Raw genomic sequence first — 94,756 nt, 5'->3', positions numbered from 1 at the left:
CGGCATTATAGAGACTTCGATCGCATTGGCAATAGGCTTTTTGAAATAAATCATCAAAAACAGCACGACCGAACAATTAATAAACAAACCCGAGCAATTAGCCTAATTCTTAGCTCCACCTGTCAGGCTGATAACCATTTTTATGATTCAGGTTTTATTGGACATCATCATGGTTAATGGCAAAACGTATCGCCAATCCGCCGATAATACATAAAACAAACGGAATTGCTGCTGTTATATATTCAACCCAGACTTGTTCAACCAAACTTTTGGCCAACAGTAGATGCCCTAAAACCAATAGGACTGCACAAACGATAGATACTATCAGTAACTTAATTTCATGACTTAAGGATCGATTTTGCATATTCATACGCTCCAGACTCCGACAGGATTACTATTGAAGCGTAATACGTTGAATAAGGGGTAGTACAGTTGAGCCGATAATCAATGAGTACAGTGCAAGGCCTCACTTATTCTCGCATCGCCTTTTCAGCTCATCAGCTAATTGATAAAGAGCTGCCCTGTTCTTTTCATCCCATGGGTAAGCGCAGTTTATTCTCATACAGTGCTTAAATTGATCTCCTCCCGAAAATAGAGTTCCCGGAGCAATACTGATTTTATGGCTATTGAGTAATTCAGTCAGAAGAGCAGAGGTATCAATTTTCTTTGGCAGCACAACCCATAGGAAGTATCCCCCACGAGGCCGCGTCACCTGTGTCCCTTCGGGAAAATATTGTTCTATGGCTCCCAGCATCTGTTGTTGACGCTGTTCAAGGGTACACCTTAATCGCCGCAAGTGATTATCATAACCACCATGCTGTATGTATTGGGCTAGTGCGAATTGATTTGGGACAGCAACAGATAAAGTCGACATAAACTGCAACTCTTCGACCTGCCGCGCATAACGCCCAGCAGCCACCCAACCGACACGAAATCCTGGGGCTAAGCATTTGGAGAATGAAGAACAATGTAAGACCAATCCTTTTTCATCCAGAGCTTTTATAGGTAAAGGCTTATCATCATGAAAATATAACTCGGCATACACATCATCTTCTATCAACGGAATATTGTGTTCTGCCAATAAGCGATAAACCGCCTGCTTTTGTTCGGCAGCCATAGTCGCGCCCAGTGGATTTTGAAATTTACTCATCAACCAACAAGCTTTTACATCATGTTCTGCAATTGCTGCTTTTAATCCGTTTATCGATAGACCATTACGGGGGTGTACCGGGATCTCTACAGCTTTAAGCTTTAATCTCTCGATTGCCTGAAGGGCACCATAAAAAGCAGGAGACTCGATAGCCACCGTATCACCTGGTTGAGTTACAGCCGCTAAACTCAGCCCCAAGGACTCCATCGCACCAGATGTAATAACAATACCATCCAGAGAGACTTGAATACCATCTCTTAAATACCGCTGCGCAATCACTCGCCTAAGTTCAAGACTTCCGGGTGGGAGATCAACAATGCCACTATTAATAGGCATAGTTTTAATGGATTGAGCCAAGGTTCGTCCTAGTTGCTGTAACGGAAACAAGGCTGGATCAGGAAATGCAGAACCAAAAGGAATAACATCCTGCTGCTTGCAAGCTCTCAGCACATCGAAAACATGTCGATTAATATTAATTGAGCTATTTACCACCTGCGGAGTTGTCAGCTCTGGCTCTGACAGGCGATTAAAATGGGCGGCTACAAAGTACCCGGCTTTCGCTTTGGCATAGATCCAACCTTCCGCTTCCAGGCACTCATAGGCCTTCAATACCGTCATCACACTGACTGACTGTGCCTTACTCATTGCTCTTACTGACGGAATGCGCTCACCGGGAAGCCAGATTTTTTGCTTAATCTGCTTCTTAACGTTGTCCACAATCGTGCCGTATCGACTATTGATTGATCGAGATGACAAAATCCCTTTTCTCTCTTTAATTAGATTTAATGTTTGCAACCCGCAATGGTAGCGACTTACCAGACCACTGTCAGAGCCTTACTGTTTATTTATCTTTTAACTGTGATGAACGATGAAAATTAGTTGTAATGAAATAGATGCAATCTTAATAACGATAATATGAACACCTCCAAAGTCGGGGGATATATCCCAGCTTAAGGGCCAAGAATAGATAACAAACCGACACTAAAAATATCGCCCTAATTTTAACCTCAAAAACAGTTGTTCCCCCCAGTAAACACTTACACAGCAGCCATAGATCTCGGCAAACATTAAATTCACAAAATTCAGTTGCTTATAGGAAGTTACGAGCGGTTTCACTATTTAATACCAGACGAATAATTACGCGGTACTTTCACAATAGCGTTTTATTGCTAACAAAGTGTAGATTAGTATTGATTCCCTCTAATCATAATAAAACAACTTGTATTTCATATGGCAATTCGGAACGCCATATAGGAATTTCACACAGGGAATGGGGCAAGTCATGAAGTTTAACTTGATGCTATTTACTATGGTATCTGCATTGATATCCAATGGCATACATGCTGAAGAGCAAGTTCAGAATGTTCCCCCACAACAAAAAACATGGGGAGCGTCTATTGGTATTGATTACAGCAGAAATGGTTATGAGGATAACCACTACCTAGCAGATCGTAATCTAGCACTTACCGCAACAATCAATTACTACCTGAATTCAGACACGAAATTCTCGGCAATCATCTCAGGGCGACATAGCTATGATGGTGAGCGAGGGGAGTTTTGGAGCGATATTTGGTTAACCGCGACAAGATATAATATTTGGAATCCGACGGACAACTTAGCCATGTCTGCGGGAGCTCGCATTCTTATTCCTGTATCAGAAGAGTCGATTAAAAATGACCTACAAACTGCAATAAGAGGCAATATTAAATTTTCTTACTCGCTTGATCATGTCATCGAAGGACTTTTGGTTAGTGATTCTATTCGCCTACGGAAGAACTTCCACCAATACACCACGGCCGGAGCCCATCCGTTAGAAGAATATCGTGTCAGTAATTTATTTTCTGTCGAATACACGCCTAATAAATGGTTTTTCAGTACCAATTTAGTGAGCTCTAAATCATGGAGCTACCGTGGAAAGAGCTATTCGCCCGAACTGACTTATTCGGCAGAGATTGGTTACCAATTTAACGATGAATTTAGTTTGGCTGCGGGCCTCACAAACAGCGCTACATATTACGACCCAGACAGGGGTCCTAATCCGCTAGAAAATCTATTCGAACTCGAAAAACCAACCTATTACATCACATTAAATTACGACTTTTAATCATATTTATATGGTGAGCACAGCATGTATAAAAAATTAGCAATTGCAGCCCTAGTGAGCATCGCGCTCTATGGCTGTGGCGCAGAGGAAAGAAGCTATGAAACTCTTCCTCGGGACAAGGAACAAATCGTAAAAGCGTCACTGGATACCGAATCATTATGGCTATATATGCCATCAACGGGCGCGACCCCTCGTTATGCGGTAACCCAACGTGGCTTTTTCCAGGGAACACCAAAACTCGTTAAACTTCGCTTTGATGAAACCAATGGTATTGTCGCCGAGGAAGTCGACCGGGATACCATCGAGCCGGGTAAAGAAAGCCAATATGCAAGCGTAATTAACCAAGCACCAGTGCTTAAAATTCCAGGGACATTCCAACAGTACCGATGTGCCGAAGATGACTATGACGAATGTACTAACAAAGAAGAACTCAATGAGGATGCCGACCTAGACTGGGAAGATACCACCCATTTTACCCCTGACTATGCTGGCGTCGAGTCTTTGGCCGTTGATACTGTCGATGCTTGGTGGACTGCCGATAATGTTGAGGAAACTGCAGAGCCTCGCGTGATCAGTTCGACATACGATGCTGAAAAAGGTGTATTAAACGTCGAGGTTGAACGTACCTTTACCGCAAGTCCAGATGATACCTACGATTTTGGTGGAAGCTTAGAAGACCTCTCTTTTAAAACTCGTTTTTTCTACTCCATGGTACAACTCGACAAATTAGCGAGCGATGATTACCAAACGGTTTTCTATCCTGGTCGCGATGTTTCAAGGTTTGGCTTCTTCAAAGACGAAAAGGAACAGCGTTCACTGACGGGTGAAAATGGATTACAGGGGCAGAAATTTAACCTACTCCACCGCTTTAACCCAAATAAAAAATCGATTGATTACTATTTAAGTGATAGCTATTTCGATAAAGCCGGCAAGTTCTACCTCGACATTACGCTCGAAACCATTAATCAAATGAACAAAACGTTGGCAGGAACTGGGGTTCCGCCGATCAAAATCGTTAACCCAACGAAAAAAGCTGGCGTTCATACCGGCGACTTACGCTACAACGTACTCAACCTGATCACCGAGCCGGTGGACAATGGCCTGTTGGGTTATGGTCCGTCAGCCACAAACCCACTTACCGGTGAAATTGTTCACGCTCATGTCAACCAGTACGCCGGCGTAATCCGTTCCACATCACGCCGGATGTGGAACGAGCTTGCCAAATATTATAATCGCGGCGAGATCGAGCGCCCTGATTCGTTTATCCCGGAAGATAATTCAAATGGTGATTCGTCTACTGGCCAAGCTACCTCCGATTTCACAGGAGTCAGTGGCTTAGAAAATAGCCTGGTGGCACAACAACTGACATCTCCATCAGCCAGTCATCAGGCTCCCGTTCCCTATGAGCCACAGTTTATCAATGGCGTACCACGCTGGCTTTCACCGGAAGAGCAGGATACGACAAGCTTCAGTAAAGGGATCGCCAACTATCAGCAACAGCTCAATAAAATGGCTGAGCAAAATATGTATGCCGCTGAGTTTATGTGGGTCAGTACTAAGTCAAAAGGCTTAATCAAGGGCATTGACTATCTTGCCGGAGGATACTTTGACAATAGTTCGCTTGATCAGAGCGCAACGGACTACGCAGACAAAGCCAATAAAAAGCTAAAATCTTGGACCCAGTTGACCAAAGCGCAACAACAAGAGGCTAGCGACGCCATTACTAAGCACATGTTCAAGTCAACCCTGGTACATGAATTTGGCCACAACCTAGGCTTACGTCATAACTTTATGGGTTCCGTCGACAAAGATAACTTCTACCACCAGGATGAAGTAGCCAAATTTGGCTATGAAAAGGTCCCCGCCTACAGCTCAATAATGGACTACGGTGCCTCTATATTTGATGAGCTGCCGACTTACGGTAAATATGATATTGCCGCACTGAGGTATGGATACGGCCGCAAGGTGGAAGTTCACCAGTCAAGCGAAGAAGCGGCGACGACTCAACTCGTCAGTCTTAGCAACATCGATGAAAACCTACGTAAAAATCATCAGGCCTACCCTTTAGGCGCTCTCGATCAGTTGCAAAAGAACCTGACGGCAGTCTCTCCGGATGCTCAAGTTAAGCGCTATATCTATTGCACCGACGAGAACGTGAGCAGTACGACTACCTGTAACCGCTTTGACGAAGGCACTAACATTCTGGAGCTGACCCAGTTCCGGATCCAGAAATATTGGGATAACTACGATCTGGTCAACCGCCGTGACGGACGAGATCAGTTTTACGATTTTAATCTGCACTACTACAGCTTCAGCCGCTGGAACCAGTTCAATGAAATCCGAGAAGTCGTTGAAGACCTGGGGGAAATGGACTACCAGCTAGGGCAACTGAGAGGGGCTGAAGACAGCTACGGCCAAAATGTCGCCAATTACTATACCGACAACTGTACTCGCGCCTACACCCGCAAGAACTTGCCTAAAGGAGCCCAACAGGTCTGTGATACCTTTGACGCCGCTCTGGAGGCTGCAAACTTCTTCGTCAAGGTGATGAGTACTCCAGATCAGGTCTGTGAGCTTGAAGTGACACCATCAGGACAACAGCCGATCAATCGATTTGTCGCCTTGTCTGATCTTTGGAGTAGTTATGGCCCGAGGATCCAGCATAAAACGACACTGCCAAGATCATGCTTTGACCCAGACTTGGTCGCCGAAATGGCTAATGGATACGATAACATCAAAGTGCTTTCCGAAACCCGGGACGGACGCTCACATGCCAATATGCGAGCCAACAACCCGTATCAGAATTCAGCAAGTGCCGTCGACCTGTTAGGTATATGGCCGGACAAGCTGCTAGCTGCCCAGATGCTGGTTAAGCGTGGCGATAATACTTTCAACAGAGATAAATCCAATATGGCTCTGCTTGATGTGTCCGATCCTCGCAGCGGTACCCAGGGAACACCGATAAAAGTACAGGCTTACCTCGGCCACCTTGGCTTTGACTACGATAAATACCCAGCGCCAATCTTCGTGGACAAGGACGGCAACCGCAAAGCGACCGTCAAGCCATACCGGCCAGATATCAAGCGGGCAATTGATGTTCCGCCCTATCTGTCGGGGCTGAAACGTTACTTCCAGTTATCGAAAACAACGGTAACCCCGATGTACTCGGCACTACTGCACAACTTGGTTGCATTTGGCACAGTCCAAGAATATGGCCTGTCCGACAGTTCACAGTACTTAATCGACGCTATTACCCTAAATCGACCTGGTTCGGATATCGATATGGAAAATGGCTTTGAATTTAGCCTCAAAGCCAGAAACTATGCAGTAACACGCCGTAATCGCATCGGATTACGCATGGCTGAAAAAGCGCTGTTGATTAACGGTAAACAGGATGAACTTACCAAACTAGAAAATGCTCATTCAACCACCAAGCAAAACCTGAAGGCATACGGCATAAGAAACCTGAACGATTTCACGCTATTTATGCTACGTGATACCGAAGCTGTGAATCTGCTGAAAAAGACACCGTATTTCGACTCATTATTCCGTGGGACAATCTTCTCGCCGGCCAAGTTCACGCTTGATGAAGCAAATAACTGTTACTCACCAGCAACAGGAAGCAACCAGTGCCATAACAAAGATGACCTGCATGCCGCCTGGAATGCTATCCGTAGCTATAAAGATGAAGATCCTGAATACCTGGAAGCTCTATTGAGTAGTGCAGATATCTACGCAACCAATATTGCCGAGGCTATCACACAGCAGCCACAAGATGCTGATGTTTACGATATCGATCCTGAAACCATCTGGCTCTGGACAACCAGGGAATATATTCAGTACCGCTATGCGCTAGAACAGCTTCCTGTACTGTAACCTTACTATTTAGTAAGCAATGAAATACCCGGGTATCGGCGATACCCGGGTATTTCAACTAATCCCATTCATTCCAACGCAAGAAACTGGAACTGCAGGCAGCAAATATAGCGAGATAAGACCTAACACCCCATATCTCGATACGCAGCGACCCATTTCATAATGCTTTCCATATACATCTTGCGCTGTAAGTATTTGTAATTATTATACAATACTTGGTCGGGATCTTTGCCCATTACAATTAGGCCATAACACGGATGTGTTAACACATAGCCCCACCATGAAAGCAGTACGAAGTACTTATTAAAAGGATGTAAAGGAGTATGCCTTGCTAGCCTACTTTAGCCGACGATTATTACTGATCATTCCCACCTTCATTGGCGTAACCCTGATGGTTTTCGCATTAACCCGCTTTGTTCCCGGCGGTCCGGTTGAGCGGATGATTGCCCAGATGCAATCCCAGTCAATGGAAAGCGGAGGTGGAAACCAACAAGGTTCACAAACACTGTCTGATGAACAAATTGCCGAACTCAATACCTTCTACGGTTTGGACAAGCCGATATTCGAGGCCTACAGCGAGTGGCTGGGTAAACTGGTGCAACTCGATTTAGGCGAATCTACCCGCTATTACGAGCCAGTGTGGGGAATGATAAAGGAACGACTACCCATATCATTGTTCTACGGCCTGCTGACCTTTCTGATCAGCTACCTGGTCTCCATTCCGCTAGGGATCCTCAAGGCGATGAAGCACGGCTCCCGGTTCGATAATGTCAGTTCGGTTATGGTGTTTATCGGTTATGCCCTGCCGAACTACGTCGTCGGGGTGTTTCTGATTTCTTTCTTTGCCTTTCACCTCGACTGGTTCCCGATGGGCGACTTCGTCAGCGATGATTTTGATGATTTACTGTGGCCTGACAAAATAGCGGACCTGTTTTCTCATGCTGTTCTTCCCCTGTTCTGTTACATCATCGGGGACTTCGCCATTCTCACCATGACAATGAAAAACAACCTGTTGGAAAACCTGGCGGCAGATTACGTCAAAACGGCCATTGCCAAGGGACTGCCATTTAAACAGGCCGTACGCAGACATGCGCTCCGAAATAGTCTGATCCCAATCGCCAGCCATCTGGGCAATGTTGTGTCCGTCTTTGTCGCAGGATCATTTCTGATCGAAGTCGTCTTCAACATCGATGGCATTGGCCTGCTGGGGTATGAATCGATCATCGAGCGCGATTACCCGGTTGTCATGGGGATCCTGGCTATGTCTTCCCTGCTGTTGATGTTCGGTAACATCCTCTCGGATATGTGCGTTGCCATTGTCGATCCTCGGGTTAAATTCGGGAGCTAAACCATGCCGTTAAATCCACTGACCAAAAAGAAACTTAACCGCTTCCGCTCCATCAAGCGAAGCTACTATTCCTTCGTACTCCTAACAACCCTGGTACTGCTCTCCTGTATCGCAGAACTTCTGGTTAACAGCCGGGCTCTAGTTGTCTCCTACCAAGGCGAACTGCACTTTCCGACCTACTCTGAAGTAAAAACCGGTGAAATGTTCGGCCTTAACTATGGCTACGAGGTCAATTACCGCGAGCTGAAACAATACTTTGCCGAAGAAGGGAAAGGGAACTGGGTACTGATGCCTGTTATTCCCTGGAATCCGTACGAGCAAGACTTCGACGGCATGCACTACCCGCCGAATCCGCCTTCGCTGGAAAGCCAGCACTACCTGGGCACCGATGAGTCAGGCCGAGATGTGCTTGCCCGCCTGATATACGGTTTCCGGATCGCTATCTGGTTCGCCATGCTGACCCTGACACTCTGCTACACCATTGGCGTACTGGTTGGCTCACTGATGGGTTACCTCGGCGGCAAATTCGATCTGGTGATGCAGCGGGTCATTGAGGTGTGGTCGATGGTGCCCTTCCTCTACGTCATCATGATCATGGTCTCGATTATCCAGCCAAGCTTTTTTCTGTTCGTTCTGATTAACGTCATGTTCGGCTGGATCAGCATTACCTGGTACATGAGAACCATGACCTATAAAGAAAAAGCCCGGGAATACGTTATGGCAGCCCGGGCTCAGGGAGCAGGCCTGTGGCGGGTGATCGTCAAACACATCCTGCCTAATACCATGGTCATGGTGATCACCCTGGCACCATTCGGCATTGTTGCCAATATCACCACGCTAACCGCATTGGACTACCTCGGGCTGGGACTCATGCCGCCAACCCCGAGCTGGGGTGACTTGCTGCAACAGGGTAAATCAAACCTGGATGCCTACTGGATCATCGGCTCGGTCGTCATGGCTATTGTTTCGGTACTGACCATGGTGACCTTCATTGGCGAAGGCGTCAGGGAAGCCTTCGACCCGAAAAAATACACCCGCTACATCTGATACCTGGGCGCACTATGCTCATGACAGATAACGGTTCATACAAACCACAACATTAAAACGGTAGCAAGGCAGCCACCGAGAACATAAATGTATGGAGAAACAATGAGACAATTTTGGATGGCCTCTCTGCTCGCAGTCATTACGGTACTGTGCCAGGGCAAGGGGCTGACAGCAGAGCTCCCGTCGGGCCTGAACTGGATTTCTAATCCGGAGCAGCCGCTGTTTGCCGACAGCCGGGCCAAAGCAGGCGGCACTTACCGGTTACATATTTCAAGCTTTCCGCTGACGTTGCGAACTATCGGCCCCGATTCTAACGGAAGCTTTCGGGCCTTTTTACTTGATGGCAACCCAGCTCTGCTCCAGCAGCAGCCGAACACCCGACAGTTTCTGCCAGCTATTGCAAAAGAGTGGGCCTTTGGTGACGACCACAAAACCCTCTACTTTCGGATCGATGAAAGTGCACGCTGGACCGACGGCGAGCCAATCACTAGCCGGGACTTTGCCTTTGTGTTCGATTACATGAGAAGCGAGCACGCCAAGGCGCCTTGGTACAAAGATTACTTCACCAACAAAGTGGCGGGGATCACGGTCTATGACAACTACACCTTTGCCCTCCACTCCGCCGATCAACTGGCTGACGATGAGCTGATCATGCGGCTAAATATTATGCCTAAACCGGCACACTTCTATCCGGGCGGTCAGCTTCCGAAAGATTTCATACGTCGCTATAACTGGAAAGCCGAGCCGACTACCGGACCGTACAAAGTTGGTAAAATTCGCAAGGGCCGGGCCGTTCACCTAGTGAAAGTTGATAACTGGTGGGGATATACCAACCGCTACTACCAGCATCGCTACAACGTCGACAAGATCATCATCAAGGTGATCCGGGATACAGATATCGCCCTTAAGTATTTCGAGCGAGGCAAGCTGGATGCGTATTACATGGTCTTCCCGTCACTATGGCACAACAAAGCCAAAGGACCGCTCTATGATAAGGGCTACATTCAGAAGTCATGGTTTTACAACCAGTCCCCCCAAGGTGCGGCCGGAGTATGGCTGAACCTTCAGGCTCCGCTGATGGATAATGCCAATATCCGCCAGGGCATTGCCCACTCTCTGAATGTCGGAAAAATGATTGATGTCGCCCTGCGCGGAGATTATGCCCACCAGCAAAGCTTCGGCTCTGGCTATGGCGACTACGATAACCCGGACATCAAAGCCAAGAAGTTTGATCCGGCACTGGCCGCCGAATATTTCGAAAAGGCCGGGTTCGACCGTCTGGACAGCGACGGTACCCGCATCAATACGAAGGGCGAACGCCTTGCCATCACTCTGACCTATCTGAGCAAAATGCACACAGCCCGGGTGGTGGTACTGAAGGAAGAAGCAAAAAAAGCCGGTCTGGATCTTGAGCTCAAATTGGTTGACGGTGCTACCGGCTTCAAGTCACTTCTTGAGAAAAAACATCAGGCTGCCTTCCTGGGTATGGGCACGAGCGCACTGCCTGTTTACTGGCAGTACTTCCACTCATCAAATGCACATCCGCAAACCAATAACTTCACCAACTATGCCAACCCGGAGATGGACAAGTTAATTGAAGCGTTTGACACCGAATTTGATGTCAGCAAAAAGGCGGAGATATCACGGCAAATCCAGCAAAAAATCGCTGACTGCAACTGCGTGATACCAACCTATTCGGTGCCGTTCTCCCGAGGTTCCCACTGGCGTTATGTCAAGCTGCCTCAAGGCCTGGGCACCGCGTTATCCCGCGATATCCTTGATGCCAGCAAGATGGAATTCGGCCTGTTCTGGATTGACCTTGACGAGAAAAGAGCGACCAAGGAAGCCCTGGATGACGACAAGTCCTTTGAGCCTGTCACTCTCATCGACAAACGTTTCGTTCAGGGATAAGGAAATGCCACACAATGAGTAGTAACAATAACGATATCCTGACTATCAAGGATCTGGAAACCACCTTCTCAACCGATGAAGGGGAAATTAAAGTACTGGACGGCGTCTCATTCAGTGTCGCCAAAGGCAAAACCATCGGGGTTGTCGGAGAGTCTGGTTGTGGTAAAAGCGTCACCGCTGCTTCCATTATGGGGCTGCTACCCCGACCTTATGGAAAAGTGACTGCGGGCTCCATTACCTATAATGGCACCGATCTGGTCAGCATGGTCCCGGAAGATCTCTACCGCACTCGCGGAGCGCGGATCTCAATGATTTTCCAGGATCCGATGACCGCCCTGAACCCTGTGCATTCAGTCGGCCGCCAACTGTGTGAAGTCTATGAGCTGCACCGGCCGGAGTTTTCCAAAACCGAACGTAAACAAGCGGCGATTGATATGCTGCAGCGGGTCGGCATTCCGGCAGCCGAGCAACGCTTCCATGTCTATCCTCATGAACTTTCCGGCGGAATGCGCCAACGGGTGATGATTGCCATGGCTCTGGCCTGTAAACCGGACATCCTGATAGCTGATGAACCGACTACGGCTCTGGATGTCACCGTTCAGGCCCAGATCCTAGAGCTGATGCGCTCCATCCAGGAAGAAAACAACATGGCCATTATCTTCATTACCCACGATTTGGGCGTTGTTGCCGAAATGTGTGATGAGGTAGTGGTGATGTATGCCGGCCGGGTAGTGGAACGGGCGGATGTGTTCACCCTGTTTGAATCTCCCAAGCACCCTTATACCCAGGGACTGCTGCGTTCGATTCCGCGTATTGAGGATAAACCGAAAACCAAGCTGAATACCATCCCGGGCTCAGTCCCCCACCTTAAAGAGATGCCATCTGGCTGCCGCTTCCGTAACCGCTGTTACTACCAGAACGAACATTGTGGCGAAACCGTACCGCAGCCACAAACGGTGTCACAAAAGCACTTCGTCAGTTGCCTGAAGATAAACGAGGTCAACAATGCCTGAAACGATTCTTAAACTCGTCGATTTGAAACAGCACTACGCACTGCGAGGCTCGCTGTTTCGCAAACCCAAATACGTTTATGCTGTCGACGGTGTGTCATTCGACGTCAAGGCAGGCGAAACCCTTGGTCTGGTAGGTGAATCAGGCTGCGGAAAAAGCTCTGTAGGGCGAACCCTGCTCAAACTTCATGAGCCAACAGCCGGACAGATCATCTACAACGGACAAGACATCACTCATCTGAGCCCGTCAGAAATGGTATCCCTGCGCAAAGAGATGCAGATTATTTTTCAGGATCCAATGGAGAGTCTTAACAGCCGTCATACCATAGGCACCATCATCGCTGAGCCGTTTGAAATCCACAACATCGGCCTGCCGGAAGAACGAGAAGCCTGGGTCAAAGAGCTGTTGCAGAAAGTCGGGCTGCCGGTATCTGCGGCCAACCGATATCCGCACGAATTTTCCGGCGGGCAACGCCAGCGGATCGGCATCGCACGGGCAATCGCACTCAACCCGAAACTGATTGTCTGCGACGAAGCGGTATCCGCACTGGATGTTTCGGTACAATCGCAGATCATCAACCTGCTGCTTGATCTTCAAAAACAGATGAATCTGGCCTTGATCTTCATCGCTCACGACCTATCGGTTGTCCGTCATATCTCAGACAAGATCGCCGTGATGTATCTGGGGCGAATTGTTGAGCTCAGCGATACAGAAACACTGTTTAGCAACCCGCAACACCCTTACACCAAGGCGCTCATCTCAGCGATCCCCATCCCGGATCCGCGTCAGCGTGGCAAGCGAGTCATGCTGGAGGGCGATGTACCATCCCCCATGGCCCCTCCGCCCGGGTGTCACTTTGCATCACGGTGCCCACAAGCCGAAAGTACGTGCCAAAACACTTATCCGACTTTGACGCAGAAGAGCAAGCAACATCTCGTCGCCTGTCATCAGGCATCATCAACCTGAGGTGGCTTGCCTTCACTCATTTAGCGGGGGAGTATTTATGCTCCCTGCTCTTCGAACTGCTCAATGGCGACTTTGACATCCTGCAAAAAAGAATTGGGTAGAGTACTAATGCCGTCAGAAAATGTTAATGGCTGGTGCTGGGTAACAAACAGCAGCACATTGCGGAGTAATTCTTTCTCAGTTAAGCAATTTTGCATATTCTCGCTGTGGTACTTCAGCACCTCCTTAGCAAGCAACTGATTCAGGGCCTCCAGTTGCTCTTCCTTCAGGTACATTCGGGAGAAGCCTACCCGCACGCAGTTAGGGTTTTCCAGTGCTTGCTCCTTGAGAATATCCTTGTATTTGTCACTTAACTTGGAGTCATCGGAAAAGCGGTAGTATAAGGGGCCGATTAACTGAATTTTGTTATCTTCAGCCAGCTTTACCAGACCTAGCATTTCTAGCGCGCGCAAATATGCATACGTAGAGGTTTTGTCCAGACCATACTTTTTCCGCATATGGTCATAACTGTCCTGATTACGTAAATGCCGTAGCTCCCGATAAAAATCATAAAGCTGCGGAAAAAGGTAGAAAATTTCATCTTGGGTTTGGCTAAAAAAGCTATCGTTGTCATGCTGGAGTTTGATTGCCAGTTTCTGAAGCTCTTCCAGAGTAGTATCCGCTTCCTGGCAGTAATCCAATAACTTTTCGAGGGTTATATTCGGGCTATACAAATGCCGTTTGAATGTCGACAGGGGGACACCCAACCTATCTGCGAGCTCTCTATAGGTTAACCCCTTAGCCTTAATAATACTCCTCAGTGCTGCCAGTAAATACTCAGGATTCGCTGCTCGCATACTACTTCTACTCCTGTATTGTTATTCTGCGTATCCTGTTATTAGTAAATGATGTGTGTTGTTTGGCAAGCGTATTCTTTAATTTTTTTCTGACAGGCACGGTAACGCGGGGATAAAAGCAGTAAAAACGTGTTTTCAGCACGCAGAAACAACAAAGCCCCAGCGTTAGCTGAGGCTTTGTTATTGAATCTTGGTGCCCGAGGACGGACTTGAACCGTCACTCCCGAAGGAAACGGATTTTGAATCCGTCGTGTATACCAATTTCACCACTCGGGCAGATGTAGGGCATTATACGAATACTGGATTGATATGCCTACCTTTTTTTTAAATTATTTGCATATCTGCCATCCCCTATATGGCACATCATCTCTATAGTACTTTACCCTTCGCCTAACGAAAGGCAGCAATCACCATTGCGAATTCGAAGCTGTGGTTCAAATTGACGGTTGAGCTCGATCTCTTCATGCTTGATCTGGCTTATCAACACCTCAACAGCAAGCCGGGCCATATCGCTAATCGGGAAATGAACCGCAGAAACCGTTGGATAGAAGCTAGCACAAAGATCGATACTATCGAAGCTGATCAGTGAAACCTGCTGCGGGACAGCCACCTTGTTTTCATGAAAAAACTGCAAAGCTCCCCCGGTCATCTCTTCACTACAGGAAAACAGTGCCGTGATCTCCGGATGAGCCTGGTAGATTTGTTGGGCTGCAACATAACCACTTTCTCGCCCGTAGTTACCTTCCGCGCACAGGCTCGGGTCAAAGGCAATACCAGCCTCTGCTAGCGCATTAACATAGCCCTGAAAACGTTGCCGGCTATTGGTACGGTTAAGCGGGCCAGATATACAGGCAATTTTCTTGTGCCCTTGGCCGAGCAAATGATTAACCGCCATCACCCCAGCCTGGGTATGGTCGAACGTGATGCATCTCGATTCTAGGCCTTCGACGGTACGATCGAGCAACACAAAGGGTGTAGGCTCTTGCGCCAACTCCCGTAATTCATTATCACTGAGGTGGCGACTATTCAGTACATACCCCTCGCAACGAAGAGCGTGAAAACGGCGAATCGCCTCGCGCTCGCCCTCTGCACTATGATGTCCCTGAGCAGTAATCAAAAACTTGTTATGCAAATCTAGCTCAGCCTGAACCTGATCCATCATTGCCCCAAAGAAACCACCGGTATAGTAGGTAACCAATAGACCAGTCATATTTGATGAAGCCGTTGCAAGAGAGCGCGCTATTGCACTCGGACGATAGTTCAACTCGGCCATCGCCTGCTCGACTTTCCGTTTCGTATCTGAACGAAACTGACCTTCACCATTAATGATCCGCGATACCGTTGAACGATGAACACCTGCCAGGGAGGCGACATCTTTAATGCTTGCCATGATAAATGTACTACCCTTCAAGCCGATACTCGGCCGATAAACCAACACTCCATATTCCCCGGCTATTGTATTCAGCCTAACCACATGAAGATACAATAAACATCAAAATACTCACTCTCGATTTATAGCAAGCTGACAGTAATTCGCATCGGTGACAAGGGGGGATGACACGATACTGACAGCCGCTATTTTCTTATTCGAGATAGAAGCCAATGCTAAAGCGAGCATACCTGCCCAGCGCCATAGCACTATTCCACAGCCCTACGAGAGGGTCTCATGACACAAGAATTGAAAAGTCACTGAGCTTAATATCAAGATCATCGAGTGCTTCGAGTAGTCTTTTGTCGGTAAGAATATCAAGCTCCTGAGCTCTTTCAGCATGGTAAGCACTGGCCTCAATAAGAGGCTGGTCGATATACGCCGGATGGCACATGACCTCCAAAACATCACAGTTACCATGATGCTTTTCGATGAGATGCAACAGCTTATCCAAACAGAGAGCACTGCCATAAAATCCGTCATCAAAGACATATCGACAATCACTTGCCGTCTTACTGTGATAGCCACTCGCTCTCAATGGAACCTGATACCCGCTCGCTATTTCTTGTACCACGGGAAAAACCTGCGGATGCATATGGGCATGATGATGGCTATCGATATGGCTTAGACTCAGCCCAGTTGCAAGAAAATGCTCAATTTGCGCGGTCACTTCATCGGCAATCTGCTGCTCGGAAAAATCACGCTTCGACCAAAAATTCTCTTTCTGCAAGAAACGTCCGTTATCGCCAACCAAACACGGGGCTTCAGTCAAAGGGACTCCCGCAGTGAGCCGCACATGAAGCCCAACCTTAAATAAAGAGCTGGAAGAAGCTAATTGAACGGCATGCTTTTCAGCAGCCATATCCACCATCATCGTGGTTGAGCGAACCACCCCGGACTGAGATGCCTCTGCAATACCAAGATTGACTCCAGGGGTTAAGCCAAAATCATCGGCGTTAAAAATTACATACATAACTTCACCTAAAATGAGAGCAGCAATATCATGTTTCGACTACTGCTCTCCCGTTCAGACTCTAGTGACTAAATTGAGGCAAATAGTCATGATTGGCTTTCAATATATCGTCCAGTATTGCCTTGGCTCGCTTGATATCTGGCACCAGGGGATTATTGGCTAACGCCATGAAAGCTTGATCATAATCACCATGAACAGCAGCCTCGACCGTCAGTTGTTCATAAGCCTTAACCTGATGAACCAAGCCGCTCACCGCCGGGCTCAAGTGTCCAACCGCTAAAGGCCGAGCCCCCCAGTTACCGACCACGGCACTACACTCGATCACCGCATCGTCAGGTAGGCCGGCAATGGTCCCATTGTTACGTACATTGACAACATGGATCGTATTTAAGTCGTTGTAAATTGCATCCACCAGATTCAGGGAAGCATCAGAGTAGTAAGCTCCGCCACGTTGCTCAAGCTGTTCCGGCTTTTGGTCAAGGCTGGTATCTTGATACAGTTCAAACAGTTCACGTTCGGTTGCCATCACTTGCTCGGCCCGTGTTCCGTCACGCTCAGCCGATCCCTTCTCTTCGGCAAGCATGGCGTCAGTTTGGTAAAAATAGCGATGATATGGGCACGGAATCGCCCCTAATGCTTTAAGGAACACCGGATCCCAGGGCTCCTCAAAAATATTCGTCATACTGAAGTTTGCACCATCACCGACCTTACCCAAAACCTCAGCCGTAACATCTTTCCCATCCAACCAGGCTCGATGTGCCCAGAGCAAATGATTCAGCCCAGCACATTCCAAGGTTAACTTGTCTGGCGAACAGCCCATCATCTCGGCGATCATCATCTCCATCGACACAGGCACATTGCAAAGGCCAATGGTCTTGACCTTGGTATATTTCTGTACGGCTTCTGTCACCAGACCTGCAGGATTAGTAAAGTTCAGCATCCAGGCGTTTGGTGCCAGCTCTTCAATATCGTTGCAAATATCAAGGATCACAGGGATTGTACGGAGTGCTTTGGCAAAACCGCCCGGACCGGTCGTCTCTTGCCCAATCACATCATATTTTAGGGGAATACGCTCGTCACTCGCACGAGCCTGAAGTCCACCAACCCGAAACTGAGTCATCACAAAGTCAGCCTCTTTAATCGCAGCACGGCGATCCAAAGAAGCCTTTAGGGTTATATCTGCCCCCACTTTCTCAACCATCCGTCGTGCCAGGTCGACAATGATCTCTAGCTTATTCTGACCAGCCTCGATATCGACAAAATGGATCTCTTTGACCGGTAAGTGATCAAGCCTTTTTAGAACACCTTCAATGAGTTCGGGAGTATAGCTGCTCCCTCCCCCGATGATGGCAAGTTTTAACGAAGATTTAGTCATAATCCAGCCCTACTTTTCTGCCATTTTTTCGTGCAAAGCAAGCATCTCAGTCGCGAGTTCATGGGCAAGAATGGTGGTCATCAAATGATCCTGCGCATGTACCATTACCAATGTCATGGGTACTTTACCCTCCCCCTGATCAGCCTCTATAAGCTGAGTCTGGGTTAAGTGGGCTCGATTAAGGCACTCCTTCGCCTGTTTCAGTAATGCCCTAGCGTCTTCAATCCCATCTTTTCTCGCCAAGGCCAGTGCCTCATAGCACAAGCTGCGAGCTTCACCGGCATTAACAATAATCTCCATTACCACCGCTTCTTGATCCATTTCGATTTCTCCTCAATTCATAAAGTCATGTTCTGGGTTATAGCCTGTGCGATAACCCAGTGATTATTGCTAGGCGGTCGCACCACTTGCAGGTACGGACTCAGCACTCTGCTCTTGGCTCGCCGACTTTCCTTCTTCCTCAAGCAATTGTTTCTCAAACATTTTGAAGAAAGGCAGGTAGATGAAGAGATCCATCACGAGTAAGGCGATAACCAGCAAGACCGGAGACAGCGTCCAACCCGATCCCCACGAAGCACCAAGCAGTGCAGGTGCGGTCCAAGCGGTCTGTGACACCCCAGCGCCGACTATGCCCATATGAACGGCGGTATAAGCAATAATGGCATTGAATACGGGAGCAAAAATGAACGGTATAAACATGGTAGGGTTCAGAACTAGCGGACTACCAAAGATCACGGGCTCATTGATCTGGAAGAAACCAGGAACAAAACTCATACGGCCGAGACTACGCAGATGAACCGAACGACTGAACATCATGAGAATCACTAACGCCAACGTTGCGCCAGAGCCGCCGATAAAGATGTAGAAATCCCAGAAAGGCTGAGTAAAGACATTAGGAATGGCCTCACCGGCCAGATAGGCTGTTTGGTTTGCGCCAATATTTGTCAGGAAAATCGGAGACAGTAGTCCAACAACAATCGCCGCACCATGGATCCCTGCAAACCACAAGAGTTGACACAATAACAGCGCACCAATGATGGCCGGTAAAGTATTAGACGCGCTAACTAATGGCCTGAACATCTCCAAGACCAGATCAGGGATCAGCATGTCATACTGCGATTGAAGAAAGAGGCTCAGTGGGTACAGAGTCAGGAATACAACCACTACCGGGATCAGCATTTCAAATGAACGGGCAATGGCTGGCGGTACCTGTTCGGGCAGCCGGATCGTTATATTGTACTTTTTCAATATACGGATCAGTTCGACAGAGAAGAATGCACTAATCACTGAGGTAAAAATCCCCGTACCAGATAAGTGCCCTACGGAGAGGGCATTATCAGTCGCAGGGGAGGCGACCAATAAAAAGGACATTAGTGATAATGCGGCACAGGTAATACCATCCATTTTATAAGCCCGAGCAAGGCTATACCCGATCCCCATCGATACAAAAATCGCCATGATGCCCATTGTCATATTATAAGGCATCATAAGGTTATCAAAATTAGCCGAGGCAAAATCCAGCCAAACTCGGCCGAATGCATTCTGCGTATCTTCTGCAAATGGCGGAAAAGCAAACACCAACATGAAACTACCAATAATAATAAATGGCATCGCTATAATAAAACCGTCACGCATAGCTCGAACATGTTTTTGGTTACCGACTTTTACTGCCAGCGGTGCAATATGTTTTTCAACGATATTAATTACCGCATCATAGAACTTCATATAACAAATCCTTTTATTAAAAATGAAATATCCCTACCCGCATATTTAATGCAGAGACATTTAATATTCTTCTTTTCTAAAACTATCGAATAAGAATAATACTGACTTTATTCTTATTCCATTAATCAGACATAAGATAAATCGCTTGGTCTAAAACTTCTTCTCCTTTCATCATCCCGTATGCCATTGGAGATATCGCGTCAATCTGCTTACCATACTGACTCGCGGTTTTCCGTAGCTCATCAAGCTGAAAGCGTACCTGAGGTCCTAACAAACAAACATCAAACTCTTGAATTGCATCTTCAAACACTGATACAGGCTGGGCTTCAATCTTACAATCCATTCCTCGACTTTCCGCAGCCTGCTCCATTTTCTTAACCAGCATACTGGTTGACATTCCTGCACTGCAACACAATAAGATCTTTTTCATCACGCTCTTCCTTTATTGTTCCCGCTATTTAAACGATGAAAAAATTGTAACCAAATTAATCAAAACACAAAAGCGCAACCGGTTGCATTGATCGTGAGTAACATCCCAGTTTAATAAACAAATAGCGATTGGCTTTCATCTAGAAATAATCATAAAAGTATTTAAGTTAATGAGTAAAATTAAACAACAACCATCACAGTAAAAAAGTATCAATAAATACTATTAAACTATGCGAGACTAATCTTAAATTCGAAGAGAAAACGCCATTGTATTACATTGAGTATGAGATATCGGGCAGCATCATAAGGATATACTGGTAATCCATTCTTAACATTCAATTAATTCATATTAAGCATCACATTGTAATCGTGAAAAAAACATTCATGGCTCAATCTGGAGGTTTTCAACTTCACTTTCCCGCATCCTAAACTTCTGCAACTTCCCCGTCACTGTCATCGGAAACGTATCGACAAACCGAATATATTTGGGGATCTTAAAGTGGGTCATTTGGCCATGGCAGTATTCTCGGATATCTTTTTCCGTCATGGCTTCTCCTGGATGCAATTGAACCCAGACGGCAACTTCCTCACCATAAAACTCATCCGGAATACCAAACACCGCCACTTGCTGGATTTTAGGATGGGCAAACAAAACTTCTTCAATCTCTCTGGGGTAGATATTTTCCCCGCCGCGAATGATCATTTCTTTAATCCGTCCGGTAATTTTCACATACCCTTCGGCATCCATTGTTCCCAAATCACCAGAATGCAACCAGCCATGCTCATCTATCGCCTCTTTTGTCCCCTTGGGATTGCCGTAGTAACCTTTCATCAAGTGGTAGCCACGAAAGCATATTTCGCCAATCTCCCCCAGAGGCACGGTGGCCCCGACTTCAAGCCCAATAACCTTAACTTCCTGATGCGCTAAATTTTTACCGACCGTTTCGGTTCTGCGCTCCAGGCTATCGTCGCGCGAGGTAAGATGGGTTAGCGGTGACGCTTCCGTTTCCCCATAGCCAATTAATATTTCACTGCAGTGCATGTCTTTCATTACCCGCGCCATCAATGACGGCGGACAGGGTGCACCGGCCATAATCCCGGTACGTAAGCTACTCATATCATAACGGCGGAACTCAGCATGCTCTAGCTCGGCAATAAACATCGTCGGTACACCATGGATAGCAGTACACCGCTCACGCTCTATCGCACATAATACCGCCTCGGGATCAAAGTGCTCTGACGGGATCACAATACAGGCCCCCACCGATAAACAGAGCAAATTCGCCAGCACCATACCAAAGCAATGATAAAAGGGCACTGGCACACAGAGCCGATCCTGCTCAGTAAAGTGCATGGCCTTTGCTGAGAAATAGGCATTATTCAAAATATTATGATGACTTAAGACCACCGCCTTCGGAAAGCCTGTCGTACCAGAGGTATATTGGATATTGATCGCGTCATCGCAGTCCAGACTTGCGGTAACACTGTCGATCTCCTGCTCCTTAACGGCCTCCCCTTTTTTCAAAATATCTGACCACACAGTAAAGCCCGCTGCCGGGCGTACCGTCTTATCCGGACTGGCAGGATCAAATACGACCACCGAACGCAAGAACGGAAAAGTCGCACTCTTAAGCGACGACCCTTCCTGCTTGAGTTCCGGTATCAACTCCAACAGCATCGAGAGATAGTCACTATCACGGAACGAAGGAATGACAAATACCCCCTGAACCTCCGAGCACTGTAGCGCGTAGGCCAGTTCCCGTTGACGGTAGGCCGGATTAATATTGACCAACACGAGCCCGATGGTGGCGGTTGCCATTTGCAACAATAACCATTCCAGGTTATCGGTAGACCAAATACCGATTCGGTCTCCTTTCTGAAACCCCGAGCCAAGCAGCCCCTTGGCAAGCCTATTGATTTCCACAGATAGTTCACGGTAGGTTAACCGCCGGCTCTGGGCTATTGAAATAACAGCGTCTTGCTGCGGATATTGCGCGGCAACATCAATAAAGTGCTCTGGAATCGTTTTACCAAGCAGCGGCTCATCTCCACCACGATGAAAATAACTTTTAGGCGTCACTTTCATAATGCTTTCCTCGTGTTAGCAAACCGTACTTAAAGGAAATGAGGTGCGGTTGAAAACAAGGAATAACGTCGATAGGACATCGCCTTGTTTAGCCGTTTTTTGGCTAATGCCACAGCGGCATCACGAGGCAGCATGGATTGCTCGTTAACCCGCTTGAGCACCTGTTGGGTATTGCGCCGTATTTTATCTTCAATTGCCTGGAAGGCTGCCGCCTGTGTGGCACCGTGGTATTCCATCGCCGCGCAGATCACCCCGCCCGCATTGGCAATAAAATCAGGGATGCAAAGCACACCGTGTTGGTGGAGGTACTTCTCGGCTTCTAGCGTGCAGGGAATATTGGCACCCTGTACCATTACCTTGGTGTTCAAGCACTGAACATTGCCTTCATTAATCACATCCGGCCTCGCTGCCGGGATCCAAACATCACATTCGAGGCTAACAAGATCGGCACTTGAAATTTGGGTTGCATCGGCATAGTCAGTGACGGATTTACCATCGGCCTTCAGGGTTAACAACTGCTCGACATCCAAACCACTTTCATTACAGATTGCACCACAAGAGTCTGAGACGCCGATCAGCAGCGCCCCTTTCTCAACAAGAAACCGGCTCACATGTTTACCAACCGCGCCAAAACCCTGCACCACAAATCGCGCTCCTTTCACCTTAAAGCCACGCTCTTTAGCGACAACATCGACGACCTGAGTTAACCCCCAGCCTGTCGCCCCTAGCTTGTCGAGCGGGATCCCACCGAAGACATAGGGCAAGCCGACCACTCGACCCACTTCATCCCGGATCCAGGCCATGCACTCTTCGTCCACTCCCATATCAGGCGCAAAGATATACGTCTCCTCATTACGCAGCCCCTGGGCAAACGCCCGAATCAATGCCTCTTTATCCGGCTTATTCATTTTTGGATCCGCGCAAATCACCGCTTTGCCGCCCCCATGGGGGAGCCCCGCCGCTGCATTCTTGAATGTCATGGCCCGGGCAAGACGCACGCACTCTTCAGTAGTAACGTCTACTGCCATCCGGATCCCGCCAATTGACGGCCCCATCGCCACGTTATCGACGACCAGAACAGCTTTCAACGCCAGGGAGGGTTCATAGAGATGAATTATTTTTAGTGGCCCAAATTCATCTGAATATTGAAAAGCATCATCCATAGTATTTTTCAGATCATGGCTATGTGTTGTCTATAAACCGTAGACATAATTGCTCCAGAGCGAAGGTGCAATAGTGGGAAATTGATAGGAGGAATTAGAGAAAGGATATTCGTATGCTGCGGATACAAAAAAGCCTCAGCGTAAGCTGAGGCTTTTTTGTTAAATCTTGGTGCCCGAGGACGGACTTGAACCGTCACTCCCGAAGGAAACGGATTTTGAATCCGTCGTGTATACCAATTTCACCACTCGGGCAGATGCGGCTCATTATACGTATACCGACTTGATGCGCAAGCCTTTATTTAACACATCTTCCTACCCATGAATTACTTGCTTTATATTTAAGCAAACACAGGGGGCGGCGGACATTTTTTGTGCGCCGTATAGCTATTGGAAATAGAGCCGAACTAGTTGAAAACTATGCCGAAGCCAGAGTTTCTTATTATCTACCACTAAGCGGTAGCGTAGCAAAGAAGAAAGAAAGCCTGACCGCGATGTTATCGATAACACCGTATCCTGACCGACTTTGACGGTAATCGCAGGACAGAAAGTCATCCCCTGCGATAGAGATAGCTTCCTGTTTATGATCTTCGGCACTCGAGATAACGTCCGGGCGGCTAGAACAATCGTTCCTAACCGCTCTAGCGTCAATACCATATGATCGCCCTTAGCCATGACATGAATAGGCTCCCCATCGACCTCTATATCCAGCTCCCCTCTAATATCCAGCACCATGGCTATTCCAAATTACGCCCTCGAATACTAATACTGCCATTAAATTTCCATGTAGAATGCTCGGCCTTTTCACCCGCCCCACTTGGCACACTGACTTCAACATTATCAAAATCATAGGTAAGCTCCGCATGGCGCTCGGTCAACTTGTCATAAAGCGCGCCAGCCAGATCCGGCCAATTGGTGGTATTCTTATCAACCTCAGCCATGATATGTCTCCTCATTCATGTTCGATTATAAAGAATAGCTTCTAACCACCAGGTTCGCGGCTTTTCGTTTTCTCAATTCCGACATTCAGGCCATTCCCGTTATACCCAAGTGTATTGAAGTCACTTGGGTATATACCGCTTAGTTGTTACACTGCGGCATAATGAACCCAGCAATGGAACAAGCAAGCGACTTACTTGGTGCATACATGAAACAAAAGAAACAGCAGGACGTTAAACAGGCAAAACAATATCCGGGGCTTTTCCGCCGCCTGGCCGCATGGTTATATGACTCACTGGTTGTCGCCGCCGTACTGATGCTGGCAGGCGGAGCCGCAATGGCACTTGCCGCAATCATGCTGCACTTTGGTTTTTTTGAACTCGGCAACTATGAAGATATCAGCGCCTATATGACCCAGCACCCAGTTGTCGGCTTAGTTTATACTGCCTATCTCGCTCTGGTTATTATTGGTTTCTTCGCCTACTTCTGGTGCAAGGGCGGACAGACACTTGGTATGCGCGCGTGGAAGCTACGCCTGCAAAATAAAGACGGCTCCAACATTCGCCTGACACAAGCCCTGATCCGCATGGGCACTTCCGCATTTGGGCTGGGTAACCTGCTGGCCCCTTTCAGCAGCGAAAAGCAGTCCTTTCAGGACATCATGGCTGAATGTGAAATGGTGCAGCTGCCAAAGGCTAACTAATACCCAACCCACTAATTATCAAATAAAAAGGAGCCAGTAGGCTCCTTTTTGTTTATCAGACGATTACTCAACCAGATCTTATAGCTTACGCCTTAGCAGGTAAATCGTGATCATAAGGAACACCAGGCTCGGCCCCAATGCCCCGACAGCAGGGTGCAGACGGTAGACCAAGCTCATCGGGCCGAAGACCTCATTCGAGATATAGAAAGCGAAGCCGAAGATCACCCCGGAAAGCACCCTCGCTCCCATCGTCACAGAACGCAGTGGTCCGAAGACAAACGACAATGCCAACAGCATCATGACGGCAATAGAGATTGGCTGCAGCGCCTTGCGCCAGAACGCCAGCTCATATCGGGCTGAATCTTGCTTCGATTCCTTCAGGTAGGTGACGTAGTCATACACCCCGGATAATGCCAGTTCTTCCGGCTTAACGGTTACTACAGCCAGTTTGTCGGGGGTCAGACTGGTTTGCCACGACAACGTCGCATGCTTGGTATTGCTTTGCTGAACATCCGTAATATCGGTAACGGTCACGCCTTTCAGCAGCCAACCTTCTTGTTCACTGTATGACGCTGACTTGGCAAACACAGTCTCGGTAAGCTTGTCTTCCTCGTCAAACTGCCAGACGTTGACCGCCTTTAGCTTACTTTTGTCCTCTACCCGGGCAATATAGATAAAGTCATTGCCATCTTTGGCCCAAACTCCTCGCTGTACCGATAGCATACTCCCGCCAGAGGTCCACAACGCACGTAGCTCACGAGCCGCCTTCTGGGCTTCCGGCGCCCCCCACTGACCAAGCATCATTACCACCAGCATCAGCGGAACCGCAGTTTTCAGTACCGACAAGCCAATATCCAGCTTGGAAAAGCCCGCCGCCTGCATCACGACAAGCTCAGAGCTGGATGCCAGTGTACCCAGGCCAATCAATGCCCCAAGCAGAACTGCCATCGGGAAAAACATCTCGATATCACGAGGCATGCTGAGCAATACATAGGCCAGCGCTTTCCAGAGATCGTAAGTCCCATCACCGACCTTACGCAACTGCTCGACGTATTTGATAATCGCCGACAGCCCTACCAGCGTTGACAGAGTCAATGTCGTCGTCGCAATGATCGTTCGGCCAATGTACAAATCAAGAATCTTAAACATTAGCCACGTCTCCGTAATTTATCTCTCAGTACTCTGACTGGCATGGTTTCCCAAGTATTCAAAGCCACTGCTACCAACAATATCACTAAATTTATCCCCCACAGGCCAACATAGGAAGGCAAGGCACCATCTTCTACCCCCGACTTGGCGGCACTTATCGCAAGGAAATAAGTCAAGTAAATCAATACGGCAGGTACCAACTTGGCGAACCGCCCCTGACGCGGGTTCACCGCAGACAAAGGAACCACAACCATTGTTAGCAATGGGATACACAGGAATAACGACACCCGCCACTGAAACTCAGCCTTGGCTGCCAGCTCGGGCCGTTGCATCAACTCCAGTGTCGGTAGCGCGTCCCAGTCTCGACGTTTCTCACGTACTGCACGCTGGCCGATCAGCGCCTGGTAATCTTCAAACTCAGTGATGGAGTAATCTAACCGTGTCGGAAAGCCCTCATAACGGGTGCCCTCTTTCAAGTCCAGTACCTGGCGGCCATCTTCCAGCTCGCTCACATAGCCACGGTCGGACACCATCACGCTTGGACGCAAGGTATCGCGGGCTGTAACCTGTGCCACAAAAACTTTATGCAGACGGGAGCCACTCTCGGTAATGTCATTGACGAATACTACGCCTTTGCCATCAGGCGCAGCCTGAAACTGTCCCTTCACCAACAGCTCGAGCCCGGAATCAGCTTCGACCTGCTCCATGACCCGGGTTTCTTGTTCTACGCTCCAAGGAGCTAGCCACAATGAGTTAAAGGCCGCAACAGAACCGGTAATAATGGCCAGCCATAAGGCCGCCTGGATCAAAAACTTATTACCGATACCTGTCGCATTCATCACGGTGATTTCACTCTCGGCGTACAAACGGCCGAAAGTAAGCAAAATCCCGATATAGAGGCTCAGAGGTAACATCAACAATGCCATTGACGGCATGTACAGCCCCATCAAGGTCAGGATCAGATCACTGGGGATCGATCCCTCTGTTGCTGAAGCCAAAATTCGAATAAATTTCTGGCTGATAAAGACAAGAAAAAGGACAAAAAGAACCGCAAATTGGCTCTTTAATGTCTCACGTGTCAAATACCGAACAATAATCACGCTTTATATACCCATAGAAAACTTGTTTTTTTGCTGGAATCACTATAGTTTTTCGGTTAATCAGTTATTTTTTAATCTTTCGGCTAAATGTTAACCTGCACTTTAATCCTATACCGAAACTGCGGTCCAGCAAGTAAGTGCGGCATTATCCAACATTTAGCGCTAATTGTCTTTATAGGATGTAGGAGTACGCATGGAGTTCAGTGTAAAAAGTGGTAGCCCCGAGAAACAGCGCAGTGCCTGTATTGTCGTAGGTGTCTTCGAACCACGCCGCCTCTCTCCAATTGCCGAGCAGCTCGACAAAATCAGTGATGGCTATATCAGCTCTCTGCTACGCCGTGGCGATCTAGAAGGCAAGCCGGGCCAAATGCTGCTGCTTCACCATGTGCCAAACGTATTATCAGAGCGTGTATTACTGGTTGGTTGTGGTAAAGAGCGCGAGCTTGATGAACGCCAATACAAGCAAATTATCAAAAAAACCATCAGCACCCTGAACGAAACCGGCTCAATGGAAGCTGTCTGTTTCTTAACGGAGCTGCATGTAAAAGGTCGTGATACCTACTGGAAGGTACGTCAGGCCGTTGAAACGACAAAGGACAGCCTTTACACCTTCAACCAGTTCAAGAGCAACAAACCTGAAACCCGCCGCCCACTCCGCAAGCTGGTATTCAACGTACCGACACGTCGCGAGTTGTCTCTGGGCGAGCGCGCGATTGCTCACGGCCTTGCGGTAGCATCAGGTGTCAAAGCCGGTAAAGATCTGGGTAACATGCCACCAAACGTAGCTAACCCTGCCTACTTGGCTTCTCAGGCACGTCGCCTGGCAGATGATTTTGATACGGTAAATACCAAAATCATTGGCGAGCAAGAAATGAAAGAGCTGGGTATGACCTCTTATCTGGCTGTCGGTCAGGGTTCGAAAAACGAAGCCATGATGTCGGTTATTGAATATAAGGGTAATCCGGATCCTGATGCCAAACCTATCGTACTGGTTGGTAAAGGCCTGACATTCGATTCCGGCGGTATTTCTATCAAGCCATCTGCACAGATGGATGAAATGAAATATGACATGTGTGGTGCAGCAACCGTCTTTGGCGCAATGAAGTCACTGGCGAAGCTGAACCTGCCAATCAATGTTGTTGGTATCCTGGCTGGCTGTGAAAACATGCCTGGCGGCAATGCTTACCGCCCGGGGGATATCCTGACAACCATGTCTGGCCAGACCGTTGAAGTGCTTAATACCGATGCCGAAGGCCGCCTGGTTCTTTGTGATGCACTCACCTATGTTGAGCGCTTCGAGCCAGATTGCGTGGTTGATGTAGCAACCCTGACCGGCGCCTGTGTTGTGGCGCTGGGTAACCATATCAGTGGCCTGATTGCCAACCACAACCCACTGGCTCACGAGCTGATCAACGCATCAGATCAGGCTGGTGACCGTGCTTGGCGCCTGCCGATGTCCGACGAGTACCAAGAGCAACTGGAAAGCCCGTTTGCTGATATGGCAAACCTTGGCTCACCGGGTGCTGGTACCATTACTGCAGGCTGCTTCCTGTCGCGTTTCACCAAGAAATATAACTGGGCACACCTGGATATCGCGGGCACAGCTTGGGTTGGTGGCAAAGCGAAAGGAGCAACCGGTCGACCGGTCCCACTACTAGTCCAATTCTTGCTAAATCGAGCTGGCCTAGAAAACGTCGAATAAGACAGACAACACAAGGGGGCCAACGGCCCCCTTCTTATTTAGAGTAAACCCTATGACTCATGCTACTTTTTATATAATCGATGACAAACATATCGAGGCCGATAGCAACTATCAGCTTCACTTTGCCTGTCATCATGCAGCATTGAGTTATAAGCAAGGGCACAAAGTCTACCTGCTGGCTGACAGCAAAGAGCAAGCAGAACAGATAGATGAGTACCTGTGGCAGCAGGAGCCGGATAATTTTGTCCCGCACAACCTGATTGGCGAAGGCCCTCGCGGCGGTTCGCCGGTTGAAGTGGGCTGGCCGGGGTTGCGTCACAGTGGTCGCCGCGCTGTACTGATTAATTTGAGTCAAGATGCACCAAATTTTGCGGTTACCTTCTCACAAGTGGTAGACTTCGTTCCTTGCGACGAAAAGCTCAAGCAGCTGGCTCGTGAACGCTACAAGGCTTATCGCCTTGCTGGTATTCAATTGCAGACCACCGCTGCCCCTGAGACGCCCTAATTCCACGTAGATCCTTCTAAGAGCGCTATGGAAAAGACATACAACCCACAATCAATTGAGCAGGCGCTATATCAGCGCTGGGAAGAGGCTGGTTACTTCAAGCCTCACGGTGATACATCTAAAGATGCCTACAGCATCATGATCCCACCGCCAAACGTCACTGGTAGCCTTCACATGGGCCACGCGTTCCAGGATACCATTATGGATACCCTGATCCGTTGTGAGCGTATGAAAGGCAAAAACACCCTATGGCAAGTCGGTACCGACCACGCAGGTATCGCAACCCAAATGGTTGTGGAGCGTAAGATTGCAGCCGAAGAAGGCAAGACAAAACACGACTACGGCCGTGATGCGTTCATCGACAAGATCTGGGAATGGAAAGGCGAGTCTGGTGGTACGATCACTAAACAGCTTCGTCGCCTAGGTGCATCGGTCGACTGGGATCGTGAACGTTTTACGATGGATGATGGTCTGTCTAACGCGGTTCAGGAAGTATTCGTTCGTCTATACGAAGATGATCTGATCTACCGCGGTAAGCGCCTGGTTAACTGGGATCCTAAACTGCACACGGCGATCTCAGATCTAGAAGTTGAGAACAAAGACAAGAAAGGCCATATGTGGCACTTCCGCTACCCGCTTGCGGATGGCGTGAAAACAGCCGAAGGCAAAGATTACATCGTTGTCGCAACCACTCGTCCAGAAACTATGCTGGGTGATACAGGTGTGGCAGTGAACCCTGAAGATCCGCGTTACAAAGATCTGATCGGAAAAGAAATTCTGCTTCCTGTCGTTGACCGTCGTATCCCTATCGTGGGCGATGAGCACGCAGACATGGAAAAAGGCACAGGTTGTGTGAAAATCACCCCTGCTCACGACTTCAATGACTACGAAGTGGGCAAGCGTCACAGCCTACCAATGATCAACATCCTGACTTTCAATGCTGACATCCGTGACAGCGCTGAAGTCTTCACCACCAACGGTGAACCAAGCGATGCATACGGCACTGAACTTCCAGCCAAATACCATGGCATGGAACGTTTCGCTGCGCGTAAAGCTATCGTAGCTGAATTTGATGAGCTAGGCCTACTTGAAGAAATCAAAGATCACGACCTAACCGTACCTTACGGCGACCGTGGTGGCGTGGTTATCGAACCAATGCTGACTGACCAGTGGTACGTACGTGCTGCACCGCTTGCAGAAACAGCAACTAAAGCCGTTGAAGACGGCGAGATCCAGTTCGTACCTAAGCAGTACGAGAACATGTACTTCTCTTGGATGCGTGATATTCAGGATTGGTGTATCTCTCGTCAGCTATGGTGGGGTCACCGCATCCCGGCTTGGTACGACAACGATGGTAACGTCTATGTTGGCCGTACTGAAGAAGAAGTGCGTGCAAACAACAACCTTGCACCGGTAGTTGTTCTTCGCCAGGACGACGACGTACTTGATACCTGGTTCTCTTCTGCACTATGGACATTCGGTACCCAAGGCTGGCCTGAGCAGACAGAAGATCTGAAAACGTTCCACCCTTCAGATGTACTGGTTACCGGCTTTGACATCATCTTCTTCTGGGTTGCCCGCATGATCATGATGACCATGCACTTCTGTAAAGATGAAAACGGCAAGCCGCAGGTTCCGTTCAAGACAGTTTACGTAACGGGTCTGATCCGTGACGAAAACGGCGATAAGATGTCGAAATCCAAGGGTAACGTTATCGACCCAATCGACATGATCGACGGTATCGGTCTTGAAGAACTGGTTGAGAAGCGTTGTGGCAACATGATGCAGCCTCAGCTGGCTGCGAAGATTGAAAAGCAAACCCGCAAGACGTTTGAAAACGGTATCGAAGCCTACGGTACAGATGCCCTGCGCTTTACCCTAGCAGCAATGGCATCGACTGGCCGCGATATCAACTGGGATATGAAGCGCCTGGAAGGTTACCGTAACTTCTGTAACAAGCTATGGAACGCAAGCCGTTACGTACTGATGAACACAGAAGATCAAGATTGCGGCATGACGGGTGGCGAGATGGAATTCTCACTGGCTGACAAGTGGATCGAATCTCAGTTCGAGCTGGCAGCAAAAGATTTCAACGCCCATATCGAAAACTTCCGTCTGGATATGGCCGCAGGTACGATTTATGAGTTCATCTGGAACCAGTTCTGTGACTGGTACCTAGAGCTGACAAAACCTGTTCTTTGGAAAGGCACTGAAGCGCAGCAGCGTGCAACTCGCCATACGCTAATCACAGTGCTTGAGAAGACACTACGTCTGGCTCACCCAGTTCTACCTTACATCACTGAATCTATCTGGCAGAGCGTGAAGCCGCTGGTAGAGGGTGTTGAAGGCGAAACAATCATGACTCAGGCACTGCCTCAGTTTAACGAAGCGAACTTCGATGAAGCGGTTATTGCTGATATCGAGTGGGTGAAGGCATTCATCACCAGCATCCGTAACCTGCGTGCAGAATATGACATCGCACCAAGCAAGCCGCTTGACGTAATGCTAAAAGCCGCTGATGAGAAAGATGCAGCTCGCCTGGAAGCAAACCGTACAGTTCTGATGTCACTGGCGAAGCTGGAAGATATCAAGGTACTGGCTGACGGTGAAGAGACGCCGGCATGTGCAACGGCACTGGTTGGCAAGTCTGAGCTGATGATCCCGATGGCAGGTCTTATCGACAAAGATGCCGAGCTTACTCGCCTTGCTGGCGAAGTGAAGAAGACCCAAGGTGAAATCAAGCGTATCGAAGGCAAACTAGGTAACGAAGGTTTTGTGGCGAAAGCTCCTGAAGCCGTTGTTGCCAAAGAGCGCGAGAAGCTTGAAGGCTACAAAGAAACACTGGTTAAGCTAGAAGAGCAGCAAGCGACTATCGCAGCACTGTAAGCTCTAGCACTTAACGCGCTATACAAAAGCCGACGAGAAATCGTCGGCTTTTTTGTTTTCTGGCCCCTGGCCCCTTTAAAACAAATCAAGTTTTTGCTCTTCCCTAGAGCCATAGGATCGCTCCCACCATCTATTAGCTTTTTCCTATCAATTCAATAAAAACAATCGAATTTAATTATTGATAGTTATTCGTAATAATAACGGCATCGAGAGAGAGGACATCACCATGAAAAAGACCATTAGCTTTGCCGTTATCCATTTTACTGTCGCCTTCAGCGTCGCTTACCTGTTGACCGGCGATCTGTTAATCGGCAGCCTGATCGCAATGATTGAGCCAATGGTCAACACCGTGGCATTCTACTTTCACGAAAAAGCCTGGCAGACCCATCCTCTAAAACGCTCTCGGTACAGCGCTCCGGCAAGCAAAACCATCAGTTTTGCCGTGGTTCACTTTACAGTCGCCTTTACGATTGTGTACCTGCTTACAGGCGACGTACTTATTGGCAGCATCATGGCAATGATTGAGCCGATCATCAACACTCTGGCTTATTACTTCCACGAACGCGTATGGCAGAGCAGGGAGCAGAAAGAGGCACCGGCTCGCCACAATGCGCTTGATATGCTGGTTTGTCAGCACTGAGTATCAGAAGCAAATAAACAGTATCAATCCAAATTCCGACAAAGTATTACTCGGTAAGTGCTTCAATCCTCGACTTTAACTCCGGGTGAGTACTAAGCCATTCCGGTAGTTCACCATTGCCCTCCGTGGTATTCAACAGTCGAAACATCTGCTGCATTGGAAGCACTGTGCCATATAGGCGCTTCATCTGGCTAGCGGCATACGCGTCGGCTTCTTGCTCAGCAGAACGCGAATATCCCTGAGTGGCCAGGAACACCCCAGCCCCACTGAAAGTATCAATCAGACCGGTGCTCTCGCCGGTCAATACCGCGACTGATGCCGAGAGCAGCGTCGAGCGCACCAAGGATTTCATTATGTGCTGGTGCTGAACATGTCCCAGTTCATGCAGCAGAATACTATCAAGCTGCTCCGGCGTTTCAGCCAAGTCAACCAAAGCATCAAACACGATAACCGAACCGTCACTCAGAGCCATGGCATTCGGGCCAGCTCCCCAGCTACGAAACAGCAATTTAGGTGGTACCGGTAACTGTGGTAGCTGAGCTGTCATATCGGTAAACCGCTGGTTGATAGAAGCTTGCTGCTCGATACTAAGTTCAGTTGGATCCAGCAGGTGTTCATCCAGCGTCGACAGTACATGCTCACCGACAACCACCGAGACTTGCGTCGGCATCCCCCTGGCCAATACCCCGCTCAACCAGGGTATCCCGTGGGTAAAGAACACGACGAACAACAAAACCATCGCCACTAGACTGCCTACGATCAGCGGCAAGCTCCGCTCGACGCGATGCAACCGGGCAGATTGGCGATAATGCAGGGCACTTTCCAACAGGCGCGAGTCATGTGGAATAAATTGCATGCCATCCGGAAAGACAAGTTTAACCGGCAAATCTCCCAGCGGCTCACTGATCTCCAGTTCAGCTAAGGGCAACTCTTGCTGCCCCTGCTCCGTCATGATTCGTAATCGTCCATCCAACAGCAGCTCAACGCTAGCATCATGTTTGGCTGAGCTCCGAGCGAGATGGCAAAAGCCGCTGACAATCATCCGATCCCTATATTCAGATCGAAGGCATTGGCTACCTCGTCTGCCACTGCGGAGCCGGCTGTCACCTCACTCCCTTCAACCACCAGCTTATCAAGGTCACCATTAACCACCGTCATATCGGCAACATACCTGGCACTTCTGACCATGACCCACGGACGGGCGAAGCCCAGTGTCACCACCATCAGCAGGAAGTTAGTCACCATCAGTGATACCAGCCCCCAGGTCGTCATTCGAGAGCCTAAGCAATACTGAGGTTCACCGTCAGTTTTAATTATTCCAAACAAATAGTTACGTATTCTTGCTTGCACAAATCCCATAACGACCAACATGATCAATACCATGCCCGCATAGCCAGTTATTGCGCCAATAATCATCCCCATCGATGCTCCCTGAACAGCAAGCGGATCTGGTGAACCAAGCTGGGATAGCATAGCGAATCCGCCCAGCACTCCAGAAATAAGTGCCATAACTATAGAAAGTCCAGCCCCCAGAAGGCCACCAAGCAGGTAGGTTTTGATATAAACCTTGAGATCCACCTCTCCACTGAAAGCCCGGTCGCCATAGCGATAGCCATTAATAAAGTATGATGCTATTTGCGCCGTGACCCACGCATAGAGAACAAACCCAAGAGCAAGTGTCAAAAATCCTAATACGATCCCCGCGATTAGGTAACTACCACCTACGGCAGTAGCGAAAAAGAAACACAGGAAAAAGAGCAGATATGACAACGCCGGCCAGCCGAGGAACACCCCATAGGACGCTTTCATGGAGCCCGTAAAGTCAAAACGGACATTGCGAAAGCTCGTCACACGGGCATCAAAGCGAGTATTGTTACGTATCAGCCACGGCATCAGCAGGATAAAAACAATCAACAATATCGCTGAAGCTACCGGGAAAAAATTGCTCGCGATAAACCAAGCCGCGACACAGAGCATGGCAATGATCCGCCCCTTGAGGATCTGAATCGGCTTGGCATGATAATCAAACCTGTCGCCCGCCAAATCGGTATTACCATAAAAATATTTCTTCGTTCTGACCTTCGCCCAAGCAGAATAAATCCCCAATGTGACGATACTGAGCAGAAGATTAACAATCCAAATCCCGAAGAATTCACGTCCCCGGCCATAAAACCTAACCTGATTTTCCATGTTTTACTTCCATGATTATTTTAATAAATGTAATGGTATAACCTGCCTGTATTTGTACGTCTCGCAGAAAACATCATCAAAACAAACAAATAGGCACCCAATCATCCCACAAGCATATTAAACAAAACTCACACAAATCAATATCACACAAGCATTTTTTTCCTGCTTCATTAACGAGATTCCGAGCACAGTATCACGCCACTACCAAAGTGCCCCTTGACTTTGTTGCGATACGCAATTAAATATAGTTGTACACCGCAACTTAATGGACCAACTTACATGGATGCCAAAACACTTCGTCAACTCTCCCGCCAATTGGTACGGCAACTTGGTATGCTGGACAACCAATGTGGCAGTATGGCCCTCACACCGGTACAGGCCCATACCCTTATCGAACTGGAAACCGGCGCTATCACCGTTAACGAGATGGCGCTTAGGCTAAATGTCGACAAATCCAATGCCAGTCGAACGCTTGCCGTATTGCTTAACCAGGGATGGGTGAAATCAACGGCTAATCCGGTCGACAAACGAAGCCAGCTATTTCAGCTAACACCGGCTGGCCAAGAAAAGATCGCAGCACTTCACCGGCAACTCAATCGCCAGGTGGATACTTTCCTGGCACAGATGGAACACGACGAAATCTGCCAGCTTGGTACCAGCCTGTCGCGCTACATTAAGGCTATGCAGGTAGTCCCGCAGCAAGACGGTTATGACATCCGCCCCCTCACCCCACTGGACAATGCCTCTGTCGCTGCTGTCATTCGTCGGGTGTCGGCTGAATACGGATTGACCGCCGACAAAGGCTACGGAGTGGCCGACCCGACGCTCGACAGCATGAGCGAGGTCTATCAGCATGAAGGAAGTTGCTATTGGGTTATCGAGCACAATAACCGGATCTTGGGCGGCGGTGGAATTGCCCCGTTATCAGGAGAGAGTCAGGTTTGCGAGCTGCAGAAAATGTACTTTCTGCCAGAATTGCGCGGACGGGGGCTGGCAAGAAAACTGGCAGTTACCGCATTGAACTTTGCCCGCCAGCAGGGCTATAGCGGCTGCTACCTTGAAACCACGGCCAACTTAACCGAGGCAATCGCCCTGTATGAGTCACTCGGCTTTGTCAGAATCTCGCGTGCCATGGGGAATACCGGCCATGATGCCTGCGAGGTCAGAATGCTCAAAACTTTCTAAGGCCAGTTTTAACACCACATCCATTAATTATCAGAACCGTTCAGTAGAGATAATGAATGCAGTCGGTATAACAACGAGGTTATGCCGATAACAAAAAAGCTGGCCATGGCCAGCTTTTCATTCAGCAAGTTCAGTACGAATTATTCTTCGTCTTCAAACTCTTCTTCGTCGTCTTCACCAGACTCGAAGTAAGTGCCCCAGCCGTCATAATCAATCTTGTGCTTTTCAGCCAGCTTGATCAGCTTTTCAGCCTGCTCGTCGATCAGCTCGGCTTTCAGTGCAGACTCCATTACAGCGTCAAAGCAGACAACCTTGCCGCCACCGTCTTCCGGTGCCAGTTCCAGTTCTTCTGCCTCTAGTACTTCAAAGCCCATTTTGAAGGCTTCTACCGCAGCACCTTCCAGCTCTTCAAATGTATCTGCTGAAAAGTGGTGCTCAATGGTATAAAGGGCTTCAGGTTCGCTGCCATCTTCCAGCAATGCCGCAATAATATCGCGGGTTTCTTCCTTCTGCTCTTCAATCAGTTCTGCATAAGACATGGGTAACTCCACCTATGGAATAAATTTGTCCGCAAATATCGCACGGATTGCAGTGAATTTCCACGGCTAATGCCCTTGAATGCGAAACTTGATTTTTATCAAAAGAATGGCAGATTTCACCACCTCCCCTAAAGAGTTAAAAAATGCATAATATTCCCATTTATGCGCCCCCCCTGAATGAAACCAGTGCGGCTTTAACAGAAAAAAACGCATAACCAAACACCTTCGGACAAACCAAGCCTCGCTTATTGGCCATTATTTATCGGATTGTCAGGTTTAGAGATAGTTCGGCATGCATAAAACCCGTCAATAGATTTAAGATGCATGAGCATATCCATCCATTTATTCGTGAAAAATACCCTCTTATGCCTATTTCGTGATTCTTTCGCTGCATAATCGACCCCGAAAAATGTGAACGAAACCAAAGTCACGAGCCACAAGGCAGCATAAAATCACCCCGCAAAACAAAAAACAGACTCGCGGCAAAGACTGCAGAGCTCGTAAAAATAAGAGAGATACGATCATGAGTAAGTTCCACTCCGGCTCAGAGCCAGGACGTCGAAGGCGTACCTTGCAACGCCGGCTCAGAGGAGCTCTCACTTACCAGACCTCAGCAAGCGGTGTAACAAGTCAAAGCGAAACACTGACTGTCGACCACCACTATGAGCCAGGTAATGGGCGCTACAATCTGACGCCAGACCTACACCACTCTTTAGCTCAGATCGCCTCCCTGCATCCATAACAGGGAACGGATGATCCGATCACATTCAGCAACTGCTATCGCTGACTAACGCTCGCGAACAGCGCTGACAATAATCAATCACTGAACATCTTGTTCAGGGAGCACCGTCATGCCAAACAAATTGTTTGGTAAACAGCATGGCCCCTTTGTACTGGCGGCAGTTATAAAGGCAAGGAGACAACAATGACGACGCAAACCGTAAACAAAGAAGAAAAAGGTGGCTTCTTCGCCAACTTTAAATTCCCTTCTGCTTATACCATTCTTTTTGGCCTCATCGCCTTTGTGGCCTTACTCACCTGGGTTGTTCCAGCCGGTCAATACGATCGTGTGATGAACGAAGATCTTGGTAAAGAAGTCCCAGTAACCGGCACATATCAAGCCGTTGAAAATAACCCGCAAGGGGTGGTAGATGTCCTGCTTGCACCAATCGATGGCTTCTACGACCACAACACCTATGAAGCTGCAGCAATTGATGTTTCATTATTCATCCTTGTAATTGGTGGCTTCCTCGGCCTAGTAACCAAAACAGGGGCAATTGATGCCGGTATCGAACGTGTTACCGCGCGCCTGCAAGGTCGAGAAGAAATGATGATTCCGATCCTGATGGCATTGTTTGCCGCGGGGGGTACCATTTACGGTATGGCGGAAGAGTCACTGCCTTTCTACACCTTGCTAGTACCCGTGATGATGGCCGCACGCTTTGACCCTGTGGTAGCTGCCGCAACGGTTCTACTAGGTGCCGGTATCGGTACACTTGGCTCAACAATCAACCCGTTCGCAACTGTTATTGCAGCAAACGCCGCTGGCATCCCGTTCACTGACGGCATCATGCTTCGTGTCGCTATGCTGGTTGTAGGCTGGGTGATCTGTGTTGGCTACGTCATGCGTTATGCGAAAATGGTTCGCGCTGACAAAACCAAATCGATTGTTTTTGACAAATACGAAGAAAACAAAGCCCACTTCCTAGGCAACCAGTCTGGCGAAATGCTGGAGTTCACAACCACCCGTAAAATCATTCTTGCTATCTTTGCCGCTTCTTTCGGCATCATGATCTACGGTGTATCTGTTGCAGGTTGGTGGATGGCTGAAATTTCAGGTATGTTCCTGGCCTCAACCATCATCATCGGTTTGATTGCTCGAATGAGCGAAGAAGAGTTTACGTCTAGCTTCATCGACGGTGCTCGTGACCTACTGGGTGTGGCGCTGATCATCGGTATTGCACGAGGTATCGTGGTAATCATGGACCGCGGTATGATCACCGATACAATCCTGAACACTGCTGAACACGCAGTTACAGGCCTGTCTTCTATCGTGTTCATCAACGTAATGTACTGGCTAGAAATCTTGCTATCTTTCCTAGTACCTTCATCATCAGGTCTGGCTGTACTGACTATGCCTATCATGGCACCGCTGGCTGACTTTGCCGGTGTAAGCCGTGACCTAGTGGTAACCGCTTACCAGTCTGCTTCTGGTATCGTCAACCTGATGACCCCGACGTCTGCCGTCGTAATGGGTGGTTTGGCCATCGCTCGTGTACCTTATGTACGCTGGGTTAAGTGGGTAGCACCACTACTGGGTATTCTGACTATCCTGATTATGGTTATGCTAAGTGTCGGTGCAATGATGTAATTCATTGAATAACATGCAACCTTTCCTAAAGCCGCCTTCGGGCGGTTTTTTATTACCGGTGACAAATTCCCCCTGTTCTGGAGCAACCGCATACAGGTTCATCAACAACAGAAAGTGTCAATGTCAGCACCAACCACAGCAAACCCAGCTCTACGCAGGCGCACGGTTAGACTCCGGACGGTAGTCCGAAACCACTCTCCCTCCAATTTAAAACCTTCCTACAGTCAAAATCGTAAGCAATATTCAATGAATATCCCCAAGCGACGTCAATATTCTAGAAGATAAATAGCAGCTTTATTCCCACGATAAAATTGCAACATTCTAATTCCTTATTTATTAAAAACAGACAAAGCCAATTATTAACCCACCTTTAATATATAAAAAAAAGGATCAAACACGCTATCAATTAAAAATTCAAACGAAAAGTAAATACAACCCAGCATTAAACACAAACAAAATATTGCTTAGTAACAAAGCGATGAAAAGTGACTAAATGCATTAATTCCCCCCTGTATAAAAACTACAAAAACGACCACCACCAAAATAAAAGGAAAAATATTTGTTACCAGACCGGTAACAATTACCAATTATTTAGATAGACAGACAATTAAAGTGCATAAGATTGGTGTTTTCACAACAAGTCAACGTGAGAGGAAAGTGCATAACCTTCCCCGCCACCAATTAAAACCCTTTTAAAACAACGACATATAAAGATAAAACATATGCATAACCCATAAAATTCACATAAAAACCCATGACTGAAAACAAGCTACAAATGCATGAATAATGTTAATAAATTCGATAACTTTAGTTGCCATATTAATAAGTAAAGTGTGACAAATGTCTAAGACTCTAATTAACGAAAGAGTAGAATTAATTACAGAAACGAAGCGAAGGATTAAATAATTCATTAATACCTTCGAAAAAAAACAAATAAAGCTAACGTCATTATGTTGGCATAAAAATAGAGAGATACGATCATGAGTAAGTTCTATGTAGGTTCTGAAGTAGGTCAACTACGCCGCGTTCTTGTTCACCGTCCAGAGCGTGCGCTAACTCACCTAACGCCATCAAACTGTCACGATCTATTATTTGATGATGTACTAGCTGTTGAGCGCGCAGGTGAAGAGCACGATGTATTCGCGAACACTCTTCGCGAGCAAGGCGTAGAAGTTATGCTACTTGGTGACCTTCTAGCGGACACACTAGCAGTACCTGAAGCGAAAGAGTGGCTTCTTAACACTCAAATCTCTGACTACCGCTTCGGCCCAGCATTTGCTAATGACGTTCGCTGCTTCCTAGCAGATCTTCCAAACAAAGAGCTTTCTTCTATTCTTCTAGGCGGCCTAAGCTACGCTGAGCTTCCAGTTAAATCTTCTTCAATGATGCAGGGTATGCACGAGCCTACAGACTTCATCATTGAACCTTTGCCAAACCACCTATTTACTCGCGACACATCTTGCTGGGTATACGGCGGTGTTTCTATCAACCCAATGGCTAAACCAGCTCGTCAGCGCGAAACAAACCATGTCCGCGCAATTTACCGCTGGCACCCAACCTTCGCAGGCCAAGACTTCATCAAGTACTTCGGTGACGAAGAGAAGCTATACGACAACTCAACTATCGAAGGCGGCGACGTACTAGTAATTGGTAAAGGTGCAGTCCTTATCGGTATGTCTGAGCGTACAACACCACAAGGTGTTGAGCAGCTAGCATCTAGCCTATTCAAGCACGGCGAAGCGAAGCAAGTTATTGCAATGCAGCTTCCTAAGCACCGCTCTTGCATGCACCTAGATACAGTAATGACGCACATGCGTGAAGATACTTTCTCTGTCTACCCAGAAGTTGTACGTAAAGACGTTCAATGCTGGAGCCTAACTGGTGACGAATCTGGCGCAGTTAATGTGAAAGAAGAAGGTTACTTCGTTACTGCAATCGAAAAAGCACTGGGTGTTGGTCAGCTTAACCTTATCACTACTGGTGGTGACAGCTTCGAAGCTGAACGTGAGCAGTGGAACGATGCGAACAACGTACTAACTGTTAAACCAGGCGTGGTTATTGGTTACGAGCGTAACGTTTACACCAACGAGAAGTACGACAAAGCCGGCATCACAGTTCTACCAATCCCAGGTGACGAACTAGGCCGCGGCCGCGGTGGCGCACGCTGCATGAGCTGCCCAATCGAACGTGACGGTATCTAAGCCATACTGTCAGACACTTAAGCCCCATAGGCTTAGGCGCTAGGCGAAAATGCCAAGCAAAACAATATGGCCGGTATCACGAATGCCGGCCAATAAAGAATAAAACCAAGAGAGACGATCCCATGACCAAGCAAACTGTTGTTGTTGCACTTGGTGGTAACGCCCTACTACGTCGCGGCGAGCCACTAGAAGCAGATATCCAGCGTCAGAACATTGCTACGGCAGCAAAAACCATCGCAGAAATTGCGAAAGAATATAACGTAGTGTTGGTACACGGAAATGGCCCACAAGTTGGCCTGCTAGCACTGCAGGGTTTGGAATACAAAAAAGTAAATCCATACCCGCTTGATGTACTGGGCTCAGAAACCCAAGGCATGATCGGCTACATCCTAATGCAAGAACTGAAGAACCTACTTCCAGAGCAAAACGTTTCTTGCATGCTTACGCAAATGAGTGTTGATCCAAACGATCCAGCATTTGCTGACCCAACAAAACCTATCGGTCCTGTTTACGATGAAGCAGAAGCTCGTGAACTGGCAGAAAAATACCACTGGACAGTGAAGCCTGACGGTCAGTACTTCCGTCGCGTAGTACCTAGCCCACAGCCTACCGGCATTATCGAAGATGAAGCTATTGCAGCACTAATCAACCAGCAACACCTGGTGATCTGTACTGGCGGCGGCGGCATTCCAGTGAAGAAAGAAAACGGCAAGCTGATTGGTGTTGAAGCGGTTATCGACAAAGACATGTCAGCAGCTTTCCTAGCCAAGCAACTTAACGCAGACGCGCTGCTGATCCTAACCGATGCAGACGCAGTATTCCTGGACTGGGGCAAGCCAACACAAAAAGCCCTACGTAACACAACACCAAGTGAACTAGCACAATACACCTTTGATGCTGGCTCAATGGGACCAAAAATTGATGCCTCTTGCGAGTTCATCAAACAAGGCGGCAAGTTGGTTGGTATCGGCTCACTGGAAGCGGGACTACGCATCCTAAAAGGTGAAGCTGGAACAAATATTGTTGCAGAATAACAGAATAGTTATTCACAAAGACTCCATAATACGATAAACAATACATAATACAGGCCGGCACGCTGCCCTCGCATAACCCGAGTCAGTACCAGCCGGCCAGAGAGATACAGATTCTTAAGAGGAAAACATCATGGCTTTTAATCTTCGCAACCGTAACTTCCTAAAACTTCTAGACTTCACTCCTCGTGAAATTCAGCACATGCTAGAGCTATCTGCAGAGCTGAAAAAAGCCAAGTACAACGGTTACGAGCAGCCACGCCTAACTGGCAAGAACATTGCTCTTATCTTCGAGAAAACATCAACACGTACTCGCTGTGCTTTCGAAGTAGCAGCATACGACCAAGGCGCTAAAGTATCTTACTTGGGCCCATCAGGCTCTCAGATTGGTCACAAAGAATCTATGAAAGATACAGCACGTGTTCTAGGCCGTATGTACGATGGCATTGAATACCGTGGCTTCGGGCAGGAAATCGTTGAAGAACTAGGTACTTACGCTGGTGTTCCTGTATGGAACGGCCTAACAGACGAATTCCACCCAACACAAATCCTGGCTGACTTCCTAACTATGCAAGAGCATGGCCGTGGCAAACAGCTACACGAAATGACGTTCGCTTACCTGGGTGACGCTCGCAACAACATGGGTAACTCTCTAATGGTTGGCGCAGCGAAAATGGGCATGGACATCCGTCTAGTAGCACCAAAAGCGTTCTGGCCTGAAGAAGAGCTAGTAGCTCAGTGCCGCGAAATCGCTGAAGAAACTGGTGCTAAGATCACAATGACTGAAGACGTACAAGAAGGCGTTCAGGGCTGTGACTTCCTATACACTGACGTTTGGGTATCAATGGGTGAAGCGAAAGAAGCTTGGGCTGAGCGTATCAACCTAATGCTTCCTTACCAAGTAAACATGGACATGATCAAAGCAACAGGCAACCCACATGTGAAATTCATGCACTGCCTACCTGCTTTCCATGGTGAAGACACTACTGTTGGTAAAGAGCTGGCACAAGAATACCCAATGCTGAAAGACGGTGTTGAAGTAACTGACGAAGTCGTTGAGTCTAAGCACTCAATCGTGTTCGACGAAGCTGAAAACCGTATGCACACCATCAAAGCTGTTATGGTTGCTACACTGGGTCAGTAATCGACTCTCTTGAGTTTTAAAGATTTGACGTAGAAACCCTTAAAGCTCTTATAATTAATGCCGTCCCTCGGGGCGGCATTTGCATTTTCCTTCACTACCCTGCCTCACCATCACTCTATAAACCACCTAAATTTCAGCAGGTTAACCAGCATCACCAAGCACTCAAAAGCCCCAGATTTTTTGCATAAAATCCCACAAAATGAATAGTTTACGCAAACGCTTGCGCTCACAAAAAATGGGCGTATAATCCTTCGCAATTTGTCAGAACAGAGTTGAAAAATGAACCAGCCAGTTAAGCACAACTTGACTTACTTCCGCCGAAAATCGGCGTTGGTTTTATTTTTCTGTTTTTATCGTTTTTTTAAAAAGAGCCTCCTTTTTTAAGGGGGCTTTTTTTTGTCTGCTTTTTGCGTGAGAGCAGACACTATCAGTTATCTATATAGGGAAGAGAAGCCATGGCGAACTCGTTGTTTCAAAAACACATCATCTCCATTCCGGAACTAAACCGAAGTGAACTTGAACTTATTGTTGAAACTGCTGGAAAACTGAAAGCAGAGCCAAACCCAGAGCTACTAAAAAATAAAGTTGTGGCGAGCTGCTTCTTTGAGCCATCAACACGTACCCGCCTGTCTTTCGAGACTGCCGTTCAGCGCCTAGGTGGTACAGTTATCGGCTTTGATAACGGCGGCAACACCTCGCTAGCCAAGAAAGGGGAAACACTGGCGGACTCGGTGCAAGTTATCTCTTCGTACGTCGACGCTTTTGTCATGCGCCACCCTCAGGAAGGCGCAGCTCGTCTGGCATCTGAATTCTCAAACGGCGTGCCGGTTGTCAACGGTGGTGACGGTGCCAACCAGCACCCAACCCAAACCCTGCTGGATTTATTCAGCATCTTCGAAACCCAAGGACGCCTGGATAACCTGAATGTCGCTTTCGTTGGTGACTTGAAATACGGCCGTACGGTTCACTCCCTGACCCAGGCCCTATCAAAGTTCAACAATGTGAACTTCTTCTTCATTGCTCCGGAAATCTTGGCAATGCCAGATTACATCTGCGAAGAACTGGACGAAGCCGGTATTAGCTACAGCCTCCACAACACTATCGAAGAAGTCATCCCTCAGCTGGACGTTCTGTACATGACCCGTGTCCAGAAGGAACGCTTTGACGAATCCGAATATGCCCACATGAAGGCGGCCTATATCCTGACGGCCGAGATGCTAAAAGAAGCCCGTGACAACCTGAAGGTACTGCACCCGCTGCCACGCGTCGATGAAATCACCGTCGATGTGGACAAGACCAAACACGCTTACTACTTCCAGCAAGCCGAAAATGGTGTATACGCGCGCGAAGCCCTACTAGCACTTGTACTTAACGAACAACTATAAGCAGGAGATGACAGTTATGACTAAGGAAACTCAACTACAGGTTGAAGCAATCAAGAACGGCTCTGTTATCGACCATATTCCGGCAAATGTTGGGATCAAAGTTCTAAAACTGTTCAAAATGCACAAAACCAACCAGCGCGTGACCGTTGGCTTGAACCTGCCATCATCCGCACTGGGCGCCAAGGATCTGATTAAGATTGAAAACATCTTTATCTCGGAAGATCAGGCAAACCAACTGGCTCTTTATGCACCGAAAGCAACCGTCAACCAGATTGAAAACTACGAGGTGGTGAAGAAGCTGAACCTGTCTCTGCCCGAGCAGATCAATGCCATCTTCAAGTGCCCGAACAGCAACTGTATCACCCACGGCGAACCGGTAGACAGCAGCTTCAAGGTCATCGGCAAAAACGAAGACGTACAGCTGAAATGTAAATACTGCGAAAAAGTCTTCTCGCGCGAGATTGTTACCGAGCACAATTAATCCTCGGCAGCCCCCTTGCCTTAAAAATAAGACAACCGGCTCAACTGTGAGCCGGTTTTTTTATTCTCAGTTCTAATACAAACCTGCCCCCTAACCTCGCTCTACTTTTGAACAATCACATCAAAAACCACCGGAACTGAAGCTTGTCAGTGACCGCTGGAACCCTCAGTTCAAAAGGTCGTGGTATGAAGCAGATAGATACTCCCCGTTCACTTTTTCTCCGGTTACATGCAGCCTTACTGTCTCTGTTACTGATCAGCACGTTTTTTCTCTCGGGTTGCATTATGAGCAACGGCCCGGTCAGCCAGGCTTCCAGCAGCAATGCCAATCAAATGGTCATGATCGGTGTTCCCTTGCTGCTTGGCGGATTTGGCTCAGCCGTACCGGTAAACGAGCAGTATATGATCACCGCCAAGCATGTCGCTCAACTGTCTTGGGACTTTGATGTGATCCACCACCCTTACTGCGATCTGTCGCTGATCCGCCGCCACTCCGATTATGTTCCGACCTGGGGGTTGATCTACCCCGACCAACCGGTTTCCCACCACGGCCACTCCGTACTGGGCAACAAAATTAAGGGGGATGGTAAATACCTGCAAGATGTCATCGACACCAATACGGACTGCCTTTATTCCCTCAGTGATGCTCCGGTCATGTCTGGCATGAGTGGCGGCCCGGTATTCAACCAGAACGGTGAAATCGCGGGGATCACGGTTGCGATTGTCCATAATCCAGAAGACCTAGAAAACCTGCGCCCCGCGATTCGTTACAGTCAATTTGTCCCTGCGACCCTGATTTTTGACTGGTTAGATTCACTCGATATCGAGGTATCGTCAGCCAGTACAGAATTAGCCTCAGTCCAGGTTTCCGACTATGTCGCCAGTCTCAACCAACCAAATCGTACGGTCACTAATACTGCAAGTGTTAGAGCAAATGCCGCGCCAACTTCAAACGAAATACCAAAAAATAATATCAACCAATTCTCTTCGCCCAATAACCCAAACGATATAGATACCACGGCATCACAAATCAGTAGTCGAACACCAGTGACCTCAACCTATTTTCCCCCTTCGAAAAGGCGCCCCCAGGAAAACAGCGCCGAAGCCTTGTCAGGTATCAGTAATGAGCCTGAAACCGAGCCTCAGTTAACATCCAAACAACAAAAACACACACCAATGAAGCCATAAAGTCGGCTAAATCAATCGGGAGATAATTCCTCATATTGAGGACAAAATCGGCTTTTTATTTTGGTGATTAGGGTCAATAAAACATTTTTGCATTATTGCTATGATGCTTATGCAAGATTATGCAATCAATTCATTATATCTTGCGCCTATTGCCAGCAATGAAAAATCATACTTATGGCTGCGAAGAGCTCGTCTCCCATCAGCATCATACTGGTAACTATAACGATACGATCTTAATACCCTATAAAATAACAAGGAGTTGCCCGTGAATGGATCCAATATGCACGGAGCGATTGATGTAATTTCTACTGATGAGAGCATCACCACAGCCTGCAAGCGCCTGCTTCAGCAGCAGAGCTTCTCAACCCAGGATGATATCCGCCAGCGGTTAATCGACATGGGTTTTGATGATGTTAGTCAGTCAACCGTCTCGCGCCTGCTTTCCCGACTGGGTGTCGCCAAAGTGCCCAATGCCTATGGCAAAAAAGTCTATTGCCTAACGGTCGAAAATGAACCGGTGCAAGTTGGTTCTTCAATTGCATCGCAGATTGAGTTTATTACCCATAACCAACTGGTGGTGGTTGTCAAAACCCACCCTGGTGGCGCACAACTGGTTGCCCGCCTGATTGATATTCAACCCCATGCTGAGATCCTGGGGACCGTTGGCGGTAATGACACAGTGATGGTCGCCCCCAAAGACATCAATCGTATCGACCACTGCGAGCGCGTGGTCAAGGCTCGACTAGGGATCCCTGTATAACCCGACAAGCGTGCCACAACAGATAGGAAATCCTTTGACCTAAACGATTTTGGGCTGCAAACTAGTGCCCTATCAATGTAGGTTGTGAATGACTTAGTAAGGACAATCAATGACTCAAGTACTACACACAGATCAAGCTCCAGCGGCTATCGGCCCTTACGTACAAGGTGTTGACCTTGGCAATATGGTACTCACTTCAGGTCAGATCCCTGTAAACCCTGCAACGGGTGAAGTGTCTGACGATATCGCTGAGCAGGCACGCCAGTCACTGGAAAATGTAAAAGCAGTGGTTGAATCTTCGGGCCTGAAAGTGGCTGACATTGTGAAGATGACTGTGTTTGTAAAAGACCTGAATGACTTCGCGACAGTCAATGACGTTTACGGCAAGTTCTTTGACGAGCACAATGCCCCTTACCCAGCACGCTCTTGTGTTGAAGTTGCACGTCTGCCTAAAGATGTGAAGATCGAAATCGAAGCGATCGCTGTACGCAAGTAATCGATTTGGGCGAAAAAAAAGCTGTCAGATGACAGCTTTTTTTATATCTGCTCGAATACGGCCTTCAGAGCGTATGTGCCAGAACCTGCGGAAACCAAGCCGTAAATAGTTCAGGCTCAGACTCGACGGCACACTCTAGCTCTGCCTGCGGCCACCAGCGATAGGCCATTACCTCATCGGCATTCGGTGCAATATCAAAATCTGACGCACAGGCAACCAGCACATGATCCAGCTCGTGCTCTACCAGCTGGTTATCCAGTTCGGCGCGATACAGGAAAGTCGCGATATCTTCCAGTTGCCTGATACCGCTGATCCCCATTTCTTCCCCCAGTCGACGTAGCCCAGCCTGCTCCATCGTTTCTCCCTGGCGGGGATGAGAACAGCAGGTATTGGTCCACAGCCCACCGCTGTGATACTTGCCCAAAGCCCGTTGCTGCATCAGAAACTCTCTGCCTTTATCGGTTTCACGGTAGAGCAAAACAGAAAAAGCCAGATGTAAAGCCCCTTCCCGGTGTGCCTGCATTTTTTCCTGCAATCCCTGCACCCGGCCCTGCGGATCCACTAATACAACTTGTTCTTCAATCATGATATCTACATCAACACAAACAAAAAGGACACGCCAAGCATGTCCTTATTTCAATCTAAACCTGCCTTAACAAGGTGATATTATGTCATCACTTTTTTGCTGAGCGCTGACTGGCTTCGACATTGAGCTCGGTCAGTTTGTTTTCCATCATGGTTCGACACTGATCCGACAGCTTACGGACATCTTCTTTAGTATAGCCTTCGGTCGATACCGGCGGCATTACCTCGACAATCACGACTCCGTTGTCCCAACGGTTCATTTTAACATGATCGGTCGAACTACAAACGATTGGGACAACTGGAACCTGTGCCCCGATCGCGGCATGAAACGCCCCCGTCTTGAACGGTAGCAGACCGCGGCCACGAGAGCGGGTACCTTCAGGGAACATCCAGACCGATACCTGAAGCTGTTTGATCTTCTCAACAATCTGGCTAATGGTACCTGCGGCCCGGCTACGATTAGCACGGTCAATCAGAATGTTGCCGGTCAGCCAATACAGCTGGCCAAATAACGGCATCCAAATCAGGCTTTTCTTACCAACGGTTACCGTGCGAGGCATGATGGCACCAGAGACCGTAAACAGGTCGTAGTTATTCTGGTGGTTCGCAACATAAATACTGGCACCAACATCGTCAGCCCCTTCGGCATAACGGAGCTCCAGTTTAATCCCTAGAATACGTGCCATCTTGCAAAAATAACGGCCAACATTATGAACGTTCTTCGGGTTGCGCGGGCTCAGTAAGCAATAGCCGCAACCAAACACAAACATGACAACAGCAAAAATTGTAACGGCGATAATGCGCAACAAAAATATCATGGAGCTCTCCTCAGCGTACAAGCGTTCGCTAGTATACTCAGGCAACGGGAAATTACACCCCTTATGTGTACAATTTATTCAGGGCGGCTCCACAAAAATAAAAAAGCCCTCCATCGAGGGCTTCTAAGTCATTATATAACAACCAGTTCGGCTTATTCTTCAGCCGCCGCGTCCGGCTGTTCGACTTCCATCCGGGTGACTCGCTGCAGACCGCGAGGCAGCATTGCACCCCGGCGACCACGCTCACCCCGGAAGTTATCCAGATCCGATGGTTTCAAGCCCAGCTTGCGTTTCCCCGCATAAAGGGTGACATGACTGCCTGCCGGCAATACCACCAACTGCGACAAGAACTCCTCGCGCGCCTTGGAACGTGCCGCCGGAATATTAATGATCTTATTCCCCTTACCTTTGCTTAGCTGAGGCAAGTCTTTGATCGGGAACAGCAACATCCGGCCTTCATTGGTGATCACCAAGACATCATCAGTATCGAGGTTCGAAATAGGCTGCGGTGCCATCACTTCAGCACTCTCAGGTACTGTCAGCAATGCCTTACCACTCTTGTTCTTCGATACCATGTCGGCGGTCTTACAGATAAAGCCATAACCGGCATCCGAACCCATCAACCACTGTTGATCGTCGTCGGCCATCAATACCTGACGCATATGGCTGCCCGGTGTAAGGTTCAGGCGACCGGTGATCGGCTCGCCCTGGCTTCGCGCCGAAGGCAAGGTGTGGGATTCCAGCGCATAGCTGCGACCATCGGTACCGATAAAGATCGCCGGAAGGTTACTCTTACCACGAGCATGGGCCAGGTAGTTATCACCCGACTTATAGCTCAGGCTGGTTGGATCAACCTCATGACCTTTGGCATGACGGATCCAACCTTTCTCGGACAACACAACCGTGATGGCCTCGCTCGGGATCAAATCACGTTCAGTCAGCGCCTTGGCTTCGGCACGCTCAACCAAAGGCGAACGGCGATCATCACCGTACTTCTCGGCATCGGCCTGAATTTCTTTCTTAATCAACGTATTTAGTCGACGCTCAGAACCCAGTAGCTTCTCCAGCTGATCGCGCTCTTTGGCCAACTCATCCTGCTCACCGCGGATCTTGATCTCTTCCAGCTTCGCCAGCTGGCGCAACTTGATTTCCAGAATGGCATCAGCCTGAATCGCCGTCAACTCAAAGCGTGACATCAGCTCGGCTTTCGGATCATCTTCATTACGGATGATCTCAATCACTTCATCGATATTAAGGTAAGCCGCCAGCAAACCTTCAAGGATATGCAAACGCGCCAGCACCTTGTCTAAGCGGTGTTGCAAGCGACGGCGCACGGTCGCACGGCGGAACTCAAGCCATTCAGAAAGAATTGCCACCAGCCCCTTCACCTGCGGACGGCCGTCCAGGCCCAGCATATTCAGGTTAACGCGGAAGCTCTTTTCCAAATCGGTCGAGGCAAACAGGTGATTCATCAACGGCTCACAATCAATTCGATTAGAGCGTGGCACAATCACAATACGGGTTGGGTTTTCATGATCCGACTCATCACGTAAATCGTCGACCATCGGCAGCTTCTTCGCCCGCATCTGGCTGGCAATCTGCTCAAGCAGTTTCGAGCCCGATACCTGGTGCGGCAGAGAGGTGATCACGATATCACCGTTCTCTTTATGCCAAACCGCACGCATCTTAATGCTGCCCTTACCGGTACGGTAGACTTTTTTCAGATCTACCGCAGAGGTGATAATTTCGGCTTCGGTCGGATAGTCAGGGCCTTTGACAAACTCCATCAGGCCGTCAAGATCGGCTTTCGGATTCTCAATCAGGTGTACTGCGGCATTGGCAACTTCACGGGCGTTGTGCGGCGGAATATCCGTCGCCATACCCACCGCAATACCGGTGATGCCGTTAAGCAGGATATGCGGCAGGCGCGCAGGCAGCATCTTCGGCTCTTTCATCGTGCCGTCAAAGTTTGGCACCCAATCAACCGTACCCTGGCCAAGCTCGCCCAATAGCACTTCGGAAAAACGGGACAGGCGTGATTCGGTATAACGCATCGCCGCAAAGGACTTAGGATCATCCGGCGCACCCCAGTTACCCTGGCCATCAACCAGCGGGTAACGGTACGAGAATGGCTGCGCCATCAGCACCATGGCTTCATAACAGGCCGAATCACCGTGCGGATGGTATTTACCCAGTACGTCACCGACAGTACGGGCTGATTTCTTGTATTTCGCCGTCGCCGACAGACCCAGCTCAGACATCGCATAAATAATACGGCGCTGTACCGGTTTCAAGCCGTCACCGATAAATGGCAAGGCACGATCCATGATTACGTACATGGAATAATTTAGATAAGCGTCTTCGGTAAACTTCCTTAGCGGAAGCTGTTCGACGCCGTCCATTGAGACATCAGTCATCGTGGGGTATTCCGTTCAGTATTTCTTCGCAACTGGCCGCGCTCACGGGCAGCCAGCATGCATATTCTTGTAAGTTTATAGCGCGACATAGGGCGGCAGCCTTATACCTCGGCCATATCCCCTTTATCTTGTAGCCAGTGACGGCGATCTTCTGCGCGCTTCTTGCCCAGTAGCATATCCATCATGTCAGTCGTTTGCTGATCATCATCAATGGTTAGCTGCACCAGGCGGCGAGTATTCGGATCCATAGTGGTTTCACGCAGCTGAAGCGGGTTCATCTCACCCAGTCCTTTGAATCGCTGGACATTCACTTTACCGCGCTTGCTGCTCAGGCGATCCAGAATACCTTCTTTCTCGGCTTCATCCAGCGCATAGTACACTTCTTTCGCCAAATCGATCCGATATAGCGGTGGCATCGCAATATAAACATGGCCGGCACGAACCAGCGCCTCGAAGTGGCGCATGAACAAGGCACACAGCAAGGTGGCGATGTGCAGACCATCGGAGTCCGCATCCGCCAGCACGCAGATTTTACCGTAGCGCAAGCCGCTCAAGTCATCGCTGTCAGGGTCAATCCCCAGCGCAACAGAAATATCATGAACCTCTTGTGAGGCCAGTACCTGGTCCGCCGATACTTCCCATGTATTAAGGATTTTACCACGCAGCGGCATGATAGCCTGGAACATCCGGTCACGGGCCTGCTTGGCAGAACCGCCCGCCGAGTCACCCTCCACCAGGAACAGTTCGGTACGGTTAAGATCCTGCTGCGAACAATCGGCTAGCTTACCCGGCAAGGCAGGACCCGAGGCGATTTTCTTACGCACGACCTTCTTGCTCGCGCGCATCCGGCGGTGGGCATTGGCAATACAGACTTCAGCCAGTTGCTCCGCCAGTTGTGGGCGCTCATTCAGCCACAGGCTAAAGGCATCTTTAACCACGCCAGAGACGAAAGCAGCACACTGACGTGAAGACAGGCGCTCTTTGGTCTGGCCGGCAAACTGCGGATCCTGCATTTTGACAGACAGAACATACGCACAACGGTCCCAGATATCATCCGCCGTCAGCTTCACGCCACGCGGTAGCAGGTTACGGAATTCACAGAATTCACGCATGGCATCGAGCAAGCCCTGACGCAGGCCGTTCACATGGGTACCACCCTGTGCGGTCGGAATAAGGTTAACGTAACTTTCGGTAATTAACTCACCGCCCTCAGGCAACCACAGCAGTGCCCAATCAGCAGCTTCTGTCTGGCCACTGAATACGCCGGTAAACGGCTCTTCAGGCAGTAACGTGTAACCCTTCACGCCTTCTGCCAGATAGTCTTTCAGGCCATCTTCATAACACCAGCGCAGCGTTTCATCTGCAGTTTTATCGGTAAAGACGATTTCAAGCCCAGGGCAAAGTACCGCTTTGGCTTTTAAATTGTTTTTGAGGCGGGAAACCGAGAATTTAGCACTGTCGAAGTACTGGGCATCGGGCCAGAAATGAACCCGCGTTCCCTTAGCGCGGCGTCCGCAGGTGCCGATCACTTCAAGCTCAGAGACTTTTTCGCCATGCTCGAAAGCAATCTGGTAAACCTGACCGTCACGTTTTACCGCGACTTCAACACGGGTCGACAGGGCGTTAACGACGGAAATACCTACCCCGTGCAAGCCGCCAGAGAACTGGTAGTTGTCATTGGAGAACTTACCACCAGCATGGAGCTTACAAAGGATCAGCTCAACCCCTGATACCCCTTCGACAGGGTGAATATCAACAGGCATCCCTCGACCGTCATCAATCACCTCGAGTGACTGATCGGCATGAAGAATGACTTCCACTTTACGTGCGTGGCCGGCCAGGGCTTCATCGACACTGTTATCAATTACTTCTTGGCCAAGGTGATTGGGCCGAGCCGTATCGGTGTACATGCCGGGACGGCGGCGTACTGGCTCAAGGCCATTTAGAACCTCAATGGCTCCAGCGTTATAGCTTTGATCTGTCATATCACGGAAAGTTACGAGAAATTTTTGCCACAATAGTCAGTAACCCCAGCCCGGTTGTCAAGCTGAGGTCGAGGATAATACCCACAATTGTGAGTCGGGTTCTATCGTCACGCTAATCAGAGATGGCGTTATAATTAGCGGCTTATAGCCCTAGGAACTTGATGATTTCAGCAGGAAAACGGTCAAAACCAACGAAACTGTGATCGCCTCCGGGCTCGACTGTCTGCTTGCAGGCAGCATACTTTTCTACTGCCTGGCGATAGTCGAGAACTTCGTCACCTTCCTGCTGCAGTAGCCAGAACTGCTCTGGCGTATCGATATTCGGCACTGCCAGTTGCTTCAGCTCATCCATATGCTTGGCTTCAAGCCAGTAGCGTTCACCGGTATAGGGGTTTTCCTGTTCACCCAGGTAGTCCACCAGCAATTCATATGGCTTGACCGCCGGGTTAACCAAAACCGCAGGAAGCTGATAACGATGATTAAGCCAAGTTGAAATATAGCCTCCCAGCGAGCTGCCGACCAGTCCGATTTGATGCTCCTGCCGTAGCGAGCTTACCAACTGATCGATGAATTCCGCAGCCTCTGCCGGGTAGCACGGTATCTGTGGGATCTCGACTCGGATGTCCGGTCGGTGCTGACGGCAGTATTCTGCCATCAGGGTTGCTTTCAGCGATTTGGGTGAACTGTTAAAACCATGAATATAAAGCAGTAAAGGCTTCATTTAATAACCACCAGCATCAAATTGCGGGCTAAAATGCTCCCCCTTCAGGCGAGAAACCGATGTCAAAACCTGGCCATCGTTGGTCAGTTCCAGGTAACGCCAGCCCGGGTTCTGCCGATCTAAGGCAAAATCACTGGAGTCCGGCTGAAACTGGATGCAGGTTGATGGCGTGGCCAGTACCCTGACGCCATGATAAAGACGATCCAGTTCTTGGTGGATATGGCCACAAAGCACCGCCTTGACCCGTGGATATTTGTCCACGACCTGCCAGAAGCCATCGGCATTATGCAGCTTGTGCTGATCCAGCCAGGAACTGCCAGCCTCAAGAGGATGGTGGTGCAGCAATACCAGTGCATGTCGCTCAGGGTAAGCCGCCAGCGCCTGATCCAGCATGGTGAGCTGCGCTTCACTCAGCTCACCATGGGGAACACCCGCTACCTGGCTATCTAGCAGGATCACCTGCCAGTGCTCACCAGCCAGCACTTGCTCGCACGGCTTGATTTGGGGTGACGGCAGCACCGAGGCCATGCTCGGCTGAAAATCATGGTTACCCGGAAGCCAAAAACACGGTTGTGACCAGCGCGCAATCCCATCGCTAAAGCGCTGGTAGGATTGTTCGCTGTGATCCTGTGAGATATCTCCCGTTGCAACCACTGCGTCAAACGGACGTGCGGCGGCATCTACAGCATCTAATACTGCATGAAAACTGTCTTTCGTCGCGATACCCAGCAGGCTACCTGCCTCGTCGGCAAATAGGTGGGTATCGGTGATCTGAAGTAGAACCACACTATCCGGGTTCCTCTGTGGCAGAGAGTACATCTGCAAAACGTCAAAAACCTTGTTTATCTAATACTGTTAACAAACCGATTGTTTGCTGATCCCATTTTTCAGGCAATAGGCCAGCCAGTCACCTAAAAAGCGATTTACCTGATGTTTTTCGTCTTTTTGGTGCATCCGTAAATTTGGGTAATCATACCGCGGCTTAAGCCGTGAAATCTGCTGAGCGGTACACACTTCTGCGACTCTGGCATCGTGGTATAACCGCACAGTTAGGCGGGGGATCAGGTAATCCGGTAGCTCCCCGGCGCTGCGTTGCCACAGCTCGATAACTGTTGTGTAGCGGGTTGACTCAGTAATTTTCAACTGGTACTCATGCTCAAAAACCTTGTATACACACTCATCGCCCACCCTGTCAGTTTTTGGCAGTAATGGGAGCAACTTTGCATAATTGGTCTCATATAAACGCATGATACCAGCCAGATCAACGGTATATCTTTTGTTCAATCGGTGTCCTTAAACCAATGGACTGGTTATTGAGCTTGTGCCTGCAAACGTAAATAGTTTAGCTGCAACCATTGTAGCGCAATGATTGAGGCTGCATTCTCAATTTTACCAGATTCTACCCACTGGTATGCTTCCTGTCGTGATACCACATGCACCCGGATATCCTCGCCTTCATCTATAAGGCCGTGAATACCGTGCGCTTTACTGCTATCCACACGCCCGACAAAAATATCCAACGTTTCAGAGCAGCCGCCTGAGCTCGACAGGTAGCGGGTGATTTTATTCAGCTGAGTGACTTCGACGCCGGCTTCTTCAACCGCTTCGCGGCAGACAACATCTTCAGGTGTTTCATTGGGCTCAATAATGCCAGCCACAATTTCCAGTTGCCAAGGTGTGCAGTCGGCAGCCATTGCGCCAACTCTGAACTGCTCCACCAGTACCACTTTGTCCTCAACCGGATCATAAGGTAACAAGGCCGCGGCATGCCCACGCTCGAACATTTCTCGTTCTAACGGTTCGCTCCAGCCACCGGCAAAAAGTTTATGGCGAAAGCGATATTTCATCATGCTGAAATATCCCTGGTACAGGGTATCTATCGACAAAACTTCAACATCATTTTTGCTATAAACATCCAACACAGAGCTTTCAGGCAACTTGTTACTCATTACGGTATCTCCCTTTGCTATATATCTTTTCATTCAAAATGTCTGTCAGCAATGATTAAATTCAACATTTATGACAATAATTGTGATTTTATTTAAGTCCATTTTTGTAGTTGGATAGATTACAATCACATAAGAATAAGTAATCAGCGTAAAATTAAGTAAAAATGAACAACGATCAGTTTCAGGCAAGGTATCTTCCGATAAACTGAATCCTTTACTATTTTTTTGTCAGGACCAGGAAAGGCATCCATGAAAAAATTGCTTCCGCTTATTATTAGCGTTGCGCTTGGCGGCTTCAGCCAAGTAGCACTGGCTGATGATCTAGCCGATATCTACCAGCAAGCCAAACAAAACGACCCTCAGCTGCTTCGTGCTGCCGCAGATAAAGATGCAGCCTTTGAGGCAATTAATTCTTCCCGAAGTGCACTGCTACCGCAAATTAACTTGGCGGCTGGCTACAATACGGCATTTCTGGATGGTAAAGATGCCGATGATGGCTTCAATGCGGGACTGTCGCTAAGTCAGTCACTATACAACCGTTCCAGCTGGGTTAATCTAGACATCAGCGAGAAACAAGCTCGCCAGAGCGATGCCTCGTACGCCGCTTCTCAGCAGGGCCTGATTTTGCGTGTTGCTGATGCTTACTTTGCTGTACTGCGTGCTATGGATGACCTTGAGTTTGTCCGTGCCGAAAAAGCCGCGGTTGGCCGTCAGCTAGAACAGACCAAGCAGCGCTTTGAAGTCGGCTTATCGGCAATTACCGATGTTCACGATGCCCAGGCTCAGTACGATAGCGTGCTGGCTGATGAAATCCTGAATGAGAACGCCCTGACCAATAGCTACGAAGGTCTGCGCGAAATTACTGGCCAGGAACACACCGATCTCAATATTTTGGATACAGCTCGCTTCACGGCAAGCCGTCCGCAAGGCAAGGTCGTCGATCTTGTTAAAGATGCCGAGACTGAAAACCTTACCCTGCTGACCTCGCGTATCTTGCAAGATATCGCCCGCGACCGAATCTCCCTGGCTGAGTCTGGTCACCTGCCAACGCTATCGTTTGATGCCGGTTATAGCTACGACGAAACCCGCTTGGGCAATGACGAAGGTACTATCACGGCAGGGGTTAACCTGAACCTACCGGTTTACACCGGTGGCCGTACCACATCTGAAGTGAAACAGGCACAATTTAGCTATGTTTCAGCTAGCGAGGAGCTTGAAGGTTCCTACCGCAGTGTGGTTAAAGACGTTCGCGCATTCTACAACAACATCAATGCCTCGATTGGCGCCCTACGTGCCTATCAGCAATCTGTAATTTCAGCGCAGTCGGCACTGGAAGCAACCGAAGCTGGCTTTGATGTTGGTACCCGCACCATTGTTGACGTACTGGATGCGACTCGTCGCCTTTATGATGCCAACCGTCAGCTGGCTAATGCCCGTTATGACTACATCATCAGTCAGCTACAGCTGAAACAGGCTGTTGGCTCGCTGAACGAGCAAGATATCCTGGATGTAAACTCCGGCCTAATCAGCGCCAAGAAATAACGCGTCGACATGAACGAAACAGCAGATACAAAAAAAGCGCCATCTTAGATGGCGCTTTTTCTTTACCGGTTACCGGGGCAATTCATCGCAGTTAACCACGACCACCACGGATAGCTTCAATGATTTCCGTCGTTGAACAGCCATCTTCAAAGTTCAGAACCCGTACTTCACCACCAGCAGCAATTACTTCCTGACCGCCGGCAATTTCTTCCGGCTTGTAGTCACCGCCCTTGACCAACAGGCTAGGTAAGATCTCACTGATCAGGCGCTGCGGAGTTTCTTCCGTAAACGGAACCACCCAGTCAACCGCTCCTAGACCAGCCAGAACAGCCATACGACGATCTTCCGGGTTCACCGGGCGACCAGGGCCTTTCAGGGTTTGAACCGAGCTGTCTGAGTTAACCGCGACAATCAGGCGATCGCCCAGCTTCGCGGCTTCGTTAAGATAAGCCACATGGCCGGCATGCAGAATGTCGAAGCAGCCATTGGTCATCACGACTTTCTCACCGCGAGCTCTCGCCGCCTTGACCGCTTGCTTCAGCTGCGCTTCTGCAATAACGCCAAAACCGCTGTCCTGACTACCGTGGATCGCTTCAGTCAACTCAATCGTCGACAGCGTCGAAGTACCCAGCTTGGCAACCACAACCCCCGCCGCCGCATTAGCCAGCTTGCAGGCATCCGACAGAGATTTTCCAGCCGCCAGAGAGGCCGCCAGTACGGAGATAACGGTATCGCCAGCACCCGTCACGTCATAGACTTCCTGTGCCAGCGTCGGCATGTGCAGCGGCTCCTGGCCTTTCTGCAACAAAGTCATCCCGTGCTCGCTGCGGGTAACCAGCAAGGCTTCCAGATCAAACTGCTCTATCAGGCCCAAACCTTTTTCCACCAACTCTTCGTCACTGCCGACTTTGCCTACCACGGCTTCGAACTCAGACAGGTTCGGTGTTAGCAAGGTTGCACCACGGTAACGCTCAAAGTCAGCCCCTTTCGGATCGACCATCACCGGAATACCGGCTTCACGCGCCAAAACAATCATCGCCTGAACATGCTCTAAGGCTCCCTTGGCATAGTCAGACAGGATCACCGCTTTCACCGTCGATAGCGACTGTTCCAGACGCGGCAGGATCAAATCGGCATCCACATCATGGAAGCCTTCTTCGAAGTCGAGGCGGATAAGCTGCTGGCCACGGCTCATCACGCGCAGCTTGGTGATTGTCGGGTAGTTAGGCAGTGAAACGAAATCACAGCGAACATCCAGAGATGATAATTTTTCGGTCAGCGCCTTGGCTGGTTCATCAATCCCTGTCAGACCAACCAAACGGGCATGGCCTCCTAATGCTGCAATGTTCATTGCCACGTTGGCCGCGCCGCCCGGACGCTCTTCAATCTGATCAACCTTCACAACAGGTACAGGCGCTTCTGGCGAGATCCGCCCAGTTGGTCCATACCAATAACGGTCAAGCATGACGTCACCAACAACCAAAACACCTGCTTGATCATAATCAGGAAGAGTCAGTTTCATTATTATCTCCGGGATAGTAAAAACGGAAAAATACTAACATAAAGTCCAGGGTCTGTTTACCCTTCATCGCCTTTCCAGCAGGAAGCTATTTTTCCTGGTAACACATCGAGATACTTGTACCACAAAAACTTTGCAATCACTTGGATATAAGGCACTGCGACCAAATCTGCTGCACAACCTCACGCTCGGCAACAAATCGATCTTCAGTAATATAGGCTGATAGCCCTAACAGATTAAGGCGATGGATTTCATCACGCATCGTGCAATACGCCTGCTTTAGCGCCTGTGCATCCGCCATGCTGAGAATGCCGCATTCCGACATAGTATCGAAAATCCGGACATTATCGGACCAACGGGTAAGTGCCCGCTCACTGCTTGCATGCTGCAGTACCAGATACTGGGCAATGAACTCGATATCAGTGATCCCGCCCTGGTCTTGCTTGAGACCAAACATACCGGCTTTTTTTTGCCCGAGGTGGTCACGCATTTTATGGCGCATATCAACCACCTCCTGCTGCAGTTTGGCCTGTTCCCGCGGTTGCATCAAAATGGCCTGCCGCACCTTGGCAAAACCTTGCTGCAGTGGCATATCGCCATAAACCATCCGCGCTCTGACAAGTGCCTGGTGCTCCCAAGTCCATGCTTCCTGCTGCTGATACTCGGCAAATGCTTCCATTGTACTCACCAACAACCCGGACGCGCCCGACGGGCGTAAGCGAACATCGACTTCGTACAGAACACCGGACGAGGTGCGAGTCGAGAACAAATGTACAATCCGCTGTGCCAAGCGGAGGTAAAACTGACGACCATCAATTTCTTTCTTACCGGTGGTATAGACATCAGCCGGACAATCGTGGAGGAATACCAGATCCAGATCAGATCCATATCCTAACTCCCAGCCTCCGACCTTACCGTAGCCCAGTACGCCGAACCCCTTACCGTCACGGTCCTGCAGGTGGGTAGGTTCGCCATATTTGTCCACCATCTGCAGCCAAGCCTGGTTGACCACCGCGCCGATGATCGCTTCGGCAAGGTAAGTCAGATGGTCGCTCACCTTCATCAACGGCAGTGCCCCGGCAATATCAGCGGCGGCTATCCGCAGCAGCTGTGCCTGTTTGAATTGGCGGATCGCCTCCATCTGCTGCTCCATATCTTCCTCCGGGATCCGGGCTAGATACTCGCGCAGCTCATCCTGGTATTGATCCAGCGGGGTCGGATTATAGAGGTGCTGGGGATCCAGCAGCTCATCAAGCAGAATCGGGTATTGGGTCAGCTGCTCGGCTACCATCGGGCTGGCGGCACATAAACGGACCAGCTGATCCAGCGCCGCAGGATGCTCGCTGAGCAGCTCGAGATAAGTCGTCCGGGTGGCAACCCGGACAATCAGCTTGGTCAGCCGGCCCAGCACTAGGGCAGCATCCGAGCGGGTTACCGCACGCACCAGCACCTCCGGCATCAGTTTCGCCAGCACTTCCCGCCCGCGGGGGCCGAGGGTACGCTTGGACAGCTCCGCTTTCATGCCCATTAAGATACTGGCCTGGGTCGCGCTATCCGGTGCTGCAAGCTCATCGAGGATGCTCAACAGGACCTCTTCGTTTTTCACCATCGCCCACATTTCATGATAATGGGCATCGGCAGCGGACAGTGCCTCCTCGTCTTCAGCCCCAATGATGTCGTCAAAGACCTGATGGATCGCCGCCATATGTCCATCGATGGCAGTAAGCAGGCTAGGCCAGTCCGGATACCCCATGGTCGCGGCAAGGCGAAGCTGATCCAAGGGTTTATCGGGCAGCGTCTGGGTTTGCTTGTCATCAATCGCCTGCAACAGGTTTTCCAGCTTACGTAAGAAACAGTAGCCTTGCTCCAGGTTGTCGACCTGATCTGGCGGCAGCAGCGTCAGCTGCCTCATTGCTGCAAGAGTTTCCAGCAATCCGCGATGGCGCAGGTTTGGCTCCCTGCCGCCACGGATCAGCTGGAAAGACTGGGCGATAAACTCCACCTCGCGGATCCCGCCGGCCCCGAGCTTGATATTGTTGCTCAGGCCGCGCCGGCGAACCTCACTGCTGATCATGGACTTCATCCGTCGCAGCGACTGGATCGCACTAAAATCAATATAGCGGCGGAACACAAACGGGCGCAGCATCTGACGGAGTTCCTGATACTGGCTAAAGCTCTCGCGCCCCATCACTCGCGCTTTGATCATTGCATAGCGCTCCCAGTCTCGCCCCTGCTCCTGGTAATAGTCTTCCAGCGCAGCATAGCTCATCACCAAAGGACCGCTGTCACCAAACGGACGCAGACGCATGTCAACCCGATAACAGAAACCATCGAAAGTCTGCTGATCCAGCGCCTTGATAAGGCGCTGCCCTAAACGAGTGAAGAACTGGGCATTGGCCAGGCTACGTCGCCCGCCCTGGGTTTCGCCATTTTCCGGATAGGTAAAGATTAAATCGATATCGGATGAAAAATTCAGTTCGCCCCCACCCAGCTTGCCCATACCAAGGATCAGCATCGGCTGCGCTTCGCCGGCTGCATTCGTTGGGGTTCCCCATTCCCTGCAGCACTGAGCGTACAGCCAATTATAAGCTTCCATAATCAAGGCCTCGGCAAGCTGAGACAGGTGCTCCAGGCTCTGTGCCAGCGGTGCCTTGCCGGTAAAATCACGCCACGCAATCCACACCATCTCCTGGCGGCGGAACGCCCGCAACAATCGCATCAGGCTGTTCTCATCGGTCGCTGCCGACAGCTTTTCAGCCAGCTGCTGGCGATAGGCATCACTATGGCCGGCATCATCGACATGCTCTGCCAGCCAGGGCAATAGCTGACCGTCTCGGATAATCGAGGCCGAGATAAAGTCACTATAGCCTAGCACCTGCCGCAGCTCAGGCAGACGCTCTGCTGGCCACTGGGCCAGCAGTTCAGGGTGGGCTTGCTGAATTTTCTCGACGGCTTTGCCGGCAGCGGCAATCAATGCATCAGGCTGGGTCATTGCGGTTCCTTTATTCATTTCCCTGGCAGGCGGGTTATAGCGATTTAAATCTGTAGTAGCAGTAACATAGCACAACGCCCGCAAATAGGCGGGCGTTGTGAGATCTCGACATCACGTTTTGGCAAGGTTTGACCAATTAGATGCGGAAGGCCTGGATCTTCCCTTCCAGCTCTGTCGCATGGTTTTGCATGGTATCCGAGGTTTCCGACAGCTCTGTCACCACCAGCACCGAGGCTTCGACAAGCTCTCGGACATTGGTCAGGTTCTGGTTCATTTCATCAGCGACACTACTCTGTTGCTCAGCGGCAGAAGCGATTTGGAAGTTCATATCGTTGATCCGCTGTACCTGAACAACAATCTTATCCAACTCTCCACCGGCATTGGTCACCAGCTCCACGCCTTCAGCCGCTTCCACGACACTCTGCTCCATCAAACCAACGGCCTGCTGGGCGCTGCTTTGCAGCAAGCTGATCATGTCCTGAATTTCGACCGTCGCCGTCTGTGTTCGCTGGGCCAGATTTCGAACTTCGTCTGCCACTACGGCAAAGCCTCGACCGGCATCTCCGGCGCGCGCGGCCTCAATGGCAGCATTCAATGCCAGCAGGTTGGTCTGTTCGGAAATACTCTGAATGGTGACGATCACGCTGCCGATTTGCTCTACGCGCTCCTCAACCTGGTTCACCGCATTCGCAGACTGGCTGATATCCTGCGACAGCTGGTTAATCGTACCAATCGTCTGAGACACAAACTGCTGCCCTTGAGTTGCCTGCTCAGAGGTACCTTCAGTCGCATTGGAGGCTTCACGGGCATGACTGGCCACCGTCTGGACGGTCGAGGTCATCTCGCTCATCGCTGACGCCAACTGATCAATTTCACTGAACTCTTCTTGGGCCGATTCCTTGGTTTCAATCATGCTGATCGACATCACCTCAGCCAAGCCAGACAGCTCGGCTGCCGCATCACGCTGGTTGCGGATCACGTCGTGGAGCTGAATCCGGGTTTTCTCCAGCTCTCTGGCCAAATCACCGTATTCATCACGGCAGTCCATTTCAATAGGCTCTGACAGGTTACGTCTTGCAAGCTGCTGGATGTTGTCTGCAAGGTAACGGGTCTGACGCAGCATCACGCTGGAACCACTTAATAAAATCACCACAAAGGCAACAATCATCAGCCCGGTCTGCCAGGCGACCTGTACCAGGTATTCGCTATAATAGGTCTCGGCTTCGGACGCTGGCTGTGATGCCACAACCAGCCAATTGGACTGCGGCAGTTCAACCGCGTATTCAAAACGTTCCTGCTTGTTCAGCGCGACACTGCCCGCACCAGAAAACTGGCCCAGATAGCTCGACAAACGACTGCCACCTTCGGTCACCGCCGTTAGTTCACTGATAGTACGAACCTGCGGATGTCCTAGCACCCTGCCGCTATCACGCTCGACCAGGTATAAAAACGCCCCCTGCTTCCAGCTGCTGGCCTGGGCATCAATGGCCTGCTCAGCCATCGCCTTCCCGGCTTCCCCCTGGGTGAGAAGGGTCGTCAGCATCGCCGCGTTGGCCTCGGCTAATTCTTTAGAGCGGTCTTGTTGAATTTCCACCACCGACTGATAAAACGCGCTCGCATCCCATAACTGCTTTCCGATAAGCAAAACGGTACTGAACACCATCAACAGCACCAGCTTCGGCACCAGCCGGATATTGGTCAGTCCCTTTTCCCATGGTTTGAAAACCATCTTCGCCATTTGGCATCTCCATATTAAAATGTGCGCTAGCCCCGAAGAACACAGTAATTTATCGAGGGGAAGTCATCATTCAGAGCCGAATTTTGTATGCCAGCCTACTGGCTATGAATTATTTTTAAGCTCAAAACAATAACTGGTATTCTATAGATCAGCAGGGCATTGCGAAAATTAAATAATGAAAAAGATCGACGCCGTCAAACATGAACTGAACCCGATGAGCCTGATGGCTTTAGTTTTATCTTTCATGTCATTAGCTATTGTGACCAGCTTAATATTTATCCCGAAAACCGAGCGGGTTTACACCCTATTTTTGGGACTTGATACGTTTATCTGCTTGTTGTTCTGGTGCCAACTATTGACCGACTTTGTTCGCAGTAACGAAAAGTGGGACTATCTCAAGCGTCACTGGCCTGACTTTATTGCCAGTATCCCAGTAATTGAAGCCTTACGCTATGCTCGCCTGGTACAAATCTTCCGGGTTATCCGGCTGCTGAGATCCAGTCATCAGATCATCAGCCGTATTCGCAGCAACCGCCGCGAAGCGACCATTGCAACAATTTTCCTGTTACTGACCGTCCTGGTCACTGTTGGCTCCGCCATGATGCTGATGCTGGAAGGCAATGCCCCGGATTCCAATATTCAGTCGGCAGGCGATGCCTTATGGTGGGTCTTTGTCACCATCTCTACCGTGGGTTACGGGGATCACTATCCGGTGACCACATTCGGTAAAATGCTGGCGGCAGTCATTATCATCTGTGGGGTCGGTCTGTTTGGTATGGTGGCGGGGCTCGTCAGCTCAATGATTTCCGATCCAGCCAAGCAGAAAGAGCTGGATGCCCGTCGGCACGAAGAGGAGTGGCAACAAATGCTCACAACCCAGCAGCAACTTCTTGAGCGCCTCGCCCACCTGGAGCAACGGCTTGCCGACAGCCAGGAAAAAGCCAAACTTACCCAAGAATAAAAACGCCCCGCAGAGGCAGGGCGTTTATCGGCTATTTATCGGCTATTTATCGCGCAGGTATTACGGCCAATATGGCGCTAGCTCGATACCGATCTGGCGGGTCTGATCCATCGCATGGAGCAGTGACTCTTCCTTACGGTTAAGCCATTTTTCAATCTGGCGACGATCTTCTTCTTCGTCCTGCTGTTCCAGCAACTTCCTTACCGGCTCAAGCAGGCGAAGATCTTCAATACCCCGCAACAAGTCCAGCCAAGGCATTCTGAAACCGGCACGTTTATCTTCGTCATACAACTCAGCGAAGCATAGGCCACTCATCAGGTTGCGGATCAGACGAGGCTGCTGGTCGAGGTATTCGACCCGGCCCAGCTGTCGCTCCAGCGGGAACACATCAGCAAGCTCCTCCCAAGAACGGCTCAAGATCTGATCGGCAAAAGGCTTGATATCGCCCGCCAAGCGCACGCGGGATTTATCATCCAGGAACGGCTGCCAACCACGGCTCAGGATCCAACGGCTAAGATCAAGCAACAAACCGCAGTAACGGGAAGATTCCAGCAGCTGCATCATCTCCTCGGACTCCGGTAGCTCGTCCTGCCGGTCCTGCAGTTGTTTCACCAGCTCTTTACGCGCATTGAGCTTTTTCAGCATATGGCCTTTGTCTACCAGCAACTGCTCAATACTGGCATATTCTTCCAGCCACTCCAGTTCACCTTCCAGCCAATGTAGCTCTTGGCGCAGCAAGGCGCTGGCGCGGCGCGGGATCATCCCGCCGAACATTACCAAGGCCTGGCGGATCAAGCCTAATGCCTGATGGATTTGGTAAAGCGCAGCCTGCTCCTGGCGCTCGGCAAAAATCTGCTCGTGGTAATGCCAGTGGCCAAGCGCATGTTCCAAGGTGCTGACAAACACCGATTCAACGCTCTGACCGGCCGTCACAGGGACAAACTGCAACGACTTGACATCATCTCCCTGGTAACCCGCAGCAAGGCGGTAGCCACGGGCAGCCTTGCTCAGGTTACCCAGACGCATGCCGCCATCGGCGCACAGTTCGCGGGCAAGGGTAAATAGCGCATCGGTCTGGCCAGACTTCAGCTCAAGCTCGACTTCGCAAATCGGGCTCGTTTGACCGTTGGCACTCACTTCTCCCTGGTCGAAGGCCAGTTCAATCTGACTGCCGTCAGGCATGGCGATCAGCCACTGCTGACGTTCAAAATCGGTCGAGAATAATGGGGCTAGCTGCTGCTGTACGTCAGCAACATTGACACTCTCCGGCCAAGCATCGGCAGGATGCAGGGAAAGATCAGGATCGGTTCCATTGATTTCAGCATTGTACTCCGGACGCTGGTGCAGCCCTGCAACCACTCGTCCTGCTGTTTTCAAGGTTTGAACAAACACATCATCAAAACGACGGACCCGTAGGCCGATATCGTGCTGGCGAAGAATTTGGTCTGGGGTATCGAAGTAGACATTGCCTAACATTCGACTACTTTGCTGCAGTATTTTCGCTTCAGATATTTTGCGTAATAATTGACTCGAAAATTCTGGTGAGACGAAAAACTTCAGTTCTATCTCGGTTTCCATAGTTATACCTATAAACAGTGGCAAACCAAGGATATTTGCAATTGCGCTTCGGGGCAAGCATGAAATATCGACAAAACCTTGATCAAAAATAGTTCCCCTATACTAACTTATACGTTAACATGCGCGCCTCTGTGACCATCGCTCAAGAATTAGCCTCTTTAGGCGCTCTTTAGGTTGATCGGCTATGCCAGTAAATACAATTATGGGGCTCTTTGCTAAATCCCCAATCAAACCGCTGCAACGTCATGTTACTCGTGTAAATGAGTGTTGCGAACTGCTTGTTCCTTTTTTCGAGGCATGTCATGCCGGAGACTGGGAAAAAGCATCGAACTTACGTGAACAGATCTCGCAGATTGAAAAAGATGCAGATGTGTTGAAGCGTGAGATCCGCCTTAAACTTCCTCGTGGTCTTTTCATGCCAGTCGATCGTACTGACATGCTAGGCCTTCTTACTCAACAGGATAAGCTTGCTAACCTATCCAAAGATATCGCTGGTCGTGTCTTGGGTCGACAGCTGCAAATTCCTGCGACCATGTACCCGGATTTCGTTGCCTACGTTCAACGTTGTCTAGATGCAGCAAGCCAAGCCAGTCGTGTTATTCACGAGCTGGATGAACTGCTGGAGACAGGCTTCAAGGGCAGAGAAGTGACGCTAGTTGCTGAAATGATTAATCAGCTTGATGTCATCGAAGATGATACCGACACCATGCAGATTCAATTACGTCAACAATTAATGTCCATCGAAGACCAACACAGTCCGGTGGATGTCATGTTCCTGTACAAAATTCTCGAGTGGGTTGGCGGTATCGCCGATCAGGCACAACGTGTCGGCTCGCGACTAGAAATCATGCTATCGCGTTCTTAAACAAGAGAATGTAAGAAACAATAACAAGGTTTTACAATGGAAATCCTGGCTAACTACGGCACCATGATGATTTTGGTGGCGGCTATCTTTGGTCTTTTGATGGCGATTGGTATTGGTGCAAATGATGTTGCCAATGCTATGGGTACTTCAGTAGGTTCGAAAGCTCTAACGGTAAAACAAGCAATCATCATCGCGATGATTTTTGAATTTGCCGGTGCATACCTTGCAGGTGGTGAAGTAACAGATACCATCCGTAAAGGCGTTATCGACATGTCATTCTATACCGCCCAACCAGAAGTACTGGTTTACGGTATGATGTCAGCTCTTCTTGCTGCCGGTACATGGCTATTGCTTGCTTCTTATATGGGCTGGCCGGTATCAACAACACACTCAATCATTGGTGCAATCATTGGTTTTGCGTGTATTTCTGTTGGTACAGAAGCGGTGGATTGGAGCTCAGTACAGGGTATTGTCGGTAGCTGGCTTATCACTCCGCTGATTTCAGGCTTCTTTGCCTACCTGATCTTTATCAGTGCCCAGCGTCTAATCTTTGATACTGATAATCCCTTGATTAATGCGAAGCGTTTTGTTCCTGTTTATATGTTTATCACGGCGATGGTCATTGCATTGGTAACAATCAAGAAAGGTCTAAAACACGTTGGATTGCATCTATCAAGTGGTGAAGCATGGATGGCATCACTGGCTGTTTCTACTGTTATTATGATTTATGGTTATATCTACATCAGTAAGAAATACACCGATGATGGTAGCTCTGTTGATAGTAATGGTTATGCTGGCGTAGAACGCGTATTCAGCCTGTTAATGGTTGTTACTGCGTGTGCGATGGCATTTGCCCATGGTTCAAATGACGTTGCGAATGCGATCGGTCCACTATCAGCTGTTGTTTCAACAGTACAGAATATGGGTGAGATCACCGCAAAAAGTGCTATCGCTTGGTGGATACTGCCTCTTGGCGGCATCGGTATCGTCATTGGCCTGGCAACAATGGGCCATAAAGTAATGGCGACAGTAGGTACCGGTATTACCGAGCTGACACCGAGCCGTGGCTTTGCTGCTCAGCTAGCAACAGCGTCAACGGTGGTATTAGCATCGGGTACAGGTTTACCTATTTCAACAACACAAACTCTGGTTGGTGGTGTGATCGGCGTTGCTTTTGCTCGTGGTATTGCAGCATTGAACCTTGGTGTTGTGAGAAATATCGTTGCCTCTTGGGTTGTAACCCTACCAGCCGGAGCTCTACTTGCTGTCATCTTCTTCTATATGATGCAAGCAGCCTTTGGCTAAAAAGTGGGACAGGTTCAAAAGAGGGAGGCTTTGCCTCCCTCTTTTCTTGCACCCGAGGCACAAAGTTTTTAGTATTTGTGCTCTTAAAGAATATAGGCTCCTCAAGGATTATATTGTGAAGCATCTAATCAGCATCTTATTAATTGCTTGCGCTGTGGTAACCCTACCGGCGAAAGCCGCACAGGTTCGTTACATTTCTGACGACCTGTTCACGTATATGCACAGAGGCCCGGGTACACAGTACCGTATTATGGGCAGTGTCAATGCAGGCACCAAAGTTACATTACTCGAAGCCAACAAAGAGGCCGGCTACAGCCGAATCAAAGATGAGCGCGGTCGTACCGGCTGGGTGAGCTCCAAGTTTATTTCAACTCAGATCGGCCTGAAAGAGCGCGTTCCTACGCTTGAAAAAGAGCTGACTGAAGTGAAAGCCGCACTGGCTGATGCCCTGCAATCCGGTGATGAGAAAACCGCCAGCCTGCAAAACTCGCTGCAATTGCGCACCGAGCAAATCACCGAGCTAGAGTCGCAGAACAGCCAGCTAAACGAACAGCTAATGACGTCACAGGCTGAAATTCGTGAATTACGAGCGAAAATCGATACCCAGAAAGATGATCTGCTGATGAAGTGGTTCACCTACGGCGGTATGGTTGCAGGCGCAGGCTTACTGTTTGGCCTGGTGCTACCGCACCTGATCCCTCGCCGCCGCAAGCGCAACAACGGTTGGGCGTAATAACACCAAACTCGAATAGCAAAATGGCAGCCCATGGGCTGCCATTTTTTATTTGAAACAGTGCTGGTCCGGATTACCATTCTGAAAGCGCAGGCATCTCAACCAGGTACGATTCAAAATCAAATACCACCTGCCTCGGCTCAATCCGCCGCAGTGTTACCCCTGGCGCAATCTCATCCCCTTCGAACGCCTCGCGCCCATTCACTTTCACCCAACGGCTATCTGCCGTCGATGAGTAAATGTGGGTTTGGAAATCCAGTGGCGGGATCCGGTTTTGTACCGACGCGGGCAGCTCGCCCAGCGCTATCGCTTGTATGACAGGCTCAGGCGATGTTTCTTGTTCTGGCGGTTCGTCTAGCGGTAGCGAGTCCGTCGCTGCAATGGCCGATTTAAGCTGCTCAGCAAGCTGTGGCGACAGCTCTGAGTAATCAAGCCCTTCTAGCCCCCATTCCGCTTCAACCTGTGGTTTCGAGCTCACTTGTATCGGCTCGGTGGCCGTAATGGCTGTCAGGCTGGCTGATGAGCTTGCCGCCGATTCTCGCAGACGACTTGCAAACTGACTACTCAGCGATGGCAAAGGCTCAGCCCGTAGATCCGGGTAAGGCAGGAAGCGAATGGCCGATTCCCCTTCGCCCAGCACCAATACCTCATCACCTTTCGGCGTAGTCAGTACCGGATCGGCTGCACCAAGCAGCTTCCCTGTAGAGGGAGGACTGATTTCTACCGCCGGCACTGTCGACGGTATACTGACAGTATCTGAGGTAGCGGCTGATACCGTTAACTGGGTGTAAGCCAATGTTCCGGCAACAGGGGCAACCACCAGCATTGCCGGAAGCAACCAAGAAGTCAGGCGTCGCGGTTGCGTCGAATTCATGGCCGGACGGTTCGGCTGCGACGATTGGTTCTGATGCTGCTGCTCTGACTGCGCAATCGCATTAAGTAAATTGGACATTAACTTCTCTCCGGTTGCAATGTCGGACCTGGCAGGTTCAAGGCCGAATCAATAACCATCAGGGTTCTCGGGCCGGCAATACCGTCCGCGGTCAGATCCTGTGAGCGCTGAAAGCGACGCAGTTTATCTAACAACCCCTGATCAAAGAAATCATCCTGAGTCAGCTTCTCTCCCAGCAGCAAGCTCAGCTGCTGATTCAACCACTGGACCCTCGGCCCCTGCTGGCCATAGCGAATCGTCGTTTTGTCCCCTAAAGGGGGGCGCCATAGCAAAGTGTATTGCCGCTGCCAACGCTGCTCGAGCCAGTCATAGCTCACCGCTACCCGCTCTCCGCCCAGTAGCAACTCGGCGCTATCATTATGGAGTGCATAGACCACAGCATAAAACGCAGGCTTCCCAGTTTCCTGCAGCGACATTATTATCGGGCGGTTAATGATACGAAGCTGCTCAAGATCCATTTTGCCTTGATGGCAGCTGAGATTGATACGCTGGCTGGTCTCGCAATTGGCCTGGTTCAAGCGGGCTTCATAGCCCCACAGTCGGTACAGCGTCTGCATTGCCTGTCGCTCTGAGCGGCTGTGTTCAGTCAATAGCTGCCACTTTGTCGCCAGCTCCGAGTCCTTTGGCTCGGTGGTGGAAGTCGCTGTGACAGCAGCGGTGGCAGGTACGAGCTCTTTAGCCGGTTGCGAAGGCGCAGTTGTTGATGCTTCCGTCATCGACGGTAGCGGCGACATCATTGTTCCATACCAGACTCCTGCAGAAAGTAGCCCGCCGAGCACCAGCGCGCCGCCCCACCGGAGTCCTAGACTACCGCTGTTGCTCGCAGCCGCGGTTTGTCTTCCCTGGGCGGGAAGCTGCCAGTTGAGGACGTCATCGCAGGCTTGGCTGACAATTGCCTTGGTCACCTGGTGGGTCGCTTGCTGGCAAGCCAGCAGCATCGCTTTATCACACACTAGGTTGATCAAGCGCGGGATCCCGCTGGTTGCCTTGGCTATCTGGCGTGTTAGCGCCGGCTCAAACACGTTGTACAGGCAGTTAACCGCCCTTAGCCGATAGTTGATGTACTCATTAACCTCTTCGGGCGTCAGCGGCAGCAGGTGATAGCGAGAGGTGATCCGCTGAGCCAGCTGGCGCAAACGATCCTGCTGCAACAGCTGCTGCAGTTCCGGCTGGCCAACCAAAACCACTTTCAGTAACTTGCGGCTCTCTGTTTCGAGGTTGGTCAGCAGTCTAAGCTGTTCCAGCACATCCGGCATCAGGTGCTGTGCTTCATCAACCAGCAATAGAGTTTGTTTACCGTCGCTGTGGTTGGTTAGCAGGTGCTGGTAAATCCTATCGGTCAGCACCTTGAAACTGGCGTCTTCCGGATAATCAAGGCCAAACTCATCGCAAATCGTGGCCAGCAAGTCATGAGCCGACAATGCCGGGTTTAAAATAATGGCCACCTGGGTTTCCTGCGGCAACCGAGATACCAGAGCCCGCAGTACAGTGGTTTTCCCGGTTCCCACTTCCCCCGTCAGCAGCCCGAAGCCACCGCCTCCCGACAAGCTTGCCAACATATGGGTTAACGCTTCCCTGTGGCGCTCGCTGAGATAGAGGAAACGAGCGCTGGGCACAATTGAAAATGGGGATTCAGTGATCCCGAAGAAATCCTTGTACATGCCTAATACTCTTGTACCTGTTTAGAGTGATACTAATTATTAATGAATAAATTACCTTTGCCACTCAAGATTGTATACCCTGATACCGTATTGAAGCGATCTATGATGCAAAGGATATCAGTGCGATATCCCAAATTTGCTGATGTCATACCAAGCTGAATAATAATCTGGCCTATCAGCGAGATTGAAAATGTTCAGGTACAAGGCGCTTGATTGTAGATGTATTCATATCCATCAAAATCAAGCAACACAGTAGCTGAGCCTTTGCAACTCGCCCTTCGGGAGCGTGCCAGTTGCTCGCTATCTGCCCCAAATTGCTTTGATGTAGAGCCACTATATCTTCATCAATTTGGGTTGCTATCAAACACCTGGCATCGCTCTGATTGGATCAGATAATTGTTCAGTTTGGTATTAAACAAAAGGAGTGAAACTTGCAGACCTATCTTGTGGGGGGCGCCGTTCGTGACGCGCTGCTGGGATTGACGGTAAAAGACAAAGACTGGGTCGTGGTTGGCGCCACACCGCAGCAAATGCTCGACCTGGGCTACAGCCAGGTCGGCAGTGATTTTCCGGTTTTCCTCCACCCAAAGACCAAGCAGGAGTTCGCCCTGGCCAGAACCGAGCGAAAATCTGGCAAGGGGTATACCGGTTTCATCTGCCACTCCGCCCCGGATGTGACTCTTGAGCAAGATCTGATGCGCCGGGATCTGACCATCAACGCCATCGCCCAGGCTGATGATGGTTCGCTATTTGACCCCTACAACGGTCAGCAGGACTTGGCCAACAAACAGTTGCGCCATGTCTCTCCGGCTTTTGTCGAAGATCCGCTGCGGGTACTTCGGGTGGCTCGCTTTGCCGCCCGCTTCGCCCACCTGGGCTTTACTGTGGCACCGGAAACACTGGCCCTGATGCAAGATATGGTTGTCGCCGGTGAACTGCATGCGCTAACACCGGAACGAGTGTGGAAAGAGTGGGAGAAATCTCTGTCATCGAAAAATCCCGAGGTGTTTATCAAGGTGCTGCGTCAGTGTGGTGCGCTCGGCATTATCATGCCTGAAATCGACGCGCTCTTTGGTGTGCCGCAACCCGAGCAATGGCACCCGGAAATCGACACCGGGCTTCACACAGTCCTGGTAGCCGAGCAAGCCGCCAAGCTCACTAGTGATACGACGACCCGTTTTGCCGCCCAGGTTCATGACCTAGGTAAGGCCTTGACTCCAAAAGAGGAATGGCCAAGCCACAAAGAACACTGCCAGACCGGACTCGCCGCAATAAAGGCGCTTTGCCAACGATTACGGGTACCCAATGACTACCGCGATATCGCCTTGGTTGTCTGTGCCCAGCATACCAAGATCCATCATGCCATGGAGCTGCGCCCGAGTACCTTTATCAAGATCTTCGACCAGATCGATGCCTGGCGTAAGCCCGAGCGCATCGAACAGCTTGCACTCTGCTGCCGGGCCGATGTCCGTGGCCGAACAGGTTGTGAGCAGGAGACCTACCCTCAAGGTGATATCCTGCAGGCAGCTTTTTCGGCAGCCCAGGGCGTCGCCGTCAAGCCAATCGTGGAGGCCGGTTTTACCGGCAAGGCCATCAAGGAACAGCTGGCCTTGCGCCGTGCCGACGCGGTCAAAACGAGCCTCGAGGCACAACGCTAAGCACCTATCAAGAAGCTACGCTCAGCAAGCGACAATCAAAAAGCCCGACATGATGTCGGGCTTCTTTTTGCAACAAGGCTACCGTTGATATTTACTGGCTTAGCAAGAATGCAATCAGGCCTGCGCCCAATAGCAGGCGGTAAATAACAAATGGCAGCATACCGAGGCGAGTAACCAGCTTTAGGAATACGTGGATACACGCGTAGGCACTGACAAACGACACGGCAAGGCCAATGCCCAGCGCACCGAATTCAATCGCCTGGCCACTGGTCACCAGCTTGGTGCCCAGATAACCACCTGCCAGCAGGATGATCGGAATTGACATCAGGAACGAGAAACGGGCGGCGGCATCGCGGGTAAAGCCGAGGTGAAGGGCCGCCGTCATTGTGGCTCCTGAGCGAGAGGTTCCCGGGATCATTGCCGCAGCCTGCGCCAGACCGATAAACAGCGAGCGCTTCCAGTCGGCCTGATACTCATTGTCTTGCTGCGTCGCCCGGGCATCGACCCACCATAGCAACAGACCAAAAAAGATTGTGGTGGCTGCAATCACCCATGCCGAACGCAGGTACAGTTCAATAATATCTTTCATGAACAGGCCGAAAATACAGGCCGGGATCGTCGCCAAAACAATCATCCATGCCAGTTTCGATTCTGCACAGCGCTGCCCCTTAAAAATAGAGCCAATCCAGGCAGACAGCAGAGCAACCACTTCTTTACGAAAATAGAGAATAACCGCCGCCAGCGTGCCGACATGCACCGCGACGTCAAACGCCAGGCCTTGATCTGCCCAACCAAATACCTCCGAAGGCAAGATCAGGTGAGCCGAGCTCGAAATAGGTAAAAACTCGGTTAGCCCCTGAATAAGTGCCAACACAAAGGCTTCAAAATGACTCATCATTTATCCTTTAACATGCAATACGTTCTACAGGCCACAATACCTGCGAGTGTTCAAAAGAGTGCCACAACTGAGCAATAGTTCGTCCGTCCCCCGGGATAACCCGCTCAGGACACAACTCCATCATCGGCAGCAAGACAAAAGCAAACTTGTACAAATCCGAGCGAGGTAAGGTCAGAGGCGCCTCTTGTACCACATCACCAAACAGCAGGATATCGAGATCGAGCGTTCGGCTCTGATTCTTCTGTGCATCGGGTGCCCGCCCATATTGCAGCTCTAGCTGCTTGAGAGTCTGTTGCAAAACATCTAATGAAAGAGACGTTTTTATGGCAACGACACAGTTGTAAAAGTTTGGTCCGCAAAACCCGACAGGCTCCGCTTCAAATATGTTGGATACCTGAAAGTCAGTACCCAGTTTTTTCAGCTCAGTAACCGCTGCCTGAATATGGTATTCACGCTCGATATTGGAACCCAGGCTGATATAAACGGTGGTCACTTGCTGCCTCGTTCAATCTGAACCCCAACACCGCGGGCATTCACAACCGCCCCCGGCTTGGTAACACGGACTTTTAGCCAAGGCACAGAGAACTGCTCCATGATCAAGCTTGCCACTTCTTCGGCCACTCGCTCAACCAACTGGAAGCGGCCATTTTCGATATGCAGCGTCACAGCGCTACTTACAGCGGCATAATCCAATGCGTAAGCAACATCGTCACTGTTTGCCGCCGGACGATTGTCGTGTGCCATCTCCAAATCAAGCACGAGCTTCTGTTTGATTTCTTGTTCCCAGTCATACGCCCCAATAGTGGCGATAACCTCAAGATGTTCGATAAATACTGAATCCATGTTCAATCGCTAATTTTGTTAGAGGTCGGATACCTAATTTGAGCAAAAACGCGTATTATCAGGTCGTAATCGTCAAAAATGATGACATTCATTCCTCGCTCATCAGGTTGCCTATGAGCAAGAAACCAGCACTATACCACAGGAGTGCCTAAGCAGGGTGAAAGTCGAGCATCAAAAATCAGCTATCTTAACCTCGGAAAAGATGACACTACTTGTCACTAGCAGTCGGAACTTTGCATGACACCATTTGTTCTTCTGATCATTATTGCCGCCTATCTGCTTGGCTCAGTATCAAGTGCCGTACTGATCTGCCGCCTTTATGGCCTACCCGATCCACGGGATAGCGGCTCGGGCAACCCGGGGGCCACCAATGTCCTGCGCCTGGGTGGGCGCGGTGCAGCCGCAATGGTCCTCGTCTGCGATATTCTCAAAGGCATGGTACCAGTCTGGTTTAGCTATTTTATCGGGGTTAACCCATTTCTGCTTGGCATCATCGGTATTGCTGCGTGTCTCGGCCATATCTACCCTATCTTTTTTCATTTCCGCGGGGGAAAAGGCGTTGCAACCGCACTAGGAGCACTGGCACCAATTGGCTGGGATCTTAGCGGGATGCTGATCGGCACCTGGCTGCTGACAGTCTTGATCTTCGGCTATTCGTCACTCGGCTCGTTGATCACCGCACTGGCTGCGCCCATGTTTACCTGGCTAATCAAGCCCGAATACACCATGCCCGTTTCGATGCTTTCCTGCCTGATTGTGTTTCGCCATCACGACAATGTCCGTCGTCTGCTGGAAGGGAAAGAAAGTAAAATTTGGCAAAAATTTAGCCGCAAAACCAAACTATAGACAAGCTGGCTGTTGCGGCTTCTGTATCAGCACCAGCGGTTAGTGAAGCCAGTGCTGCTATGTGGATTGACGATTATTCGCTGATCGGCTTTAGCTGATCAATTGGCCAACGAGGGTGGGCTTTTACCGCAAGATCCATTGTTTCCTGGTTCTTCAGGCGCTGCATGCCCGCATACGCAATCATTGCACCGTTATCGGTACAGAACTCGGTACGCGGGTAGAAGACTTCCCCTTTCATTCCGGTCATCAGTTTTTCCAGCTCTTGGCGCAGGTACTTGTTCGCACTCACACCGCCGGCAATCACCAGACGCTTAAAACCAGTCTGCTTCAGGGCACGCTTGCATTTAATGGCCAGGGTATCAACCACTGCTTCCTGGAATGCAAAAGCAATATCAGCACGGGTTTGCTCGTCATCGTCGTTGGCTCGGATCGTATTGGCAGCGAATGTTTTCAGGCCAGAGAAGCTAAAATCCAGTCCCGGACGATCGGTCATCGGGCGCGGGAACTTGAAACGCCCCGGCGTACCGTTTTCTGCCAGCTTCGACAGCAACGGCCCCCCCGGGTAATCCAGCCCCATCAGCTTAGCCGTTTTATCAAACGCCTCACCTGCCGCATCATCAATCGACTCCCCGAGAATTTGGTATTCGCCAATCCCCTTCACTTCGACCATCATGGTATGGCCACCGGAAACCAGCAGCGCCACAAACGGAAATTCTGGCGAATTCTCTTCCAGCATCGGTGCCAGCAGGTGTCCTTCCATATGGTGAACAGCTACCGCCGGTAAATCCCATGCGTACGCCAAGCTACGTCCAATTGTCGCCCCAACCAATAGGGCGCCGACCAGACCCGGACCAGCCGTGTAAGCAACACCATCCAGATCTGCGGGGGTTAGCCCGGCGTCGGCCAGTGCTTCCTTGATCAGCGGAATGGTCTTCTTAACATGGTCACGCGAAGCCAGTTCAGGCACCACACCGCCGTAGTCCGCGTGCAGTTTTACCTGACTGTAAAGTTCATGTGCCAATAGGCCTTTTTCATCATCGAAAATTGCCACACCTGTTTCGTCACAGGAGGTTTCGATGCCCAGTATACGCATAACAACCTCTATACTTATCGTAATTGAGGGCAATGTTACCGCCCTTAACAGAAATTAACCAGTTCAGGGTTGCAGAATGCTTTACAAATGCCCCCAGATCAGATTAGAATTTCGCACCATTTTTAATCAGCTGACACTCTTCGACTGTCAGCGTTAAACCGAATCACTCTGAGGTGAGTATTACATGCCAGTAATCAAAGTACGTGAAAACGAACCGTTTGACGTAGCACTACGTCGTTTCAAGCGCTCTTGCGAAAAAGCAGGTATCCTTTCTGAAGTACGTCGTCGTGAACACTTCGAAAAGCCAACTACTGTACGTAAGCGTGCGAAAGCAGCGGCTGTTAAGCGTCACCTGAAGAAATTGGCTCGCGAAAACGCGCGTCGCGTTCGTCTGTACTAATCTGACGATTAACAGAAGGAACGTGCTATGACTCTGATTGACCGTCTTAAGGACGAACAAAAAGCGGCGATGAAGGCTAAAAACAAGCCTCGCCTAGGTGCTATCCGTTTAGTTATGGCTGCCATCAAACAGCGTGAAGTTGACGAGAAGATCACTCTTTCCGAAGACGACGTGCTGGCAGTTCTGACCAAAATGGTGAAACAGCGTCGTGATTCTGTAGCTCAATATGAAGCTGCAAATCGTCAGGACCTTGCTGATGTTGAACTTGCTGAAATCTCAGTACTGGAAGAGTTCATGCCTCAACCACTGAGCGACGACGAAGTTGCTGCTCTGCTGGATGAAGCAATTGCTGCTACCGGTGCTGCCAGCATGCAAGACATGGGCAAGCTGATGGGCGTACTGAAACCGCAAGTTCAGGGTCGTGCCGATATGGGTAAAGTTAGCCAATTAGTGAAAGCTAAACTTAGCTAATACTAACCCAATTCTGCAACAAGCCGTGCTATCCATCTAGGAATGCGCGGCTTGTTTGTATTTTATCTCCATAATTCTTAAACTCATACTCCCGTTTTCTCAGGTAAAGCTCACTCTATGGCAGGAAAAATCCCTCGTTCATTTATCGATGATCTCATCGCACGACATGACATCGTGGATATTGTCGATGCCAGGGTGAAGCTAAAAAAACAGGGCAAGAACTTTGGTGCTTGCTGTCCGTTCCATAACGAGAAAACCCCTTCCTTTTCTGTCAGCCAGGAAAAACAGTTCTATCACTGCTTCGGCTGCGGTGCCCACGGAAATGTCCTCGACTTTGTCATGGAGTTCGACCGTCTTGAATTTGTCGAGGCGATTGAAGAGCTGTCCTCGCAACTCGGCCTGGAAGTCCCTCGGGAACAAGGCAGTGGCGGCGGCCCGTCTGCACCTCGCAGCAAGGAAAAGTTAGGCCTGTATGAGATGATGGGGCAGATATCCCAGTTCTACAAATCCCAACTGCGTACTTCGGAAAGCCAGATTGCAGTCGACTACCTCAAAGGCCGAGGACTGTCGGGAGAAGTCGTCCAGAAATTTGGTATCGGTTTTGTGCCCGATCAATGGGATATGGTTCGTACCCGTTTTGGCCGAGATGCTGAATCGCAAAAATCACTTGTCACAGCAGGCATGCTGATCGAAAACGATAACGGTCGCCGCTATGACCGCTTCCGTGGCCGAGTGATGTTTCCGATTCATGATCGCCGGGGCCGAGTGATCGGTTTTGGTGGCCGAGTCTTGGGCGACGGTACTCCCAAATACCTCAACTCACCGGAAACCCCGATTTTCCATAAAGGCCGGGAGCTTTACGGCCTCTATGAGGTCCTGCAAGCCCACCGAGAACCAGAAAAACTATTGGTGGTAGAAGGTTATATGGATGTGGTGGCTCTGGCCCAGTTCGGTGTCGACTACGCAGTCGCCTCGCTCGGTACATCCACGACCGGTGACCATATCCAAACCATGTTCCGCCAGACCGGTACCGTTGTCTGCTGTTATGACGGTGACCGCGCGGGTCGGGATGCGGCATGGCGGGCCATGGAGCAGGCGCTGCCCTACCTCACCGATGGTCGCCAGCTTAAGTTCATGTTCCTGCCCGATGGCGAAGACCCGGATACCTACATCCGCCAGTACGGCCAGGAAGGCTTTGAACAGCAAGTTCAAAGTGCGATGCCGCTGTCTGAGTTCATGTTTACCACTCTGCTGCAGCAGGTCGATACCAGCAGCCGGGAAGGCAAGGCAAAGCTCAGTACCCTGGCAGTGCCACTCATTGACAAGGTCCCGGGCGGCACACTACGGCTATACTTACGTGAGATGCTTGGCAAAAAATTAGGCCTGCCTGACGAAGCACAACTTCAGCAGCTAATCTCTAAACAAGGCACCGAGACAAAAAAAGTCGGCCAGCCCGAGATCAAGCGCACGCCAATGCGTGAGGTGATTGCCCTGCTGATCCAGAACCCCCATTTTGTGAATAGCCTCGAGTTCGACATGGCTGCATTTGAAGGGATCGATGTCGCAGGACTAAATTTATTAATATCAGTAGTTGATAAATGCCGAACTAACCCCAATATAACTACAGGCCAGCTATTAGAGTACTGGCGTGGTAGCAAAAGCGAAAATATGATGGCCCGTCTGGCCGCATGGCAGCTACCCCTCGCAAAAGACGAGGATAACACTCTAGATGTATTTTTAGACGCAATGGACAAAGTCATAGACCAGTGCGTCAAACAACAAATCGAAAAGTTGCAGGCTAAATCGAACACCGTCGGCTTATCAGTCGAAGAAAAGCGGGAGTTGCAGTTATTGATACTCAACCGTCCCGGCTAGTAAGTGGTCAACAATTAAGAAATTTGTTATAATTATTGGTTTGCATCTCTGCATACTACATTTTCACTCAGACCCGAAGTTGGATATCGTCTATGGAGCAAAATCCGCAGTCTCAGCTAAAGTTACTTGTCGCTAAGGGCAAAGAACAAGGCTATCTGACCTACGCCGAAGTTAATGACCACTTGCCGGAAGACATCGTCGACTCCGATCAGGTGGAAGACATTATTCAGATGATTAATGACATGGGTATTAAGGTGGTTGAAACAGCCCCTGATGCCGATGAATTGATGATGACTGAAGATAATGCGGACGAAGACGCAATTGAAGCCGCAGCACAAGCCCTGTCTAGCGTAGAAAGCGAGATCGGCCGCACGACCGATCCTGTGCGCATGTATATGCGTGAAATGGGTACCGTTGAGCTACTTACTCGCGAAGGCGAGATTGATATCGCCAAGCGCATCGAAGATGGTATTAACCAGGTTCAGTGCTCAGTTGCCGAATACCCGACGGCCATCGCTCACCTGCTTGAGCAGTTCGACAAGGTTGAAGCCGATGAGCTTCGTCTAACCGACATTATTTCTGGTTTTGTTGACCCTAACGAAGAAGAGTCAGCAGCACCAACCGCAACACATATCGGCTCCGAGCTAAGCGAAACAGATCTTGAAGATGAAGATAAAGATCTTGAAGAAGACGAAGACAGCGAAGACGAAGAAGAAGATACAGGTATTGATCCTGAGCTAGCTCGTGAAAAATTCATGGAGCTGCGCCTTTCTTACGAGAAAATGGCAACAGCGATCAACACTCATGGCCGCCACGACGCGAAAACCGAAGTCGCGGTTGAAGAGTTGTCTGAAATCTTCAAGCAATTCCGTCTGATCCCGAAACAATTTGACCGCCTGGTTAGCTCGCTACGTGAATCAATGGATAAGGTTCGTACCAACGAGCGCCTTATCATGCGTATGTGTGTCGACAACAGTAAGATGCCGAAGAAAACCTTCGTCAGCTTATTTGCAGGTAATGAGTCTTCCTCTGAATGGATCGACGAAGCGCTAAATTCTGGCAAGCCTTACGCCGAGCGTCTAAAGAACTACGAAGAAGATCTTCGTCGCTCATCGCTTAAGCTGCGTATGCTGGAAGAAGAGACTGGCCTGTCTATCGAACGCATCAAAGACATCAGCCGTCGCATGTCTATTGGTGAAGCAAAAGCGCGCCGTGCCAAGAAAGAAATGGTTGAAGCAAACTTACGTCTGGTTATTTCAATTGCCAAGAAATACACCAACCGCGGTCTGCAGTTCCTGGATCTGATCCAGGAAGGTAACATCGGCCTGATGAAAGCCGTAGATAAGTTCGAATACCGTCGTGGTTATAAGTTCTCGACCTACGCAACATGGTGGATCCGCCAGGCGATCACTCGTTCAATCGCTGATCAGGCGCGTACTATCCGTATCCCTGTTCACATGATCGAAACCATCAACAAACTGAACCGTATCTCTCGCCAGATGCTTCAGGAGATGGGTCGTGAGCCACTGCCGGAAGAACTGGCAGAGCGTATGCAAATGCCGGAAGACAAAATCCGCAAGGTCCTGAAGATTGCCAAAGAGCCAATCTCAATGGAAACCCCAATCGGTGACGACGAAGATTCGCACCTAGGTGACTTCATTGAAGATACCACGCTTCAGCTACCGATGGATGCAGCCACGGCGACGAACCTGCGCGGTGCGACCAATGACGTACTGGCCGGCCTGACACCTCGTGAGGCGAAAGTCCTACGTATGCGTTTCGGTATCGATATGAACACTGACCACACGCTAGAAGAAGTGGGCAAACAGTTCGATGTTACCCGTGAGCGTATCCGTCAGATCGAAGCCAAAGCACTACGTAAACTGCGTCACCCAAGCCGCTCTGACGTATTGCGTAGCTTCCTTGATGAATAGTCATCAACGCTAGAGCATCAAAAAAGCGAGCCAATGGCTCGCTTTTTTATTACTCGCAATATAAAGAAATATCAGTACCTTAGGCTTTTCCCTCTGATATCGCAAAATCTCATTAACTGCTTAAAAAGCAGACAAAACAATCACTTTATTCGCTAGACAAGCGCCTGACCATCCCATATAATTTCCCGCACATTGGCCCCTTAGCTCAGTGGTTAGAGCAGGCGACTCATAATCGCTTGGTCCCCAGTTCAAGTCTGGGAGGGGCCACCACTCTCTTGTGGTAAAGAATTCGAGAAGGCTGCCTAATGGCGGCCTTTTTTAGATCTAAACTTTTCCTACGGCTCCGCCCCTACGAAAGACCTTCCCTCTATATTCTTAACTTTCCTCTTGTTTACAGGCCATCAGGAAACAAACTGTTTACACGAATCAACACTGAGTGCATCTCAATTTATTTCATAGCTAGAAATAAATCATCTATTGATGCATAACAAAAAAAATCTGTGAAATAAGTAGATAATCTCACCCTCTTTTCGCAGAACTGATGAAAAGTTTGCGCGTTATCACAAGGTGATAAAAGAGTTAGACTGTGCTATAATCCGTAGCTTGTTTGTTAGACAATTTTATGTCAGTACAACACACTTTCGTCATGATGACGTGAGACCATCTTTCAAGGAAGGGACGGCAAGAACAAAACATGTATGCAAGAGCTGCCTTATGAGAGCAAGACCAATGCTCTCATAAGGCAATATTTTTGTAAAAAATTTGTATTATCACTTATATCTGAGCACTAAAAGTTGCAGGTATTTGATCTGCGCCTCACTTTGTAGGCGTATTTCAACATAAATGCACCTCGTTTTTCAGGTATAACACTGTGATTCACATTTCCCTTGGGTAAAAGTTCGTCCGGAGACAATCCTCAATGAAAAAGACTAAGATCGTATGTACGATTGGACCTAAAACAGAATCAGTTGAAATGCTTACTAAGCTAGCTAACGCTGGTATGAACGTAATGCGTCTTAACTTCTCGCACGGTGACTTTGCAGAGCACGGTCAGCGTATCGAAAACCTGCGTGAAGTAATGGCTGCAACTGGTAAGCAACTAGCAGTTCTACTTGATACTAAAGGTCCTGAAATCCGTACTATCAAGCTAGAAAACGGTCAAGACTTTTCTCTGGTTGCTGGCCAAGAGTTCACTTTCACTACAGATACTTCTGTTATCGGTAACCAAGACCGCGTTGCGGTAACTTACCCTGGCTTCGCTAAAGATCTTACGAAAGGCAACACTATCCTAGTGGATGATGGCCTAATCGAGATGGAAGTTCTTGAAACAACTGAAACTGAAGTTAAGTGTAAAGTGCTTAACAACGGTGACCTAGGTGAAAACAAAGGTGTTAACCTACCTGGCGTTTCAGTAAAACTTCCTGCACTAGCAGAAAAAGACAAAGCTGACCTTAAATTCGGTTGTGAGCAAGGCGTTGACTTCGTTGCTGCTTCTTTCATCCGTAAAGCTGAAGACGTGAAAGAAATCCGTGAGCTACTAAATGCAAACGGCGGCGAGAAGATCCAGATCATCTCTAAAATCGAAAACCAGGAAGGTGTTGATAACTTCGACGCTATCCTAGAAGCGTCTGACGGTATCATGGTTGCTCGTGGTGACCTAGGTGTTGAGATCCCAGTTGAAGAAGTTATCTTCGCGCAGAAGATGATGATCGAGAAGTGTAACCGTGCACGTAAAGTCGTTATCACTGCGACTCAGATGCTTGATTCTATGATCAAGAACCCACGTCCAACTCGTGCAGAAGCGGGTGACGTTGCGAACGCAATCATGGATGGTACTGATGCAGTAATGCTTTCAGGTGAATCTGCGAAGGGTAAATACCCAATCGAAGCTGTAACTATCATGGCTCAAATCTGTGAGCGTACTGATGCAGCTCTTAAAGCAGAGCTAGGCTCTCGCCTAGACAGCCCACGCCTACGTATCACTGAAGCGGTATGTAAAGGTGCTGTTGATACTTCAGAGAAGCTAAGCGCTCCACTAATCGTAGTTGCTACAGAAGCTGGTAAATCTGCACGCTCTGTACGTAAGTACTTCCCAACAGCAAACATCCTAGCTGTTACAACTAACACCAAGACTGCTGCTCAGCTAGCACTAACTAAAGGTGTTACGCCAGTTGTTGTTGAGTCTATCGAAAACACTGACGCATTCTACGGTCGTGGTAAAGAGCTTGCACTAGAAACAGGCCTTGGCGCTAAAGGCGATATCGTTGTTATGGTATCTGGCGCGCTAGTTCCTTCTGGCACAACTAACACAGCTTCAGTACACGTACTATAAGACGTATTCTGAATCACAAACGGGAGCCTTAAGGCTCCCGTTTTTTTTTGCCTTTTCACAGCCACATACCAATCATAATGCATATTTAATCATTCTTGCTAAACGGTAGTGACTCACATAACCCGCGTTTCTCTATCGCCCCGTCAGTTTTTCCATCGTATACTCACGTTGTAGCATGATTCTCACAGGGTATAGTTTTCGCTTGCCAGCCTACGCTCTGACAATGATTGGAACGGCACTTGCCTCTTTGACCAATCAACCTCCATCAGCTACAGCCAGATATCCCCTCAAGCGATAAGCGCTTAGGGCTAAAACAATAAAAAAATGAGGAACGCAGTGTCTAGTCCTACTTTGACCAACCAAGTCATGGAAATGATTCGACAAGACATCTTGCTCGGTGAACTTGCTCCGGGACAAAAGCTTGTTGTTGCAGACTTAAAATCCCGTTATGACGTCGGTGCCTCTCCCATTCGGGAAGCACTGGTACAATTATCGTGGAAAAAATACGTAAACTTCGCGCCACAAAAAGGCTGCTGGGTAGCGCCGGTATCGGTAACCGAACTCGAAGAGCTGTTTGAAACCAATCAACTTCTATCACAGGCTCTGCTTGAACGCGCCATGCAAAATGGCGATGAAGCCTGGGAGCTCAATATTCTGACTAGCTTTCACAAACTCAGCCGAATTAATCCGGCTGAGGTTGATGTAGATTTCAACGAATGGGAAAAGCGTCACAGCCAGTTTCACCTTTCCCTGTTAGAAGGCAGCCAATCCACCGTGATGCTGGGACTCTACCGCGAAGTCTATGAACAGATAGAACGCTACCGCCATATCTGGGTAAGCCGAACCCGCCACTATGAGGAACGCTACCACGACAACGGCGAGCACGAGGCAATGATGAAGGCCGTACTCAACCGCAATCATGAAGAAGCACTTACCCTACTGAGCAATCACTCCCTACGTGCCATGGAGATGATCAAAACCTACCTCTAAATACAAGCAACCTCTTCTGGCCTGCTGAATACTCCGCCAATGAATTACCAGAATATCTCTTTATGGTGGGTGTTCAGCAACAGTACTGCCAGCAGGAAATAAAGCGCGCTGACGTTGAAGCCAAGTAAAAATAGGCCTAGGGTGGTCAACCGAACCAAAAATTTATTAACCATCGCCATACTCCTTCTATCAAGCGCCACTGCGCCAACCCGCTGTGCCAGTCAGGCGACGTAGACCTTGATCTAATAGCGGCCATCAGAAAGTCCTACCAAAAGAACAGCTGTGCAACGAAAGCTCTGGCACCTATTAGACTTTAGTCTAATAAGAAACACCTTTCCGGACAAAATATCCGAGGCTAACGCTGCCCACAATGCTGATCGGCTGTAGCAGAAAAGAGGATAACAAGAGCCATTGCACTCTGAAATCAACACAAAAACCATCAACAAAACAAGCCCGACTCAGGGTTCCCTGAGCCGGGCTTGTTGTTAGTATCAGAGAGTTTCGGAGCGGAAACTAAGCTTTCAACGCCCGCTCGCCGCGGGCAATGCCCACCACGCCACTACGGGCCACCTCAATAATCTCGGTGGCCTCACCCACAGCCGAGATAAATGCATCCAGCTTGTCACTGGTTCCCGCCAACTGGATCGTGTAGATCTGAGTGGTTACATCGACAATCTGGCCGCGGAAGATATCGGCCGTGCGCTTGACCTCAGCCCGCGCAAAACCGCTGGCCTTCACTTTAACCAACATCAGCTCACGCTCGACATGCTCGGTCTCGGTCACGTTGCTCACCTTGAGAATATCAATCAGCTTATGCAGTTGCTTCTCGATTTGCTCAAGAGCGGCATCGTCTTCAACATTGGTCGTAATGTTCAAACGCGATAGCGTCGGATCATCCGTCGGTGCCACCGTCAGTGATTCAATATTGTAGCCACGCTGGGAAAACAGGCCAACCACCCGTGACAATGCGCCCGATTCATTTTCTAGTAGTACTGATACAATCCTGCGCATTATGTTCTCTCCGTTTTGCTTAGCCACATTTCACTCATTGAACCACCACGAATCAGCATCGGGTACACATGCTCGGTTTCATCGACACTGATATCGATAAATACCAACTTCTCTTTCAATGCCAGTGCTTTTTCCAGCTCGCCCTCAAGCTTGGCCGGATCCGAAATACGAACCCCGACATGGCCATAGGCCTCGGCAATTGCAGCAAAGTCCGGCACGGAATCCATGTAGGAATGAGAGTGGCGTCCTTGATAAATCATATCCTGCCATTGTTTCACCATTCCCAGGAAGCGGTTGTTAAGGTTGATGATTTTAACCGGGATATCATACTGCAGCGCTGTCGACAGTTCCTGGATATTCATCTGGATACTGCCATCACCTGTCACACATACGACCTCGGCATCGGGCAGCGCAAACTTAACCCCCATGGCGGCAGGCAGACCGAAGCCCATGGTGCCAAGGCCGCCTGAGTTAATCCAGCGACGCGGCTTATCAAACGGGTAGTACAGCGCCGCAAACATCTGGTGCTGGCCAACATCCGACGCGACATAGGCCTCGCCGTTGGTGAGCTTATACAGTACCTCGATAACCTCCTGAGGTTTGATACGTTCATTGCTAGTGTCATAGCTCAGGCACTTGCGCGCACGCCACGACTCAATTTCGCTCCACCACTCATCGATAGCCGGCTGATCATTACTACCACTCTGCTCATCAAGTAACTTAAGCATGCTATTTAGCACCGTATCGGCCGAACCGACGATGGGGATATCGACCGCAATGGTTTTTGATATCGAAGACGGGTCAATATCAATATGCATGATCGTGGCATTCGGGCAGTACTTCTCGACATTGTTGGTAGTCCGGTCATCAAACCGCACCCCTATCCCGAAAATCAGATCCGAGTTATGCATCGCCATATTGGCTTCATAGGTGCCGTGCATCCCTAACATACCCAGGCAGTTATGGTGCGATCCCGGGAAGGCGCCCAACCCCATCAGGGTATTAACAACAGGAATATTCAGGGACTCGGCCAGCTTGAGGATCTGCTCACCGCAATCAGACATGATGGCGCCCCCGCCAACATACAGCACCGGTTTCTTCGCCGCCAGCAAGGCTCTAACTCCCCGCTTGATCTGACCTTTATGCCCCTGAGTCGTCGGGCTGTATGAGCGCATCGCGATAGACTCAGGATACTTGTAAGGATAGGTTTCAGCCGGGTTTAGCATATCTTTCGGGATATCAATAACCACAGGGCCAGGACGGCCACTGGATGCAATATAGAAAGCTTTTTTGATGATCTCTGGGATATCTTCGGGTTGCTTGACCAAAAAGCTGTGTTTAACCACAGGGCGGGAAATACCCACCATGTCACACTCCTGGAAGGCATCATTACCAATCAGGTTACTCATCACCTGACCGGAAAAAACAACCATGGGAATAGAGTCCATATATGCCGTGGCAATACCGGTAATCGCATTGGTCGCACCAGGACCGGAAGTGACGAGCACCACCCCGACTTCACCTGTTGCACGGGCATAGCCATCAGCCATATGTACCGCAGCCTGCTCATGACGGACGAGAACATGCTCAATATCGCTTTTCTCATGCAGGGCGTCGTAAATATCAAGCACCGAGCCGCCAGGGTATCCGAAGATATGTTTTACGCCTTGATCGATCATCGATCGAACGATCATGTCAGCGCCGGACAACATTTCCATATTTTTTGCCTCCAGGTCGAGTACATCACCCCATATAGCTAATTCTTCCGACATATACTCGGCTGCTGTAACCTGGCCAACTACCGTAAACTGGGAGGTATTCACGAAGGTGTTTATTAACGTATTCGCAAAGGTGTTCACGCTAATTGGTCAGCATGGGTAGCACAGCAGCTTCATCATGCTCGGATAAGGTTTTTCCACCGCTTTCAATATTGTGGCAGGATAGAAATTCCAAAAACATCACATCAATTAGCTATACGGGCTGATATAACATAGTTAGGGCTTATTTTTAGCCTAAAGTGAAATCTATTATGTTTCGTCATGCTATGTGAGCCGCTGCCAGTCATAACAAGCAGCAGTAACCCGCAACAACTTTAACGCTTTTTTAGCAATTAAGTCTATTGCCTAAAGGCAGTTCATGGTTTTCATCTAGATCCCAGTGAAATGCACTCTCTTCATTCGGCAGACTTGTTATGCAATAGAGATCATCACCTAAATAATAATGACTATTAAGGTTATTCATCTATCAGGGAAACCTAAGAACAGCAAGGATGGTGGCGGCAACTAGGCATCGCCATGTTCAGTAACGGCGGAGAGAAATCCAATATGACAAAGGAGCCGGACGGCTCCTTTGTTTTCATCGAGGCAAGAGAGGGATCAGCGGTTAATGGTGACCGGCAGATTTTTTATGACTCTCTTCGTACATACGTTCAATTTCCTGGTGGTAGCGATCATGAATCACCTTGCGGCGCAGTTTCTGCGTCGGGGTCAGTTCGCCTTTGTCCATAGAGAATGCGATTGGCAGCAGCGTAAACTTCTTCACCTGCTCAAAACGAGCCAGATCTTTTTGCAGTTCAACGACTCGCTTCTCAATCAACTCAACGATCTGACTATGTTTCACCAACTCGAGGCGATCTTGATACTTGATGTTCAGTTCACGGGCATGCTCTTCCAGTGTTTCGAAACAAGGGACGATCAACGCGGACACAAACTTACGGGTATCGGCAATCACTGCAATCTGCTCGATGAAGTGATCTTTACCAATCGCACCTTCAATCACCTGCGGCGCAATATACTTGCCGCCCGATGTTTTCATCAGCTCTTTAATACGGTCGGTGATAAACAGATTACCGTCTTCATCGAATTTACCCGCATCACCGGTTTTCAGGAAGCCGTCTTCTGTAAAGTTCTTAGCGGTTTCTTCCGGCATCTTATAGTAACCACGCATTACCATCGGGCCACGAACCAGGATCTCGTTATTGTCGCCAATTTTCACTTCAGCCCCCGGCATCGGCATACCAATAGAGTCAGGGTTAAAGCACTTATCATCCCAGCAGGAGACGGTCGCCGTGGTTTCGGTCATCCCATAACCCAGTTTCACATTGACACCAATAGCATGGAAGAAGCGGCCAATACTCTCATCCAGCTTCGCACCACCACAAGGCATAAACTTAATCTGACCACCGAGGATCATACGCAGCTTTGACAGCACCAGCTTATCCGCAAGCTTGTAGCTCTTGGTCAACAGTAGCGATGGCTTACGCTGTTGTTGATGGCATAGAGCCATCCGCGCGCCCATATTAACCGCCCAGGTAAAAATAACCTTACGATGGAAAGGTGCGCGGGAAACTTTATCGTGTACCGCAGAGTAGATTTTCTCATATACCCGAGGAACAGCCGCCATCACATTCGGCCTGACTTCCATCAAGGTCTCTTTCAGCTTGTTGGTATCGGCCAGGTAGCAGTTCACGCCACCACGATGCAACACATAGAAGGTCCAGGCGCGTTCGAAGACATGCGACAACGGCAGGAAACAAAGAGAGGTGTCTCCCTCGTCCAGTGCCAAGTTTTGGTCATGGCCTTCAATTTGTGAGGCGATATTCGCATAGTCCAGCATCACCCCTTTCGGAGTACCGGTTGTTCCCGAGGTGTAAATCAGGGTTAGCAGATCATCCATCGTGGTCTGCTCAAGGCGTTGCTGTAACTCGGCTTCGGCTTCGGCTGAACCTTGATTAATGAAATCGCTGTAACGGCAGACCAGCGGGTGATCAGCCAATTCAACCTCGTCGGACATCACAACAATTCGTTCCAGCTGCAGGCACTCGGCAGCCACTTCAACCGCGGCATCATGCTGAGCCTGCTCACCCACAAACAGAATGCGGATATCGGCATTATTGATAATATAAGCCGCCTGCTGTGGCGTACTGGTCGGATAGATCGGAACGGTCACACACCGATTATACAGGACTGCAAAATCAGCAACTGTCCAACGCGGCATATTGTTGGAAAAAATACCGATCTTGTCCTGAACCTTCAGGCCCTGACTCAACATTGCAACGGCAAGCTGATTGATCTGCTCCCCGAACGCTGTCCAGCTAATATCCTGCCACTGGTCCTTGACCTGATGACGCAGTGCAACCCGATCACCCAAGCGGGCAATTTGGGTACGAATTCGATTTACGATGTGAAAATCACGTTCAGCCATAACTACTCTGCCATTTTGGCTTACACCTGTAAGCCTATTAGAGATGCGAAGTCTACAGTCGGCGTCAGAAAAGGCAACTGTAAAGCGTCATATTTTACTTTTTATGTTGCCACGATCTCAGTCCCGCCCCTTGCAACTACAGGCCTGACACGACTTATTAATAGAAATAATACAAAGTGTAAGAAATTACTGATACCGAGCAGGAAAAGGAACTAATGATCAAAAAAGCCAGCTTACGCTGGCTTTTTAATATCGGGGGGGACTTAGTAGGAGCTATCACCGCAAACATTCAGCAGCTGATCACGCATCCAAATATGGCCTTTGTCCTTCTGTGACGATTCATGCCAGCTTAGGTAACCACTGATTTTATCCGACTCAAACGGCAGAGGCAGAACTTTCAATTGCTGACTCTGCGCCACAGATTCTGCCAACCAACGTGGCATCACTGCAATCAGATCAGACTGGCCTGCCACGTACATAATGTTGCTCAGGCTGGCACCCTGATAAGCTTCCTGGTAAGCCGTATGCTGATTGTAAATATGATCAGCAAACATCTTCACGCCAGGGAGTGACTTCAGTACCGCATGCTTTTCAGCTGCAAATTCTGCTTCGGTAATTGAGTCACCGATGCGTGGATGGTTCCCAGCGGCAATCACTACTAGCTCGTCGCTGAACAATTCCGTACTACAGAAGCCCGGCTCGTCAAAACGGACGTAGTCGATGACGAAGTCAATTTCCTGATAACGCATTTTCTGGGCTAGCTCGGCATCAAACTCGGCTTCAAGGTGCATACGCAGGTTAGGAGCCTGCTCTGCAACATTACGTAGAATTCGCGGGGCAAAACGCATATCAGACGGACTACAAATCGCCAGTTTAAAAGTACGCGTCGATGTCTCCGGAGAGAAGATTGACGAAGGCAGTTCGTTCTTGACCAACTGAAGCGCCTGGCGAAGGGGACCAAATAGCTGCTTCGCACGCTGGGTTGGCTGAATACCACGACCATGACGGATAAACAGTTCATCGTTAAACATCACCTTCAATCGTGCTACGGCATTACTTACTGCAGGCTGTGACATACCCAGGTTATGTGCTGCACGGGTGATGTTTTGTTCCTGCATGACAGCATCAAACACAGTCAGCAAATTAAGATCAACACTTCTTAAATTGGATTCCATTTTGTAACTATCAGCTGGATGAATAGAAGAACTTCTACGTGTCATGTTTTTGCCTCTACTTGAAGAATTATTGGGGCAAAATCCTTTATGCCACCGCTGTAAAAAAGAGCGTGTCCTCAGCCCTTAGACAATTGAGCTCTTGTCCGGGATGCGGCCAGTATTATTCAAATAGATTGACGAAACCAATAGTCGATTGTCGGGAAATGTAAGCAATCATGCGCATGAAACCAAATTCAGAATACAAACACATTAAGATCAAGATGTTATGTCAGTTATAAAAAGATCTAAAATAACTATAATTAAAATAAAGGCGTAATTATAAGCAAAAAAAGCCGCTTTTTTATTCGAAAAACACACTCACCACACAAGCCAGAAAAACGCTCACCCACCTAATCAATAACTCCCAGTGATTGAAAATGAGCGCTTAGCAACGCCACCATACGGATAAAAATCGACCATCAAATCTCGCGTCAAATCTGGAAATTGAAGCTGCTGCAACAGCTATTGCCACAATTCATCACAGTGATACCAATTACCGGACAGAACCCAACGGGCGATCGCCAATGCCATACAGGGAGGAAACACCACGGCGCAGTTATTTAAGAGGCAAATACAGCAACACACAGCCATCATTTTTAATTTGATCCTGATGGGCAAGAGGAGGCAAAACCACATGGTTCAAATGGTACCAGTGCAGTGACGATTTAAAGAAGATCTATGGCAGATGCAGGCAAAGCCAAACTGGAGATAAAAAAACGGGGCTTAGCAGCCCCGTTTCATCACAGACCATGGCAAGCGCTAGGCCGGCACCAGCTCTTCATGCTTCCGGACCAAGTTAAAATCGGCCAGAATGGCGTAGGCTGCTGGGATCATAAACAATACCAACAAGGTCGAGGTAAAGATCCCGAACACAATGGAAATAACCAGTGGCTGGATCACCTGAGCCTGTAGGCTAGTTTCCAGCAACAGTGGCAATAGTCCTGCCGCCGTGGTCAGCGAGGTCAGGAAGACGGCTCGGAATCGCTCCCGGCTCGCCTTCACCACCGCATCATGCACGCTATCACCGTCATCCACATGGTGACGGATATACTGCACCAGGAGAATGGAGTCATTCACCACGACGCCGGCAAGGGAAACGAACCCCATAATACTCGGCATACTCAAGGCAAACCCCAGCAGCCAGTGGCCCCAGAGCACGCCTATCAACGCCAGCGGTATTGCCAGCAGCACAACAAACGGTTCCAGATAGCTGCGGAACTGGTAGCTGAGGATCACGAACACCCCGAACACCCCCAGCATAAAACCAATTGCCATCGACTGGCCGGTTTGCGCGGTGTCTTTGGCCTCGCCTTCAAAATCGAAACGCAGTCCCGGGTAGCTTTGTTGCAGCTGCGGCATCAGCTGGCTTCGAAACTGACGGGTAATTTCCGTCGAGCTGATCTTGCTACTATCGAGATCGGCAAACACACTCAAGGTACGAACCCCGTTGATCCGCTGGATACGAACAAAATTGCGCTGGTACTCCAGCATAGCGATCGAAGCCAGTGGGATCTGGCTGCCGTCACCCAAGATCACCGGGAAGCTGGCCATGGTTTGTAAGTTGGCCGCTTCCTGCTTATCAAACCTGACTTCGACCTCAATATTTTCAGGGCCTATCTGAATCTCATCGGCCGTCTGGCCAAAATAGGCCGCCCTCAGCTGAGAGGCAATAAGCTGACCATCAACCCCAAAGCTTTCCGCTCCCGGGCGTAGCTTCACCAGTACTTCCTGCTTGCCCATCCGCATATCATCGAGTACGCCGGACACCCCGTCGAACTCATTAAGGAACTGCTGCAGTTCAATCGACGCCGCTTTCAACTGCGCCAAGTCATCATGTTGCATCCGGATCTCGACTGCCCGTCCGCCCGGCCCGACCATCGGCTGCTTAAACACCATTGATACAGGGTCCGCAATTACTCCGACAGCCTCGCGCCAGGCTACAATAAAATCATCAATCCGGGTATTACGCGATTCGGCGCCCAGAATGTCCAACCGGATTGTAGCCACGTGCGGCCCATTTTCATCGGCGTCAGCGTTGAAATTATACTGCTCGGTAATATGCTCGACTAATGGCTGACCACCTTCATACTGTTCGCTCCACTCGGCACCCAGCGTCTCTGCCGCCGCAACGATTCTTCCCACCACCCGCTCGGTCTGTGCCAGTGATGCTCCCGGCGGCAAAATCACCCGCGCCTCGGCAATATCACCATCTAGCTCCGGGAAACCGACAAACTTCAGTGCCCCGCCGGCCAGCAGAGAAAACGAGATAAACAACATGGCTATCACGCTACCCAGGAACAGGTAGCGCCAGCGCACCACCCAATCGACGGCGGTAACCAACTGGTTATTACGGAATGCCTCAAAACGCTTGAGGAAACGGGCCTTGAACGCCAGTGACGGTCTCTCCCGTCTGCCACTTGCACGCTGCTTCTGCAATGAATGACTAAGATGGTTGGGAAGGATCAGAAAAGCTTCGACCAAACTAATGGTCAGCACCAGGATAAGCACCATCGGCACTACCTTCAGCACCGCCCCCATCTCCCCTTCCAGGAACATCAGGCTACCGAAAATACACACCGTCGTCAGATAGGAGGACAGCACGCCGGGGAATACTTTCTTGACCCCGTTGGTTACCGCATCCGGCACC

General features: G+C 49.5%; 77 protein-coding genes and 3 tRNA genes (1 of these 80 running past the window's edge). 37 read left to right on the top strand and 43 right to left on the bottom strand.

Annotated elements, in window-relative coordinates:
- Positions 1 to 466 precede the first annotated feature (466 nt).
- Positions 467 to 1,867: an aminotransferase-like domain-containing protein gene (locus MD588_RS16510; RefSeq protein WP_265698585.1), complete on the bottom strand. Its 1,401-nt coding sequence runs from the start codon at positions 1,865 to 1,867 to the stop codon at positions 467 to 469.
- Between the two features lie 565 nt (positions 1,868 to 2,432).
- On the opposite strand from MD588_RS16510, the gene MD588_RS16505 reads away from it, so the two are divergent.
- The 7 genes from MD588_RS16505 (at position 2,433) to MD588_RS16475 (ending at position 13,413) form a co-directional block, all read left to right on the top strand.
- A complete protein-coding gene (locus MD588_RS16505) occupies positions 2,433 to 3,254 on the top strand; it encodes a hypothetical protein (protein WP_265698584.1) in 822 nt (273 codons plus the stop codon).
- A 24-nt stretch (positions 3,255 to 3,278) separates the two neighbouring features.
- Complete coding sequence (locus MD588_RS16500; protein ID WP_265698583.1) at positions 3,279 to 7,130, top strand: zinc-dependent metalloprotease; 3,852 nt, start codon at positions 3,279 to 3,281, stop codon at positions 7,128 to 7,130.
- A gap of 328 nt (positions 7,131 to 7,458) precedes the next feature.
- Positions 7,459 to 8,478 carry an ABC transporter permease subunit gene (locus tag MD588_RS16495; protein WP_265698582.1) on the top strand — a complete coding sequence of 340 codons (1,020 nt, stop codon included), beginning with the start codon at positions 7,459 to 7,461 and terminating at the stop codon, positions 8,476 to 8,478.
- A gap of 3 nt (positions 8,479 to 8,481) precedes the next feature.
- The gene (locus tag MD588_RS16490) at positions 8,482 to 9,525 is read left to right on the top strand and encodes an ABC transporter permease (protein WP_265698581.1); all 1,044 of its coding nucleotides are present in this window, start codon (positions 8,482 to 8,484) and stop codon (positions 9,523 to 9,525) included.
- Positions 9,526 to 9,627: 102 nt separating this feature from the next.
- A complete protein-coding gene (locus MD588_RS16485; protein ID WP_265698580.1) occupies positions 9,628 to 11,436 on the top strand; it encodes an extracellular solute-binding protein in 1,809 nt (602 codons plus the stop codon).
- Positions 11,437 to 11,450: 14 nt separating this feature from the next.
- Entirely contained in the window at positions 11,451 to 12,449 is a 999-nt protein-coding gene (locus MD588_RS16480; RefSeq protein ID WP_265698579.1) for an ABC transporter ATP-binding protein, read from the top strand.
- Entirely contained in the window at positions 12,442 to 13,413 is a 972-nt protein-coding gene (locus MD588_RS16475) for an ABC transporter ATP-binding protein (protein ID WP_265698578.1), read from the top strand. The genes MD588_RS16480 and MD588_RS16475 overlap by 8 nt, the downstream gene beginning before the upstream one ends.
- Before the next feature lie 35 nt (positions 13,414 to 13,448).
- Here MD588_RS16475 and MD588_RS16470 read toward each other — a convergent pair whose 3' ends face one another.
- The 13 genes from MD588_RS16470 to MD588_RS16410 all read right to left on the bottom strand — a co-directional run bounded on the left by MD588_RS16470 (position 13,449) and on the right by MD588_RS16410 (position 24,367).
- Positions 13,449 to 14,249, bottom strand: a complete 801-nt coding sequence (locus MD588_RS16470; protein ID WP_265698577.1) for a helix-turn-helix domain-containing protein — start codon at positions 14,247 to 14,249, stop codon at positions 13,449 to 13,451.
- 191 nt (positions 14,250 to 14,440) lie between these two features.
- Positions 14,441 to 14,525 (bottom strand) — tRNA-Leu (locus MD588_RS16465).
- Between the two features lie 103 nt (positions 14,526 to 14,628).
- Positions 14,629 to 15,639, bottom strand: coding sequence for a LacI family DNA-binding transcriptional regulator (locus tag MD588_RS16460; RefSeq protein WP_265698575.1), 1,011 nt, complete (start codon positions 15,637 to 15,639; stop codon positions 14,629 to 14,631).
- A 274-nt stretch (positions 15,640 to 15,913) separates the two neighbouring features.
- Positions 15,914 to 16,651, bottom strand: a complete 738-nt coding sequence (gene chbG / locus MD588_RS16455) for a chitin disaccharide deacetylase (protein WP_265698573.1) — start codon at positions 16,649 to 16,651, stop codon at positions 15,914 to 15,916.
- Positions 16,652 to 16,712: 61 nt separating this feature from the next.
- Positions 16,713 to 18,026: a 6-phospho-beta-glucosidase gene (locus MD588_RS16450; RefSeq protein WP_265698571.1), complete on the bottom strand. Its 1,314-nt coding sequence runs from the start codon at positions 18,024 to 18,026 to the stop codon at positions 16,713 to 16,715.
- A 9-nt stretch (positions 18,027 to 18,035) separates the two neighbouring features.
- Complete coding sequence (locus tag MD588_RS16445) at positions 18,036 to 18,347, bottom strand: PTS lactose/cellobiose transporter subunit IIA (RefSeq protein WP_265698570.1); 312 nt, start codon at positions 18,345 to 18,347, stop codon at positions 18,036 to 18,038.
- A 69-nt stretch (positions 18,348 to 18,416) separates the two neighbouring features.
- Positions 18,417 to 19,751: a PTS sugar transporter subunit IIC gene (locus MD588_RS16440; RefSeq protein ID WP_265698569.1), complete on the bottom strand. Its 1,335-nt coding sequence runs from the start codon at positions 19,749 to 19,751 to the stop codon at positions 18,417 to 18,419.
- 121 nt (positions 19,752 to 19,872) lie between these two features.
- Positions 19,873 to 20,181 (bottom strand): PTS sugar transporter subunit IIB, encoded by a 309-nt coding sequence (locus MD588_RS16435; RefSeq protein WP_265698568.1) that lies wholly within the window; start codon positions 20,179 to 20,181, stop codon positions 19,873 to 19,875.
- A gap of 381 nt (positions 20,182 to 20,562) precedes the next feature.
- Positions 20,563 to 22,266, bottom strand: coding sequence for an AMP-binding protein (locus MD588_RS16430; protein WP_265698566.1), 1,704 nt, complete (start codon positions 22,264 to 22,266; stop codon positions 20,563 to 20,565).
- A gap of 29 nt (positions 22,267 to 22,295) precedes the next feature.
- The gene (locus MD588_RS16425; RefSeq protein ID WP_265698565.1) at positions 22,296 to 23,429 is read right to left on the bottom strand and encodes a Glu/Leu/Phe/Val family dehydrogenase; all 1,134 of its coding nucleotides are present in this window, start codon (positions 23,427 to 23,429) and stop codon (positions 22,296 to 22,298) included.
- 167 nt (positions 23,430 to 23,596) lie between these two features.
- Positions 23,597 to 23,681: transfer RNA gene (locus MD588_RS16420), tRNA-Leu, on the bottom strand.
- A 132-nt stretch (positions 23,682 to 23,813) separates the two neighbouring features.
- Positions 23,814 to 24,161 carry a hypothetical protein gene (locus MD588_RS16415; protein ID WP_265698563.1) on the bottom strand — a complete coding sequence of 116 codons (348 nt, stop codon included), beginning with the start codon at positions 24,159 to 24,161 and terminating at the stop codon, positions 23,814 to 23,816.
- A gap of 2 nt (positions 24,162 to 24,163) precedes the next feature.
- Complete coding sequence (locus MD588_RS16410) at positions 24,164 to 24,367, bottom strand: hypothetical protein (RefSeq protein WP_265698561.1); 204 nt, start codon at positions 24,365 to 24,367, stop codon at positions 24,164 to 24,166.
- A gap of 206 nt (positions 24,368 to 24,573) precedes the next feature.
- Between MD588_RS16410 and MD588_RS16405 the strand changes: the two genes are divergently transcribed.
- Entirely contained in the window at positions 24,574 to 25,068 is a 495-nt protein-coding gene (locus tag MD588_RS16405; protein ID WP_265698558.1) for an RDD family protein, read from the top strand.
- A gap of 78 nt (positions 25,069 to 25,146) precedes the next feature.
- Here the strand turns inward: MD588_RS16405 and lptG are convergent, their stop codons facing one another.
- Together lptG and lptF are read right to left on the bottom strand one after the other, a co-directional pair.
- The gene (lptG, locus tag MD588_RS16400) at positions 25,147 to 26,217 is read right to left on the bottom strand and encodes an LPS export ABC transporter permease LptG (RefSeq protein ID WP_265698557.1); all 1,071 of its coding nucleotides are present in this window, start codon (positions 26,215 to 26,217) and stop codon (positions 25,147 to 25,149) included.
- Positions 26,217 to 27,317, bottom strand: a complete 1,101-nt coding sequence (lptF, locus tag MD588_RS16395; RefSeq protein ID WP_265698556.1) for an LPS export ABC transporter permease LptF — start codon at positions 27,315 to 27,317, stop codon at positions 26,217 to 26,219. Before lptF ends, lptG begins: the two co-directional genes overlap by 1 nt.
- A gap of 193 nt (positions 27,318 to 27,510) precedes the next feature.
- Here lptF and pepA point away from each other — a divergent pair, with 193 nt between their 5' ends.
- The 4 genes from pepA to MD588_RS16375 all read left to right on the top strand — a co-directional run bounded on the left by pepA (position 27,511) and on the right by MD588_RS16375 (position 33,050).
- A complete protein-coding gene (gene pepA, locus MD588_RS16390; RefSeq protein WP_265698555.1) occupies positions 27,511 to 29,019 on the top strand; it encodes a leucyl aminopeptidase in 1,509 nt (502 codons plus the stop codon).
- Positions 29,020 to 29,071: 52 nt separating this feature from the next.
- A complete protein-coding gene (locus MD588_RS16385) occupies positions 29,072 to 29,524 on the top strand; it encodes a DNA polymerase III subunit chi (protein ID WP_265698553.1) in 453 nt (150 codons plus the stop codon).
- A 27-nt stretch (positions 29,525 to 29,551) separates the two neighbouring features.
- The gene (locus MD588_RS16380) at positions 29,552 to 32,410 is read left to right on the top strand and encodes a valine--tRNA ligase (RefSeq protein ID WP_265698552.1); all 2,859 of its coding nucleotides are present in this window, start codon (positions 29,552 to 29,554) and stop codon (positions 32,408 to 32,410) included.
- A gap of 226 nt (positions 32,411 to 32,636) precedes the next feature.
- Positions 32,637 to 33,050 (top strand): DUF2061 domain-containing protein, encoded by a 414-nt coding sequence (locus MD588_RS16375; RefSeq protein ID WP_265698550.1) that lies wholly within the window; start codon positions 32,637 to 32,639, stop codon positions 33,048 to 33,050.
- Between the two features lie 46 nt (positions 33,051 to 33,096).
- Here the strand turns inward: MD588_RS16375 and MD588_RS16370 are convergent, their stop codons facing one another.
- Together MD588_RS16370 and MD588_RS16365 are read right to left on the bottom strand one after the other, a co-directional pair.
- Positions 33,097 to 34,092 (bottom strand): M48 family metallopeptidase, encoded by a 996-nt coding sequence (locus MD588_RS16370; protein ID WP_265698549.1) that lies wholly within the window; start codon positions 34,090 to 34,092, stop codon positions 33,097 to 33,099.
- The gene (locus MD588_RS16365) at positions 34,089 to 35,240 is read right to left on the bottom strand and encodes a YjgN family protein (RefSeq protein ID WP_265698547.1); all 1,152 of its coding nucleotides are present in this window, start codon (positions 35,238 to 35,240) and stop codon (positions 34,089 to 34,091) included. The genes MD588_RS16370 and MD588_RS16365 overlap by 4 nt, the downstream gene beginning before the upstream one ends.
- Before the next feature lie 279 nt (positions 35,241 to 35,519).
- On the opposite strand from MD588_RS16365, the gene MD588_RS16360 reads away from it, so the two are divergent.
- Entirely contained in the window at positions 35,520 to 36,425 is a 906-nt protein-coding gene (locus tag MD588_RS16360; protein WP_265698546.1) for a bifunctional helix-turn-helix transcriptional regulator/GNAT family N-acetyltransferase, read from the top strand.
- Between the two features lie 140 nt (positions 36,426 to 36,565).
- Here the strand turns inward: MD588_RS16360 and rraB are convergent, their stop codons facing one another.
- The gene (gene rraB, locus MD588_RS16355) at positions 36,566 to 36,964 is read right to left on the bottom strand and encodes a ribonuclease E inhibitor RraB (protein WP_265698544.1); all 399 of its coding nucleotides are present in this window, start codon (positions 36,962 to 36,964) and stop codon (positions 36,566 to 36,568) included.
- A 523-nt stretch (positions 36,965 to 37,487) separates the two neighbouring features.
- Here rraB and MD588_RS16350 point away from each other — a divergent pair.
- From MD588_RS16350 to MD588_RS16305, 10 genes are all read left to right on the top strand, one after another.
- The gene (locus tag MD588_RS16350) at positions 37,488 to 37,706 is read left to right on the top strand and encodes a hypothetical protein (RefSeq protein ID WP_265698542.1); all 219 of its coding nucleotides are present in this window, start codon (positions 37,488 to 37,490) and stop codon (positions 37,704 to 37,706) included.
- A gap of 183 nt (positions 37,707 to 37,889) precedes the next feature.
- Positions 37,890 to 39,335 carry a YfcC family protein gene (locus MD588_RS16345; RefSeq protein WP_265698541.1) on the top strand — a complete coding sequence of 482 codons (1,446 nt, stop codon included), beginning with the start codon at positions 37,890 to 37,892 and terminating at the stop codon, positions 39,333 to 39,335.
- Between the two features lie 980 nt (positions 39,336 to 40,315).
- The gene (arcA, locus tag MD588_RS16340; protein WP_265698540.1) at positions 40,316 to 41,536 is read left to right on the top strand and encodes an arginine deiminase; all 1,221 of its coding nucleotides are present in this window, start codon (positions 40,316 to 40,318) and stop codon (positions 41,534 to 41,536) included.
- A 122-nt stretch (positions 41,537 to 41,658) separates the two neighbouring features.
- Positions 41,659 to 42,570 carry a carbamate kinase gene (arcC, locus tag MD588_RS16335; protein ID WP_265698539.1) on the top strand — a complete coding sequence of 304 codons (912 nt, stop codon included), beginning with the start codon at positions 41,659 to 41,661 and terminating at the stop codon, positions 42,568 to 42,570.
- Positions 42,571 to 42,700: 130 nt separating this feature from the next.
- On the top strand, positions 42,701 to 43,711 hold the full coding sequence (locus MD588_RS16330; RefSeq protein WP_265698538.1) for an ornithine carbamoyltransferase: 1,011 nt from the start codon (positions 42,701 to 42,703) through the stop codon (positions 43,709 to 43,711).
- A gap of 455 nt (positions 43,712 to 44,166) precedes the next feature.
- On the top strand, positions 44,167 to 45,096 hold the full coding sequence (gene pyrB / locus MD588_RS16325; protein WP_265698537.1) for an aspartate carbamoyltransferase: 930 nt from the start codon (positions 44,167 to 44,169) through the stop codon (positions 45,094 to 45,096).
- Between the two features lie 16 nt (positions 45,097 to 45,112).
- Positions 45,113 to 45,577, top strand: a complete 465-nt coding sequence (gene pyrI / locus MD588_RS16320; RefSeq protein ID WP_265698536.1) for an aspartate carbamoyltransferase regulatory subunit — start codon at positions 45,113 to 45,115, stop codon at positions 45,575 to 45,577.
- Positions 45,578 to 45,762: 185 nt separating this feature from the next.
- Entirely contained in the window at positions 45,763 to 46,764 is a 1,002-nt protein-coding gene (locus MD588_RS16315; RefSeq protein WP_265698534.1) for a serine protease, read from the top strand.
- A gap of 280 nt (positions 46,765 to 47,044) precedes the next feature.
- A complete protein-coding gene (locus MD588_RS16310; RefSeq protein WP_265698594.1) occupies positions 47,045 to 47,524 on the top strand; it encodes an arginine repressor in 480 nt (159 codons plus the stop codon).
- A 109-nt stretch (positions 47,525 to 47,633) separates the two neighbouring features.
- Positions 47,634 to 48,020: a RidA family protein gene (locus MD588_RS16305; protein WP_265698533.1), complete on the top strand. Its 387-nt coding sequence runs from the start codon at positions 47,634 to 47,636 to the stop codon at positions 48,018 to 48,020.
- 64 nt (positions 48,021 to 48,084) lie between these two features.
- Here MD588_RS16305 and idi read toward each other — a convergent pair whose 3' ends face one another.
- From idi to nudF, 8 genes are all read right to left on the bottom strand, one after another.
- Positions 48,085 to 48,606: an isopentenyl-diphosphate Delta-isomerase gene (gene idi, locus MD588_RS16300; protein WP_265698532.1), complete on the bottom strand. Its 522-nt coding sequence runs from the start codon at positions 48,604 to 48,606 to the stop codon at positions 48,085 to 48,087.
- Positions 48,607 to 48,694: 88 nt separating this feature from the next.
- Positions 48,695 to 49,423: a 1-acylglycerol-3-phosphate O-acyltransferase gene (locus MD588_RS16295; protein WP_265698530.1), complete on the bottom strand. Its 729-nt coding sequence runs from the start codon at positions 49,421 to 49,423 to the stop codon at positions 48,695 to 48,697.
- 152 nt (positions 49,424 to 49,575) lie between these two features.
- Entirely contained in the window at positions 49,576 to 51,840 is a 2,265-nt protein-coding gene (gene parC / locus MD588_RS16290; protein ID WP_265698529.1) for a DNA topoisomerase IV subunit A, read from the bottom strand.
- Positions 51,841 to 51,941: 101 nt separating this feature from the next.
- Positions 51,942 to 53,825, bottom strand: a complete 1,884-nt coding sequence (gene parE / locus MD588_RS16285; protein ID WP_265698593.1) for a DNA topoisomerase IV subunit B — start codon at positions 53,823 to 53,825, stop codon at positions 51,942 to 51,944.
- Between the two features lie 142 nt (positions 53,826 to 53,967).
- Positions 53,968 to 54,546 (bottom strand): esterase YqiA, encoded by a 579-nt coding sequence (gene yqiA / locus MD588_RS16280; protein ID WP_265698527.1) that lies wholly within the window; start codon positions 54,544 to 54,546, stop codon positions 53,968 to 53,970.
- Positions 54,547 to 55,371: a 3',5'-cyclic-AMP phosphodiesterase gene (gene cpdA, locus MD588_RS16275; protein ID WP_407676586.1), complete on the bottom strand. Its 825-nt coding sequence runs from the start codon at positions 55,369 to 55,371 to the stop codon at positions 54,547 to 54,549.
- Between the two features lie 30 nt (positions 55,372 to 55,401).
- Complete coding sequence (locus MD588_RS16270) at positions 55,402 to 55,830, bottom strand: DUF1249 family protein (protein WP_265698526.1); 429 nt, start codon at positions 55,828 to 55,830, stop codon at positions 55,402 to 55,404.
- Between the two features lie 26 nt (positions 55,831 to 55,856).
- Positions 55,857 to 56,495: an ADP-ribose diphosphatase gene (gene nudF, locus MD588_RS16265; RefSeq protein WP_265698525.1), complete on the bottom strand. Its 639-nt coding sequence runs from the start codon at positions 56,493 to 56,495 to the stop codon at positions 55,857 to 55,859.
- 249 nt (positions 56,496 to 56,744) lie between these two features.
- On the opposite strand from nudF, the gene tolC reads away from it, so the two are divergent.
- A complete protein-coding gene (tolC, locus tag MD588_RS16260; protein ID WP_265698524.1) occupies positions 56,745 to 58,037 on the top strand; it encodes an outer membrane channel protein TolC in 1,293 nt (430 codons plus the stop codon).
- Between the two features lie 91 nt (positions 58,038 to 58,128).
- On the opposite strand, the gene hldE is transcribed toward tolC, so the two are convergent.
- From hldE to MD588_RS16245, 3 genes are all read right to left on the bottom strand, one after another.
- Positions 58,129 to 59,559, bottom strand: a complete 1,431-nt coding sequence (gene hldE, locus MD588_RS16255; RefSeq protein ID WP_265698523.1) for a bifunctional D-glycero-beta-D-manno-heptose-7-phosphate kinase/D-glycero-beta-D-manno-heptose 1-phosphate adenylyltransferase HldE — start codon at positions 59,557 to 59,559, stop codon at positions 58,129 to 58,131.
- A gap of 136 nt (positions 59,560 to 59,695) precedes the next feature.
- Positions 59,696 to 62,548, bottom strand: a complete 2,853-nt coding sequence (glnE, locus tag MD588_RS16250) for a bifunctional [glutamate--ammonia ligase]-adenylyl-L-tyrosine phosphorylase/[glutamate--ammonia-ligase] adenylyltransferase (protein ID WP_265698522.1) — start codon at positions 62,546 to 62,548, stop codon at positions 59,696 to 59,698.
- A gap of 136 nt (positions 62,549 to 62,684) precedes the next feature.
- On the bottom strand, positions 62,685 to 64,286 hold the full coding sequence (locus MD588_RS16245; protein ID WP_265698521.1) for a methyl-accepting chemotaxis protein: 1,602 nt from the start codon (positions 64,284 to 64,286) through the stop codon (positions 62,685 to 62,687).
- Between the two features lie 175 nt (positions 64,287 to 64,461).
- Here MD588_RS16245 and MD588_RS16240 point away from each other — a divergent pair, with 175 nt between their 5' ends.
- A complete protein-coding gene (locus tag MD588_RS16240) occupies positions 64,462 to 65,247 on the top strand; it encodes a potassium channel family protein (RefSeq protein WP_265698520.1) in 786 nt (261 codons plus the stop codon).
- Positions 65,248 to 65,307: 60 nt separating this feature from the next.
- On the opposite strand, the gene MD588_RS16235 is transcribed toward MD588_RS16240, so the two are convergent.
- Positions 65,308 to 66,825, bottom strand: a complete 1,518-nt coding sequence (locus MD588_RS16235) for a CYTH and CHAD domain-containing protein (protein ID WP_265698519.1) — start codon at positions 66,823 to 66,825, stop codon at positions 65,308 to 65,310.
- Positions 66,826 to 67,009: 184 nt separating this feature from the next.
- Between MD588_RS16235 and MD588_RS16230 the strand changes: the two genes are divergently transcribed.
- The 3 genes from MD588_RS16230 to MD588_RS16220 all read left to right on the top strand — a co-directional run bounded on the left by MD588_RS16230 (position 67,010) and on the right by MD588_RS16220 (position 69,728).
- Positions 67,010 to 67,690, top strand: coding sequence for a TIGR00153 family protein (locus tag MD588_RS16230; RefSeq protein ID WP_265698518.1), 681 nt, complete (start codon positions 67,010 to 67,012; stop codon positions 67,688 to 67,690).
- 36 nt (positions 67,691 to 67,726) lie between these two features.
- The gene (locus MD588_RS16225; protein ID WP_265698517.1) at positions 67,727 to 68,995 is read left to right on the top strand and encodes an inorganic phosphate transporter; all 1,269 of its coding nucleotides are present in this window, start codon (positions 67,727 to 67,729) and stop codon (positions 68,993 to 68,995) included.
- A 115-nt stretch (positions 68,996 to 69,110) separates the two neighbouring features.
- Complete coding sequence (locus MD588_RS16220) at positions 69,111 to 69,728, top strand: TIGR04211 family SH3 domain-containing protein (protein WP_265698516.1); 618 nt, start codon at positions 69,111 to 69,113, stop codon at positions 69,726 to 69,728.
- A gap of 73 nt (positions 69,729 to 69,801) precedes the next feature.
- Here MD588_RS16220 and MD588_RS16215 read toward each other — a convergent pair whose 3' ends face one another.
- Positions 69,802 to 70,680, bottom strand: coding sequence for a general secretion pathway protein GspB (locus MD588_RS16215; RefSeq protein WP_265698514.1), 879 nt, complete (start codon positions 70,678 to 70,680; stop codon positions 69,802 to 69,804).
- Positions 70,680 to 72,341 (bottom strand): ExeA family protein, encoded by a 1,662-nt coding sequence (locus tag MD588_RS16210; RefSeq protein ID WP_265698512.1) that lies wholly within the window; start codon positions 72,339 to 72,341, stop codon positions 70,680 to 70,682. The genes MD588_RS16215 and MD588_RS16210 overlap by 1 nt, the downstream gene beginning before the upstream one ends.
- Before the next feature lie 431 nt (positions 72,342 to 72,772).
- On the opposite strand from MD588_RS16210, the gene MD588_RS16205 reads away from it, so the two are divergent.
- Positions 72,773 to 73,999: a multifunctional CCA addition/repair protein gene (locus MD588_RS16205; protein WP_265698509.1), complete on the top strand. Its 1,227-nt coding sequence runs from the start codon at positions 72,773 to 72,775 to the stop codon at positions 73,997 to 73,999.
- 91 nt (positions 74,000 to 74,090) lie between these two features.
- Here MD588_RS16205 and MD588_RS16200 read toward each other — a convergent pair whose 3' ends face one another.
- From MD588_RS16200 to folB, 3 genes are read right to left on the bottom strand one after another with little or no spacing between them, the layout of a single operon-like run.
- Positions 74,091 to 74,894, bottom strand: coding sequence for an undecaprenyl-diphosphate phosphatase (locus MD588_RS16200; RefSeq protein ID WP_265698508.1), 804 nt, complete (start codon positions 74,892 to 74,894; stop codon positions 74,091 to 74,093).
- 10 nt (positions 74,895 to 74,904) lie between these two features.
- Positions 74,905 to 75,390 (bottom strand): 2-amino-4-hydroxy-6-hydroxymethyldihydropteridine diphosphokinase, encoded by a 486-nt coding sequence (folK, locus tag MD588_RS16195; protein WP_265698505.1) that lies wholly within the window; start codon positions 75,388 to 75,390, stop codon positions 74,905 to 74,907.
- Positions 75,387 to 75,740: a dihydroneopterin aldolase gene (folB, locus tag MD588_RS16190; protein WP_265698504.1), complete on the bottom strand. Its 354-nt coding sequence runs from the start codon at positions 75,738 to 75,740 to the stop codon at positions 75,387 to 75,389. Before folB ends, folK begins: the two co-directional genes overlap by 4 nt.
- A gap of 237 nt (positions 75,741 to 75,977) precedes the next feature.
- Here folB and plsY point away from each other — a divergent pair, with 237 nt between their 5' ends.
- Entirely contained in the window at positions 75,978 to 76,586 is a 609-nt protein-coding gene (gene plsY, locus MD588_RS16185) for a glycerol-3-phosphate 1-O-acyltransferase PlsY (protein ID WP_265698503.1), read from the top strand.
- Between the two features lie 73 nt (positions 76,587 to 76,659).
- Here plsY and tsaD read toward each other — a convergent pair whose 3' ends face one another.
- Entirely contained in the window at positions 76,660 to 77,679 is a 1,020-nt protein-coding gene (gene tsaD, locus MD588_RS16180; RefSeq protein ID WP_265698501.1) for a tRNA (adenosine(37)-N6)-threonylcarbamoyltransferase complex transferase subunit TsaD, read from the bottom strand.
- A gap of 184 nt (positions 77,680 to 77,863) precedes the next feature.
- Between tsaD and rpsU the strand changes: the two genes are divergently transcribed.
- The 7 genes from rpsU (at position 77,864) to MD588_RS16145 (ending at position 85,681) form a co-directional block, all read left to right on the top strand.
- Positions 77,864 to 78,079 carry a 30S ribosomal protein S21 gene (gene rpsU / locus MD588_RS16175; RefSeq protein WP_005301411.1) on the top strand — a complete coding sequence of 72 codons (216 nt, stop codon included), beginning with the start codon at positions 77,864 to 77,866 and terminating at the stop codon, positions 78,077 to 78,079.
- A 27-nt stretch (positions 78,080 to 78,106) separates the two neighbouring features.
- Positions 78,107 to 78,550 carry a GatB/YqeY domain-containing protein gene (locus tag MD588_RS16170; protein WP_265698500.1) on the top strand — a complete coding sequence of 148 codons (444 nt, stop codon included), beginning with the start codon at positions 78,107 to 78,109 and terminating at the stop codon, positions 78,548 to 78,550.
- Between the two features lie 117 nt (positions 78,551 to 78,667).
- A complete protein-coding gene (dnaG, locus tag MD588_RS16165; RefSeq protein WP_265698499.1) occupies positions 78,668 to 80,425 on the top strand; it encodes a DNA primase in 1,758 nt (585 codons plus the stop codon).
- A gap of 92 nt (positions 80,426 to 80,517) precedes the next feature.
- Entirely contained in the window at positions 80,518 to 82,359 is a 1,842-nt protein-coding gene (gene rpoD, locus MD588_RS16160; RefSeq protein ID WP_265698498.1) for an RNA polymerase sigma factor RpoD, read from the top strand.
- 194 nt (positions 82,360 to 82,553) lie between these two features.
- Positions 82,554 to 82,629 (top strand) — tRNA-Ile (locus tag MD588_RS16155).
- Positions 82,630 to 83,278: 649 nt separating this feature from the next.
- Complete coding sequence (gene pykF, locus MD588_RS16150; RefSeq protein ID WP_265698497.1) at positions 83,279 to 84,691, top strand: pyruvate kinase PykF; 1,413 nt, start codon at positions 83,279 to 83,281, stop codon at positions 84,689 to 84,691.
- A gap of 366 nt (positions 84,692 to 85,057) precedes the next feature.
- Complete coding sequence (locus MD588_RS16145) at positions 85,058 to 85,681, top strand: GntR family transcriptional regulator (RefSeq protein ID WP_265698591.1); 624 nt, start codon at positions 85,058 to 85,060, stop codon at positions 85,679 to 85,681.
- A 44-nt stretch (positions 85,682 to 85,725) separates the two neighbouring features.
- Here the strand turns inward: MD588_RS16145 and MD588_RS16140 are convergent, their stop codons facing one another.
- The 6 genes from MD588_RS16140 to MD588_RS16115 all read right to left on the bottom strand — a co-directional run.
- A complete protein-coding gene (locus tag MD588_RS16140; protein WP_255724956.1) occupies positions 85,726 to 85,854 on the bottom strand; it encodes a hypothetical protein in 129 nt (42 codons plus the stop codon).
- Between the two features lie 340 nt (positions 85,855 to 86,194).
- A complete protein-coding gene (ilvN, locus tag MD588_RS16135) occupies positions 86,195 to 86,692 on the bottom strand; it encodes an acetolactate synthase small subunit (RefSeq protein ID WP_265698495.1) in 498 nt (165 codons plus the stop codon).
- Positions 86,692 to 88,410 carry an acetolactate synthase 3 large subunit gene (locus tag MD588_RS16130; protein ID WP_265698589.1) on the bottom strand — a complete coding sequence of 573 codons (1,719 nt, stop codon included), beginning with the start codon at positions 88,408 to 88,410 and terminating at the stop codon, positions 86,692 to 86,694. Before MD588_RS16130 ends, ilvN begins: the two co-directional genes overlap by 1 nt.
- A 664-nt stretch (positions 88,411 to 89,074) precedes the next feature.
- Entirely contained in the window at positions 89,075 to 90,895 is a 1,821-nt protein-coding gene (locus tag MD588_RS16125; RefSeq protein ID WP_265698493.1) for an AMP-dependent synthetase/ligase, read from the bottom strand.
- A 263-nt stretch (positions 90,896 to 91,158) separates the two neighbouring features.
- Complete coding sequence (gene leuO / locus MD588_RS16120) at positions 91,159 to 92,115, bottom strand: transcriptional regulator LeuO (protein ID WP_265698492.1); 957 nt, start codon at positions 92,113 to 92,115, stop codon at positions 91,159 to 91,161.
- Between the two features lie 753 nt (positions 92,116 to 92,868).
- Positions 92,869 to 94,756, bottom strand: partial view of an efflux RND transporter permease subunit gene (locus MD588_RS16115; RefSeq protein WP_265698491.1) — the 3' portion only. Its footprint extends 1,235 nt past the window's final position; only the last 1,888 of its 3,123 coding nucleotides appear in the window; the start codon falls outside the window, past its right edge — the gene reads right to left on this strand; the stop codon is at positions 92,869 to 92,871.

This window comes from Photobacterium obscurum (assembly GCF_026191635.1).
Taxonomy (GTDB): Bacteria; Pseudomonadota; Gammaproteobacteria; order Enterobacterales; family Vibrionaceae; genus Photobacterium; species Photobacterium obscurum.
The sequence above is the reverse complement of the archived record's forward strand: the minus strand, read 5'-3'. Positions and strand labels throughout refer to the sequence as shown.

Bases quoted from the DNA above. Each gene is read 5' to 3' on its own strand.
- MD588_RS16505 (WP_265698584.1), top strand. From the start codon at position 2,433: ATGAAGTTTAACTTGATGCTATTTACTATGGTATCTGCATTGATATCC.
- MD588_RS16500 (WP_265698583.1), top strand. From the start codon at position 3,279: ATGTATAAAAAATTAGCAATTGCAGCCCTAGTGAGCATCGCGCTCTAT.
- MD588_RS16490 (WP_265698581.1), top strand. From the start codon at position 8,482: ATGCCGTTAAATCCACTGACCAAAAAGAAACTTAACCGCTTCCGCTCC.
- MD588_RS16485 (WP_265698580.1), top strand. From the start codon at position 9,628: ATGAGACAATTTTGGATGGCCTCTCTGCTCGCAGTCATTACGGTACTG.
- MD588_RS16480 (WP_265698579.1), top strand. From the start codon at position 11,451: ATGAGTAGTAACAATAACGATATCCTGACTATCAAGGATCTGGAAACC.
- MD588_RS16475 (WP_265698578.1), top strand. From the start codon at position 12,442: ATGCCTGAAACGATTCTTAAACTCGTCGATTTGAAACAGCACTACGCA.
- MD588_RS16470 (WP_265698577.1), bottom strand. From the start codon at position 14,249: ATGCGAGCAGCGAATCCTGAGTATTTACTGGCAGCACTGAGGAGTATT.
- MD588_RS16460 (WP_265698575.1), bottom strand. From the start codon at position 15,639: ATGGCAAGCATTAAAGATGTCGCCTCCCTGGCAGGTGTTCATCGTTCA.
- chbG (WP_265698573.1), bottom strand. From the start codon at position 16,651: ATGTATGTAATTTTTAACGCCGATGATTTTGGCTTAACCCCTGGAGTC.
- MD588_RS16450 (WP_265698571.1), bottom strand. From the start codon at position 18,026: ATGACTAAATCTTCGTTAAAACTTGCCATCATCGGGGGAGGGAGCAGC.
- MD588_RS16445 (WP_265698570.1), bottom strand. From the start codon at position 18,347: ATGGATCAAGAAGCGGTGGTAATGGAGATTATTGTTAATGCCGGTGAA.
- MD588_RS16440 (WP_265698569.1), bottom strand. From the start codon at position 19,751: ATGAAGTTCTATGATGCGGTAATTAATATCGTTGAAAAACATATTGCA.
- MD588_RS16435 (WP_265698568.1), bottom strand. From the start codon at position 20,181: ATGAAAAAGATCTTATTGTGTTGCAGTGCAGGAATGTCAACCAGTATG.
- MD588_RS16430 (WP_265698566.1), bottom strand. From the start codon at position 22,266: ATGAAAGTGACGCCTAAAAGTTATTTTCATCGTGGTGGAGATGAGCCG.
- MD588_RS16425 (WP_265698565.1), bottom strand. From the start codon at position 23,429: ATGGATGATGCTTTTCAATATTCAGATGAATTTGGGCCACTAAAAATA.
- MD588_RS16415 (WP_265698563.1), bottom strand. From the start codon at position 24,161: ATGGTGCTGGATATTAGAGGGGAGCTGGATATAGAGGTCGATGGGGAG.
- MD588_RS16410 (WP_265698561.1), bottom strand. From the start codon at position 24,367: ATGGCTGAGGTTGATAAGAATACCACCAATTGGCCGGATCTGGCTGGC.
- MD588_RS16405 (WP_265698558.1), top strand. From the start codon at position 24,574: ATGAAACAAAAGAAACAGCAGGACGTTAAACAGGCAAAACAATATCCG.
- lptG (WP_265698557.1), bottom strand. From the start codon at position 26,217: ATGTTTAAGATTCTTGATTTGTACATTGGCCGAACGATCATTGCGACG.
- pepA (WP_265698555.1), top strand. From the start codon at position 27,511: ATGGAGTTCAGTGTAAAAAGTGGTAGCCCCGAGAAACAGCGCAGTGCC.
- MD588_RS16385 (WP_265698553.1), top strand. From the start codon at position 29,072: ATGACTCATGCTACTTTTTATATAATCGATGACAAACATATCGAGGCC.
- MD588_RS16380 (WP_265698552.1), top strand. From the start codon at position 29,552: ATGGAAAAGACATACAACCCACAATCAATTGAGCAGGCGCTATATCAG.
- MD588_RS16375 (WP_265698550.1), top strand. From the start codon at position 32,637: ATGAAAAAGACCATTAGCTTTGCCGTTATCCATTTTACTGTCGCCTTC.
- MD588_RS16370 (WP_265698549.1), bottom strand. From the start codon at position 34,092: ATGATTGTCAGCGGCTTTTGCCATCTCGCTCGGAGCTCAGCCAAACAT.
- MD588_RS16365 (WP_265698547.1), bottom strand. From the start codon at position 35,240: ATGGAAAATCAGGTTAGGTTTTATGGCCGGGGACGTGAATTCTTCGGG.
- MD588_RS16360 (WP_265698546.1), top strand. From the start codon at position 35,520: ATGGATGCCAAAACACTTCGTCAACTCTCCCGCCAATTGGTACGGCAA.
- rraB (WP_265698544.1), bottom strand. From the start codon at position 36,964: ATGTCTTATGCAGAACTGATTGAAGAGCAGAAGGAAGAAACCCGCGAT.
- MD588_RS16350 (WP_265698542.1), top strand. From the start codon at position 37,488: ATGAGTAAGTTCCACTCCGGCTCAGAGCCAGGACGTCGAAGGCGTACC.
- MD588_RS16345 (WP_265698541.1), top strand. From the start codon at position 37,890: ATGACGACGCAAACCGTAAACAAAGAAGAAAAAGGTGGCTTCTTCGCC.
- arcA (WP_265698540.1), top strand. From the start codon at position 40,316: ATGAGTAAGTTCTATGTAGGTTCTGAAGTAGGTCAACTACGCCGCGTT.
- arcC (WP_265698539.1), top strand. From the start codon at position 41,659: ATGACCAAGCAAACTGTTGTTGTTGCACTTGGTGGTAACGCCCTACTA.
- MD588_RS16330 (WP_265698538.1), top strand. From the start codon at position 42,701: ATGGCTTTTAATCTTCGCAACCGTAACTTCCTAAAACTTCTAGACTTC.
- pyrB (WP_265698537.1), top strand. From the start codon at position 44,167: ATGGCGAACTCGTTGTTTCAAAAACACATCATCTCCATTCCGGAACTA.
- pyrI (WP_265698536.1), top strand. From the start codon at position 45,113: ATGACTAAGGAAACTCAACTACAGGTTGAAGCAATCAAGAACGGCTCT.
- MD588_RS16315 (WP_265698534.1), top strand. From the start codon at position 45,763: ATGAAGCAGATAGATACTCCCCGTTCACTTTTTCTCCGGTTACATGCA.
- MD588_RS16310 (WP_265698594.1), top strand. From the start codon at position 47,045: ATGCACGGAGCGATTGATGTAATTTCTACTGATGAGAGCATCACCACA.
- MD588_RS16305 (WP_265698533.1), top strand. From the start codon at position 47,634: ATGACTCAAGTACTACACACAGATCAAGCTCCAGCGGCTATCGGCCCT.
- idi (WP_265698532.1), bottom strand. From the start codon at position 48,606: ATGATTGAAGAACAAGTTGTATTAGTGGATCCGCAGGGCCGGGTGCAG.
- MD588_RS16295 (WP_265698530.1), bottom strand. From the start codon at position 49,423: ATGATATTTTTGTTGCGCATTATCGCCGTTACAATTTTTGCTGTTGTC.
- parC (WP_265698529.1), bottom strand. From the start codon at position 51,840: ATGACTGATGTCTCAATGGACGGCGTCGAACAGCTTCCGCTAAGGAAG.
- parE (WP_265698593.1), bottom strand. From the start codon at position 53,825: ATGACAGATCAAAGCTATAACGCTGGAGCCATTGAGGTTCTAAATGGC.
- yqiA (WP_265698527.1), bottom strand. From the start codon at position 54,546: ATGAAGCCTTTACTGCTTTATATTCATGGTTTTAACAGTTCACCCAAA.
- nudF (WP_265698525.1), bottom strand. From the start codon at position 56,495: ATGAGTAACAAGTTGCCTGAAAGCTCTGTGTTGGATGTTTATAGCAAA.
- tolC (WP_265698524.1), top strand. From the start codon at position 56,745: ATGAAAAAATTGCTTCCGCTTATTATTAGCGTTGCGCTTGGCGGCTTC.
- hldE (WP_265698523.1), bottom strand. From the start codon at position 59,559: ATGAAACTGACTCTTCCTGATTATGATCAAGCAGGTGTTTTGGTTGTT.
- glnE (WP_265698522.1), bottom strand. From the start codon at position 62,548: ATGACCCAGCCTGATGCATTGATTGCCGCTGCCGGCAAAGCCGTCGAG.
- MD588_RS16245 (WP_265698521.1), bottom strand. From the start codon at position 64,286: ATGGCGAAGATGGTTTTCAAACCATGGGAAAAGGGACTGACCAATATC.
- MD588_RS16240 (WP_265698520.1), top strand. From the start codon at position 64,462: ATGAAAAAGATCGACGCCGTCAAACATGAACTGAACCCGATGAGCCTG.
- MD588_RS16235 (WP_265698519.1), bottom strand. From the start codon at position 66,825: ATGGAAACCGAGATAGAACTGAAGTTTTTCGTCTCACCAGAATTTTCG.
- MD588_RS16230 (WP_265698518.1), top strand. From the start codon at position 67,010: ATGCCAGTAAATACAATTATGGGGCTCTTTGCTAAATCCCCAATCAAA.
- MD588_RS16225 (WP_265698517.1), top strand. From the start codon at position 67,727: ATGGAAATCCTGGCTAACTACGGCACCATGATGATTTTGGTGGCGGCT.
- MD588_RS16215 (WP_265698514.1), bottom strand. From the start codon at position 70,680: ATGTCCAATTTACTTAATGCGATTGCGCAGTCAGAGCAGCAGCATCAG.
- MD588_RS16210 (WP_265698512.1), bottom strand. From the start codon at position 72,341: ATGTACAAGGATTTCTTCGGGATCACTGAATCCCCATTTTCAATTGTG.
- MD588_RS16200 (WP_265698508.1), bottom strand. From the start codon at position 74,894: ATGAGTCATTTTGAAGCCTTTGTGTTGGCACTTATTCAGGGGCTAACC.
- folB (WP_265698504.1), bottom strand. From the start codon at position 75,740: ATGGATTCAGTATTTATCGAACATCTTGAGGTTATCGCCACTATTGGG.
- plsY (WP_265698503.1), top strand. From the start codon at position 75,978: ATGACACCATTTGTTCTTCTGATCATTATTGCCGCCTATCTGCTTGGC.
- tsaD (WP_265698501.1), bottom strand. From the start codon at position 77,679: ATGCGTATACTGGGCATCGAAACCTCCTGTGACGAAACAGGTGTGGCA.
- rpsU (WP_005301411.1), top strand. From the start codon at position 77,864: ATGCCAGTAATCAAAGTACGTGAAAACGAACCGTTTGACGTAGCACTA.
- MD588_RS16170 (WP_265698500.1), top strand. From the start codon at position 78,107: ATGACTCTGATTGACCGTCTTAAGGACGAACAAAAAGCGGCGATGAAG.
- dnaG (WP_265698499.1), top strand. From the start codon at position 78,668: ATGGCAGGAAAAATCCCTCGTTCATTTATCGATGATCTCATCGCACGA.
- rpoD (WP_265698498.1), top strand. From the start codon at position 80,518: ATGGAGCAAAATCCGCAGTCTCAGCTAAAGTTACTTGTCGCTAAGGGC.
- pykF (WP_265698497.1), top strand. From the start codon at position 83,279: ATGAAAAAGACTAAGATCGTATGTACGATTGGACCTAAAACAGAATCA.
- MD588_RS16145 (WP_265698591.1), top strand. From the start codon at position 85,058: ATGGAAATGATTCGACAAGACATCTTGCTCGGTGAACTTGCTCCGGGA.
- MD588_RS16140 (WP_255724956.1), bottom strand. From the start codon at position 85,854: ATGGTTAATAAATTTTTGGTTCGGTTGACCACCCTAGGCCTATTTTTA.
- ilvN (WP_265698495.1), bottom strand. From the start codon at position 86,692: ATGCGCAGGATTGTATCAGTACTACTAGAAAATGAATCGGGCGCATTG.
- MD588_RS16130 (WP_265698589.1), bottom strand. From the start codon at position 88,410: ATGGAAATGTTGTCCGGCGCTGACATGATCGTTCGATCGATGATCGAT.
- MD588_RS16125 (WP_265698493.1), bottom strand. From the start codon at position 90,895: ATGGCTGAACGTGATTTTCACATCGTAAATCGAATTCGTACCCAAATT.
- leuO (WP_265698492.1), bottom strand. From the start codon at position 92,115: ATGACACGTAGAAGTTCTTCTATTCATCCAGCTGATAGTTACAAAATG.